Below are 114269 nucleotides of genomic sequence, written 5' to 3'. Positions count from 1 at the left end.
TTGCCTTGACGGTGCGTCCCTGCTTCCACTGGTCAACAAGGCGTATCGCTCGGAAAGTCGCTGCAGGATTTGTGTGGGCGACATCGCCCGCAATCGCGCCGCTGCCAACTCGATCGGTAGCGGGAGCCCGTCCAGTTGCCTACAGATCGACGCGATGGCGACTTTGTTGTCCTGCGCGAGTTCGAAGCCCGGCACAACTCCGGAGGCGCGATCGACGAACAGTCGCACGGCATCGTTACTCGGTGCGCCCTTCGGTAGGTTGTCAGGATCGGGGACCGGTAGTGGGGGGACAAGGAGGACCGACTCTCCTCCGACTCCGAGTGGTTCGCGGCTCGTCGCCAGAATCCTCAGGTCTGGGCAGGCGCGTAGCAGGAATTCGGATAGCTGCGCCGCTGCAGTAACTACCTGTTCGCAATTGTCGAGTACCAGCAAAAGTTCTCGTTGAGCAAGGAACTCGGCAACCATCTCCCGGACGGGCTTCGCAGACCGGTCTTGTATCCCCAGGGTGCGTGCCACAACACCTGGGAGCAGCGATTGCTCCTGCAGCTCCGCCAACTCCACCAGCCGGACGCCGTCGGCAAAACTGTGTTGTGTCTTGGCGGCGATCCGAAATGCGAGTCGAGTCTTTCCCACACCACCGATTCCGGTCAATGTCACCAGTCGCGCGGTCGTCAGTAGGTTCTTGGCCGTGGCGAGTTCGGTACGGCGGTCGACAAAACTGGTCAGCTCGAGCGGGAGTCCCCCGGTGCGATCCGTTGGCGGAGGAATACTTTCTTCGGGGTACTCGTTTTGCGGATGACCCTGTGCTGTGGGCGATGGGACGGATTGCGTGCGTGCAGGTTCGGAGTACAAGGACATTTCATCGACAGGCAGACCGTGGCGGCGTTGTGCTTCGCGGAGTTGTTGTCCTAGCTCGTGTGACGACGGGCGGGTTCCCGGGTTGGCGGACATGGCTCTTTCGATGAGAGCGCCGACGTCGTCCGGGATGCCGAACTCGCGTGGGTTCGGAACAGGCTCCGACGTAACTCGCAGGAACTGGGCGACCAGTCGTTCACCACTGCGACGTTCGAAAGCAGCGTGTCCGGTCAGTGTGGCGAATAACGTAGAGCCGAGACCATAGACATCCGCTGCGGAACTCGGCGGCCCGCCGGTCACGATTTCGGGCGCAATGAAGGCCGGTGAACCCGTGACAATGCCTGTGCCAGTTTCGAATCCACCGGCAAAATGAGCGATGCCGAAGTCGGACAGCGCCGGTTCACCGTAATCGGTGAGCAGGATGTTTCCGGGCTTGACATCTCGATGCAGGATGCCGAGTCGGTGCGCGGACTCCAAGGCGCCGGCAATCCTCACACCGAGGCGCAGTGCTTCACCTAGTGGGAGCGGTCCGTGCCGTCGGATCAGGGTGTCGAGGGAATCTTGGGCGTAGTACGGCATGACGATGAAGGGCCGTCCGCTACCGGTGACGCTGGTTTGAAAAACATTCACGATGTTGGGATGTCCGGTCAGTCGGCCTGCTGCGCGCTGCTCTCGAAAGAACCGTGCGCGGTTCTCCTCGTCGAGGTCGGTGGTGAGAACCTTTACTGCCACGGTCCGGTCGAGCGACGGCTGCCGACAGCGGTAGACGACGCCAAAACCTCCACGGCCGATCTCGGTAGCGTCCTCGAACCCGGACGCAGACAATTCCGCCGCGACCGAACCTGTCGCGTCGAATTGCGTCGCGAAGGGGTCGACATCGGTCATGGACTACATCGATCCACCTGTGCACGTCGCGTGGAAAATCCGACGAAACTCACCTATCGATGATGGTCCCTCAAAGCCCCCGCTCGCCACCCCCACGGGCACTTTGTTGGAAATTCAAGTGAGTTGCCACAGCGCAGAGTCACGTTGCGGCAACTTTGACGGCAAACGCACTCAGAAGTGCCCCGGTGACGAGGCGCTGGGCTGCCATGACCCGAGGATGATGACGAAGGTACTCGGAGACCGATGACGCAGCGAGAACTATCGCTCCGTTGATCGCCACAGCAACGGTGATTTGAACTAGTCCCAACTGAAGGAATTGACCTAGCACCGGTCCGTTTTCGGGGTGCACGAACTGAGGGACGAGTGCCGCATACATCAGCGCGATCTTGGGATTCAAGATGTTTGTCACCAATCCCATGGCGAACAACCGGAAAGGGGAGTGAGCGTCGAGTTCTCGTGCCTCGAACGGTGAGCGCCCGCCTGGTCGCAGCATGTTCCACGCGAGATATGCCAGGTAGACGGCGCCGACGAGTTTGACGGTCGTATATGCGGCCGGGACCGCCGCGAACAGCGCGGACAGTCCTGCAGCGGATGCACCCAGGTAGAAGACAAATCCCAGAGCGACGCCGCCCAGCGAGACCAATCCCGCGCGCCTGCCTTGTGAGATGGAGCGCGACGCGAGGTAGACCATGTTCGGGCCGGGGGTCAGCACCATTCCCAGCGCGATGAGCCCGATCCCGACTACGGACGCGATGGGCAGCATGTTCTCTCCTCTGTGCTCGGTCGTGTCTGTGCTCGGTCGTGGACTTCGATTAGTTTCCGGTGTGAGCACTGTCCATGTCCATCGCATATTCGAGGACTATTTCGTGAAGGATTGCTTCATGGATGAACTAGCCACGCTTCGCGCGCTCCAGTCGGTCAAGGAACATGGGACCGTCACAGCTGCAGCCGCAGTTTTGCGACTGAGTCCCTCCGCGGTCAGTCAGCAGCTCAAGCGACTCGAAAAGGCGACGGGTCGGTCTTTGTTGACGCCCACGGGGCGGAGAGTGACTCTGACGCCCGAGGCTCATGCGCTCCTCGACGAGGCGGGCCCGGTGGTGACTCGGTTGGAGGCCATTCTCGGTGTTTCGTCCGGTCGCGAGACGCAAGTTGTGGGCCATGTGCGTGTCGCCGCATTTACGACCGCCATCCGGCACGGTGCGCTGACGGCGATAGCCGAAGTTCAGGATCAACACCCGCAGCTCACCTGTTCACTCGCCGAGATGGACCCAGGCGAGGCGTATCGCGCCCTGTCAGCCGGGATGGTAGACATTGCGGTCACACATCATTGGCAAGGGCAGCAGGTGCCGGTGTATCCGGCGATCACAGTGAGTCCCCTTGCCGACGATACTGCCGACAATACTGCCGACGATCTGGTCGACGATCTGGTCGACGACGTTGCCGACGTAATTTGCCACCGAGACCATTCACTTGCCCAGTCGCCTGGACTCGAAGACCTCGCGACATACAGTTGGGTGTCCACCGGCGCGGGCACGATTTGTCATTCATGGCTCATCCACATGTTCGCCCTGCATGGTCATCGGCCACGAATCACCGCAGAAATTTCCGACTTCGCGCTGCATGTCCCGTTCGTAGCCGCGGGTCTCGGGCTCGCACTGGTGCCCCGTCTGGGCCGTCCCGAATTGCCTGGCGAAGTTCGTGTTCTCGAGCTCGAAGATCCGCCGGCCCGCAAGATCGGCATCGCGCTGCGTACTCATCAGGTCAACGACAACGCAATATCGGTAGTCGACGCCGCATTGCGATCGCACCTGCAATATCGGGAGGCTGTGTCCAAGGCCACACTGTAATAGGCGCTCGGGTGCTCTCCAGCGGTCGAGAAAACCGATGTGTGGCTTCATAATCGGGCACATGACCTCGACGCTGGGAGGGAGGTACGTTGGCCACGGTAGGCGATCTTGTCGATCGTGCGGGCCTTCGATCCCTCACGCCCGGGGCTGTCGAGAAAGCGCGAGATAACTCCGTCAGCACCTTTTGCGAAATCGACTCGGCGTCGGGCATCGATTTCGAGGCGGGCTGCGTGGTGTACGTCCCCGCGGGGACGTGGCCCTCGCTGTCTGCACCGGAATCGCTTCTCGCCCAGATGCGGTCGGGAGGAGGCGTTGGTGTAGTCGTCGACAACGACGACTTCGATCTCCCTCCGGAATTCGTGACCGAGTGTGTGCGCCAATCGATGCCGGTGTTTCTCCTGCCCAAGGACATGCTCTTCGGTCAACTCAGTGCGACACTCACGTCACAACCCGCTGGAGTGCCGAAACAGGATTCGCACTCGGAGGCAGTGCAGGACCTCCTCGACGAATTCGTCGGGAAGAGTGGTGTCACCGTGTGGGTAGTGATGCAGGGGTGTGTCATCACTGGATCGATCGTGCCCGCCGCGGATTTTCCGATCAAGATTCTTTCCCGCAGACCGACTTCGCTGGAGGGTGCCCCGAGTGATGCAGCGGGACTTCATCTCATGTTGCCCCGGTCCGGCCACGCTCTGGTGCTGGTGAATCCGAACCGCGTGCAGTGGGAAACGCGCCGCGTGGGCAAGCTTGCCGGACAGATCGACGCCCGCCTCCATGCGCTGGAGGTCACTAGGGCGGCACGAGCGCAGTCCGAGAATGCACTGATACGCGAACTGGTTCAGGCAAATGTTGCGTCCGCCGCACTCGATCCGTGGGCACGTTCGTTGGGGCTCGAACCGGGAATCCGTATTCGCGCCGTCTCCGTCGTGGTGCCAGAGGCGACCGAAGGCCGGATCGATACGGTAGTTGCCGGATTGCAGGATCTCGCGCTTCAAGGTGCCGCCGCGTCTGTGTCCGGATCATACGAAGGCAACGCCTACGCGCTTGTCACGATGAGAGGTGCTGTCGAATCCATCGACAGCAGTGAAGGTTTCGATAGACAACTCGATATGCTCGCAACGCTGTTCGCCCTGCGGCACGAAGGCGCGTTGTCCATAGGTACGAGTTCGTGCGTCCTGCGAAGCAGCGACGATCTGGTTCGGGGCTTGATCAGCGCCCGGCAGATGGCGGATCGTCACGCCCGCTCGTCGGGTCCGGACAGCCCTTCGGTTCCGCTCCCCGCACCGATGGCCGCAACTCTGCTCGCCAGCGACCCCAGATTGGTGAGTGTCCTCGACAACGCTCTGCTGAAGCCCGTGGTCGACTACGACGAGAGCAAGGGTTCACAGTATCTGGAAACGCTCAGAACGTTTCTGGCTTTGGACGGGCAATGGAGCGCCACGGCTGCCGAATTGGGTATCCACATCAACACACTTCGCTACCGACTGAACCGAATTGAACGCCTCACGGGGCGTGGTGTGCACTCCACGGCCGATCGCGCGGATTTCTATATCGCTCTTGCGCTACGGGAGTCATCTCGATACGGGGAGTGGGACACTTCCAGACCACCAGGGTTCGGGGAGCCTGGGTGAGAATTCTTCGATGACGTCGTAGTCACCGTCGGACGCTCGACCGACGTACGACGGGTGCGCACTGTAGTGATTGCTGCGGAAGTAGAACGGCAGTCCCTCGGGGTTTCCGTCGAATCGAACGAAGAGCAGCGCGTCGGAGAGGTCGGCAGGGTCGAGTGATGCGGTCTGTTCGGATGCCAGACTCAGCGCATGAACCGCATTGTAGGCACCCACTTGTGCTGCATGCGTGCGGTGTTGGCCGCGTACGTCGATCAAGGATTGCCGGTACGACGCGTTGATGTGGTTGTCGATTCTGGCGAAGTACGTGCCGGCCATGAAGTGACCGTTGCTGATCTCGGCAGGCATGTGCCCCAGGTCGATCGCCGTTGTCGCGGTGGCCGCGATGGGTAGGGAATCAGACGAGAAACCAGCCTGGTGGAACTGAGTGTAGAAGGCCGTGGTCGAATCGTGTCCGACAAGATTGCAGATGATCACCGAGGGGCGTTTGCGTTTGATGTCGTCAAGGACTGCGCCAAAGGACGTCTCGCCCAGCGGCGCATACCAATTGCCGATGGTCTCGACGTTCCGTTGCTCGCCGAGCCGCCGAATCGCTTCACCGAGCACCCTGGGATAGATGTAGTCCGAACCGACGATGTAGACGCGTCGTCCGAGGGTGCAGGCAATCCAGCCGAGATAGTCTTCGAGGTATTGGTTCGGTGCTGCGCCGCAATAGAACACGCGCGGATCGGTCTCCTCACCCTCGAAGTACGTGGGGTACATCAGCAACGATTGATTGTCTTCGATCGCCGGGCGCATCGCGACCCGACTGGCTGAGGTGTATCCGCCGACAATGACGTCGACGGACTCTTCGCGGCACAGATGGTTGATGCCATGTCCCGTCATCGCGACTTCCGAGCAATCGTCGAACACGGCGAATGTCAGTTCCTCGCCGAGGATCCCGCCGCTCGCGTTGACCTCGTGAACCGCAACCAGGGCGCCGTCGAGGATGGACTTCTCCATCTCTGCCTGCGCCCCGCTGAGTGAGTACAGCATTCCGATTTTCACTCGTCCGCTCCTTCTCGCGTGCGGTGCCACGGCGGTGGCGGTCGATCCCACTCTGTCGATCCCACTCTACGGTCTGCTCCCGCACTTCACACGATGGTGTTCGAGGCGGGACGGCAGCGCGTTGCGATTTGATGACCGGACGTTTCATCGGAATGTCGGATACCTCGTCGTAACGTGAATCGCCTTGTCGTTCAGCCAGGTAGACGCATTTTCGGTGTCTTGGGCCTGTATCAATCTCCAGTACGTGTGTTCCTCCACCTAGTCGATAGGCCAATTGTCCACTTCGGCGCCGGAGAGTTGTGTTGTCGGCGGACAGTGACCAATCCCGAGGAGGGCAACATGACCGAAGCCATCAGCAAGCCGGCGAAGATTCGCACTGCGGTCGATATCGGTGGAACCTTCACCGATGTGTTCGTCCAGCACGAGGATGGGCGGATCACCACTGCGAAGTACCCGACCCAGACCGACCCGATCGAAGGCGTTCTGGCCGGTATGAGGCAGGCAGGGGTGAACTGGGAGGACGTCGAGTTCTTCTCGCACGGAACCACGATCGCGACCAATGCGCTCATCACTCGCAAGTTTCCCAAGATTGCGCTCGTGACCACCGAGGGTTTCCGCGACGTCATCGAAATTCGTCGCGGTGACCGTGAAAGTTGGGATCCGTACCAGGAAGTCGCTGAACCGTTTGTGCCTCGCAGGCACCGAATGACGGTGCGCGAGCGTATCGGTTACGACGGTACGGTTCTCGAAACCCTCGACGAAGATCAGGCGCGCGACGTCGCGAGAATCCTCGAGCGTCGTGGCGTCGAGACCGTGGCCGTGTGCTTCGTCAACTCCTTCACCAATCCGGATCACGAAAACCGTATGGCGGAGATACTTGCCGAGGAGCTACCGGGTGTCGCGATCACGACCTCGAGTGACGTTCTCCCTGAGATCTTCGAGTACGAGCGGTTTTCCACCACGGTGGCGAATGCGGCGTTGGTGCCGATCATCGGGCCATATGCGCGAACACTGGAGGGGCGCCTCGAGGAGAACGGATACAAGAACGACGTCCTGCTCCTGCACTCCGGCGGCGGTGTGATGACGCCGAAGATGGCGGAGAAGTACGGAGCGCGACTCGCTGCGTCCGGCATTGCCGCTGGTGCCATCGCCAGCCGTCATATTGCGCGAATGTGTGGATACGAGAACTCGATCGGCTTCGACATGGGTGGCACGTCAACCGATGTGTCGCTGACGGATAACGGTGTGCTCGGAACGACGAACATGTGGAGCGTCGAGTTCGGTTACCCGATCTGCTTCCCCAGCATCGAAGTTCTCACCATCGGTGCCGGTGGCGGTTCGATCGCCTGGCTGGACGACGCCGGCTCACTCCGCAACGGACCGCAGTCCGCAGGCTCGGAGCCCGGGCCCGCGTGTTATGGCGCCGCAGGCGATTTCGCGACCAACACAGACGCCAATCTGGTCCTGGGCACAGTCGGCAAGAAGTTGGCAGGCGGAGTCAAGGAACTCGACGAGTCTCTGGCGCGCAACGCAATCGAAAAGGTCGCCTCGCCACTCGGACTGGATGTCGACACGGCCGCACAGTCGATCATCAAGGTGGCCAACGCGAACATGGCCGATGCTGTCCGCCTCATCTCGATTCGCAAGGGGCATGACCCACGAGATTTTGCGTTGGTGGGATTCGGCGGGGCCGGACCACTGCACGCGGCGTACCTGGCCAAGGATCTTGGCATCCCGACAGTGATTATTCCGCCGCACCCGGGAGTGACGTCGGCGATGGGCTGCATGCTCGTGGACATTCAGCACGATCTCACCAAGATGTACCTGGCCGATGCCGCGGAAGCAGATCTCGGGCACCTCGCCAAGTCGTTCCGGGAACTGGAGGCGCAGGGACGCGAACGCCTGACTGCCGAGCACGTCGACGCGGAGGACATGATTTTCGAGTACTACCTCGACATGCGGTATCTGGGGCAGTGGCGCGCCATCGCTGTCCCGGTGAGCGTTCCGCTCGAGAGTCTCGACGAGGTTGTGGCAACGTTCCACGCTACGCACCTCAAGGAACACAACTTTGCGGCCGAGGATGGCGGTGTGGAGATCTACCGAATCCTGGTGCGTGCCATCGGTCTTACTTCGCGAGCTGACGTCAAGCCGGCCGAGCCGATTGATCCCGCCGATTTCACCCCGGTGCCGACCGAATTACGCCACGTCCTGTTTCCCGACGAGGTGGCTCGACTCGAAACCCCGGTCTACGACCGCGCAGATCTTCCCGCGGGTGCGATTCTGTCCGGTCCGTGCATCGTCGACCAGTTGGATTCGACCACTGTCGTTCCGCCGCGGACCACTGCCCGCGTCGACGTCTGGGGGAATCTCATCCTCGAATACTCCGCATGATCTGCCATCGGCCGCAATCGAATTCATACGAAGGGCAAATGAAATGACTACATCGCTGGATCCGGTAACCTTCGAAGTTCTCAAGAACGCCTTCATCAACACCGTCGACCAAATGGCAGAGCAGATCTTGCGAACCTGCTATTCCTTTGTCATCTACTCGCGTGACTTCTCGTCGGCCATCTGCGATACCGAGGGCAACACCGTTATGCAGGGAACGGGCGACATCGCAGCCCACGTCGGGACGCTCCACTACACGGCAAAGGCCGTAATTCGTCAGTTCGAGGGCGACATCCATCCTGGCGACGTCTTTGTCATCAACGATGTCTACGAGGGCGGAAGCCATTTCAACGACACACGCATCATCCGGCCCATCTATTACCAGGGCGAACTGCTCGGCTACGCGCAGGCCAACGGGCACTGGGCCGACGTCGGCGGTGCTACACCAGGCTCGTTCAACGTCAACGCGCTCGATCATATGGGAGAGGGGTTGCGTATCCCGCCGACGAGGTTGTGGAGCAAGGACCATTTCCTCGAGGACGTGGCCTACCTCATCGCAAAGAACACACGAAACCCGCGCGACATCATCGGCGATATGCAGGCGCAGGCGGAGGCCACACGGGTCGCCGAGCGCGAAATTCAGCGTCTGTGCGACAAATACGGCGTCGAGACGATCAAGACGGCCATGGCTGAGGTCCAGGACTACGTCGAAGATCTGACGCGCGCCAAGATTGCCGCTCTGCCTGACGGTGTCTGGTACACAGAGGACTACATCGATCAGGATCCGGGATTGGGAGAAGGACTCATCCCGGTCACGATGAAGATGACTATCAAGGGCGACACGGTTCACTACGACCTGAGTGACTCCCATGCTTCCATCTCGTCGATGCTCAACGCCGGATTCGGTGGTTCGTTCGCCGGGATCGTTGCGGGTACGAAGATGCAATTCCCGGACATACCACTGAATTCCGGGTTCTATCGTGTGGTGACAGCGGATCTCGGTCCGCTCGGATCAGTGGTCAACGCGGACTGGCCGTCGCCGTGCGCGGGATTCTGTTCCGGGCCGTTCGAGAAGATCATGAGTTCGGTATTCGAGATCTGGTCCGACATTCAGCCGGAACGCGCGATGGCCTGTACCTTCAACCTCGAGTATCTACTCGTGGGCGGACGGGACGAGAGAGAGAACGGCAGCCCCAATTTCATGTGGTACGACTGGATGATGGGCGGATGGGGCGCCCGAAACGGCGCAGACGGCTACAACGCATCGGCTGCGGTGTTCGGAGTCCAGTACGGTACACAGCCTTTCGAGGGACAGGAGCGGCTGGCGCCGGTGCTCACCACATGTCATGATCTGCTTCCTGATTCCGGTGGGCCCGGAAAGTACCGCGGTGGCCTCGGTGCAGAGAAGGGCGGTCGACTGTGGGCGAGTAGCAAGACCGTGATGTCCTACTGCTGTGACCGTGAGCGGTCTGTCACATGGGGATTGTGGGGCGGACTGCCGTCAATTCCACACGGTGTGTGGCTCAACAAGGGAACCGAGAACGAGAGATATCTCGGCTCGATCTTCGCCGCGATTCCCATCAAGTCCGGCGACGAGTTCACCCGTCCCTCGGCCGGCGGCGGTGGGCTGGGCGATCCGCTGCAACGCGAGGTCGATGCGGTACTCGAAGACGTCATCGACGGTTACGTGAGTATCGAACGGGCCGAGAAGGACTACGGCGTGGTGATCAAGGAGGTCGATCCCGAGATCTTCGAGTACGAGATCGACTCGGATGCAACGGAAAAGGCTCGCAATTACATTCGCAATAATCGGCACGCCTGGATGGAACGCGACGCACACGAGGTGTCATCCGAGTACCAGTCCGGTCTGATCAATGAGATGGACTGCGTGCGCCAATACGGGGTGATCCTCGACTGGGGCAGCGGTGAAGTACTGGAGAACACCACCGACCAGTTCCGCGCGATGCTTCGCCGACGCACGATCGTCCACTGGACCGACGATCCGGCCGTCGAGTACGTCAAGGGCACGTTGTCTGTCTCCGAGGTCGCGGCACTCTGAACTACCCGCTCCATTCTGCTCGGGTGCCCCGACGAGATTCGGGGTACCCGAGTGTGGTTCGTCAAACACCAGTATCCAGATGGCAACGGCGCCAGGGAACGTCATCGAAAAGGATTGGCCATGTCTATTTCACAGGGCTTGAGTGCAAACGAGGTACCGGCGCTGGTCGTATCGTCCCATGACGATCCGAAGGTTCTGGAACGCGCTGCTGCAGAGGATTATTCACTTCACATTGTTCCGCTTTCGTGGCGAAGCAGCCGTCTGTCGGTGTCGATGGCATGGTTCGGGCTCATGAGCGCGATGTTCTGGGTTGTGGTCGGAAGTACCGTCACACTTGCCGTGGGTACGATCGACACACTGATCGGCATCGCACTCTCCGCCGTGAGCTACGGCGCGATCAATTCGGTGGTCTCACGATACGCAGCCAAGACGGGAACAAGTGTCTCGCTGTTCTCGAGGGCGCTCTTCGGGCGAGCGGGATCTGCTTTTGCGGCTGCTCTGTTCGGTGTCACTATCACGTATTACGTTGTGGCGGAGGGTGCAATCGTTGCCAGTGCGCTGCACGCGTACCTGCCTGCACTTCCGATAGCCCTGTGCGCCCTGATTGTCGTCGTGTATCAGGCGCCGCTGGCTATGCGTGGTGTGAGTACGTGGCTGGACAAGATCAACGGCTTCTTACTTCCGTTGTATCTCGTCGGACTCGTCGGCTCGGTAGTCTGGGCAATCGTTCGATACGGCTACAACAACGACTGGCTCACCTATGAACCAGAGGGCGCTGCTGACCTCGGTGTTCCGGGATGGTGGTTTGCGTACACGGTGTATATGGGAGTGTGGGTTGTCACCATGATGGCGTGGGACTTCGCTCGCTTCGGACGGCCCGAAGATGCGAAGTTCAACGGACGGATCACTTTTGGCACACCCTTTTACGTCATGACCCTTTTCGTGAATGCGGTTGTCGGCATCTTCCTCGCGCACACGATCGAGATCGAAGGAGCGTTGAGCGAGGAATCGGCGATTCTCGGAATTGTGTCACTGATGGGATTCTGGGGGCTGTTGTGGGTGGTGGTGAGTCAAACTCGGGTGAACTCCGGGAACTTCTACCTGGCGTCCACGAACGTGCAGAACTTCTTCGCCCGAGCATTCAAACTCACTCTGCCACGGGTCTTCTGGCTTGCTGTCGTCGCCGTGGTCGTTTACGTGATGATGCTGACGAACGTCCTGACGTGGATCCTTCAGGCGCTGAGTTATCAAGGCGTCATCATCGTCAGTTGGGTGGCAATTGCGCTCACTCACATTCTTGTTGCCTCCCGCGGGATATTTCCGCACGTTCCGCCCGCCGAGTTTCGCCCGGGACGCGTTCCGTCGGTGAATCCCGCCGGGGTGTTCGCTTGGGGAGCATCATCTTTGGTCGGTATTGTGATGGTTGCCTTCGGCGGCACATCTGGTACCGTCTGGGCGCCCCCCGTGAGCTGTGTCCTCGCGGCGGCGCTGTACGGGATCGCGCTCCGATTCTCGAAGCCGAGATGGTTCACTCTTGATCGTCCGTTCGATCCGCGCGACGAGGTAGCCGATCCGTGGGAGTCGCGCGTGCAGTGCCATCGATGTGGTGACTCGTACATCGCCTACGAGATGGATCGTGATCCGTCTGCCGGACATCAGGCGATCTGTCTCGCCTGCGCGTCGAATTCACCGAGCTTCCTGCGTGCAGCGGAGGCGGAGGCTTCCGCCAACTGAAAGCTCTGCCCACCGTGCCCTCCCGGCGCGGTGGGCGGTTGCGTTCGCCGGTTTGGCGGAACTGCTTATCGGGTAGGTCCGACATAGTGCAGCGATCCACTCAGACACAGGCATGCCTCCAGCAGAAGAAGGGACGGACAGATGGCTCGTAGGGACTCGCAACCGCAACTCAAAGACCAGGATCTCTACGAGAAATTGCGCGAGAAAGGAGATTCCAAGGAGAAGGCGGCGCGGATCTCCAACGCAGCAGCGAATCGTGGTCGTTCGAACGTCGCTAAAACTGGCGGTCGGTCCACTTCGTACGAAGAATGGACCGTGGATGAATTGAAGACGCGAGCAAAGGAACTGGACCTGCATGGGTACTCGAAGATGAAGAAAAGTGAACTGATCGACGAACTTCGAAACCACTGAATTCTGCTCTTTCCGTTGAAGACTCGTGGTTTGTAATTGTCGAAGCCGAGGACCCCATGGCAAAAACGACCGTTCCGCCTCAATCTGCCGTCCTAGACACGCCCACTCTGGGCGTGGAGGAGGAATTCCTCCTGTGCGACCCGCTGACCAAACAGCCGAGGTTGCGCAATGCCGAAGTCGCAGCCGCAGGAAGAGACCTCGGTGTCGATCTTCAATTGGAGCTCACTCGCTGCCAGGTCGAGACCGCCACATCGATCGGGGGTCATATCCGCGACCTTCGGGATCAACTGCGTGAACTGCGCTTCGCTGCAGCAGACGCTGCCGCACACGACGGATGCCAGCTGCTGGCAGTGGGAACACCGTTCTACGATCCACCGCCGAACGAGACCACTGACACCTCGAGATATCAACGCATGGCCGGTGAATTCGGGGCGCTTACTGCGGGAGTGATGTGTGGCTGCCATGTGCATGTCGGTGTGGAGGACCGCAAACAGGCCGTTCGGATCATCAACCATCTGCGTCCGTGGTTGCCGACGCTCTTGGCGTTGACTGCGAACTCACCGATCAGTGCCGGCATCGATACTGGCTATGCCAGTTGGCGTTACATCATGTACGGGCGATGGCCGAGCTGCGGGCCGCCGCCGTACTTCGAGTCCGTGAATCACTACGACGCCGCAATCGCCACGATGCTCGAGGCGGGTGTCATTCTGGACCCCCACATGGTCTATTGGGATGTTCGGGTCTCGGATCATCTTCCTACCGTGGAGATTCGGATCAGTGACATTCCAGCCACAGTCGACGAGACGATCACGTATGCCACGCTGGTCCATGCGCTTGTTGTCACCGTGATGAAAGAGATCGCGGCGGGCAGCCCGGCCCCGATCATCGATCAGGAGGTATTGCGTGCGGCGTGCTGGCGGGCCGCCCGGGATGGAATTGCCGGTCGAGCTCTCGACATGGATACTGTGCGCCTGGTGCCCACGCGTCAGCTGGTTCGGCGACTGCTGGATTACGTTGCGCCGATGCTGGCCGAGTTCGGCGAGCTCGAGCGGGTTACTGCCTCACTGGAGAAAGTCTTCGAGCAGGGTAACGGGGCAATGGTGCAACGCCGCACGCTGGCACGGTCCGGCATCACCGAGGTGATCGACGAATGCGCTCGTCGCACCGCGGAAGGGTGCGATCGGCAGACGGATATCGCGCTGTCGCCGTCGTAGTGTCAATCGGCACCGACTGTGCGGGCGGACGCTTGTCGAAACAGGTCGTCGAGGCGCTGCCAGCGAGGCTCTGCGCCGAACTGGTAGCGCGCTCGTTGGTAATGCTCATCCGCACCGGCTTTGTCGCCTGTCGCGAACCGGTAGCGAAATACGTCAAAGTCTATATCCGACAATGCAAATCGGACGATATCATCTGGTCCACGAAGCTGGCACATCACCTCCAGTGCGCTCGTGAGTGCGGCGCACACAATGTCAGCAGTCGCGGGGATATCGGTCTCTGCGTCGACGGTCACGTGTGGTCCGATGCCGGAGCCGATGTTCTCGATCCGGCGTCGGTACTGGCAGTCCAGTTGCAGGTTGACGACGTCGACAACGTCGTCTCGCTCGCGTCTGAAGGTCAGTTTCTGCTTCCGGAACCCGTGCTGCTTGAGAAGCGGAACCGCACTCACTTCGAGGAGTGCGGCAAATGACTGCTCGGCCGTTGGCTGCTCCATTCGAACATGGTGGCAGATTGTCCTGTCAGCGGTAATTCGGGTTGTTGAACTCGGGAATCTCGATGCTGATCGGTCGAAGTTCGGACATGTAGAGCAGAACGAACTGTCGGAGTAGTTCGTCGAAGGTCCAGTAGGCATGTGGTGCAAGGGGTACGGGAAGGAGCCCTTCCCGTACCTTCACGAATGGACCCCATGCCGTTTCCAGGAGGGTGCTCCACACTGGTTCGCGCGGAATATTGAGCCAGTTGGCAATTTCGTTGCCGAGCATGAAGCGAGTCAACGCGCCGAGGATGGGCCGAGTGAGAAGTGTGAAATCGAGGCCCGCACCCAGATCGAGAAGAATGTCGGCGAGCTTGATTCCCTCGGGGGTGGGAGCCAAGATCGGGTCCAGCACTTGTGTGGCTTGAGATTCCGCGTCGTTCCACGTCGCGGGAATGTACTGATCCTCGATACCGAGAAGATGAGCGCTCAGTTGCCACGAATGCAGAAATCCGTCGGACTCGTCGGTGGGGACTTTCACGTTCCACGCGTTCAGGTTTCGCATGGCGGTAGTCGGCAAACTGTGCCAGGTGACCATCATGTCGTGCTGACTGATCGGAACGTCCTCCGGCGCCATGTGCGTCCAGTGCGGAGATTGAGGCAGCAGGTGCCGCACCGCGGCATGCACCAGTCTGGTCTTGACGGAGGTGACAATCATCTCGCCGTCAGCCTGAAATGCGTTGCGAGAACCGATGTCGTATCCCAACTTTGCGGTTTTCGAGATGCGGTTCTTCATGTTCGCTCCGCCTTTGGAGTAATACACTGCCAACGCCTCTTTGGGGATGACAGTGCTCATCATTCCGCTGGCGAAGCCATAGAGAACACCGAGGTAGAGACCTCGTTTCTCATTGAATCGCACGGCCGCCGCGAGCTTGTTCTGATCGGTCCACGACGGTAGCTGCCGCGCTTGTTCCATGAATTCGCGGAGGTCGGACGGAAGTCCCGCTGGCAGCGGCTGACCGTTCTTCTTCCAGGTGCGCAAGAGTTCGTTGACCTTAGGAACGTCACCTCGGTCGAGGAGAGATGCCACGAGCGGGTCCGCTTGGGTGTCCCATGTTTGTCTCGGATCTGCACCGCTCCCGGTTCCTGGCACCGAACCCGCTGGTGACCAGTGCCACGGCTGCGCACTGGCTGGTGCTGTGAGCGCGCTGAGTGCGCCGAGTGCGCCGAGTGTGCCGCCAACTCTCAACACATTGCGCCTACTGAGATCGTCCATGTCGTTACTCCCGGTTAGTCCGATGAAGCAATGAAACAATTCATGTATCTCCGTATCATTGGTAGCATAGCGTGATGGGCGCCACAAGTGTTTTGTCTGATTTCCACCTGCGCACCCTCGTGGCAAGAAGGAGTGCATGTGACCCGCAAGGATCCCAATTCGTCTGCCTTGGAATCGATTACGTCCCTCGGGAGTGTGATAACAGGCGAAGCTCCAGGCAAGGAAGATCGCTCTCGTATCCGGCTACTCGATGCGGCCCACGAACAGTTCTGCAAAGTGGGAATTCAGCGCACGTCGATGGAGGACGTGGCCCGCTCCGCCAACCTGTCCCGAATCACCGTCTACCGGAAATTTGCCACCAAGGATTCGCTCGTCGAGCAGGTTGTTCTCCGGGAGTTCCGCACATACTTCGAACAATTTCTCGTTGATATCGAGCTCGCGGAGACGGTGGATGATCGAATAGTTCTGGGGTTCGTGAGCTCGCTGCGTGCGATTTCCAACAATGCACTGATCTCGGCGCTCATCGACGCCGGCCCGCACGTACATGGATCGATCGTCGGCGATAACGGACGAACGCTCGCAATGGTGCGGCAGTTCGTTGCTTCGCAACTCCGCAGGGAACAGGGCGCGGGCACTATCGCGGACGAGGTGGATGTTGATCTCGTGGCCGAGATGTTCGTCCGAGTGACGGCTTCCTTTCTGATGATTCCCAGCGAGGCCGTCAACCTTCACGACGATGCGCAGATGGAGGCACTAGCGCGGCAATTCCTCGTGCCGATGATCAAAACGCAGTGTTCTGAAGAGGGCCATTAGCATCTACATGGCGTCGAGCACCATCATCATTGCTGTTGCACGAGCACGATTTTCGATGGTGTCGACATGGAATCCGATGTGGTGGGAAAGCTTCGCCAAGCGGTGAGCGACGCTACTGTGGTGAAGGTGCAGGCAGTCGGCCGCGGCTCTCAGTGTGCCGGATCGCAGGTACATTCTCAGTGTTTCCAGCAGTTCGGTCCCCTCCTTGGTTTCGCGAAACTCTCTGGCGCGAACCAGGTCCGGAATTCGGGTGTGATCGATCTTTGTGCCCGGTGCCAGGAGGTTGAGAGCGCCGAGATCGTCCGCGTTCACAATCGGTGTGGTGGCCGATGATTGACTGCGGGCGAATCGCGCCGTGCCGATGAGTGTGTGTATTTCGGAAGCGGCAGCAGCCAAAGATATTCCGGCGCGGACAGGCATCACTTTTGCGATTTCGGAGAATTCTGCCAACGAGATGAATGAACCAGTCACGAGATTCAGGTATTCGCCGCCCACTTCGATTCCGGTAGCTCGACCCGGTGTGCAATCCTTCGAAAGTTGTAGGTGCGCAATTTCATTGGTTGTGGACACGATGACACGCACTGAAGCGGCGGGGTCGAGGCCGAGACCCGCACATGAGGTCAGCACCGCTAGTTCGTCCATCGGGAAAAGCAGATTGTGAGTGTGTTCGGCTTCGGTCAGTAAGCGTCGGGGCCGCAAGATGATCGCGGCGGTCAGTGCCATCCGGTCGACGAGCATCTCGTCGAGCGGCAAGTTCGCACCGGGCCGCTCGATCCATACCGTACCGAGAACCTCGTCGTCGACGGTGATGTCTCTGACGATGCTTGGCGTGAGCTGGGGTTCGGGTGACCAACGGCCGTGAGGGTCACAACGGCGTAGATTCTTCTTGCTTCGGCCGTGTTCGACAATCTCGATGCCCGCAACACAATCTGCCAACTGGGCGCTCGCGCGGAGAAGCGACGCTGTGTCCGCGCCGTGACGAACGAGGGTGTCGAAGTAGTCGATGACTCGTACCAGGCCTGCCGAGTTTGCGTCGAGCTCGGCAAGCCGGTACATCAAACCTTGCATCTTGCAAAGCTACGAGACTGGTGACAACGCGCGCAAGCCTCGCTGCAGTGCGCTGAACGCCTCGGCGCTGCTTCGTTTGGTTACCTCTGCGGTTGTGACGAGACCAGAACCGTGAAAGGTGCCGGGGAAGGAGTGGAGTTCGACGCTGACACCCGCCTGGAGTAGGCGAAGGGCGTACTCGATTCCTTCGTCGCGGAGTGGGTCGAGCTCCATGGTGCACAGGTAGGTCGGGGGCAATCCTCGGAGATCGGTGGCCCGCGAGGGCGCGGCGTAGATGGATACATCAGGGTCTTCGGGCCCCGAATACGATTCGCCGAGGTAGTACTGCCACGAAAGGATCGCGTTTGGGCGGTTCCACAGCGGAGTGTCGACGAAGTTTGTCATCGACACCGTTGTCAGCCGGTCGTCGAGTTCTGGGATCTCGAGAAGTTGAAATGCGACGGGCACAACGCCCTCATCTCGGGCTTTCAGCACTGTTCCGGCGGCAAGTCCACCGCCGGCGCTCTGGCCACCGACGGCGATGCGGCTGGGATCGATTCCCAGTTCTTCGGCGTGTGCGTGGATGTAGGTGAGCGCGGCGTAGCAGTCGTTCACGGGGCCGGGGAAAGGGGTTTCCGGGGCGAGCCGGTACTCGACATTGGCTACGGCAAATCCGAGTTCTCGCGCAACCTCAACGCAAAATGGATCAGTGGATTCGGCTGTGCCGATGGCGAATCCGCCGCCGTGGATCCAGAGAAGTACGGGGATCGGACCTGTGGCGGCAGCCGGAGTGAAGAAGCGAATGGCGACCTCGGGATCGTCGTCGATTCCGGGAGCAGATAGTTCGCGAAGCGTGACTCCGTCGAACGACAGGTCAGCCAACATGGTGCCAATTAGGGAGTCGTAGTTTGCCCGCGCGGTGGGTAGGTCGGCGAAGGTGACCTTCGGGAGCATCGTGACCGCTGCGGCGAGTTCGGGGTCGAGAGTGGGGAATGTTGTCATGCACCCATCATCGAGTGCGGTGTGTCTCACGTCACCAGCGACTTGTAGGGAATTGTCGGACCTTCATCCGACGCCCGTCGGATCTGCCTAGGATGACGCTGGTGGGCAGAGTACATCTCGGGGTGGGTTGGAGCGATTCGGACGGTGGGTCCAGGATCGGTGGACGCCCGCCCCAGGTTTTTGACGGACAGCCGATTCTGCAGACGCACGAGTATCTTCTGACGCTTGCGGCACATACGGCGCCGTGGCTCGGTGACCGAGAGCTTTCGGTATTCGTCCGTCGCGGCTTCTCCATCGGCGACGACGACCTCGAATACCCGGGCATCGGGGTTCGGGCAGTATTGCATCCGCCGTCCGCTCGTAGTGCGGCATCAGCCGGAAGACATAGTGGGTTGGGGAGCGCCGCCTTGATTCAAGTTCCCGCAGACGACGAGGTGATGCCGTTGGTACTGATCGCGCCGCAACCGGTACTCATACAAAATGAACCGTCCTACGCCGATGCCGTCGAGGCGGACGGGCATCGCTTCCTGTTCCAGATCAATGAAGAGGGGTGGCCGGTGGTTGCCGAGCCGCAATCCGAGTTCGTGGAGGAATACCTGTTTGGCTACGGCTCGGTGTATTTCTACGGGAGCGCTGACGCGACCGGGCTCGCCGATGAAGTCGTGCCGGGATTTCTCGACTTCTGAGCTGCCCGACGACCCTTCTGCCGATACCGTGGGCAACGTATTCGACCGGCGGACTTGTCCTTCGAAAATTAGTTTCGGAAGTTTGTCGATCGGCGTCTTTGCCGTTCGACATGTAGACAGAGGGACCGAATGAGCGGTCCACAAACGAAGGAGATTCCCATGAAGTACATGCTGATCATGCGGTCCACCGACGAAGCCATCGAAGCGTCGAAGGACATGGATTTCGACGAAATTATCGCCGCGATGGGCCAGTACAACGAGTCACTGATCAAGGCGGGAGTCCTCCTCGCAGGTGAGGGCCTGGCGATGGAGGAGGGATTCATCGTCGATTTCGAGTCCGATCCGCCGCTCGTGTCCGACGGTCCGTACGGCGAGACCAAGGAGCTGTTCTCGGGCTTCTGGATCCTTCAGACCTCCACCAAGGACGAGGCTCTGGAGTGGGCTAAGCGCTGTCCGCTTGGACCGGGCAGCAAGCTCGAGGTTCGCCGCGTTTCGGAGATGGAAGACTTCGACCAGAGCAACGAGTACATCCAGAAGGAAGCCGGCTGGCGTGAAGAATTGGGTACGGATCGCCCTGTCTCGAGCTGAGTCGTGACTGATGATGCGGTGAGGAACGCCGTCGATGCGGTGTGGCGCATTGACGGTGCGAAGATCGTCGCCGCACTCACTCGTACTGTCGGCGATTTGGATCTTGCCGAAGATGTTGCGGGGCAGGCACTCCTCGAAGCGATCGAGCAGTGGCCTGCCACGGGCATTCCCCGCAATCCGGCAGCATGGCTGACCTCCGTCGCCACGCGGCGCGCCATCGACGGGTGGCGTCGACGAGAACGCCTCGACGAGCGATACGCGCACTTTGCGCGTGAGCTCGAGAACGATGCGAATCGGTTCGACGAAGACGGTTGGGATCCGGATCGCATCGACGATGATGTTCTTCGGCTGATTTTCATGGCCTGTCATCCGGTCTTGAATCGAAAAGCTCAGGTGGCATTGACTCTTCGCGTGGTCGGAGGCTTGACGACGGAGGAAATCGCAAAGGCGTTTCTCGTGCCGACCGCAACGATGCAGCAGCGGATAGTTCGTGCGAAGAAGACCCTGACGGCGGCCAAGGTGGTCTTCGAAGTGCCTCCGCGGGATGAGTTCTCGAATCGGTTGAGCGCAGTTCTCGGTGTGCTGTATCTGATTTTCAACGAGGGCTATGCCGCCAGTTCGGGAACCGAGTGGATGCGGACCGACCTCAGTAGTGAAGCATTGCGGCTGACGAGAATTCTTGCGGAACTTGTTCCGCGGGAACCGGAAGCACACGGGCTGGTTGCGTTGATGGAGCTGTCGGCATCACGATTTGGCGCACGCACCACCGCCGACGGTGAACCGATATTGCTGTCGGATCAGGATCGGGCGCGGTGGGATCGGACCCAGATCCCCCGCGGTCTGGTTGCTTTGGCGAGGGCGGACGACGTCGGTCGGGGTCGAGGGCCTTACGGACTGCAGGCCGGGATTGCCGAATGTCATGCACGAGCAGCAACTTTCGAGGACACGGACTGGAAGAAGATCGTGCTGCTGTACGAGGCGCTGCAACAGCTTGCCCCATCGCCGGTCGTGGATCTCAACCATGCTGCAGCGGTATCGATGGCATACGGTCCGGCGCCTGCTCTCGAGTTCGTCGACAAGCTTGTTGCTTCCGGCGAACTCGCCGGATATCACCTGCTGCCCAGTGTTCGGGGTGAGTTGCTCGGCAAGCTCGGGCGAACCGAGGAGGCCCGCACCGAACTGCTCGAGGCTGCTCGTTTGGCAGGAAACGAACGTGAAAAGGTGGTGCTCATCGCCAAGGCGGACGCACTTCGAGGCCGGAATACCTGAGCGCGGGAACTGCTTCAGGCTGTTTTTGCGCGATGGGTTCGTTCGTAGCCTTTCCGATCGTAGAGTCGTGTGACAACAAATCCGAGCACCAGTCCGATTGCCAGGCCGAGCAACGTCATCCAGATTGCGTGGGTCAGGCCGGCGTCGCCGTGGGCGCCGAAGAACAGGATTGCGCGGGTGCCCATGTAGATCTGGTGCATCGGTTCGAACTGCGCAAGCCAGGAGTAGAGGCCGGGGCTTGCTTCGAGCGGAATCGTGCCGCCGGACGACGGCAGGGCGAGGATGACAAAGACGAACAGGTTGATCAGCATGCCAAGCGAGCCGAACGCCGCCATCACCGACATGGCGGTGACTCCGACCGCGATGATGACGAGGGTGCCGTACGCCCACAAGGCAAAGCCTTGTGTGACAGGCATTCCGAGGGCGCGGCTGATCAACTGGAACAGTCCGGACACCACGCCGGACAATACGATCATGAAGCCCCATTTGATGAGAAGTGTTTGAAATCTATTGATCCCGACTACGTCGTTCTGTACGAACAGGGGACCGAACTCGGTGGGCGCGTAGCCGAGCATTCCGTCTACCAGGGAATTGACGACTGTCGCTCCGGTGAATCCGGCGAGCACCAGCAGTAGTGCGAAATAGAAAGCGACAAGACCGAACCCTGTGCCGTCGGGGAGCGGATCATGCGCGACCGTGAGAACATTCACCGGATTTTCGAGGAGAAGTCGACTGGCGCCGGAGAGCTGCATTCCGGTACCACTTGCCTGCAACTGTTGTGTGACAAGCGTGGTGAGTTGCTCACCCATGTTCTTGTTGACCGGCTCCAGGGCAGTTGTCCCGATCGACTGCACCAGCGACGCGGAGATGGAACCGGCTCGTGGATTGGTGTAGATGGTGATGATCGGTTGTTGCACCTCTGTGGCGGCGACGCTTCCCTGCGCCAGAGCTATTGTCTGCTGGGTGAAGTCGCGGGGGATGACGATGGAGCCGTAGAGCGTCCCGGAGCTGAGTCGTGATTGCGATTCGATGAGACTGAGCTGCTGTAAGTCGATTTTCTCGGGATCGATCCCGTTTTCGAGCGCGGCGGCGATGTCGTTTCCGAAGTTCTCGACTGCAGCGGGATCGCTTCCGGGCAAGGTACCGCCGACATCTTCGTTCACCAGAGCGATCGGGAACTCGTCCAGATGCTTCTTGGGGTCGAGGATTCCGCCCATGTACAGCGCAGCGAGCGCCGACATCAGCAACAGCACAACGATCACCGGTGCCAGCCAGAATCGCGGTGTGTGCAGAACTGAACGGGCGGATGGCTTGTCGTGTGTGCTCATCGTCAGTCGACCGGCTTTCTCGTGCGCGGACAGTGTGTGACTGAGCGTAGAGGCAAAGGTGTGGTGCTGCCGTCCTTGACGTTCTTCAGGAAAACCACTGATCCGGATTTGTTCGAGCAGCATCAACAACTTCGTCGATTGCATCGGTCGTGAGTCCAGGCTGCTCGGTGTGGACGTAATGGCTGGCATCGGTGTCCAGATCGAGGTGTGCGTGTAGCCGTTCGGCCAGAGCCTGCTGTCCGGCAATGTGGGCGGCGAATATCGTCGGACCGAAATCGACAGGTATCCCTGGTGGCAATTCACCTGCAGCCGAGAGTGGTTCGAGGTCGAAGGGTTGATCGGAGACAAGGATGCCAACCGGCATCGGAGGGGGATCGCCTGCGTCGCGTAGTGATTGGAAGCTGGGTTCCAAATTGCTCTTCTCCTGGTTGTACGGTTCGAGATCAGGAGAGTAATTGCTGTTGAGCGTGAGCCACCACTGCTGCTCTTGTGGAGTCAGGCCGTCGTAGAGAAGTTCGGTGAGGGTATCCACGAGGACCAGGCCGTCGACATCGGTCGGATAGGTGTCGGCATAGAGCCGAGCGATCAAGCCACCCCAGGAGTGGGCGACCAGGACGTAGGGGCCGGGAACGTCGGCCGCACTCAGCAAAGCGTGAAGGTCGCGCATTCCGTCTTCGGCGGTGGTCGGCTGGGGGACAGGAGTGGAGCGGCTTGCGTCTACTTGCTCGCCGGTGATGGTGACAGTACCGGGGCGGTCGTAAGCGCACACCCGGGTCGTCTCGGCTACGCCGTCGAAAACTGCAGTTTCGGTCGGATTCGGATCTGCGACGGTTTTCCAGATATCTGCGCGATCGGTTCGACCGGACACGAACACCACGGTGGGCGATCCGGTCCCCTTACACGTCAAATACATGCTGCGGCCGTCACCGATGTCCACCAGTCCAGCGAAGTCGCCGTTTCCAGGAGTACCAGTAGCTGTACTGACATCCGTACTGGGCGAATCCGAGCATCCGCCCAAGAACAATGTGCAAGCTGCAAGTGACGCCACGATTCGCGAGTTGAGTTTCATGGTGTTGCTCCTCCCGGCCGGCAGGGTGCGCAAGGTCAGGGGTACCCAAGCTGTGGGCTGTCTAATTGCCGACTTGTCGGGAGCTGTACTTGAGATCGCCGTTAGGTTCGGGAAATGTGCGCCTCGGCGTTTGTCACTATTCTTCGAAAGGTAGTTCGCTATGCGTATTTACAACTTATCGGGCCGGGCTTGTCTTGGAATGGACGCCGGTGCTGTTGATATCGAAATTGCCAGCAACGGGGCCTTCTCCTCCGACGTGCAAAGCCTCTACTCGCGGTGGGATGAGTTCACGCACTGGGCGAGTGGGTTCGAGGGCACTCCTGACGTGAAGATCGACAACTCGGCGTTGGGAAGCCCGGTGCCGTTGCCGCCGCAGATCTTTGCCATCGGCTTGAACTACCGGGACCATGCAGTGGAGTCCGGCCTGGAGATCCCCGAGATACCGGTGGTATTCGGGAAGTTTCCGGCGTCGGTGACCGGTCCACGCGGCAAGATTCTGTTGCCGGAGGGCGCTGTCGATTTCGAGACCGAACTTGTCGCGGTGATCGGCAGGCGGGCGGAGAACGTGAGTGCCGCGGATGCATGGGGTCATGTAGCAGGACTGACCGTGGGCCAGGATCTGTCCGAACGGCACACACAATGGCGAGGTACCGCGCCGCAGCAGTTCGGTCTGGCGAAGTCGTTCCCAGGTTTCAGTCCGATGGGGCCGGTCTTGGTCTCACCCGATGAATTCGAGAATCCGAATGATCTCGAGCTGGGATGCTCGATCAACGGCACCTTGATGCAGAAGAGTCGCACCAGCGACATGATTTTCACGATTCCGGAAGTTATCGAGTACCTGTCCCGCATCGTGCCTCTTCTGCCGGGCGACGCGATCTTCACCGGTACGCCGGCAGGTGTCGGCTTCAGCCGCAACCCGAAGGTGCTGCTCGGAGCGGGTGACACGCTGACGACATACGTGGAAGGGATCGGCGAGATGCGGCATACCTTCGATCTCAGGGTCGTCTAGAGGCTTCAGATCTGCGCAATGGCCGCGCCGGAGGTGAACAACCTCCGGCGCGGCCATTTTGTGTCTCGGGCACATGGAGAAGGCCGGCAAACCATGCTCTAGCTGCAGTTTTGATGCCGCGCCATTCTGTCTGAGCGATCCCATCGGGCACCAAATGCGGCCCCGGTCACAAAAGCTCATTGACGTACCCCGCTTCGTGGTTTCTAATAGACGCATCGTGCATATAGTGCGCTAGGGCACGCGATAGTTGCATTAGCGCAGATAGGAAGCCATGAAAACCACTCAGGACACCGAAGTACTCATCGTCGGCGCCGGTCCCGCCGGCCTGATGTTGGCGAACATCCTCGGCATGTACGGCAAGCAGGTCACCGTGCTCGAGGCCATGGATACGCTGATCGACTACCCGCGTGGTGTGGGACTCGACGACGAGTCGTTCCGCACCATTCAGACGGTGGGCCTGGTGGATGCGATCCGTCCGCACACAAATCCGCAGCACATCATGCGTCTGGTCAACGGTGCCGGAAAGGTCATGCTGGTCAACAACCCGCAGACCGTGGAATTCGGCTGGGAACGTAAGCACGGCTTCATCCAGCCAGAAGCCGACAAGGCGCTGTATGAGGGACTGTCCCGGTTCGGGAACGTTCAGGTGTTGTTCGGTCATCGCGTCGAGAACGTCGAAGAAGACGGCCAGTCGGTTACCGCTATCGCGTTGGTTTCTCGCCCCGACGGAACCATCGAAGAACGGCGATTCAGTGCGCAGTACCTGGTGGGGTGTGAAGGTGGTAAGTCTCCGACCCGCAAGCGTCTCGGTGTCAGCTTCGAGGGTGAATCACCTTCTACACGTTGGCTTGTCGTGGACGTCAACAACGATCCGCTGGGAACACCCAACGTGTTCCTGGGTGCCGATCCGAAGCGTCCGTACGTGTCCATCGGTCTACCCCACGCGGTTCGGCGCTGGGAATTCATGCTGCACGACGACGAAACCGAAGAGCAGGTCACTGACCCCGACTACGTGAATGCTCTTCTGGCAGATCATGTTCCCAACCCGGCGGAACTCGATTTCATTCGACGACGCGTCTTCACCCATCACGGCCGCGTCGCTTCCGACTTCCGCAAGGGCCGCCAATTGATCGCGGGCGACGCCGCGCACCTGATGCCGGTGTGGATGGGTCAGGGCTGGAATTCGGGTATGCGCGACGCAACCAATCTTGGGTGGAAGTTGGCCGCCGTACTTTCCGGTCAGGCGGACGACGCACTGCTCGATACCTATACGTCGGAGCGCAAGGATCACGCCCAGGCAATGGTGGATCTGTCGCTGACGTTCGGACGGCTCATCAAGATCACCAATCCGGTCGGTGCTGTACTCCGCGACGCTGCGTCGTCGGTGCTCAATCTCTTCCCTCAGGTCAAGAGCTACTTCGCGGACATGCGCTTCAAGCCGATGCCGCGCTACACCAGGGGAGTGCTGGCCGACCCGAACACTCGGGAATCGGGAAGTGCAGCAGCGAAACTCACGAGCAAGCTCGTCCCGGTGCTGACCGCCAACGTCAAGAACTCACCGGTTGGCGTCCAGTTCCCACAGCCGCGTGTGAACTCGCGGGATGCGTCGGACCAACTGCTCGACGACGCGATCGGCAACTGGTGGTCCGTGATCGTGTGGGGCAACAGCCCCAAGGACGTGCTCCCACAGGATTCGCTCGACAAGTTGTCTCTACTCGGTGCCCGCCTTGTTGCGGTAGTTCCGGAGACCCAGCGCGAATGGGCTCAGAAGCACATGGATCCGGACGTTATGGTTCTCGGCGATCACACCGGCCGACTCAAGAAGTGGTTCGACGACCGTCCCACTCCCTTGGTCTTCCTTCGCCCCGACCGTTTTGTTGCCGGCGCCTGCCTGACGCAGCATGCCCCGGCGACGTTGGACGCGATCCTGGCCGCAATGAAGTTCACGCCGGCCGGCGCTGTCTCGGACGCGGTCGCAGTGCCGGTCGCGCTCTAACCATCCGCCACACACACACTTACGAGAAAGCCAGATATATGACTACAACCGAGATTCCCGCGTACATCACCGACGATTTCTTCGGCCTCGAAGACAAGTGGATCGAGACCGCAGACGGCGAACTCACCCACTACCACGAACTGGGCGAAGGTACCCCGATCCTGTTCCTGCACGGTTCGGGCACCGGCGTCACCGCCGCCGCCAACTGGTGGCTCAATCTTCCGGTTCTCAGTGAGCAGGGGCGTTGCATCGCAATCGATTCCATCGGCTACGGACAGAGCGTTGTTGCTCCGAACACCGAGTACGGCATCAAGGAATGGGTTCGCCACGCGGTGCGCGTTCTCGACGCCCTCGGCATCGAGAAGACATGGATTGTCGGAAACTCCCTCGGCGGTTGGCTTGCATTCCAGTTTGCCATCGATTTCCCGGAACGCCTTCTGGGGATCGTCTCGATGGGCACGGGCGGCGCAAAGTTGACGGGCGCGCTGGCCGGTCACTCCAACCCGAACCTGACTGAAGCCGGCATTCGCAAGACCCTCGAACTCTTTGTTGTCGACAAGTCGCTTGTCACTGACGAATTGGTGTCCCTGCGCTACCAATCCGCCCTCAACGATACGGCGTCGGATCGCCTCGCCGAGGTGGTCGCAGCCCGAGACCGTGACCGCACCGAACTACCGCTCGATTTCGATGTGCTCTCTCGTTTGGATGTTCCGGTTCTGCTGATCCACGGTGTCCAGGACGTGGTGATCCCGGTGTCGCGTACGTGGGAGTTACTCAACGTCATCCCGAATGCCGACGTGCATATCTTCAGCCAGTGTGGCCACTGGTCACAGGTCGAGCGGGCAGAAGAGTTCAATACCGTTATCACGCAGTATCTTTCCGCTCGGGGTGTGAGCCGGTCATGAAGCAGGCTTTGCTGTGCATGTCGCACAGCCCACTGTTGCACCACCTCGACCCGCCGGCCGATGTCAAAGCATCGGTGGAAGCAGCGTTCGACCAGGCCCGCGCATTTGTTCACAATTTTGATCCCGATGTGATCGTGAACTTCGGACCCGATCACTACAACGGATTCTTCTACGATCTGATGCCGCCGTTCTGCATCGGCTACAAGGCAAAGGGCAGTGGCGATTACGACTCGTTTGCCGGTGAACTGAACGTGCCGGAAGCTATGGCCGAGGACTTGGCGCAGTTCGTGATGGATCAGGGGCTCGACCTTGCGATTTCACGTCAGATGGAGGTCGATCACGGTGCGGTGCAACCGATGGAGATCATCTACGGCGACGTAGCGTCCAAACCGCTGATCCCGGTCTTCGTCAATTCGGTGGCCAGGCCGTTCGTGAAGGTCGCCCGCGTGCGTAAGTTCGGCGAGGCCGTCGGCGCGTATTTCAAGAATTCCGACAAGAAGGTGCTGTTCATCGGTTCCGGTGGGCTGTCACATGATCCGCCGGTTCCGCAGATCGCCACCGCCGACGAGGCGCAGCGCAAGATGCTGACCGACGGCCGGAATCCGACGCCGCAGGCGCGCGCGGCCAGGCAACAGCGAGTCATCGACACGGCCGTCAAGTTCGCGGCGGACGAGGCCGACATCATGGATCTGAATCCGGAGTGGGACAGAGGATTTCTCGACGTGTGCGCGTCCGGGCGGATCGAGGACTTTGATCGCTACACCGCAGACGACATGGATGCGGTAGCCGGGCACTCCTCGCATGAGGTGCGCAACTGGGTGGCTGCCTACTCTGCCCTACGGGCCTGCGGTGAATACGAGATCGCGTACGAGTTCTACCGGCCGATCAAGGAATACATCTCCGGCTTTGCCGTCACGACCGCGATTCTGCGGGATATCTGATTCTTGCTACTCGGGGGAAGCCCCCTCCCACCTTATGAAAGTAGACCTCGATGGATGTTCGTGAAGCGATTCGGACGCAACCGATGCGCCGATATCAGATTTCGACAATCGCGATCTGTCTGATCCTCAGCATGATCGACGGTTTCGAGATCCTGGTCATGGCGTTCGTAGCGCCTCACCTCGGAAAGTCCTGGGACATCAGCTCCGTCGAGATCGGCTACCTGCTCAGTGCCGGCATCATCGGCACGGCTCTTGGTGCAATTTTCATCTCCCCATTGGCGGACAAGATCGGTAGGCGCCGGCTTGCGATCTGGTGTCTCGTCGGTATCACCGTCGGAATGGCGTTGTCTGCCTGCGCCGTCAACGTTCCCCAGCTCATCGCATTCCGTGCGTTTGCCGGCTTGGGGATCGGGGGACTGGTCGCGAACCTGAATGTTCTTGTATCGGAGTTCAGTTCGGACAAGCGTCGTGGTACCGCACTGGGAATCTATGGTGTCGGCTACCCCCTCGGTGGAGCCGTGGGTGGCGCGATTTCCGGCGTCCTGATTTCCGTGTTCGACTGGCGGTCGGCGTTCATCTTCGGCACGATCATCACCGCAATCATGCTGGTTGTCGTGATCAAGACCCTGCCGGAATCCATCGAGTTCCTCATCGAGAAGCGGCCGGTCGGGGCACTGGAGCGGTACAACGAGATCGCGGATCGGCTCGGCTACGAGCAGTCGTCGGAACTGCCCGTTCCGATTCGAAAGACCGAACGTGTTGTGCGTGACGGCCTTTTCAAGGGAATCATGCTGCGTCGCACGGTTTTCCTCTGGCTCGGGTACTCATGCTTGATCGCATCGTTCTACTTCGCCAATACCTGGACGCCGAAGTTGCTGTCCGACGCAACGGGTGATTCGAACATGGGCGTCACTGCCGGTGTGCTCGTCAACGTCGGTGGTGTCATCGGATCGATCATTTTTGCGGGCCTGTCGATCGTGTTGCGGCCGAGAGTTGTGACAGTTCTCTTGATGTTCGGTGGAGTATTTGCGTTCATCGGTTACGCCTCCGGATTCCACATCGTCGCCCTGGCTTTGACGCTCGCGGTACTGGTCGGCATTTTTGCCAATGGCGGCATCACCGGTTTCTACGCGATCAGCCCGCCCATCTACCCGGCGGCAGCCCGGGGCACCGGTGTGGGCTGGATGATCGGGTGCGGTCGCACGGTCTCGATTATCGCTCCGATTCTGACCGGCTACCTGCTCGATGGTGGCTGGACTCCGAAGAGCGTCTACATGATGTTCGGTGGGGTGTTGGTGATCGCCGGAATCGCGACGTTGCTTCTCGACGCGACCTACCGCGGCCGCAGTGAGAATCCGGAGACTCCGGAGGCGAGACGGGAAGAGGACCTGGCCGCCGCAGCCACTGCTTGAGGATGTGCCGATCCGGCGTCAAGCCCCGAGAGAATAGAGTCAAGGGCGTGGCTTCAGAATCGAATGGGTCGTCCGGCAAACAACCGGGCTCGCAAACACTGGCGAGGGGATTGCAGGCCCTCGAATTGGTTGCCACCACTCCCGATGGAATGACAATTCAGGAAGTTGCCGATGCCCTGGGTGTTCACCGGACCATTGCGTCGCGGTTGCTCACCACTGTGGCTGACTTCCGGCTCATCAAGCGCGGTGCGGACGGCAAGTACCGGGCCGGGGGTGGATTGGCGGCGCTCGCTCGGGACTTGTACGCCGGCCTTCGGGACGAGGCGACACCGTTGTTGCGTCGGCTCGCGAATTCCTTGGGCGCGAGTGTTGCGCTGTTTGTCGCGGAGGGCTCCGAAGCGGTGGCCGTCGCCGTCGTCGAGCCGAAGAATGCTCGGTACTGGGTGTCGTTCCGTGAGGGTGGTCGCCACCCTATCGACCGCGGCGCCGCCGGCTATGCGTTGTTGGCCGGGCAGCCGCCCGTCCCCGGGGAATCGAGTCGAGTCACCGATGCCCGCCGGGACGGCTACGTCGTCAGTTACGGCGAAGTCGAGCCGGGATACTGGGGCCTCGGGGTGCCGTTGACACAGCCGGCCAATGAGCCGGCCGGTTGCCTGACGTTGATTACCGCGTCCGAGGATCTGGCCCGCGGCGCAGTGCGCGAATTGATGGAGGCTGCTGAAAAGATCAGCGGCACAACACACTAGCTACAAGTGCGGCAGTATTCCCACGAAGAACGATGCGCTCAGGGCAAGCCCGATGATGCCGGTGATCAGGCCGACGACGGCATCTCCCGGCAGCGTGCGACTCGGATCCCGGCGAAGGCGGCGCAAGGTGAACACTCCCATGACGATGGCGCCCGCACCCAGCACGATGCCGACGCCGAAAGCCCAGAACACGAGTACCGACAGGGCGCCGAGCATCTCCGATCTTTCGCCCCAGCGCGCAGTGCGTTGCGCCGGCGTCGGTGGTGGCCACTGCAACGATGAGGCCGACATTGCTGTCCCGAAGCGATGGGTGCGGTTACGAAGAGACTGGTCACTGAGAAACATCGTGTACTCCACTGGACTGGGTAGGCGAGCAGTCGGTACTGCTGTCTACCCGGTCTCCGTGGATCTATGCGTTGATCGGAATTCGGGTGTGCGCCGACGCAAATCCCAACCAGGTGTGGCGGTTGCCGGCCCAGCACCAGCCGACCTTGGGGGCGTTGCGATTGTCCTTACCGTCGCGCCCGGTCCCGTTGCTGATCCACAGCGCGGGGGTACGCGTATCCAGTGCGCCGTTGGGTTTGCGCAAGCGTGAGCCGATGGTCATGAAGCAATGGCCACGTTCGAGAACGTCCGGGCATTGGAGCAGCCAGTGGATACCCTCGGTGAGCGTCAACGGCGTGCGCCCGGCTTCGAGGATTGCGGGTAGCGCTTCGTCCGGACTCCAGTTGGACATTGCGTCGCCTCGGTCGAGGTCCTCGAGTAGATACACGGGATTGTCCGGGGGCACTGCGTGCTCGGTGGGAGTGAACTGATCTACATCGGTCATGTCGGTGACAACAAAGCCATGTTTGCCCTGGCGTTCGAGAAGGTGGGCCAACGATGAAGCGGGAGCGTACTTTTCGTGGATGGTGAGCAGAGAGTTCTCGGCGCGGGACGTTGCTGCTGCACGTATCGCAGTGGGGGAGATCCCGGCGATGTCGCCGATACCGAGAGCTATGAGTCGTTCAGCCTGCTGATCTAGAGGTGGGAGCACGGTCCCCGATGGTAGCGAATCTTGCGTCACCTCGAGAAAATGCCGTCAAGACGAATAAATGAAGTCCTAGTGGGTATGCATAAATGCGCTTATCCAAGGATTGAATTCGATACGGTAAATATCGAGCGCATTTATCGCAACCGGGCTGGTTCAGGTCTAACATTCCTGAAATGGCAAGTCCGAGTGGAAAGAACAGCATTGCATTAGTTTTTCTTGCCGCGGCGATGGTTGTCTCGTGCTCCACGACGCAGAATTCACAGACGACTCCTTCGGATTCTTCGCTCACTTCTGCTCCCGGCTCCAACTCAGCCGAACCAGTGCTCACCCCGTTGACTGCCGCTACCCTTGCCGCTCCGATTCCGGTAACCGCCACTGACGGAGAGGTACACCTCGCGTACGAGCTGTTCCTCACGAATACCCTCGCGCAGCCGCTTACCTTGCGGAGTATCGAGCCGGTGTCGAACGGAGTTCCGTTGCAGAGTTCGATTTCCGACGGGCTTCTGCCGTGGATCAGGGTATTCGGCGCTACGAGGCCGACGGAGACTCTGGGCCCCGGCCAATCGGCCTTGGCCTGGATAGACGTGACGGTACCGTCCAGCTCAGAGGTTCCCGAGGTTGTCGAACATCGAATTTCGGTGGCGGTGGCCACCCCGAATCCGCCGCTTCTCCCGGCAGAGATGACGGAGATCGTGGCTCGGACCACGGTATCGACACAGTCTGCGGTAGTGATCGATCCGCCGCTGAACGGTGAGAACTGGTTGAACGGAAACGGTTGTTGTGGTCTGACAGCTCACCGTGGTGCCGTCAGTCCCCTCAACGGACAGCTTTTTGCTCCGGAGCGATTTGCCATCGACTACGTTCAACTGACGTCCGAGGGACAGATGTTCAATGGAGATCGGACGTCCGTCAACAGTTATCCCTACTACGGCAGCGATGTTTTTGCCGTAGCGGAGGGCAAGATTGTTTCGATGGTGAATGACCTTCCGGAACAGACTCCTGGCGCTGATCCCGTCGGGCTCACGCTCGATCAATTCGGTGGTAATCATGTTGTTCAGGATCTCGGAAACGGTCGATATGCCTTCTACGCTCACTTGCAGAGAGGAAGTATCCCGCTCGAGGTCGGTGACAATCTGACGGTGGGTCAATCGTTGGGTAAGTTGGGTAACTCCGGTAACACCGACGCCCCGCATCTGCATTTCCACATCATGGACGGACCGGATCCTCTGGCGTCGAACGGACTTCCGTTCGAGATACGTTCTTTCGATCTGACAAACCGAATCATGAACCAGGACAACCTCGATTCGGTCACGGATTCCGGTGCCGCGGCGCAGTTCGCAACGGGCGTGGACACCGGTCGGCGCAGCAATCAGATGCCGCTCACGCTTGATGTCATGACATACGACGTAGTTCAACAGGGGAGCTGACATGGCAACGAGCAAGCAACGATGGTTGGCCAGAGCGGCTGTGGTCGCGGCGTTCGCAGCAGTGGTGGTTCTGCTGGTCTTTGCCGGCTTGAAGACGCTGATGTTGTTGATCATGGGCGTCGGAGCTGTGGTGGTGAGTGTGGTTGCCGCGTACTGGTTTCTCACCAGTCGCGGATTTGTGCGCTGGTTCGCTCTCGCAATCGGGGTGTTGACGCCGATAGTGGTGCTCGTCTTTCTGATCCGTGCGAATCTGTTTGCAGTGGTGTTGGTGACGATCGGTTTGTTGATTGTGGCCGCGTTGTGCGCTCGGGCTGCCCTGCAAGACGATGAGTCGGGTTCTCCTGTGCCGGAACATCCTCCGAGCCCTGCAGAACGGCCCTTCTTCGTGATGAACCCAAATTCGGGCGGCGGGAAGGTCGGAAAATTCGGACTGATCGACAAGGCTCGAGAATTGGGTGCCGAGGTATACGTTCTCGACGCCGCCCACCCGGTTGACGTGGCAGACGTGGCGCGCAAGGCCGTCGACAACGGGGCTGATCTACTCGGTGTCGCGGGAGGCGACGGAACACAGGCCTTGGTGGCGGCGGTCGCCGCCGAACATGGGTTGCCCTATCTGGTGATCAGCGCAGGTACACGCAATCATTTTGCCGCAGATCTCGGTTTGGATCTCCAAGATCCGTCGCGATGCCTTGACGCTTTGAATGACGGCGTCGACATCTACGTCGATCTGGGGACTGTGGGTGATCGACCGTTTGTGAACAACGCGTCGTTCGGCGCGTATGCCGAAGTTGTGCAGAATCCGTCGTATCGCGATGCCAAGACCAGTACGGTCGTGCGGATGCTCCCGGATGTCCTGGCGGAGCAGCAGGGCGCAAAATTTGTCGTGCACGTTCAGGACCGCGTCATCGAGTCACCACAAGCGGTGTTGGTCAGCAACGGCCCGTACGAGACGGATGACCTTGCCGGACTCGGGCAACGGCCGCGGTTGGACCTGGGAACACTCGGCGTTGTCGCGCTTTCGGTCAACAGCCCGCGGCAGGCCCTCGGGTTGCTTCGCCGCGCACATCGGCGTGGACTGACGCAAGCCACGGCATTAGAGGTGATCGTCGACGCCGACCGGCCGGAGATTCCTGTCGGCGTCGATGGTGAAGCATTGATCTTCCCGGTCCCCGTGCGGTGCGAGGTCCGGCCCGCCGCGCTTCGGGTTCGAGTTCCACGCAACCGACCGGGGGTGACGCGTCCGCGGCGGAAAGTAGATCTGGTGAGATTGCGTCAACTGGCAGGATTCACAGCGCTCGACGCTTAACCCGTCCGGTTGCGACTGCATGGTTCATGGTCGACTGTGACAGGCTTTTCGGGTGACGGGATACAGCAGATCACTCATCGGTTTGGCGATAGCGCTTGCCGGGCTGGCCGGATACGTCGACGCGATCGGCTTCATCTTTCTCAGCGGACAGTTCGTATCGTTCATGAGCGGCAATATGACTCAGATGAGCGTCTCGATCGCCGACGGCTTGTGGGCCGCCGCCCGAGTGCCCGCGGCCGTGATTGTGCTCTTCCTGCTCGGTATCGCGCTCGGCACGGTGATCACGTATGTCACGGAACGCTATTCGGTTCGGACACGCAAGGTCGCCGTGCTATCGGTGGTGACCGCATTGTTGGTACTGGGGGCGATACTGGGTAGCTTCGACATCGTTCCCGGCGCGGTCACTGCAATGGCTTTGTCCATGGGCGCGGTCAATTCGGTGTTCCAGCGTGACGGCGAGGTAACCATCGGGGTCACCTATATGACGGGTGCTCTGGTGAAAATGGGCCAACGTTTGACGGGCGCATTCCTGGGCGGCCCGCGGTGGGCATGGCTGCAACACTTCGGAATGTGTGCGGGTCTGATCGGCGGTGCCGTCCTGGGAGCGCTTGCACATCGGTGGATCGGCACTCACGCCCTCTGGCCGGCAGCGGGAACTGCTGCCGCCCTGACGGCTGTGGCGTGGCGCGTGACGCCCCTACGCGGAAACAGATCCTCGGTTTCCTGACACTCCGACGCGAAGTGCCCCACACGCTTCGAGCATCGCATCTCTTCCGGTGTGGCCAACTCCGACGGTATTGATGCTACGAATTACCCAGGACGGATGTGACGTGGAGCGTGATCGCTGGTTTCAGGTGAGTGACAACACATTGCACGTAACCCTAAGTTACATATACTTGTTTTCAGAAAAGTGTTTCCGCTCGAGTCCGAACGAGGTGCGCATCATGGGTGTCGTAGTCATATCGCTGCTCGTCGCCGCTGTGCTGACAGCACTGGCCACCAGTGACGGTGCGGGTCTGGACTTCGGGAGTCGGCAGTTGAACCGCCGGATGAGGGTTCGCTAGCCGCTACTCGAGTGCTCGCCGCAGTACATCCGCCGACGGCTTGTCGTAGGCAACGAGAATGACGTTGTCCACAGCGGTATGCGCTGAGTGAATCGCCGTAACTGCCTGTCTTGCAGCGTCTTCCTTGGGCCAGCCGTAGACGCCCGAAGAGATCAGCGGGAAGGCGACGGTCTGGGCGCCAAGGGAATCGGCCACGGCCAGACTTCGCGTGTATGCCGACCGAAGCTGCGCCGACCGATCTTGTGAACGCGAGTATCGCGGACCGACGGTGTGGATCACGTTGCGTGCTTTCATCTTTCCTGCTGTGGTGGCTACGGCTGAGCCCACCGGCAGGCCGTCGGGCAGGCTGGAGGCGCGCAGAGCTTTGCATTCTTCGAGGATTTCCGGGCCACCGGCGCGGTGAATGGCGCCGTCGACGCCCCCGCCGCCGAGGAGAGCGGTGTTGGCGGCGTTGACTATTGCGTCGACGTCCAGGGTGGTGATGTCACCTTCGACGACGGAGATTGTGGGCATTGCTTCTCCTGTGGTGTTGAGTGCGAGACGAATCAAGTCGGTCGAGGTGTACCCCGGCCATCCGTGCATGATGCGGCGCCACCGCTCCGGTATCGCCGACGCTCCCCAGCGGGCACCGAGTAGGCCGCCGGCGATTGCAGCAGTCGTGTCGGTGTCGCCGCCGGCTCGGACCGCGGCTTCAAGCGCGTGCTGCAGATGTTCGGTGTTGCTGCTGTCGGTGGAAGTTATTGCCCACCATGCCGTCTGGAGTGCGTGAACCACCCAGCCGTTCTTGGAGAAGTCTCGCGGGCTGCCATATTCGGCCTGGTCGAGCAGTGGTCCCCAATAATCGACCACCCCCTGATCGGCGACGGTCAGGTAGTCGCGGACGCCGTCGAAGTCTCCGTGGATCACTGCGTGGCGGATGGCATGGGTCCATATCTGACAGGCTTGGCCGGCCTGCGGATCGTCATGCGTGAGTGCGCCGATCTTCCACGCGGCATCGACAGCACCTTTGGGGTCGTCAAGGTAAGCCAGTGCAACTGGCGCGGTGCGCATAAGCGAACCGTTGCCGCCCTTGAGTCCGCTGACCGCCTTCGCACGAGTCGCCATATCCGCTGCGTTGGGAGAGCGGGCGGAGAGTACGGCCCGGGTCTGATTGCCGATATCTTCGGGTTTCGAGTCGTACCACCGAATGAACTGTGCTGCAACGGCATCCAGGCCCTCGGTGCTGGCAAGATCGATCCCGGTTGCGGCGACTTCGGCGATGGCTACGGCCATCGAGGTATCGTCCGTCCACTCACCCGGCGCCCACTTGAACGGACCGCCGCCGATCATGTCGATGACAACCTCGGCCTTCGGATAGGTGAACTCGTATCCGGCGCCCAGTGCGTCGCCGGCTGCCGTGCCGAGAAGTACCCCCGCCGCTCGATCGGTCTGTAGTGCGTTCAGCCTCACGTCAACCCCTTTGCTCAACTTTGCGCTAAACATAGATCATGATTGAGCTAATATGCAAGAGTGAATGAATGGACAGACGCGAGCGGCAAATCGTTAACCGACTATCCGCGGCCGTCGGTCGCCGTCGACGTTGCCGTTCTGACCTATTCGGACGCTGCCCTCAAAGTGCTTGTAGTCGAGCATCGGCTGGGCAAGTTCGCTTTGCCCGGCACCTTTCTCCATGAGCGCGAATTACTCACTGCCGCAGCAGATCGGGCCTTGCACTCCAAAGCGGGAATGGTAGATGCGGAGTTCCATCAACTGGCAATTCTCGACAACCCGAATCGCGACGACAGGGGATGGGTCTTATCGGTTGCGCATGCTGCAGCGCTGCCGGAAAGTGGCATGCCGGTTGACGCGATCCTCCTCGATGCCTACGGAGCCCTGGACCTGGCTTTCGACCACACCGAGATAGTCGGATTGGCAGTTGCCGACCTCCGGAGCCGGTTTGCCGAAGCCGTCGACCCGGCCGGTCTCCTCGGCGACACTTTCACCGTCCCCCAACTGCGGCAACTCTACGAGGTGGTGTTCGATCGTGAATTGCAGAAGGACAGCTTCCGGCGTCATGTTGTCGACGCGCTGGTCAGTACCGGGGAATACGTGAGGGCTACTACGGGCAGGCCGGCCGAGATGTATCGGCGCAGCCCCGGCGCGACTCTCCCGCCGCAAGCCTTGGTTTTCCTCACCGGGTAGATTCGCGCATTCGGCCGTGACAACTACCCCGGAATGGGTACTGTCCGAATTATGGATGACCGCGACATCGAGGCGAAGATCCGGACGGTTGTGTGGGGGACGGGAAACGTCGGCCGTGCCTCGATTCGGGCCGTCGCCGCCAATCCGGCGCTCGAACTCTGCGCAGTCGTAGTCGCAAATCCCGACAAGGTCGGCCGAGATGCGGGAGACCTCGCGCAACTCGGCTACCGGTTGGGTGTGGTTGCCACCGATGATGCCGATGCCGTTCTTGCCACTGTTCCCGACGCCGTTGTCTACGCAGCTTCGGGTGAGATCCGGCCGGACGATGCCACCGCGGACATCATGCGCGCGCTACACGGCGGCGCTGTCGTGGTGACGCCCTCGGTCTACGCCCTGTACGACCACCGTTCGGCGCCGCCCGAAGTGCGGGATCCCGTCCTGGCCGCAGCCAAGGCCGGCGGCGGCGCGCTGTTCGTCTCCGGCGTCGATCCTGGGTGGGGAAACGACATTCTGCCGGTGATGATCACGGGCCTGTCCGGAACTATCGACCAGATTCGGTGTCAGGAGATTTTCGACTACACGACGTACGACCAGCCGGATTCGGTGCGCTACCTCGTCGGTATGGGTCAGCCGATGGAGTACGACCCGCCCATGGTTGCATCAGGTGTCCCAACGATGGTGTGGGGAGGACAGATTCGGCTCATCGCACGTGCGTTGGGCGTCGAACTCGACGGCATCAGTGAGACCCTGCTGCGCCGGGCTCTCGACGAGACGGTGACCACCGAGCACATGGGTGATTTTTCCGCCGGAACCCAGGGCGGTTTGCGATTCGAAGTTCAGGGAATTGTCGACGGCAAACCGTTGATCGTCATCGAACACGTCACCCGAATTCACCCGTCGTGTGCTCCTGACTGGCCGTGTCCTCCGGGCGGTGGGGACGGGGTGCACAAGGTCATCATCGAAGGCCGCCCACGAATTGAGATCAACGTCGAGGCCACCGACGAGGGTGGAAATCGCGCGGCCGGTGGAAATGCCACTGCTGTAGGACGTCTCGTCAATGCGATCCCGTGGTTGCGCGCCGCGCAGCCAGGCTTGTACGACGCGCTCGACGTCCCACTCACCCCAGGCGTCGGCAAACTCGGCGCCGATACCTGGAGGACCGAATATGAACATCGACATCCCTGAGGGCAAGAATCCGATCGGCTACGTGTGGGGTGAGATGGTTCCGGGCATCGGCCCCGCCGCAGCCGCGTTCTCCCAAAAGGTGTATTCCGACACCACTCTCGGTCTGCGAGAGTTCGAGGCCGCTCGGCTGCGTATCGCTCAGATCAACGGTTGTATCTTCTGCCAGGACTGGCGAACCGAACGTGACGGTGCAACTGTCGAGTCCGATTTTGCGCAGTCCGTCACCGACTGGCGAACCACCGATGCTTTTGACGACAGGACACGGCTGGCCGCCGAATACGCGGAGCGGTACGCACTCGATCATCACGGACTGGACGACGAGTTCTGGGAACGCATGACTGCCCACTACTCTCAGGCCGAAATCGTGGAACTGAGCATGTGCCTCGGATCGTGGTTGGCCTTCGGCCGGCTCAACCACGTCCTCGGCCTCGACACGCAGTGCGTGCTGCCCGGAAACTGATTCAGTTACCGAGTTTTGTCAGATCCGGGTAGTTCGACACTTCCCAACCGCCGTCGACCACCAGTGATGTTCCGGTGATGTAGGTGGCGTCGTCGCTCGCGAGATACAGGCAGGGAGCGGCAATCTCTTCGGGAGTTGCCGCTCGGGCCATGGGGATTCGATCCAGGAACATGTCGCGAGCGGGTTCGTAACCCATCACCGGCGCGACCAGTGGGGTGTCGACCAGACCGGGGAGAACCGCGTTGACACGGATTCCCGACGCCGCGAGTTCGATCGCGGCATTCTTGCTGAACATCTCGACACCGGCTTTGCCGGTGGCGTATGCACTTCCGTACGGGCTCGGAATATGGGCGTTGAGTGAGGAGACATTGACGATCGCTCCACCCCTTCCGTGCTCACGGATATGGCGCGCTTCGTGTTTGGTGCAGAGGAACACACCCTTCTGCACCAAATCGATGGTGAAGTCCCAATCCGCTTCGTCGAGGTCGACGATCTGTCCCACCCTCGACGCTCCGGCAACGTTGAATGCGATGTCGATCCCACCGAATTCCGCTGCCGCAGCGGCAATGGCCTCGGCGACATCGGACTCCTTGGTCACATCGGCCGGTGCGGCGAGGAAGGAACCGTCGTGTTGGGCCGCGATCTCCTTCAGTGCGCCCTCGGAGATATCGATGCCTGCGACGCGCGCGCCTTCGCTGATGAGGCGCAGTGCAATCGCCGCGCCGATCCCCGAGGCTGCGCCGGTGACGACCGCGGTCTTGCCGGCAAATCTGGACATGTTAATGGGCACCTGCTTTCAAGAATTTTCCGGTTCGGCGGTTGCCGAGGACCGGTGCTGCTTCGCCCTCGCCGAATACGTACTCGCCGCCGACGAATACGGCGGTTACGGTCTCGTCGTTACGATTGACCATGCGAGAGAGGTTGTCGTACTCCACAACCGGACTCTCGGCGTAAGCCTCGAGCGAATCGTCGAGATGAGCGGGATCGATAACGACAAGGTCGGCGCGGTCACCCAATCGAAGGTGCCCCGCATCGACGTCGTACCACTCGGCAAGTTCGCCGGTGAGACGATGTACTGCTGCCTCGACCGTCATGAAGGGCCGGCCGATCTTCTGGGCGTCGTACACGCGGCGAAGTAGTCGTAGGCCGAAGTTGTAGAACGCCATGTTGCGCAAATGTGCTCCGGCGTCCGAGAATCCGAGTTGTACGCCGTTGTCCTGAGCGAACTTGTCCAGGATCTCGGGACGGTGGTTGGAAATGGTTGTGCGCCAACGAACCTTCGTGCCGTGCTCGAGAACCAGATCCAGGAACGCATCGACCGGGTGGATGCTGCCGCGCTCGACACCGACCTGACCGAAGGTCTTGCCTACCAGGGAATCGTCTGGGCAGGAAACGATTTCGGCGTCGAAGAAGTCTCGGTGCCACACCTTGACGCCGAACTTCTGGTCGTAGTCCTTGCGGAATTGTCGACGGTACTCCTCGCTCTGCATCAGAACGTTGCGTTCCATCTCGTCGGTCAGATGCAGTGCCGCAGCCCCGGATCCGAACTCCTCGAAGACAACCAGATCGATTCCGTCGGCATACACCTCGAAGGGCACAGGCAGATGCTGCCAGCGCAGGTCACCGCCGAGTCGATTGACCAGATGCGCCAGCGGTCCGAGAATTGCCACGGCAAACTTGTTCGACTTGATGTCTGCTGCCGAGAGCATGCTCGTTTTGAGTCGCTTACGCCAGAGACCCACGCTGGTGAATGCCATGGCACCGGTGCTCACTGGATTGGTGGGGTCTGGTCCGGCCTGAAATACCCGTCCCCGGCGACGCAGGATCGCGTTGAGTCGGCGTCGTTCCTTCGTGGTTGCATACGTCGACGGCAGGGTGCGTGAGCGGCAGGTTTCACCGTCGAGTTTGTCGAACAGCAGTTGCTGGCCGGACATTCCGACAAAACCAGCGTCAAGTGCCTCGGTCAAATGCGCTTCCATCGACGCGAGTTCGGCATCACTGGGATGCACGTCCTTCCGCGTTGCACGGTCCAACCCCATCTCAGCGGCTCGCATGTCGGAGTGCCCGATGAAGGCTGCCACATTGGGGCCCAACGGAAGTGACTCGAGTGCGGCGATGTACTCGCGCGCGGAGTTCCAGGTCTTGGCCCTCGTGAGTGCTTCGACGACGTGTTTGCGTGGGATTGCTTCGACGCGTCCGAAGAGATCGCCTGCATCGGACGGGCTGGCGTGAATGGTGGACAGCGAACACGACCCGACAAAGATCGACGTGACGCCGTGCCGCAGGGATTCGCTCAGCGCCGGCCCTTCCAGGATCTCGACGTCGTAGTGCGTGTGAATGTCCACGATTCCCGGGATCACCCACTTTCGACGGGCGTCGATGACCCGGGGGCAATCGGTTTCGTCGAGGGGGTCGAGCGAGATAGCGGTGACTCGGCCGTCCCGGATTCCCAGGTTGCGGATTGCCGGTTTGGCTCCGGTGCCGTCGAACCACAGTCCGTTGTTGATCACGGCGTCGTAGGTCATGCGATAACCACCTTTGCACGTATGGTTTTTCCGGTTGCGTTGCGGGGCAGAGGAGTTGTGCTCAGTTGCCACTTCACCGGCACCTTGAAGTAAGCGAGCCGTTCGGCGACATAGCTGCGTAGTTCCTCTTCCGTCGCGGCGCCTTCGTCACGCAGAACGACGACGGCAGCAACTTCCTGGCCCAGGTCTGCAGAATCAAAGCCGATCACGGCGCATTCGAGCACAGCGGGATGCTCGTCGAGGCACTGTTCGATCTCGAGGGGATAGATGTTTTCGCCGCCGCGCAGGATCAGGTCGGATCTGCGCCCGGTGAGTCGAAGGCGACCGTCTTCGAGAACTCCGAAGTCGCCGGTCCTGAGCCAGCGGTCGGGGGCGATAGCGGCTGCGGTGGCCGCGTCGTCGTTCCAATATCCCAACATCACATAGGGACTGCGCGCACAGATTTCACCTTCCTCCCCGTCGGGAACCGCAACACCGAAGGGGTCGCGAACCTCCACGCTCACACCGATGATCGGCCGGCCGAGAGTTCCGGGAAATGCAGCAAGTTCCGGGGGCGTCGCAACCGAAATTCCGGTCGAGGATTCGGTGAGTCCGTAACTGTCCACCAGAGCGTGCTGCGCAAAAGGCAGTTGTGCCCGTAGGCGTTCCTGCAAGGCCGGAGACGACGGCGCTGAAGCTAATGCAAACGCGCTCAGTGACGTCAGGTCGTACTTCTCGAGATTGCCGTGCTCGAGCAGGCGGCTCGCCATGGTGGGGACGACTGCCCAGTTGGTGACCTTCTCGCGCTCGACGAGAGAGAGAACTTCGTCGACGTCGAAGGCGCCCTGATGAATGACCACGGCGCCGCCCGTGGCCAGTCGAGGGACCGCCAGGTTGTGCAGGCTTGCGATGTGGAACAGCGGCGCGGTCAGCAGATAGCGTAAGTCGCTCGGTCGCCCATCGGTGGGTTGCCCGGTGAACGCCGCAGCGAGGCGGTCGCTGTAGCGGTGGTAATCGATGACTGCCAACACGTTTCGGTGGGTGTGAACGGCCCCCTTGGGGCGTCCGCTGGTTCCACTCGTGTACAGGATGACGGCCGGATCGTCCTCGTCGACCGTGGTACGGGGAAGCGGTGATCCGGAGAACTTCTCGATCAGGGCCGGCAAATCCTCTTCCATGGTGAGCACCGGAATATCGGTGCCCAACCCGGAAAGAATCTGCGCGCGCTTGGCATCGGCGATCACCACGGTCGGTGTGGTGTGTTCGATGCCGTACTTCACCTCACGTGCCACCCACCACGAGTTGAAACCGACGGCGATGGCTCCGAGCGCCTGGGCTGCCCAGAACGTGATCACCCATTCCGGTGTGTTGGCGGCAAGAATGCCCACACGATCGCCCTTGCCGACGCCGAACTGTTCGCGCAGCGCAGTGGCTAGAGCGGCAACGGCCGCACCATGTTCGAGGTAGCTGAAGCGTCGGTCCTTGGTCACCAGGTAGTCGCGTGAACCGTAGTCGACAGACGCTGCGAGTACGTCTCCCAGCGACTTGTCACGGTTCTTCATGACGGGCATCGAACTACCGAGAACGTCTTCGACGCCCATTTCGAAAGGTCCACCGGGGCCGGTCAGGCCTGCCATGACGGACGCGATGTATGCCTGTGTATCAGCGGGAGTGGTCACGTGAAGCACCTTTCGAGAATTAGGGTACGAGCACTGCGCGTCCGGTGACCTTGCCGTGCTCGAGACGATCGAGTGCGTCGCGGGCATCAGCGAGGTCGAAGCGGGCCACTTCTACCGTTACCAGACCGGCCTGCGCCAGGGCGATGGAATCGACGAGGTCGTTTCTGGTGCCGCCATACGACTTCCGGACCGATGCACCCCACGGCCAGCCAGGTCCGCCGGCAGCCTCGGCAGTGATTCCGGGGTTTCCACCACCGAGGCCGACCATGCGGTAGGCGCCGTTGGGCGCAACGGATTCGACAGACATCTGCGCCGTGGCATCAATACCGACGAAGTCGAAGATGACTTCTGCGCCTCGGGCCGACGTGAGGTCCAGGATCTGTCGCGCGGTGTCCGGTCCCGACTCGAGCGTGATGTCGGCGCCGCAACGTTTGGCGAGATCGAGTTGATCCTGTCCGACATCGACGGCGATGACGCGCACGGCACTGATTGCGCGAAGTATTTGTACTGCAACGTGACCGAGTCCGCCGACTCCGATTACCACGGCGGTGGCGCCGGGCTGCAGATGCTCACGAGCGCCACGGATGGCGTGGTAGCTGGTCAGCGCTGCGTCGGCGAGTGGTGCGGCCTGGAGAAAGTCGAGATCTCCGATGGGGACAAAGGAGCGGGCCGGGATTTTCACGTACTCGGCCATGCCGCCTTCGGGACCGAGCCCGGGACAGGGAGGCATTGCGGTTCGTCCGGCAGCGAGGCACATGTTCTCGTTGCCGCTCATGCATTCTCGGCACTGTCCACAGGACCAGCACAGGTAGACGACGCCACGCTCTCCGACGGAACGGCCGTCGACGCCACTCCCGACGGCTTCGATCGTTCCGGCAATTTCGTGGCCGATTGTCAGCGGTTCTTCGCGCATCTTGTACGGAAAGTGCAGCAGGTGCAGGTCGGAGTGGCAGATTCCCGCTGCGCCAACCCGAATCAGCAGTTCCGACGGACCGATCTCGGGGATCGGCACGTCGTTGATCTCGAGGAGACCAGGCCCCATGAGCTGAGCTGCCTTCATGAACTGACCTCGCTGATCTCGGAGTTGTACGCAGCGCTCAGGTAGGCGTTGCTGCGGTCGGACCCGATCAGGCCCGGTGCCATTTTGTTCATGACGTACGCGAAGGTCATCCGACGGTCCAGATCGTTGACGAGCATCGAGCCGCCGATGCCGGCCCACCAGCACGCGCGTCCGCCCGGAACGAGTGGTGCGGTATCCGGGTGCGGCAGTCCGTAGCCGATACCGAACTTGAGGGGAGTCATGATCCCGAGGTCGATGCCATCGGCTTGGACTTCGAAGATCAAGTCGATAGTGCTCTGCGAGAGCAACTTCTGGCCGTCGAGTTCACCGCCACACGAAATCAGAGATTGAACTCGTGCAATCGAACGTGCGTTTCCGTGGCCGTTGACCCCGCCGATTTCGGCTTCGCGCCAGGGTGCGGTATTGACCTCGGGGTAGTCGAGCAAGGGGCAGGTCAGGGTCTTGATGAAGATGCTGTCCTGGTCGAGCGTGGACAGATCGAATTCCAGCGCCGGCGGCGGAACAAGAGTTGCGATTCGGCCGAAATGCTCTGCGGACGTGCCGATGTGGAAGTCGGCGCCCAGCGGGCCGGCAAGCTCTTCGGCAAAGAACCTGCCAAGGGTCCGCCCGTCGATGCGTCGGATGACTTCGCTGATCAGATGTCCGTAGTTGATCGCGTGATAGCCCGACGCCGTACCTGGCGTCCACCACGGCGCCTGGGTGGCGAGGCGGGCGGTGGACGTCTCGAGGTCGTAGATATCCTTCAGTTCGATCGGGCGCTCCCAGCCCGAGACCCCCGACGTGTGCGACAGCAGGTGACGAACTTCGATGTCTTCCTTGCCGTTTGCCGCAAACTCGGGCCAGTAGTGGGCGACCTTCTGGTAGACGTCCAGTTGTCCGCGTTCGACAAGAAGCAACGCGGACAGTGCTGCCATGGTCTTGGTGATGGAGAAGGTGTTCACGATGGTGTCGGAACCCCAAGGAGTGGTGCGGGATTCGTCGGCGTAGCCACCCCATATGTCCACGACGGATTCTCCGTCGACGGTGATGGCGATGGAGCCGCCCAGTTCCTCGCCGGATGCCAGTTGCGCTTCGAAGGCGTTGTAGACGGCCTCGAACTCGCTGTTGCAGTGGCCATTTACCAGGCTCATATGCGATCCGCCTTCTCGAGCTCGTGCGCTGCGGCACGCGGCGCGACGGGGAGCTTATTCCCCGAAGCCTCGGCGCGCTTGGCGCCCTTGGCGATTTCCTTGTTCATGTTGCGGACGTAGGGATCGAACTCGAGCTGAATGGTGTGGCGAGGAGACTTGTAATAGGGGGCGAGGAAGTACGCCTCGTCGGCCTTGGTGATCTCCTGCATTTCGCTGGGGGTTGGCAGTTGGTATTTACCGGTCAGGTAGGCCGCGACGAGCTTGCTCTGCTGTTCGGCGAAGTTGACGAGTGTCGGCATGGGCTGAGCCAGTCCCATGAAGAAGAGGTTGTCGATTCCGGGCTTCATCATTCGCTTGAAGAGCGGGAATCGATTGTCTTTGTCCGGCAGCAGATTCGGATCGCTGAAGAAGGGGAAGCTGATGTTGTAGCCGGTGGCGCAGATGACTACGTCGACGTCCTCAGCAGTGCCGTCCGCGAAATGAACCTGCTTGCCATCGAGTTTGGTGATCGCCGGCTTGAAGGTGATGTCGCCGGACCCGGCACGTCCCAGGAACTCGCCACTGGCCGACGGATGGGCCTCGAAGGGGCGGTGGTCTGGCTTGGGCAGTCCGTAGCCCTCCATGGTTCCCAGGTTCTTTCCGAGGAATCGGCGACTCAGGAACAGGCGCAGACCCCGAGGCATCCAGGGCGGGGTGATCAGTTTGTCTCCCGGCACTCCGCCCAGGTATTTCGGCAACACCCACACGCCGCGGCGCGCCGAGACGATGAGTTTGTCAGCGAGGTATCGCTGCCCCAGTTCGGACGCAATGTCCAAGCCGGAGTTGCCCATTCCGACCACGACAACCTTCTTGCCGCGCATGTCGATCGGATCGAACGGGTCGTTGTAGCTGTGACTGTGCATCAGGACGCCGTCGAACTCGCCCGGGTAGTCCGGGATGTTGGGGTCCCAGTGGTGGCCGTTGCAGACCATCAGGACGTCATAGGTGCGGACTTCGCCGTCTGAGCGCGTGATGGTCCAGAGTCCGTTTGCATCACGTTCTGCTGCAACAACACTGGTGTTGAAGATGATCGACTCGCGCAAGCCGAAATGCTCGACGTAGTCCTTGAAGTACTGGAAAAGTTCGGAGTGGTGCGGGAAATCGGGTAGGTCCGCGGATACGGGAAAGTCCTCGAATGCCAATCGCCACTTGGAGGTGTCGATGTGCAGGCTCTGGTAGCAGGCCGACATGCCGTTGGGGTTCTTGTAGTACCAGTTTCCGCCGACCTCGTCGGATGCTTCGTAGCAGTCGAAGGGTATTCCGAATTCCTTCATTCGCTTGGCCGTCGTGATTCCGGTCGGCCCGGCGCCGATGATGCAGACTCTCGGCAAATTCGTGGGGCTCATACGCCATCGCTTTCTGTTCTGATCCGGGCATCGAGACGAAGAGTCGAAGCCCGGAAAGTGACTTGAGTCATAGTGCATCATTGGCTGACGTTGTGTCAATGAGTGACGCAATGTTGCTCGATGACGATGAGTCGGCGATTTGCCAGAGAGCGCAAAGTGAACGAAGGTAGTTGATGTGAGCACGGCAACGGATGGTCGAAAAGGCAAGCGGGGCACCCTGCGGGACGAGCAGAAGCGCGCGACGCGGGCCAAACTCGTGGACGCTGCTCGCATTTTGTTCGAAGAACGCGGGTACGCGGCAGTAACGGTCGACGACATCGCCTCGGCCGTCGGATGCAGTAGAGCCACGTTTTACGTGCATTTCCCCAGCAAGGTGGCGATGCTGAAGACCATCGGGGAAGCCGGTATGGCCGCCAGCGCGTTCACTTTCTACATTGATCTCGACCGTGTGCTCGACACACATTCGCGCGCGGAATTCACTGCGTGGTTGGAGCGCGCGTTCGACTGGTTCGACGAGAACAAGAGGCTGCTGCCGGCATGGGACGAGGCGGTAGCACTCGAGCCGGAATTCCGGATCACTGCGCGTGACGGGATGACACAGCTGCCGAATGCGATGCCGAAATATCTCGAGCGGTGGCCGTCCGATCAGCGCGACGAGGCTCGGCTGCGCGTCGAACTGCTGGTCAGCCAACTCGAGCGCTTCTTCACCCGCTGGGCGGTTCAGGGAACCATCGACGTGACCCGGGTTCAGGCAGCGGAGGTCCTGACCGATATCTGGTTCCCGGCGTTGTTACCGGGATCGACGAGCCGCGACGAGCAGTAGACGAGCAGTAGTGGCCTGTCGCTAGTTCGGGTCGATCTCCACTCTGATTGTGCCGGTGAGAAGTTCTCCGGCTGGGCTCGGCGCTTCTCGGCCTGGATCGGATTGTTCGTCACGGAAGCCGCCTGAAGCGGCCTTGAACATTCTCGTGAAGAATTGGACCGGCGGACAGGAGAAGGTGCACAAGTTCGGCTTGGCGGTGCGTTCCGGTCTTGTCGAAGATGTGCTGAAGGTGGGTCCTGACTGTGGTGATCGAGACGGAGAAATTCTCGGCAATCAGCTCCATCCTGTCGCCCTGTGCTAGGCGCAGGGCGACTTCCGACTCGGTGCCGGTGAGTGCGTACAACTCGCGCAATGCGGTTGTGTCCAAATCGGTTTCGCGATCCGGGTCGTCGATCACAATGAGTGCGGCGGCTCGCGCTTCGCCCAGTCCGACCGTGCCGATTCCGGCGATGTCCGCGGCGAGAGGAACTACATGAACGGCATAGTCGCAGCGCCCGGAAAGGCGAGGGCAGGAAAGTGTGCCGCCGCGAGGAACCCGGTTATCGTGTGAGTCCGTCGCGAGGTACATGAGGTCTCGGAGTTTTCGATCGGTACGAGCGAGCGACGCTCCAATGGACCCATGCTGACCGAGATGTAGGCCGTCACCGGAAGCGAGGATTGCCTCAGCTCTGGAGTTGAGCCGCATAATCCGACCATCCAGTCCGATGATCACGATACCGCGCTCGACCTGCTCGAGTGCGGTAGAGAGAGCGCATTCGCCCTGCTTGAGGTGTACGAGTTTCGCTTCGGTGCGAATCGCCTGTTGTAGGTGCGGAACCAACCGCCTGATCAGTCTGAGTCGATCAGGGGTTCCGAAGGGCTCCGAGTCCCTGGATGCGGCAATCCCCAGCCACGCACTGGAATTGCCTCCGGTCAGACGGACGAACAGGCCATCGCCGAAGCGGTTGGGGCGGCACCAGTCGGCATAGAACTCCGTGTTCGTGTTGGGGAGGATCAGTTCGGTCCCCGTGTGGATATGGCCGATCGGAGACTTCTCCACGGCTTCTGCCACATAGTCGAGCCGACCGTAATAGGCGTTGTAGGTCGATAGCGCGGAAGGATCTTTACCTATCTGCTTTACCATCACGTCGGATTTCCGGTTGGTCGGTCCCGAGGTCAGCAGGCCGCAACCGACACCGTCGAAGGCTCGCACAAAATCGGCAAGCGTCGAATTCCAGTGTTCAGGATCGACGGCCGATGCGTAGATCGCGGCCACGAGCCGGGAGAATTCGTCAACTGTGATCATCGACCACCCCTGTGGGGTCAGGTGTGCGGCGTCGCGCGTGTCCATTCGATTATCGCGGATCTCATCTGTTTGCACGAGGACAAAGCCGACAGCGAGTGATGTGCTGGTGGTGGATCCCGAACCCGGATTCGATCACGATGCCCGACCGGGGGCGCTGACAGATCAACCTGCGACCCGAAACTCCAAGGAGATCACGATCACTCTCCTGGTCGAGTCAGTCGAAACCGCTCCGCACACTCCGAGCTAGGCAGGTTGAAATGAATAGTCCAAGTCCAGCACTATCAGGGCCACTCATGGATCAGTGCGATGTTTGCATCGTCGGCGCCGGGATCGCGGGACTGAATGCTGCAGCGGTCGCTTCACAGTATCTATCGCGCGACCACAAGATCATTCTCATCGACCGACGCCACCGGCCCGGCGGGATGTGGAGCGACACCTACCCTTACATTCGGTTGCACCAGCCCCACCCACTGTTCACCGCCGGAAACATCAAGTGGACCTTGGGCCAAGAGAGATCGTATTTGGCGACCAAGCCCGAGGTTCTCGATCACTTCACGCATTGCCTCGACGTCATCAAGAAACGCGTTCAAGTCATCGAGTACTTCGGGTGGACAGTCGATTCCCACGCCGAGTCGGCGGATGGCAATCGCATCACTGCGCAATCGGAAACAGGACAACGCCTTGCGATCGCCGCAACGCGCGTCATCAAAGCGAATGGCTTCGGGGTCAACCCAAACGAACCGCTGTCGGTATCGAGTGAACAGATCCACTCTGTATCGCCGGATTTCTTCGACATCCGAAGCGAGGAGATGCATGCAAGCGATACGCCGATCTGGATCGTCGGCGGCGGAAAAACGGCAATGGATACCGCCTACGCAGCGGTAACCGAATACCCGGGCAGGGAAGTCAACGTCATCGCCGGGGCCGGAACGTACTTCATCAACAGGGACGACATGTTTCCCAACGGTGCCCGACGATTGTGGAAGGGAACGCTACCAACCCGCATGTTCAATGAGATCGCGCTTCGATTCGATGGCACAAACGAGGACGAGGTCAGGGACTGGTTTCAGGCAACCCACGGACTGGAACCGATCCAGCCATCACGACGATTCTTCAACGGACTGCTCTCGGAATCGGAAGCCGCGACGATCTCGTCCGGACTTAACACTGTCGACATGGAGTACTTTGACGACGCGATCGACCAGCCCGACGGACTCGAAATCCTATATCGCAGTGGAGAAACGAGGCTCATACAGCCCGGGAGCTGGCTGGTGAACTGCTCGGGTTATCTTCTCCGGAATGACACTGAATACGAACCCTATATTTCGACTTACGGTACGACATTGTCGATCAATACGCGGTCAGTGACGATTGGATTCTCATCGTTCGCCAGCTACTTTCTGACCCACCTGTTGTTCCTCGGCAAGCTCGACGAGACACCACTCTACGAGCTCGATGGTGAAGATCTGGCCCGCAAGTCCAGAGAGACCTTGATCTGGACAGCACTTACGCTTGGTCAGTACAACCTCAGCCTCATCTTCGACGCCGTCCCGAACAAGGTCTTCCTGAACTGCGGTCTCAACTTCGATCGTTGGTATCCCATTCCGCGCAGGATGCTTGAAACTCTCCGATTCATGCGGACGCATCACAATGACCGGGAACACCATCGGCAGACACTTGGCGCCGTTCGTGAGCGCTTTGACGTCAGATGCGGACCACTTTGATATCCGAGCACGTCGCAGTCGCGGTTCACCGATAGAACTTCGGGCGTCAGGATGCTGCAGAAATGCTGCTCATGACGTCCTCCCAGACGTCCATGACCGCTGATTCGGTTGGGGGGCGGTTCGTATCGCTTCGAAGGCGAGGCGATCGGAGGCCGCGTCAGGTAGGTGGTGTGGGAACTGGACCCGTGGGTGTCGAACACCGTGCTCGGCGACCACCTCGCGCAACGCGTCGTCGACGTCCTTTGCCATCCGGGTGGCGTCGCCGCAGACGTACACGTGGGCGCCCTTTTCTAGCCAGGCAAACAACTCCCGGCCCTGCTCGCGCATACGAGTCTCGACGTAGATCTTCTCGGACTGATCACGCGAGAGGGCCAGATCCAGGCGCGTCAGTACGCCGTCACGGGTCAGTCCGTTCAGTTCGTCCTCGTAGATGAAGTCACTCGACTGATGCTGATCAGAGAACAAGTACTCGAACAGCGCCCGCGCTGCGGGGGAGATGCCGCCTGCCTGGGAAAACGACACCTGGTTGCCCGGCAATGGTTCGTCTGGGCAGATATGACGGCATGTTCCCGTCAGGGCAGGGCGTCGCTGCTTCGCTGAAGCGGCACCCGAATGGGATCAGATTACTGAGTGAAGCCTTAGTCAAGCTTCATCGATGTGAAACTCATCGTTGCAGGTCAGAGGGTTGCTTTGTAGGCCAGTGAGTAGGCGATCTTCCCCGGCTTGTCGTCTGTGTACGGCTTCGACAGCTTGGCGAACTCGCCCTTCGATTCCGCTTTCCCGTCATTCCAGGCGGTCAGTACGCCAAGATCGGTGGCGGTGAAACCGCTGTCGACGACGGCATTACCGGGCAATGCGGTCTGAGCCTGTGACACGGACTTGACGGTGCTGAGGTAGCTGGTGAGATCGTTGTTGTTCCAGCCGCTCAGATCGACCGGCGAGGCGTCGCGAACCCAGGCACCCCAGTAGAACTCCTGGAACGGGATCGAGCCGGGCGCAAAGCCGATGTCGCGGGCGAAGTACAGGAGGCTGCGGTACTTGTCGTCGGCGAAGTTGGCCAGGCCGACGCCCTTAGGCAATGACTGCACCGAAACCTGGTTGCCGTCGACGTCGCGCGTCCACACCCACTTGTTCTTCTCCATCTCGGCCCAGAATGCCGACTCGCTCAGGTTGCTGAGGTTGCCGAGCACTCGCAGTCGAACGTGCATGTCAGGGCCGCCGTCCGGCGTTTCGTAGAACGACGTGAGAGTGTGGTGTCCGTCGGTGAGGTAGAGCTCGCCGCGTGGCCCGACCACAACTGTCTTCATGGGCGCGATGCTCTCGGCGGTTTCCGAGCCGACCGGTTGTGCGCAGGTGAAGGATGCCGGATCCTTCAGTGATGATGTCTCCGAGGCTGTTTCGGCCTCAATTTGACCGTTGGCTTCGCACCAGTCGTCGAACTTCTTGTTGATCTCGTCTTTTCCGAGTGTGTATCGACCGAGTTTGTAGTACACCTCGTCGTATCCGAGGGAAGGCTGCGTGGCGTGTACGTCGCCGATGCGTACGTCGAGAAGGTCACCTTCCTGCGCACACAGGTACTCCGAACCGCCGGCCGAGCCGGAGAATGAACCAGTCGAGATACCGCCACACGCGAGCGGAGCGGCGACGGCGGGTGTGCCGGCGAGGGTTCCGGCGCCGAGCAGTGCCAGCGTAGTGAGAGCCGAGATAGCGGAACGACGCATGTAGGGAAGTCTCCTGAGGATGTGGTCACACGTGAAGAAGCTTGCGTCACAATCGCTCAGGGTTGTTTCAGGCGTACTGCCAACAGGCGACCGCACGGTGGCCGCCACGTGAATTCACGTAGCGGCCACCGTTGAGAGTGCCTGTGGTGTCAGCTCTTGTAGTTGTAGAAGCCCTCGCCGACTGCGACGCCGAGCTTGCCTTCGTCGATGTAGTTCTTCTTGATGTAGTCAGCGAATTCGCGCTGCTTCTCGCCGCCCTGGGAGGAAATGTTGTAGACGGTGGTCAGCCCGACGACATCCATGATCTGGAAGGGCCCGAACGGCGCCCCGGTGCCGATACGCCACGTCTTGTCGACCATGTCGGGATCGGCAATGCCGTCGATCAGTAGGTCGGAGGCAGCATTGAGGAGCGGGACCAGGAGGGAGTTGAGTACGTAACCTGCCTTCTCCTTCTTGAGCTCGATCGGCACCATGCCGATGTTCTTCGCGAACTCGACGACCTCTCGGTACACGGCGGGGTCGGTGGACTCGGTGCCCATGACCTCGGCAGTGTTGTTGACCCACACGTGATTTGCGAAGTGCAGAGCCAGGAACTTCTCGGGGCGACCAGTGAACTCCTTGAGATCGCTCGGCAGGAGCGTCGAGGAGTTGGTCGCAAATACCGTGTGATCCGGAGCTACTGCAGCGAGCTTCTCGTACGTATCGCGCTTGATGCCGATGTCTTCGGGGATCGCCTCGATGACCAGATCGGCCTTGGCCACGGCTTCGGCGAGATCGTGCGAGTACGTAATACGTTGCAGCGCTTCGTCAGCCTTGCCTTCGGCAGCGCCCTTGACGTTCTCCGCCTTGTAGGCAGCGGCTAACGAGTCGAACCGGGTCTTGGCCTTGTCGATGACCTCCGCGTTGATGTCGTACGCGACGACGTCGAATCCGTGGTACGCGGTCTGATAGGCGATCTGCGAGCCGAGAACCCCGGTACCCAGAACGGTGATCTGCTTCAGTTCAGACATTGTGATCCTCAATCCTTTTCAGTGGGTAGTCCGGCAAGCGTCAATCGGACCTGTGCGGCAACGATGTTCGTGAGTTCGTCAGCCGTGATCCGGTCCAATGCCGCGCGGGCTATCTCGAAATGCAGCACGTTCGAAATTGTTCGAGCTGCGGTGGTGGTGTGGGCGGTGTGGTCGGGATGAGCCTCGGCCAAGATCGCTGCAATCCGCGCTTGCAGGCGCTGCGACAGTTCCAGGCCTTCGGCCCGGAAACATTCGGTCGGCTCGCCGAACAACACTTCTCGTTGATAGATGCCGGTGTTCTCGTCGTTTCGGCGGCTGGCGATCAGCAGCGGTGAAACAAGCTCGAGTACACGGGTTTCCGCGTCCGTCGACTTGGCTTCACGTTCTTCTCCCAGTTCGATCTGCTTCCGAAACTCCGCGTTGTAGACCATGAGCAGTAGCTCGGCTTTGCTTGCGGCGTAACGAAAGAGGGTGCCGCCGGCTACATCGGCGCGGTCGGCGATTTCTTGTGTTGTGACCGCGCTGTAGCCCTTTTCTGCGAACAGTTCGGCTGCGGCTTCAAAGATGCGTGTCTGTTTCTCGAGCTTGTTGCGTTCGCGACGACCCAACTCGTGGTCTGGCATCGTCATCCCGCTCACCTCGTTTCATTTCGGATCACGCTCATAAATGAGTCTACTCCGAAATGTTTCGAGTGGTTGTCTACCTCGTCACATCACTGCAGGCCGGCAACCCATCGCGCAAAGATATCGCTGAAAACATCGTCCTCACACGCGTGCGCGGTATCCGGGAAAGCGCAGTCCGGGAATCCCGAGACAATGTCGGTCAAGTCCACCCCGCAACATTGCGCCAGAAGTCCACGCAGCAGATCGGCCACCGACCACTTTTCGGCAGCGGAGGCCAGGACACCTTCGTCCTCGTAGATGTTCACGAGATCGCCGTGATGCCAGGACATCTCCTCTGCGACTAGGGCATCGGGGTTGAATTCCATCGCGCGGTCGAGTGCTTCGCGCAGCATGGAGTGCGGATCTTCCTGTCCACGAAGGAGAATCGCGATATCGGCCGGTGCTTTCTGCATGATGAACATCCAGGGTTTGCCGTCTGGAAAGGTTCCGCCGAATCCGGCGACGTGAAACGGCAGGTGGCTACTCAGGAAGTCGGTTTCGACGTCGACGTGTTGATCGTCGCCGAGGTGAATGAAGTGGCCCGACGCGATCTCTTCACTTTTGGCTTCGTCGGCCCACGTGTTGTTCCACAGATGCGTCATCCGACTGCCGTCGGGGAAATCGAGAAGTTCGAACAGGAATCCCATGGCTACGCCTCCCCGTCGAAATGAGAGCTCGTCCGACCGCTGAGTCGGCCAACCGATTGAGCTGAGGTAGCGAGGACGACTCTGCTTGTCTCGAAGCCCATTTCATCGCGTTCGGAGTCCGATCCGGTCGCGTCTCCGGCAAGCGAGAATTCGAGTTCGACGCGCTGATCGGTGCTGGAGCGGACGGAGATCGTCAAGCCGAGGGTCTCGTCACTGAAAGTTGGCAGTGACAACTCCGGGTGGAAGTCGGCCGCGGCGTGGAAGAAGAATGTCGACAGCCGTTCCACGAACCCGTCGTCGGCACGTCGGCTGAGGTATTGGTTGTATTCGTCGGGGCTGAGCAATCCTACGTCGAACACCAGGATCGGGGCCGCTGTGTCGAGCACCCGAGCCGGAACAGCGTGGCTGCGTAGGAAAACCGCGGCACCGCCATAGCCGGGTAAGCGAAAACCTTCACGCATGTGGTGTGCTCCCGTCGACGCGATGTCCTACACACGGTAGGCCACCGGGCCGACAAGTGCTTTAGCTGTGCTCGTCATGGGCAGGCCGGTGTCACCAATTTGTAGATCTGCTCGGCTTGAGTCTGCGTCGCTTCCGTGCCGTCGTTCGCGGCGAGATCCCGGATCTCCTTGGTGACCTCTTGCTCGGTCGCACCGTCGGCGATGGCGTTGCACGAGCTGAACACAATTTCCTGGATGCTTTCGTCGTCGCGATCCTGAGAGAGATCCGCGTAGGCGGTGCGGAAGGCCACAACAAATGCTGCCAGTTTTGCCTGGTCGATCATTCCCAGATCGGCGGTGGAGGTGACGGAGCTGATTTGAACGGTCGTAGATTCGGCAGTGTTGCTGGTTCTGGTTGCCGTCTCTGTGTTTGTGTCGTCATTGCCACAGGCGGGTAGGGACACGAGGGCGCCCGCGACGATGAGTGCTGCGATCATTCGTTTCATGAGTTCTCCACCCGTCGGCCGTTCTCGCTGCATATCCCGCACATCGGAGAGCGAAACATGCTGCCTGACGAGTCGTCGAATTATTCTGGTGGACAATGTTTTTGGAAAGTCGATGTTCGCCGACGGCTGCTCGGATGGCAGGATCGATCCATGAGTGCTTACTTGTTTCCTCCGGTTGATCCGTACGAATCAGGGATGCTCGACACCTCGGACGGGCAAACCTTGTACTGGGAGAGCGTCGGGATATCTACGGGTGTTCCGGTTCTGTATCTCCACGGTGGGCCGGGTTCGGGGTGCACGCTCGGCGCCAGACGGTTCTTCGACCCCGATATTTTCCGCGCAGTCCTGTTCGATCAACGTGGGTGTGGGCGTAGCCGCCCGCTGGCGGACGGGCCCGACGTCGATCTCACGGTGAACACAACGGCCCACATCCTCGACGATATCGAGCGCCTGCGCGAGTATCTCGGTATCGAACGATGGATCGTCACCGGTCTTTCCTGGGGCGTCAGTTTGGGGCTGGTGTACGCGCAGGCCTTTCCCGAGCGTGTGATCGCGATGGTGTTGGGTGCGATCACCGGTGGCACCAACACCGAAATCGAGTGGATCACCCGCGCCATGGGCAGAGTGTTCCCTCGCGAGTGGGAGGAGTTCATCGAGCCGGTGCCGATGGATGAACGTGACGGAAACCTTCCGGCGGCGTACGCGCGGTTGCTTGCGGATCCGAATCCTGTTGTGCGGGAAAATGCTGCGCTTCAGTGGTGCCGGTGGGAAGACGTACATGTATCGCTGATGCCAGGGTGGACTCCGAGTAAGCGATACGAAAATCCGGACTTCCGGCGGGTGTTCACCCGATTGGTGACGCACTTCTGGAGCCACGATTGCTTCCTCGTGCCCAATCAGATCATGGACGGAATGCATCGTCTCGCAGAGATACCGGCGATCCTCGTACACGGGCGATACGACGTCTCCGGCCCGCTCGACACTGCCTGGGCGATTCACAAAAGCTGGCCGGGTAGTGAATTGGTAGTGCGAGGCGACGCCGGTCACGGCGGCGGTGGATTCAACGAGGCAATAGTGGAAGCGCTGAATGCGGTTGGCCGCTCCGCGTAGGGCACGTCATTTCCGGGCAGGTAATTTCCACTGAAGCCCGCTCGGGCAATAGTGTTCTCGGTTGTGGTGCTCAGTACGCGTTTCCCCGGTAGTAAGACCTTCGCGAAGGTTCGCGTTCTACCGCCAGTTGTGAAGCTACTGCTTCTGTCGATGGTGTTGTTCAACATCGGGTTCTACCTCGTTGTGCCCTTTCTCGCGGTACATCTCTCGGAAGATCTTGGCTTTGCGGCATGGATTGTCGGCCTGGTTCTCGGCCTGCGCATGTTCAGTCAGCAGGGCATGTTCTTCATCGGAGGAAGCCTCGCCGACCGATTCGGAAAGCGCCCGATCATTCTGTTGGGCATCGCCGTTCGAGTAGTCGGTTTTTTGATGCTCGGCTTGGCCGAGAGTATGGCCGCCGTGATTGTCGGAGTGCTCCTGGTGGGCTTTGCCGCTGCGCTCTTTGCTCCGGCGGTGGAGTCGGCCAACGCTGAATACGGTCGCGAACTCGAGTCCTCGGGCATCATGCGTCGTACCGATTTGTTTGCAGTGGAACAGATGTGCAGCCGACTGGGAACCGTGATCGGTCCGGCGCTCGGTGCTGCTCTGCTGGTGTTTCCGTTCTCGTGGACGGCGTCGGCGGCAGCCCTGTTGTTCGCGATTATGTGGGTGGGGTTCTTCGTCTGGTTTCCCCGTCCGGGCGACGCGCACGAGGGTCCGGTGTCGACTTATACGCTGCGCGACGTGTGGCGAAGTGTGTTGACCAACAATAGCTTCCTGATCTTCGCCACCCTGTGCAGCTTTCAGTTGGTTGCCTACAGCCAGCTGTACCTGATGCTTCCCGAACAACTCGAGCGCGGAATCGGGTCCCAGTCTGCGCTCGGTTGGTTTTACGTGGGCGCGGCGGTACTGGTGATAGTGGGGCAGGGGCCGACAGTTGCAGTGGCTCACCGCATTGGTCATCGCCGAGCGATCGCCTTCGGGCTGGTGCTGATTTCCGGTTCGTTCCTGGTGCCACTGGCTACCGGTGTGAGTACCGAGGCGTCGGCGTCGACGCAGATAGTCGGGCTGGCGCTCTGGATCGGACTGCTCCACTTGGGTCAGATGCTGATGGTGCCACCGATGCGCGACACCATCGCGATCCTCGGCCGTGAAAGCAATCTCGGGGCGCACTTCGGCATGCTCAACACGATCGGAGGGCTGCTTGCGCTGCTGGGAACGGTGGGAGTCGGCTTTGTGTACGACCTCGTCGACAACGGCCACGCAGCGCCGGCGTCACCGTGGGTGATCGTTTCGGTCTGCGTGGCCGTGTCAGCTGTGGCGTTGTGGGTGTGGTCAGGTCGAACGAAGGCTATCGAGCCGCGATCGTCTGATTGATCTTCGCGACGAAGTCTTCCAGGACAAACGGAATGGTGAGTGGATTCGGCATGGACACCGCATCACTGACGATGGGGTCCAAGCTGATCAGGCCACCGGACTTCACGACGTTCAAATTGGTGAACGCAGCCTGCGTCTCCATCTCGGGGCGAGCCTTCTCGTAGTTGTCGAAGAGTAGGTAGTCGCATTCGAGAAGGTCGTAGTTCTCGGCGGAGATCTCGTAGTTCAGCTTGCCCGCAAATCGCTCCTTCAGTGCGGCAGGCGCCGTGAACCCCAACTGAGTAAGCAGCTGCGCCCGTGCGGCCTCGGGGCTGAATGCGCGCAGATTGCCGTCGCTCCACCGAATGACGAGTGCTGCTGTCTTGCCTTCGAACTGAGGGTTCTCGGCGCGAGTGCGAGTGATCAGATCCTGGACGTCCTGCACCTCTTGCTTGGCCTGTGCGGGAACGCCCACGGCAGTACCGATACGGGTTGTCACTTCCTGCCAGGGCAGAACCCAATCGGTCTGATCGGCAGCGTGCAGCACCGTAGGTGCGATTGCACTGAGCTGCTTGTACAGGTCTTCGTCGATCGCGTTGTTGACCGCGATGATCAAGTCCGGAGCCGCAGCGATAATCGTCTCGATATCGAACTCGGTGGTGGCGTTGGCCAATGGTGTCGGCTCAGCGCCCTGAACGGCCGAGTCGGCCCAGACACCGATTCCGTCGTCGGTTGAGCCCTTCCACACCGGGACCAGGACGGGCGTCAGCCCGAGGGAAAGTAGGACATCGGCGTCACCGATACCGACAGCTGCGATACGACTGGGGGCCTGCTCGATTGTGGTGGACCCGAATTTGTGATCGATCGTGACAGGGAAGGCGCCCGGTTCGGCGTGGCCGCCCTCGGCGCTCGTAGTGGACTCGTCATTCGCACTGTCACCGCAGGCAGCAAGGACAAAACCTGCTGCAGTGGCGAAGGTGACCGACAACATGGCACGGCGGCTCAACATGGGATTCACAGCAATCTCGTCCTTCAGTTATTGGGGTACCCTAACCATAGACGAGAAACTCCTGACAAAGCGTCGGTACCTCTCTTCTGGGATGCTTGCGCCATGAATTCGGAACATCGCCAACTCGAGTACGGACTTCGATTCGACTGGGGCCGAGCAGGTGCCGAAGCGATTGCTACTGGTGTTGACCTGGCCATTGTGGTTGATGTTCTCTCGTTCACGACGACTCTGAGCGTCGCCGCTGATGCAGGAATCGAGGTCTTTCCTTATTCCTGGTACGACGAGAGTGTGGCTGACTACGCTCGCGACGTCGACGCGGTTCTGGCTGTGCGACGGAGTGTGGCTTCTGAAGGCCAGATCAGTTTGTCTCCCAAGTCGATTCGCGATTCGGAACGTCCGCGACGGTTGGTATTGCCGTCCCCGAACGGGTCGACGATCGCGTTTGCGCTGGCGGCCCTTGGCCCGGTTTGTGTGGGTGCTTCGTTGAGGAACGCATCGGCGGTAGCAGATTGGGTTGTGCACGAACACGGTTCCCGATCCCGGGTGGCGATCGTTGCGTCCGGAGAGAAGTGGCCCGGTGGAGAATTGCGTCCGGCGGTGGAAGATCTGTGGGGAGCGGGTGCTGTTATCGAGGCGTTGATCGAGGCCGGCTGGAACGGGTCCGTATCGCCGGAGTCTCGGATGGCAGCAGATGCATGGGCGGCGGTATCGGATTCGATCGAAGACCGCCTACGGGACTGCGCCTCCGGGCGCGAGTTGATGGTTCTCGGGTTTCCGCACGACGTCGCCATCGCCTCCGAACTCGACGACAGCGACACCGTACCTGTTCTCGAAGATCGTGTGTTTCGAGCTCAGCGCACCGGGCGACGGTTGAACAAACTACGCGCCCAGAGGTAGGAGAGGAAGGTGATCGCGACGCACCACGCGACTGCGAGAATTGCGTTGTTTCCGATCGCTTCGCCGAGAAGTAGTCCCCGGAGCGTTTCGATGATCGGAGTGAACGGCTGATACTCGGCGAACCATCGTAATACGGTTGGCATCGACTCGGTCGGCACGAATCCGCTTCCGAGGAAAGGCAAGAGGATCAACACCATTGGAAGATTGCTTGCCGTCTCGACGCTCTTGCTCACAAGTCCGAAGGCAACGGACAACCAGATCATGGCAATCGACACCAAGATGAGGAGCGCAAACGTGGCGACCCATTCGACAACGCCGGCGCTCGGCCGGAAGCCGACGGCGACGGCCACCGCGATGACAACAACGAGGCTTACTATCGTTTGAAGAAGACTGCCCAGAACGTGGCCAGTGAGAACAGAAGTGCGTGTGATTGCCATCGTGCGGAATCGTGCGATGATCCCCGCAGTCATGTCGGTGGCAACGGAGATGGCAGTACCCTGCGCCGCCGCGGCAACCGTCATCAGAATGATCGCCGGGGCAACATAATTGACGTATTCCGCCCGTCCGCCACCACCGCCACCCGGGGTGAGGCCGTTCCCGAGTGTCCCGCCGAGAACGTAGACGAACAGCAACAGGAAGACGACCGGCATCCCGACCAGCATCACCGTCATCGACGGATATCGCACGATGTGGCGAATGCTGCGGCGCAGCATGGTTTTCGAGTCCTGGTAGGCAAGAGTTGCAGTAGTCATCGCGCGTCGGTCCTTTCGGTGGCGGTCAGCGTTAGGAACACGTCGTCCAGGTCCGGTGTGTGGACGGAGAGTTCCTTGACATCGATCGAGTGAGCGTCGAGTTGGTCGAGAACAGAGCGCAGTGACCTGACGCCACCGTCGCTGGGAACTTGCAGAACATAGGCAGCCTCGTCACGCGAGGAGTGGTCGAGAATATCTGCAGCAGAGTCGAGTTGGACTCGGTCTGCGAAATGCAGGCGAATATGTCCGCCTGGGATGTGTCGTTTGAGTTCTGCAGCGGTTCCTTCGGCCACGATCCGGCCGTGGTCGAGTACGGCGATGTGGTCGGCCAGTTGGTCGGCTTCCTCGAGGTACTGCGTTGTGAGGAAGATGGTGACGCCGCCACTCACCAACTCGCGGATGATCTGCCACATCGAGCGTCGACTCCGAGGATCGAGGCCGGTGGTGGGCTCGTCCAGGAAGATGATCTCCGGCCGGCCGATCAATGTCATTGCAAGATCGAGCTTTCGGCGCATTCCACCCGAGTATGTCGATGCGAGCTTTCCGGCGGAGTCGACTAGATCGAACTTCTTCAGGAGATCGTCAGTGCGAGTGCGGCGTTCGTCTTTGCTCAGGTGATGAAGGTCGGCCATGAGGAGAAGGTTCTCCTCGCCGCTGAGATAGTCGTCCACCGCCGAGAATTGTCCGGTGACACCGATGCGCGCACGCACCGCGTCTGGATCGTCGGATGGGTTGTACCCCGCGATGCGGATGTTGCCGCCGTCCGCGGGAACAAGGGTCGAAAGGATTTCCACGATGGTGGTCTTGCCGGCGCCGTTTGGGCCGAGAAGCGCAAAGACGGTGCCACTGTCGACGGAAATGTCGATTCCGTCCAGTACCGTTTTGTCGGAGTAAGACTTTGTCAGGCCCGTTGCGGTGATAGCTGGTTTGCGGGTCATCAGCGTTCCCTTTCGCTAGATTTTTGGAGGCTCCGAACGTCGAATGACGATGTCGCCGTAGCTGGTATGTGCGCGGACATCCACTCTGCGCTCGGTGGATGCCGGTCCGTGTGTGGTGTTCATCTGGTTGTCGACGCGGCCGAAGGAGGTATGGGCGTCGAATCGAGCGGCGGTTCCGGATCGAACGCCGATATGAATCTTCCCGGTAGCGGTTTTCGCGGAGACAACTCCACTCTCGATGCTGTCGAAGCGAATGTCCCCGTTGGCTGTTGCGGCAGTGGCATCAGATTCAGCGTGCTCCACGATAACGTCGCCGTTTGCCGTTTTTGCCTTGAGCGTGCCCGTAATCGCGCCGATGTTGTTGTCGCCATTGGAGTTCTTGATGACCGCGTTGCCGTCGATGCGGCGTATGCGGATGGTTCCTGATCCGGTGCTCGCATCGAGGTCGCCCACGACGTGCTCGACGGTGATTGTGCCTGCGCCGGTGCTGATGTCGAGTGGTCCGGTGGTGTCGAGTGCGCATTCCCCGCTCGAGAGTTTCACGCGAGATCTTCCCAGTGTGCCGGTGGCGTGGAGGCTTGCGACTGCAGCGGTACCCTCGAGTTCCGAGCCGGAGGGAAGTTGAACGGAGACGTCGACAGATCCGGTTTTGCCGAAGATGCCGAGTCCACGCTGTTTCGGCGTCTTGATCTGGAGTCGTCCACCAGCGAATTCGACGCGAGTCTGTTCGGCGACGCGGATGTCGGCGTCGTGAGATGAGTTGGTGGGCAGTACTTCCACGATGGTGTCGTCACGGTCGCTTGCGCTGATCCGGATATGTCCGACAGTTACGTCGATGCTCGCGATGATGGGGTCCGGTGTGCTGAATACAGGCATGGTGATACTCCCGATGATGTTGTCTTCGGTTGGTGAAAGGGGTTGGTGCGAGAAGAGAGTCTGGTGTCAGTGCACCCAGCCGGTGAAGCTCTCGGAACCTCGGGACGGTTGTTGCCTCGGCGTGTTTCGGCTCGGATTGCCTTCCAGTGCGGCCGCAGCCGAGCGGACCAGCCACGCGTTGACCGATATCCCGGCCTCTCGGGCAGCTGCCTCCACCCGGTCCTTGAGTTCTTGACCTAGGCGCAGGTTTATTCGAGTCATCGCCGCGTCGTCGGACTCCGTGATGGCGCGTGGAACTGGCGTCGGTTGCTCTTCGACGTCTGCCGGAGTCGGTTCGCTGAGGGCGGGTGTCACAACGAATTCTGGTTCGCGTCCCCGGAGGCGGAGATCCACCGAGCCTGGTGCGAGGTCGCGAGTGATTTCTGCTGCCGCCGCGGACAACGCGTCGAGGAGAGTGAGTCGCACTGCTGATTCCAGCGGTGCGGTCAAACGTTCGGCGAGTGCCTTTGCGTCTTCTCCGCCGGCTTCGGCAGCCACCGCGAGTTCGTGGCGAAGGTTGTCGACGTACGGTGTCAAGTCCATGGCACCACTATGGCACCACTTTGATGCCATGGCAATAGGTACGTGGCACACATTGTGATGCGTCAGGACATCGCAGGCACTTTTTTCGGACTTTTCCGACTGGTTTCGAATAGCTGTTCTATTCGAACAGAATTTCGATTAGGGTGGGGGAATGTTCGATTCGGGGGTGGGGAGTTTCGGTATCTCAGCACAGCTGAGTGGTACCGAAACCGATTGCGCCCTCGTCGATTTGATGGCCGAGTTGCATTCATGTGAAGCGATGTTGGTCGAGCGGAAACTGGCGGTGGTGGCGGAGTTCTTCACCCGCCGCAGCGCCGAGCATGTCGACGGTGGCACGTGGACGTCGTCGGCGCACGAGTTGGCCGAATCCGAGGTCGGCGCGGTCCTGACGATGGGCCGTGCTGCGGCCGGAAAGCTCATCGGGTTGGGTTTTGCGTTGAAGACGCGGTTGCATCGCACGCGGGCGGCGATGTCCCGCGGCGAACTCGACTTCTATCGGGTCTCTTTGATCGAATCCGCGACCTCGAATGTCGGTGACGAGCTGATCGACGAGGTCGAACGCTTGCTGCTCGAGCAGGTGTTGGCTCCACCCGTGGACGGCGGTACCGGGTTGACGGGTCGCCGGTTGACGGCGGCGATCGACCGGATCGTCGCCCGCGTCGATCCGGAGGGGATGCGGGAACGACGCCGCCGGGCCCTGGCGGATCGGTTCGTGGGGGTCAGTGCCGCCGAGGACGGGATGGCCCGCATCTTGGGCAGTATCCCGGCGGAGCAGGCTCGCGCCTTTGACGGCCGGTTGCGGGAGTTGGCGATGTCGGTGTGTCGCCGTGATTCCCGTACGTATGAGCAGCGGCGCGCGGATGCGTTGGGCGCTCTGGTGAGTGGTTCGACGGTGTTGGTGTGCGACTGCGACCGCGGTGATTGCCCGCAGGACCGCAGTGGTTTGGTGATCATGCGCCGGCCGTTGGTACATGTCGTAGTACACGATTCCACCCTGAGTCCAGGATCGAACGAACCTGCACATCTCGACGGCTTTGGCGTGATCAGTGCCGAGCATGCCCGCGACATCGTGAAAGACGCAGACGTTCGGGAAGTGCGAGTACCGGAATCACCTGATCCCGCCTCGGCGACGGTGTACCGCCCCGGAGCGGCACTCGATGCGTGGCTGCGGGTCATCGCGGGAAGCTGCCAATGGCCGCACTGCGATGTCCCGGCCTGGAATTGCGACCTCGACCACAACGATCCGTTCAACCACACCAACCCCGCGAGCGGCGGGAAAACGGTCGCGTCGAATCTGAGTGCGTTCTGCCGCAACCATCACCGCCTCAAGCATTCCGGGAAGTGGCAACTGGACCCGAACCCGGATCGCAGCCTCACCTTGACCTCGCAGACCGGCCATTGCTACCGCACCAGAGCCGCCGGACTACTCGCCAGCCAACAGGAACCACCGCCACCGGAAGGCGGCAAACCGCGACGAACACGACTCGAGAACAAAGCTGCCCGCATCCGAGGTGAGCGGAAGCTCCGGCGTGTCAAGATTCAGCACCGCACAGCACAACACGCGGAACGGAAACGCCGGCAAACGTTCCCGATCTCTACACCGCGAAAGCGCGTGCCTCACAAACCCGTCGACTACGGCAACGACCCGCCGCCATTCTGAATCAAGCTATGGGAATTCTCAGCCGCCGATTCCGTCCCGGCAAGACAACAAACAAGAGAACAATTGGAAGATGGATCCCATGGCACACGTACAACGTTTCGACCACATCGGTATTACCGTCGCGGACCTCGACTCCGCAACGGCGTTCTTCGTCGGACTGGGTCTAGAGCTAGAGGGCACCGGGTCCGTGGAGGGTGAATTCGTGGAGACCGTCTGTGGCATCCCCGGCGCGCACTGTCAGATCGCAATGCTGCGGCCACCGGGCGAAGGATCCCGGCTGGAGCTCTCGTCCTTCGTTACGCCCGATCACGTGCCCGGATCGCCAACGGCGATGGCCAACGAGCTTGGGCTGCGCAATGTGTCCTTCGAGGTCGGCGACCTCCAGGCGGCCGTCGACGCGGTGGCCGCAGACGGGTACGGGCTCATCGGCGGTATCGGAGAGTACGAGAACAGCGTGCGGATGGCCTACGTGCGTGGGCCAGAAGGGATCATCGTGTCCCTGTTCGAGCAGATCGGCTGACTGGCATGCGCCTGACCCACATAGTGCGGACATAACCTCTCGCTCAGCGATTGGATTCCGAGCGAGCTGGCACACTCGTCAGGGTGAGTCCTGCCGAACCGAACCGTCGACGTCGAATCCTGATCTGGATTGCCGGGGTCCTTGGCATCGTTGTTGTGGTCGGTGCCGTCGTTGTGGCATTCGCACCCTCGCGTTACTTGCCGTGGGATACTGCCGATTTCCCGGAAGTTGATGCGAGCAGACTCTCCTCGGATCAAGTGCGCGTACTCGAATTACTGCAGTCCGAGCATGAGCAGGACCGTCCAGGCACCTTCTACTCCGAGGGAATTGACGAGGAATGGTGCGCTGATTTTGTCAGCTGGATCATGCGAGAAGCCGGACGCCCGCTCTCCAATCCGAACTCCGGAAGTTGGCGTATTCCAGGTGTTTACACCCTCCAGGAGTATTACCAGGGAATTGACGCCTACGCCGAGAACGACGGCAGTTACACACCTGAAATCGGCGACGTCGTGATCTACGACAGTTCACGATGGTCCGGTCAGCACACCAATATTGTTGTATCCGTCGACGGAGACAAGGCAATCACCGTAGGTGGCAACGAGTTCGGGAAGGTTCGAGTACACGATTCGGATTGGGCATCCGATTCTGCGGTCGTGGGTTTCGGTCTCTTTACCCCCGATTCAACCTCGTAGTAGGGGTAGGGCTGAGATTCGTCTGCCGCCGCGCTGGCGTATTCGCCGTATTTATTGGCGCTGGTGGGAGCTGGTTTCCCATTCCCGGCGCAAGTTCCTAAGGCTAACCTAATTAACATGACGCGACTTCTTTCTCCGACCACCACCGATCGTGACTACTGGGCGATCGTGAACAACCTGACCCGACGCGGATTCTTCGGCGTCGGAGCAGGCGTTGCCGCCGCTGCATTTCTAGCCGCTTGCAGCAGTTCAGAGGGTGCGACGACCGAAAACGCGGAGACCTTCGAGTTCACGCGCGGCGACGAGAAGCTGATCATTCCGACGGACCCGCAGAATGTGGTTGCTCTGGATCCGCGAGACGGCCTCGAACTCTCGATCCTCGCCGGATACCCGGTGACCGCCTACCCCGCCGGCGCCGCTGAACATCTCCGTCGTGAAGTTCCTGGTGCCACAGGCGTCGAGATCTTCGCCGAAGGTGCTTCGGATCCCAACTTCGAGTACATCTCGACCCTCGGTGCAGACCTTCTGGTCCTCAGTGCCGGGTGGTGGGACACCGGGTCGTACGGCAACGACCGGATGCAGCAGATCGCACCGGTCCTGCCCGTCGGCAAGGACTTCACCCCGGAGTGGCGAAAGGTCATGTCGGACTTCCTCACCGGCATCGGGCGCAGCGATCGCGCCGAAGAAGTACTCGCCGAGTACGACGCCCATGTGGCTCAGGTCCGCCCTACCGTCGAACCGCTGATGGCCGGCAAGAAGGTTGCCTTCGTTGCCGCCGCAGAGGATCAGATCGCGTGGTTCCAGAACGATTTCCGTACGGCCGTCTCCGAGGATCTGGGGTTCGAGGTGTTGCGTGAAGGCGCCGATCTTCGCGTGATGCTCGGACCCGAGCAGTTCAATCGGCTGGAAGAAGCCGACGTTATCTTTGCGCTGGATCGTAGCGCCACCGGCAGCGTGTACACCTCGCCCACGTGGCTGCGACTGCCGGCCGCACAGGCCGGTCGAGTGATTCCCTTCGACTACTACAAGGCCGCGGGATACGCCTTGACCGCCAAGGTGCTGGTCGACGACTTGGCGGCCGGGGTCAAGCGCTAGAACTACCTTTTCAGCAGGGCGCGGATCGCGTCGACCACGTCGGTGGGCGCCTCCTCTGCCATGAAGTGACCTGCGGACAGCGTGCGGTGCTCGAGATCGGGCGCCCACGCTTTCCACAGGGCCTCGGCGTCGTAGCCGAGCATCGAACCCCAGTCCTGCTGGATGGCGGTGACCGGCATACGCAGCTGGTGGCCTGAATCGCGATCAGCCTGATCGTGTTCGACGTCTATGCCTGCCGACGCGCGGTAATCGGCAACGATCGACGGCACCGCCTCCCTCGAGGCCCGCAGGTACTCCGCTCGCACGTCGGCCGGAATTGCTTCGCGATCAGTCGTCCAGACGTCGAGAAAATACTCGAAGAACGCGTCGGCGCTGGCGCTGATCATCTGTTCGGGGAGGCCAGGTGGCTGAGCCATCAAGTAGAGATGGAATGCCACGGCCGCATTCGATCCATGCAGGATGTCCCACATATCCAAGGTGGGCAGCACGTCCAGTGAACCGAGGTGTGTGATCACATCTGGATGATCCAACCCGGCTCTGATGGCAACCAATGCACCTCGATCGTGGCCGACGAGAGCGAATCTCTCGTGTCCCAGATTCTGCGCCACCTCGACGACGTCGGCAGCCATTGTTCTTTTGGAGTAGGTGTCGGGGCTTTTCTCGACAGGCTTGTCGCTGGCTCCGTATCCGCGGAGATCCGGGCAGATGACGGTGTGATCCGACGCCAATTCGGTGGCCACGTGACGCCACATGAGATGGGTCTGAGGAAAGCCGTGAAGAAGGACGAGCGGTGCGCCGCTTCCGCCGATCGCGAGGTTGAGCCGCACGCCGTCATGGGTGGAAATCTGCTGGTAGTCGAAGCCTGGGATGGTGATCGTCATCGGTCGCTCTCGTTTGTCGGGGTGATGCCAATCAGCATCGCCGCATTCGATGAGCATTCGATGAGCGCGATAGCGTGGGGACATGCGAGACCACACAGTTGGAAGCCCGGTTTTCGGAGTGCTGGGTCCGGTGGTCGCATGGAATAACTCGGGAGACCTGATCGATCTGAAGGGTCCACGACACCGAGCTGTCCTCGCTCGCCTGATCGTTGCCCGCGGCCGTGTGGTTCCGGTGGACGTGATTGTCGACGACCTCTGGGTCGATCCTCCGGCCGGAGCGACCAGCGCACTACGTACGTTCGTCTCGGCGCTGCGACGTGCGCTCGAACCCGGTCGTCCGCCTCGAACGAAGCCGAAAGTTATTGTGACGGAAGGGCGCGGCTATGCCATTCAGGCCGCACCCGAAGCGGTCGATGCCTGGAAATTCGAGAGCCTGGTGCGTGAAGCCGCTGAGTCCACACCACCGCAATCACTCGAACTACTCCGAACCGCCCTCGAGTTGTGGCGAGGGCCGGCATATGCGGACTACACCGAAGAGTCCTGGGCTCGATCGGAGCGATCCCGCTTGGAGGAACTGCATCTGACAGCCGTCGAACGCTTGGCCTCTGCCCAACTGGATCTCGGGCTGGTTACGGAAGCGATTCCCGATCTGGATGCCCATGTGACGGAACACCCTTGGCGAGAAGGTGGTTGGAGACTGCTAGCTCTTGCGCTGTACCGTTCCGACCGTCAGGGCGACGCCTTGGCAGTCCTGCGTCGAGCGCGAAAGTTACTCGCCGACGAACTCGGCATCGACCCTGGTCCACGGCTGGCCGACCTCGAGTCCGACATTCTTCGACGAGAGGGGCATCTGGATACTGGAGCGGAAGAGCAGATCTTCAGTCAGGTGTCTGCAGCGTACGACCGAACCGTAGCGGCGGGATCGAAGTCGAGATTGGAGTCCACTGTCGGCCTGCTCCGAAGTTTGGCAGTTGCGGGTGGAAGCGGACTGGAGGCTGCTCGAAACCAGCGACTGGCAATCATCAGTGCCGCTGAACAATTGGACGACGTCGAACTCACCGCACGGATTATCGGTAATTACGACGTGCCTGCCATCTGGACGCGATCCGACGATCCGGGGCAGGCTGCTCAGATCGTCGAGGCCGCTCAGCGCACCATCGATCGACTTCCTGACGGGAACGACCTCGCTCGGGCAAGACTCTTGGCGACAATCGCACTCGAATCACGCGGACTTGCCGGCGACCCCGGACTCGAACCTGCCCGCGCTGCCGTTCAGATCGCCCGCTCCCTCGACGACCCCGGACTTCTTGCCTTCACACTCAACGGGTTGTTCATACAGAGTTTCTGGCGAACTGGTCTGGCTCCAGAGCGCGACGCCATCGGGGGTGAACTGATAACGCTCTCCGCTCGGCACGATCTGGCCACCTTCGAAATTCTCGGGCATCTCGTGCGTATGCAAGCTCTCGGCGCACTCGGGCAATTCGATGCCGCCGAACAACATGCCGACGCAGTGGATCGATTGGCCGGACGTCACGAGCGTCCCTTGGCAGCGGTATTCACCACCTGGTTCCGCGCGATGCGAATTGCCGCCACAGGCGCGGACGTGTCGCACTGCGAGGAGCTGTACGAAGCCGCGGCGGTCTGTCTTCCCGGTTCCGGCATGCCCGGCCTCGAGGACGGAATTCTCCCGCTGGCAATTCTCGCACTCCGAGTCTGGCACGGCGTGCCGGCGGCCTTCGACGCCGATACGAACTGGGGCCAGTACGAGCCCTGGGCTCGGCCACATCTTCTTCTCGCGCAGGGGAAAGTGAACGAGGCCGCAGAAGCGGTGCGCGCGTTGCCCAACCCGCCGAACGACCTACTTTCCGAAGCGCTGTGGTGCCTTATCGCAGCAGCTTCCGTCGCGGTCGGTGACCGTCAGGTCATGGAACGAGCGCGGGCTGCTCTTATGTCTGCTGAAGACGAAATTGCCGGTGCGGGCAGTGGAATGCTCACTGTCGGCCGGGTCTCGGACCATCTTGCGGGGCTTAACGAGCACACCTGAGGTCCCGGTCGGTGATCGCCGCGGACGGGATTCATCCGCGATGGGTGATGTCTTCCCTAAATGGGTACTCGAGACTTAGAGAGGGAAGTGCTTTCTCGTCGAAAGGAACGCTGATGACTGCTCCACCACGAGAACCCGCCGAACACCCTGTCAAGCAGGGGTTCGCGGTCGGTACGACGTTCGCGGCGGCGATTCTGCTGCTGACAGCCGGCATCGTTGCCCTGCTGCAGGGGATCGCTGCTGTCGCCGACAACAATCTGTTTGTCGTCGGAATCAACTACACCTACAAGTTCGATATCTCGACGTGGGGTTGGATCCACATAGTTCTGGGCATCATCGGAATTGTGGTCTCCCTTGGCCTCTTCACGGGTGCGGTGTGGGCAAGAGCGTCGGCAATCGTGATTGCGTCACTCTCCATCATCGCGAACTTCTTGTGGCTCCCGTACTACCCGATGTGGTCGATCCTGGTGATTGCGCTTGACATCGTGGTCATTTGGGCAGTCGCAACGTGGGATACCGCGTAGATCATCGCGTCAGAAACTGTGGCCCCGGCTGATTCCCCCAGTCGGGGCCACAGTCATGTGAATGTCGATCAGTCTGGGAGTCTGCGTAATTCGGCGACGGTCAGTCCCAGCGAATCGAGCCGTGCCATGATGCTCCGCATGGCGCTGTGATCGGCAACGGGACCGTACAGGCTGGTGTAGCCACCGGCGGTTGGTGCCACACTCAATTCGGGGAATGCGGCCTTCACGCGATCCGACACTTCGCCGTCGATGAGAAATTGGTAGCGAGTGGGAGCAGTCATCGTTTCTCTCTCCCATCACACGTGTTGCGCATCGATTTAGTCTGTACCCATTTATTTTTACGTTGCCGCGCGGTGAATACGTCATCCCCTTCGGGTGAATGCCGGACATGCGGCCACGACGTCTCATCGGGACAGCATCCTCTTCCAGGGTTCTCGCTGGTGTTCATCCTTTTTGTGTGAGGTCGAATCCGACTGTTTTCCCTAGTCTCTAGCGGGAGAGAGAAGAGGCCGAAATGGGTTCTGTCATCGGAGATCTGTTGCCACTCGCGTTGGGAGTGGCAATCTCGCCGATTCCGATCATCGCGGCCATCCTGATGCTCCTGTCCAAGCGAGCAGGAAGTACCAGCATCGGTTTTGCCTTGGGTTGGTTACTCGGAATCGTTGTTGCAACAGTAATATTCGTTCTGCTGTCGAATCAATTGGAGAAATCCTCCGATTCTTCGGCTGGTGTTTCGTGGATCAAGATCGCCTTGGGTGTTCTCCTGCTTGCTTTCGGCGCAAAGCAGTGGCGCGGACGCGGCGGTGAACATGAGACTCCCAAATGGATGCAGGCCATTGACGACATGACGGCAGCCAAGGGATTCGGCCTCGGATTCGCACTGGCCGCCGTCAACCCCAAAAATCTGATGATGTGTATCGCCGCAGGTGTCTCGATCGGTGCTGCATCGTTGCCGACCGGGCAGGTAGTCATCGCCGTCGCGGTTTTCACCGTCATCGCTGCATCGACTGTCTGTCTACCCGTGATCGGGTATCTGATCGCGGCGGATCGTTTGCGCACCCCGTTGGCAGAGTTGAAGGTCTGGCTGCAGGCGAACAACGCGACGGTGATGAGCGTGCTGATCCTGGTCATCGGAGTTGTGCTGATCGGCAAGGGAATCGGCGGATTCTAACCGAGCGGAGGTAGTCATGGGGTCGTTGTTGTTGCAGCAGATTCCGCTGGCGCTCGGCATCATCATGAGCCCACTTGCGATAGTGGCTGTAGTCGCAGTGTTGTTCTCCGAGCGGGCGCGGATCAACAGCATCGCGTATCTCGTCGGATGGTTCCTCGGAATCATTGTGTCGCTGGCCGTCTCGTTTGCAATTTTGACAGCGCTGGAAGTTCATCAGCGGACACACCCGCCGCTGTGGGTACCTATCCTGCACTTGATCCTCGGAACGGTACTTCTGGGCGGGGCCTGGTTCGTGTACACCCGTAGTCATCGGCGGATGCAGGCAATGGCGGCGGCAACCGGACCGGGTGACATTGCCGCGGCGGCCCCTCAGTTGCCGAAGATGCTGCAATCGGTGGAACATTTCTCACCGTGGCGCTCCGGTGTTCTCGGCTTTGCTCTCTTCGTCCTCAATCCCATCGACATGTCCTGTGCCATAGCAGCGGCCATGAATTTTCGATTGAGCAGCGCAGCACCGTCCGCGGAGTGGGCATCCGCTGTTGTGTTCGCGCTGGTATCGGCTAGTTCGGTCGCAGTTCCGGTCGCGCTGCTCCTGATCAAGAAGGAGAAGGCAACAGAGCCGTTGCAGCGTATTCGGACGTGGATCGCCACCAATACCCATCTGCTGAACGTCGGACTGCTGATCTTGATCTCGGCAATGCAGATAAGCAAAGGGATCCAAGGACTATGAGCACTCGACACACGCACACCCCGCTTGTCTTCGGTTCGCTGGCCGGCTATCAACGTGCGTGGCTGCGGCCCGACATCATCGCCGGGCTCACGGTCTGGGCGGTGCTGGTGCCGGAAGCCCTGGCATACGCCACCATTGCCGGCGTCCCACCCGTTGTGGGGCTTTACGCAGCAGTGCCCGCGCTGGTTCTCTATGCGGCCGCTGGTAGTTCACGCCACCTTGTTGTCGGTCCGATGTCGGCAACCGCGGCATTGTCTGCTGCATTGATCGCTCCATTTGCCGGTGGCGACGACTCACGTTTTGTTGCCCTGTCTGTCGGACTTGCCGTCGTCACCGGTCTGGTCGGGTTGCTCGCCGGATTTGTGCGGCTGGGATTCATCGCCTCGTTCATCTCCGAACCGGTGCTCAAGGGGTTCATCGTCGGATTGGCGCTGACCATCATCATCGGGCAAGTTCCGAAGCTACTGGGCGTCGAGAAGGGCGAAGGTAATTTCTTCGTACAAGCCGCGACGGTTGTGCGTGAGTTGGGGAGCGTCGACGGGCTCACGGTCTTTGTCGGATTACTCAGCCTGACTTTGGTGTTGGCGGTCAAGAGGTGGTTACCGCTGGTTCCAGGGTCACTCCTGGTCGTTCTGCTGGGCATCACGGCGGTTGCACTGTTCGGCCTCGACGATCGGGGCATCGACATTGTCGGCCACATCGACGCGGGGCTGCCGAGCGTCGGGCTACCGGAGGGAGTGCGAGCCGAGGATTACCTGGACTTGATCGGACCGGCCATCGGCGTGCTGCTCATCGGTTTCGCCGAAGGTCTCGGCGCAGCAAAGACATACGCAGCCAAGGCCGGTTACACCGTCGACGCGAACCGGGAACTGACTGGACTCGGTGCCGCGAACTTGGGAGCCGGCCTGTGCTCGGGCATGGTGGTCAACGGCAGTCTCTCCAAGACGGCAGTCAATGGTGGGGCCGGAGCCAAGACGCAGGTCAGTGGGCTCACGGTTGCAGTGCTCACGGTGCTGACACTTCTCTTTCTCACCGGGTTGTTCGAGAAACTGCCCGAAGCGACACTCGCTGCCGTGGTGATCGCCGCCGTGGTCGAGTTGGTCGACTTCTCCTCTCTCGCAGCGCTGTACCGGGTGTGGACCAAGCGGTTGGGCAGCATCTACGGCGTGGCGGCTCGTGCCGATTTCGCGGCAGCCGTAGCGGCTATGTTCGGTGTGCTGATCTTCGACACATTGCCGGGTTTGATCATCGGAATCGCCGTGTCGATGCTGCTGCTTCTGTACCGCGTCTCCAAACCGCATGTGGCGGAACTGGCCAAGAGCGGCTCGCGATGGGTGGACATTGCGTCTCACCCGGAATTGCAGCCTTCCGACGGCGTGATCGTCGTGCGAGTGGAAGCCGGCCTGTTCTTTGCCAACGCCGATCATGTTCGAGACCGGATCGACGATCTTGTCACCGACGGTACGTCCATGATCATCCTCGACGCCGAGACCTCGCCGTTCATCGATGTGAGCGGTGCGCAAATGCTCGAACAGTTGCGGGATTCGCTGGCACGGAAGAACATCGTGTTCCGGGTGGCCCGCGACGTTGGGCAGTTCAGGGACGTTCTTGCCGGTACGCCTGGTGGTGGTGTGAAACTCGATGTCTACCCGAGCGTCGCGGAAGCCATGGCTGATCCCAATGATCGCCGGAGTTCATGATCGACCCGAGCTCACGATCCTCGCAGCCAACGCCCCAGCGGCCCGTCGTCTTTGGCAACTGATCCCACGATCGTTCCGGCGACGACAACAATCGCGGAGAAGACGAACAACCAACTGATGAGGGTGAACATCACTCCGAGAAGACCGAATTGGTCTTGCGATGTGCGCGTGATCCGCGGAAGGAAGAGTGTGCTGGCAACGTGAAGGGCGCTCAGGCCGGTGGCCGTCAACAGTCCGGAGCCGATGCACATCCGGGTGGTCATCCGGTTTGCTGTCAGCAGCATCGGAACCAAGGTCCAGACCAGTGCCCATACGCCGTAGACGGCCGTGAATCCGAGCAATTGACCTACTGCGGGAATCGAATCCAACTTGTGACACACCGCCGCGATGGCAACCGAACCTGCGATGACAAAAACGACGGCGAGCCACCGCCAGGCTTGTCGGAGCGTGGCAATCGGTACATGCCAGATCCGCCCGTACATCCGACCCAGTGCTCGGGCATACGACGTCGAACTGATCAGCAGCATCAGCAGACCCACGATGCCGAAAGCTGTCGCGGATCCGGTGGTGACATCGCTCGGTGGGAATTCGGCGCCGAGATTGTCGCGCGCCGCGTCCGAGAGTGGTTGCAGACGTTGAAGCGTTGATGCGGCGATCATCACCGGCAGCAGGGACGTGAATGCCTGCGCCGCAAGGGTCATCGCACTGTCCACCAACCCGACTTCGACGATGTCGAACGTAACGCGCGATGCGAGCCGTCGACGTGGTGTGACGGTCACCCACACCTTCATGCGGTCGCGGGTGTCGTTGTAGATCTGCGGGGGCAACTGCATGCGCTTCGGGCGGCGCGTCTGCTCAGATGAGTCCGCCACGCCGCGCGGCTTTCAGAGCGTCGCGACGATTACTGACGTCGAGTTTGCGGTAGATCCCGCGCAGGTGGGTCTTGATGGTGTTGACCGAGAGGAACAGGGTTTCCGCGATCGATTCCGTGGTGTCGCCCGAAGCGAGTTCGCGCAGTACCGTGTACTCGCCCGGAGTCAGAATCGGAGCGATGGCAAGTTCATGTGGTTGCAGGTGTGACCGTACGTGTTCGGCAAACAGTTCTTGGTCTCCGAAATGTCCGGTGAAATCATCAAGGATTCCTCGCAGGGCGCGACCGTAATCGAGGAAGGGGCGCAGAAGGTTTCCGTGCTCGGCGGCGCGTAATGCGTCGTGCAGTGATCGAAATGCCTTGCGTGGTTGGTGATTGGCGGAATGAATGACGGATTGCAACACCGATGTGTAGATGCCGTGAGCGAGTAGTGGGTGTTCGGGTGATTCCACAGCGGCGGTCAGTTCGGCCTGTGCCTCGGTGAGCTTGCCGCCGGCCAGTCGCAGAGACGACAACGCCAAGTGTGCCTCGGTGGTAGCGCCGAATTGCTGTGTCGCGTCGTGTATCAGTCGGCTCGCCCAGTCCAATTCGCCCACCGAGAGGCAGACACTGACCACGGTGGGTAGCAGTGCGGATGTCGCGATCGGGAAGGTCCCCAGTTCGATGGCTTTGATCATGGCATCACGGATGTCCGCGGCAGTCGAGCGTCGATCGTCAGAGGTGTCGAGTCGACACAATCCGAAAGTGATGACACTGTGCCAGCCGAATGCGGGCATGCTGACGCCGAGAACATCAGCCTGGCGGCAGTTTTCGATGGTGGGGATCCGATACGGGAGATCCGGTGAACTGCAGAGATATGTGCCGAGGGCTGCTACCGATGTTGCCAACTCGTACTCCGCGGTGCCCATGAGATTATGCTCGCCAGCGTAGGTCAGGGCGTGTGTGATGTGGGCGATCATCGCTTCGATGTCGCCGTTCATGGCGGCCGAGAATCCGATACCGGTGAGGGCTCTCAGCACTAAACTGCTTCGGCCACGAAGCATTCCGAGTGCGGCGGCCTCGGTGTATTCGGTGCTTGCGCGCTCGAAGTCGCGGTCGAGGAAGTATCCGGTCGCAGTTTGCAGGTGTGCAAACGCTTCGATGTCGGAGTGAGTGCTGCGTTGCCGTTCGGCGTGCCCGGCGAATGCGGTGTCGAATCCCGCGCCGGCGTACAGAGCCTGCAGCTTCAACGCGCAGAACAGCGGGTCGCGATCCAGCCCGGATGACGCAGTTTCGAGGAAATTCAGGTACGTCCTGGCCGTAGTCACGTCACCGCTGTGGAGGGCTGAGGCGGCGAGGAGCATTCGAGTGCGCGGTGACTCGGATACGAGAGTAGGTACCGACTCGAGTATTCGGGTCAGATCGCTGCCGTATCCGTCCAGAACGAGCCCGAGGCCGCAGCGATCGAGGAAGGCGATAATACGTTCCGGATCACCGATGGAGGCTTCGAGTTCGAGTGCTTCGAGTTCGTGTTGATGCGCCTCGAACCACGTTGCGGCCTCATGATGCGCTCGGATACGTTCGTTCTGATCGACCCGGCGAAACTCTGCACGAAGGTGTTCGCGCAGCAGTGGATGGTAACTGAACCAAGTTGTGTGATCGGTTGAATCGGTGCGTGTGAGTGGCAAATTGAACTGAATCAGTGTGTCGATTTCTGTCACTGCGTCTTCGTCGGTGATCGCCTCTGCCAAGTCGACGGAAAATGCTTCGGCCACAGAGGTCTTGAGCATGAAGTTCGTGAGATGGGTGGGGAGTGCGGCCAAGACCTCGTCTACCAGGAAATCGGCAACAGGCCTGGGTGTGTGTGTGAATTCATCGACGGCATCCGCGGTGTCACCTCGTCCTGCGAGATAGGTAGCAGCCAACCGAACCACGGCGCCCCATCCCTTGGTGAACGATTCGATGAGCGCAAGCTGTCGTTGGTCCAGTTCGATGTCGTATTCGCCTAACAGCACGCTGATTTCGTCGCTGTCGAATGCAAGATCATGTGCTTCGAATCGAGTCAGACGACCGTCGAGGGCTAGGCGATGCCAGGTCAAAGGAGGTTCGTACCTGGCCGCGAGAACGATCGTGAGGTTCGGCGGCGCGTCCGCGAGAACCTGGTCGAGGGTGCTGATCGACATCGGATCGTGAAGGGCATGAACGTCATCGAGAATCAGCGTGATCGGTTTTCCGCTGGCCTCGATCGCCTTCATGAAGCGGGAGTGCCAGAACTGCGTCGGTGCACCGCACGCGACGGGTTCGACATGCGTGGCCAGTGCTTCGGCGAGGGAGGTGCACAACACTTGCGCGTTGTTCTCACGCTCCGCCAACGTCAGCCAGGAAACCGCTGCGGGAGCCTGTTTACGGGCCCAGTCGGCCAGCAGCAGTGTCTTGCCTGCCCCAGCAGGGGCGCACAGTAAGTTCACCGCGCGAGCGTGATGTGCGGCTGAGAGCTTGCGATGCAGACGGGGGCGCGAGATGACATTGGAGATCGCCGACGGAGGACGGAAGCGGTTCTCGTTTTCGCGCGCGGCTATACCTGGACCCGACAATCTAGCCGTCGAAACGGATGCACGAACCGAGCTGCTCATCAAACTCCTGAAGTTGGTGAGTGCGACGCGGTGTAGTCCCGTTACGGCAATTACCCAAACCGGACGTTTGCTAATCAGCGGGCAAGAAGATGGTGACCAAGGTCCCGGTGCGAGGTATATCGGCCATTTCGGATTGTGGAACACTGTGAACGGTGAATCGGAAGTCGGGAATCGTTCTTGCCGCAGGCGTTGTTCTTGCCGTGGCTGGTTGTGGTTCGGCGGCGTCACCTGCAACTTCGCCTTCGGCGCCCGTCGCTTCTGCCGAAGCATCCACGTCATCAGAGCCATCGGTTGCCCCGGCTCGGTCGACTCCTGAATCCGAGCGGGCGTTGATCGCGGCCACCAAAGCCAACGACGTGGAGGCGGCAACCGCCCTGATCCTCGCCGGTGCCGACGTGAACGCCAAGGATTCCATTCAGGATTCGGCCTTCCTGTACGCCGGAGCGGAAGGTTTGAACCAGATTCTCGCGTTGACGCTCAGTCACGGAGCGGATGTCCGCAGTGTCAACCGATTCGGTGGCACCGCTTTGATTCCCGCCAGCGAGCACGCGCACGTCGACACGGTTCGGATGCTGATCGCGGCCGGAGTGCCTGTCAATCACATCAACGACCCGGGGTGGACGGCTTTGCTCGAGGCTGTTGTCTACGGTGACGGTTCGCCGCGCTACCTCGACGTGATCACACAGCTGCTCGACGCCGGGGCGGATCAGGAGATCAGGGACGCACGCGGACGGACAGCGTTGGAGAACGCGCAGAATCTGGGACAGGCCGATGTTGCTGCGCTGCTGACTTCTCGGCGCTGACGGAATCAATACGGAGTTCTGACCCGTCGGTTTTCATCGGTGGGATGGGGGTATTCCGCTGGGCGTGATGTCTCGCCCGAGCTGATCGCCCATCCGACTCGAAGGAAACACATGAAGATTTCCCGTGTATTCACCGCAATTCTGTCGGTAGTGGTGGTGTCGACTGCTGGAATCATCCTCGGTTCCGGCGGCGCGAGTGCCGCGCCCCAGCCAACCGTGGTCCTGGTCCACGGGGCTTTTGCCGACGCAACAAGCTGGGATGGTGTGGCCGCCGATTTGCGTTCGCGCGGCTATGAGGTTGTGACTCCGGATAATCCGCTGCGGGGGCCGTCGTACGACTCGGCAGTGATCGAGAAGACCGTCGCGGATATCGACGGTCCGGTAGTTTTGGTCGGACATTCGTACGGGGGCGCCGTGATCACCAATGTGCACGATCCCAAGGTGCAGTCGATGGTGTATATCGCGGCTTTTGCTCCGGTGGAGGGTGAGCCGGTCCAGATCACGATCGATCCCATTCGGTTCCCGGGCAGCCAATTGCTACCTCCCGCACTGGGGTTGAAGATCGTCGACGACGCTCACGCGATTGGCGGTAAGAACGTCGACGGATATGTGACCGACGAGTACTTCCATTCGGTTTTTGCGCAAGATGTTTCGGACGAGACGGCGGCAACGATGTTGGCGCATCAAAAGTCTGCGGCGCTCTGGGCGAACCTTGAACTCGGCGGTCCGCCGTCCTGGGCGAACACACCGACGTGGTACCTCGTGGCTGGTAACGATCGGGTGATTCCGGCTACCGCACAACGGTTCATGGCAAACCGGATGGGCGCGACCACCAGCGAACTCCCGACGTCTCACGCTTCGCTGGTCTCGCAGCCGGGTGCGGTCGCAGACGTGATCGTGGCGGCCGCTCACAGTTAAGTGTGCGACCGCCACGACAGTAAGGCGGGTTAAGCGGAAACGATCACCGAGGAGCCATGGCCGAAGAGGCCTTGGTTGGCGGTGATGCCGATGCGGGCGCCTTCGACCTGACGGCCTTCGGCTTGTCCGCGCAGCTGCCAGGTGAGCTCGCACACCTGCGCAAGTGCCTGGGCGGGAACAGCTTCACCGAAGCAGGCGAGGCCACCGGACGGATTGACCGGGATGCGGCCACCGATGGTGGTGTCGCCTGCACGCAGGAGGTGTTCGGCTTCGCCGCGCTTGCAGAGTGCAAGGTCTTCGATCCAGTCGAGTTCGACGGACGTGGCGAGGTCGTAGACCTCCGCGACGTCGACGTCCTCCGGGGAGATGCCGGCTTCTTCGTACGCCGCGTAGCCGATGGATTCCTTGAACGTGCGCTCCGGAGCCGAGACCGCAGAGCTGGAGTCGGTCGAGAAGTTCGGCATGTCCATGATCGTCTGCGGGAACGTCGGAGTGACCGTCGAAATCGCCTTGATGCGAACAGGTTCCGCGATGCCCATCTTGCGGGCGTATTCCATGGACGTCAGCAGGATGGCTGCGCCGCCGTCCGAAGTGGCGCAGATGTCGAGGAGGTGTAGCGGGTTGGACACCACGGGGGATGCCAGCACGTTCTCGACGGTGACTTCCTTGCGGTAACGCGCGTTGGGGTTGCTCAGTCCGTGCTTCGCGTTCTTCACCTTCACGTTTGCGAAGTCCTCGGCGGTGGCGCCGTACAGATCGATGCGTCGACGCGCATTGAGTGCGAAGTACGCCGGGTTGGTCATGCCCATGAGGCGGAAGCGCAGCCAGTCCGGGTCGTCCCAACGCTCACCGGCGACGGGAGCGAGGAAGCCCTTCGGCGTGGTGTCTGCGCCGACGACCAAGGCAACTTCGCTGAGGCCGGCCAGGATTCGGGCGCGAGCTGTGTCGAGTGCCTGCGCACCCGTCGCGCACGCTGCGTACGACGTGGCGACGCGAGCGCCGTTCCAGCCGAGGGCCTGAGCGAACGTGGCTCCGGCGACGTATCCGCCGTATCCGTTGCGGACGGTTTCGCCGCCGACGATGAAGTCGACATCCTTCCAGTCCACGCCGGAATCAGCGAGGGCGGCGCGTGCGGCGGCAACGCCGTACTTCACGAACGACTGGCCCCACTTGCCCCAGGGGTGCATACCTACACCGAGTACTGCGACGTCCTTGCTCATGACTGCGACTCCTGATCAGCTGCGGCGACAGGCTTCCAGCGCCACGTCGTACGAACTCCGGTTTCGTCGGTGTACAGCGGCTCGACAACCAATTCGACGGTATTACCCACCTTGAGATCGTCGACGCCGAATCCGTCGGCTACCTGGCCGAGGATGACGATGCCCTCGGGCAATTCGACGGCGGCCAGTGCAAACGGCACGTAAGGGTCGGAGCTGGGGATGTACGGCGGCGGCGGCTGGTACTGCGCGTCGGTGTACGACCAGACCGTGCCCCGGCGGGAAAGTTCGACGTCGCCGAACTCTTCACCCGAGCAGCTCGGGTTCTTGCAGAACGTGGTCTCGCGCGGGAAGGAAATGGTGCCGCAGGATTGGCACTTCGTGCCGATCAGAGCAGGTTCGGGGCCGGTAGTGAACCAACCCTCCACCGCAGGTGTCACGCTGCCGCTCGGTGCCGACGTTGCAGTCTCGCTCATGCAAACCTCATCTGGTGGGCGTGCCGGATCCGAGGATCGTGGCTCGCTGTGCCGCTTACTGGAACAGGTTGCAGTATTACACGATAAGCAGCGCAGATGGGGCGAAATTTTCGGTCAGTGGGACGCTTTCCAGAGCTTTCGACGTGGTGGTTTCACCTGGCCTGCAGCTCCGACAATGGACGACACTTCACCCTGGTCGAGGATCTTCTCCCGAACGCGTCCGTGCGCGACGCCGCGATCGACTTCGGCTTTGTCGATGGCATGCCAACCGGCTCGATCGACGACGCCATTCTGTCGCGCCCGGGCCAGCCGATCGAGGGCAGCAGTGTCGGGCGCCGGGGTACGCAGACGTCCGTGGTTGAAGTCGTCGACGAGCATCCGGACGGTTTCCTGTGCGCAGGATTTGTTGGTGCCGATGAAGCCGCTTGGTCCGCGCTTGATCCAGCCCGTCGCGTACACGCCGGGTGCGTCGCTGACGCGGCCTCCCTCGTTCGGGATAACCGAGGCGCGCTCGTCGAATGGAACACCCGCGATGGGTACACCGCGGTATCCGATGGACGTGAGTACCAGGCCGGCATCGATGGTTTCCGTATCTCCGGTGGGTTCGATGCGGACAGTCCCGTCGGCGTCGACAAGCGTGTTGCGCTCGAATTCGATCCCACTGACGCGGTCCTCACCGGAAATCTCGGTTGGCGTCAGTAGGTAGCGCAAAGTGATGCGTTTGCTTCCGACTTCGACATGATCGCGATTCTTCAGCGCTTCGAGGAGTCGGAGTTTCTGCTCGACAGCGTGCGGCAGTGAGTCGGCTTTCTCGGTGATCGGGTCGAGAACCATGTCGTCCGGGCCGACGGACAGTTCGATATCCGGTAGCGCCAACAGGCCGGTGAACTCGGGAACGGTGAAGGCAGACTGCGCAATTCCGCGTCGGCCGACGATCACTACTTCTTCGATCCGACTCTTCCGTAACGCTGCGAGCGCGTGAGCAGAGATGTCGGTGCCGGCCAGCTTTTCGGGATCTGCCGTCAGAATGCGGGCAACGTCAAGTGCGACGTTGCCGTTTCCGATGATGACGGCCCGCCGATGTGAAAGGTCGAAGACATCGTCGACATGATCGGGATGACCGTTGTACCAGGCCACGAAATCGGTGGCCGACGCAGTTCCGGGGAGGGCTGCGCCCGGGATGCCAAGGCGGCGATCGGATGAAGCGCCGACTGCGTAGAGAACGGCATGGTGGTTCTCGAGAAGTTCGTCGTGAGTGAGGTGTTTACCGATCTCCACATTGAGGTAGAACTCGAAACCCCGCTGCGCGGCGATCTTGTCGAACAGTCGCGTGACCTGCTTGGTCTTCTGATGATCAGGTGCCACGCCGGCGCGAACCAAGCCGTAGGGAACGGGTAGCCGATCGAAGACGTTGACCTGCACACCGGGTTGCGTGAGCAACTCGTCTGCCGCGTACATCGCGGACGGACCGGAGCCGACGATCGCAACTCGCAGCGGCGGACGCCCCTGGTCGATAGTCGCGGCTGGGATCACCTTGGCAAGTAACGGGCGGGGCCGTTGCTCCTTGTAGAAATCTGCGTTGATCGAGAGGAAAACCCGCTGCGGTTCAGCCAGTTTCGACTCGGGAACAATGGCGTCGACCGGGCAGGCCGAGACGCATGCGCCGCAGTCGACGCAGGCCTGTGGATCGATGTGCAACATCTCGGCGGTGAGGAAATCCGGTTCGTCCGGCGTCGGATGAATGCAATTGACCGGGCAGGCGTAGACGCACGAGGCGTCGCTGCAGCAGGACTGCGTGACTACGTGTGGCATGGCGGTTGGGTCCGATCTCGGATTAGGCGGCAGCGTTGTGTGCGCTGCGGTGGGGTTCGCTGCGGAAACGTGATGCGCGGCCGTCCATCTTGCAGGCCTTCCACACCAATCGCGACGCGCGGTTCATCAAACCCGTCTCTGTTGCGAGCATGCGGACGTCGCCGAAGTAGTTTCGCAGCGTCTGACGCGATTCCGGTAGCTCCCAGAACAGGTCCTTCTTGACGGACTTCGGGATGTCGAACTGCTTCCAGAATGTGTTGGGTGGAATCACGATGGCATCGCACAGGATTCGCATGGTGATCGGGAAGAGGAGCGACAGGACAAAGCGGCTCGGCCGCGACATCAGCGGGATGCGTCGGCTCAGAAGTTTGTGCGCAAACGAGATATGACGCGCTTCTTCGGCAACGTGAATTGCCATGACGGACGCCATGATCGGGTGGATATCGCCCCCGGAGCGCAGGATGCTCTTCTGGATGTGGTCGATAGGTTCCTCGCCTGCGAGGACACCCACGAAGAAGAGTTCAGGGAAGGGGCCGGCAGCAAGTGGGATGAACGGCGCCAGCATGCGCATCACGCGATTCATGCCCGGAGCGTCGGCGCCGATGCGGTTCACCATTTCCTGGAACATCATGGTGTGGTTGCACTCTTCGACGGATTCGTGAGTGCAGTAGCGTGCCTCGGCCGACTGGTTGGGAAGTGAAAAAACGTACTGCATCATGCCGCGGATCAGGATGTTCTCGAACTGCAGGCCGACCTTCGCGACGTTGGCCTGACGCCACATCCCGATTTCGATTTGTTTGTCGATCGGCTGAGCCTGGTACCACGGGTGGGCGCCGAGCGGATCCGTCTCAGCCGGGAGGATCCAGCGCGTATCGCCGGGCGTGACCGCGAATTCGGGGGCATCCCAGTCGATATCGAGATACGGATCGAAGTGCTTGTTCACGGATCCTTCGGATAGGAGGCGAAGTGTCTCGTTGTACGAGTCGTCGGATGCTTCCGCGTTCTTGTCGAACGGCGTTGTCAGCGTCATGTGCGTCTCCCTCTTTGTCGCGGTCACCGCTGGTCTTACGTGCGGTTTCGGTGGTATCGAGGGCCGGTTTGTGTGATCGCAGGCACTCGGTCTGGCTTTAATGTAACCGCAGGTATCAGGAAAAGCTAGTCCCAGACAGTTCTCGATCGACAAGCGGCATGAGCTACTGGTGAGTAGCTTTGTGGGTCGACGCTTTGCCTGCTGCTTCGTGGGCGTTTCCGCGATCTTCTGGCGTATGGGCGCGCAATAACTTACTGCTCGGTAATCTCGTCAACCTATAGAAAAGGACAGGCGATGACGATGATCAGCAGGCTGGTGGGCAATTTCGTGTTGAATCCGCCCACGAGGCTTGGTTCGCTGCTTCCGCGCCCCCGCGTCGACCTTTCGGAGAGAACCATCGTGCTGACCGGGGCGTCGTCCGGTATCGGGGAGGCAACCGCGCACATGTTGGCTGCTCGTGGTGCCGAGATGATCCTGGTCGCCCGAGGCACTGACGAACTCGAGCGCGTGCGTGACGACATCCACCGAGAGGGAGGGTGGGCCCACGTTCTACCCGCGGATCTCTCGAACGGTGAAAGCGTCGACGAACTTGCCGACGCGATAGCCGACCAGTTCGGGACCGTCGACGTGTTGATCAACAACGCGGGCCGCTCGATCCGCCGCAGTGCCGCCGATTCCGTAGAACGGTTTCATGATTACGAGCGCACGATGGCGCTCAACTACTTCGGTCCGGCGCGGCTGACGCTTCGACTCTTGCCGTCAATGCTCGAGGCCGGTGCCGGACATATTGTCAACGTCGGGACGTGGGGTGTGAGCGCCGGCGTGATGCCACGGTTCAGTGCGTATCACGCGTCGAAGTCTGCGCTCAGTGCCTTCGGCCGTAGTCTCGGCGCCGAGTGTCATGGCACGGGCGTCGCCGTCAGTACCGTGCAATTTCCACTGATTCGCACGCCGATGATTGCGCCAACCGCCGAATACGTCAGCCAACCGGCATTGACCGCGGAGCAGGCAGCGTCGTGGATCCTGCGGGCAATCGAAACGCGTCCGATCGAGTTGTATCCACGCTATGCCGGCCTGCTCAGGGTCATTGGCGCTATATCACCCTCTGCCACAGATGCATTCGTGCGACGTTCTGGAATCTGAAAGTACTCGCTGCCGAAGTATCGGGTAAATAAATGAGGGTATGGCGTACTTTGAAGACGGCGAATGCGCGCAAAACTTGATCGAGAAATGAAGTAGGGGAATAGCCAGTGGCAGACATTCGCCGGAAACCGGCGCGGGTCAAGAAGATTTCGCTGAGTGCTCGCGAAATTCTATCGCGGAACCCAGCTGTCTTGGCGGTCACTGCCGGAATTCTCAGCCTCGTGTGGATGCTCGTCGCAACCTGGTCGGTGGCGCGGGGTAGTGGTTATTCGGGAGAGTCGGCCGCGGACGACCCGGTTGTTCTCATCACGACAGTGCTCATTCTGACTGTCATGACAGTGGCCGCATGTTTCCGTCGGCGGCATCCGGTGTGGATGTATCTTCTGACTCTCGTCGGCACCGTCGCTTTGGCCCTGCTGCTCGAGGACCGAGTAGCAGCGGCCACTCCGCTGTATTGGTTTGCGATCATCGTCATGGCTGGGAGAACTACCGGAAGTCGCTTGGTACTACTGACGATTGCCGGAATGCTCGCTGATCTGTGGATGACGACCAGATTTCGACCGGGCGACGCTGGTGAAAGCATGACGCTTGCTCAGGTCCCGGCTGGGGATTTGCCAGAGTTCTTGTTAGCACCCGCGGTGAATATCATGACCAGCTACGCGGTCATGATCGTTATCGGGAAAGTTGTGCAGAGATATCGAGCTCAATCATCCGCCAGTGCCGCCGCCATCGAGCAAATGCAGTTGAACAGCGACGCGCGAATAAGCGATGCGATCACAGAGGAACGGCAGAATATGGCGCGTGAATTGCACGACGTCGCTGCTCATCACCTCACGGGTCTGCTGATCCAGGCGAGGTCGGCCGACAAATTGTTTTCATCCAACCCGGCGCAAGCTAAGGCACTGCTCGGCGGTGTCATCGACCATGGCGACCGGGCGCTGAACAGTTTGCGTCAAACTGTGGGGATTCTGCGGTTGGGCGAGGCCGATCCCAAGTACCCCCAACCGATGATCGCCGATATTCCGGAACTCGTGGAGGGATGTCGAGCGTCCATACCGTCCTTGGAACTCGATCTGGAGGATAGCTTCACCGAACTCGACAGTGCTGTGCAATTGTCCTCCTATCGCGTTGTACAAGAGGCATTGTCGAATATTCTTCGCCACGCGCCGGAAAGTTCCGCGACAGTGACTGTGCGACGTGAGCGCGATTCGATCAGCGTCGACGTCACCAATATTGCCGACAGAGGAACGCCCGCGACAGACGGTCAGAGTCTGGGAATCTCGGGGATGCGTGAACGCGTCACCCTTCTTGGCGGAACCCTTCTCGCCGGACCCAACGACAACGGTTGGACTGTAAAGGCAGTCATTCCCACTGCCGGCCAGATCATCGGATAGTTACCCCGCGGCAAATCGGGCAAGATTCAACCAGGACGTCTCTCGATGATCGTGTTGGCCTTCGTGTTCTCAGTGTTCTTCTTTCTCTCGACACGTTAGGCGAGTCGCTCATTCCCCTGTAGTAAATGCGCTGATGAGCTACGCGTTATTCATAACCTTCGGCAATGTTGTGCAGAACCACCGCGAAGAGTGTTTCTTTTGTCTCTTGACGAAGTCCGGAATCTCGATTCATAGAGGTGGCTTGAATGCGGGATCGCGTTCCTAATACTTTGGTGTTAATTCCTTTTGGTGAGGACATCTCGGGCTCATTTGTTTAAGGCCACCGCACGGTCGAACGTAGCGCTGCCGACTCCGTCGCGGGCGCCTCCTTGCCCCCTGTCCACCCGGTATCGATCCCGGTGGTTGCCATTGACGCCGGCATCTCTGGCATGATAGCTATTTAACGAGCGCTAAGTCAGTGGTTGGCTTGCGCAACATGATCTCGGTCCGGTGCCTGATGCATGCGTCTTGGGTGCCGGACCGTCTCAAGTGCACGTCCTCGAAGGGAACGAAGAAGATGACCAAGGCAGTGATTGTCGATGTAGTCCGGATCGCATCAGGCAAGGGCAAGCCAGGCGGGGCACTGTCCGGGACACATCCCGTCGAACTGTTGGCCCACGTACTTCGGTCGATTGTCGAGCGCAACGGCATCGATCCGGCGCTGGTAGACGACGTCATCGGCGGCTGTGTCGGTCAGGCCGGCGAGCAGGCACTGAACATCACCCGAACGGCCGTGCTCTCGGCCGGATTCCCCGAATCCGTGCCTGCCACTACGATCGACCGCCAGTGCGGATCCAGCCAGCAGGCAGCACATTTCGCCGCTCAGGGCGTTATCGCCGGGGCGTACGACATCGTGATTGCCGCCGGTGTCGAATCCATGAGCCGTGTACCTATGGGGTTCACCTCGATGGGTAAGGACGCATCCGGTCCCGGTATCGCCGCTCGCTACCCCGAGGGCTTGGTCAACCAAGGCATTTCGGCTGAACTGATTGCGGCGAAGTGGAAGTTCGACCGGGACACGCTCGACGCTTTCTCGGCTCAGTCCCATCAGCGCGCTGCGGCTGCGGCGGCGGAGGGACTGTTCGACAAGGAGATCGTGCCGATCTCGGTGACCAATGCCGCCGGAGAAACTGTTACGCACACCGTCGACGAGACTGTGCGCGCATCGACCACCGCCGAGGGCCTGGCCGGTTTGAAGCCGTCGTTCTACTCCGAGAAGTACGCAGCTCGTTTCCCGGAAGCACAGTGGTCGATCACTCCCGGCAACTCCTCACCGCTCACCGACGGCGCTTCGGCTGCTCTGATCATGAGCGAAGAGATGGCCTCCAAGCTGGGGCTGACACCTCGCGCCCGTTTCCACTCGTTCTCCGTGATGGGCGACGACCCGGTCTTCATGCTCACCGCACCGATCCCGGCCACCCACAAGGTCCTTGCTCGCGCAGGACTGAGCATCGACGACATCGACACCTACGAGGTCAACGAAGCATTTGCGCCCGTGCCACTCGCGTGGGCACACGAATTCGGTGCCGACCCGGCCAAGCTCAACCCGTGGGGCGGAGCCATCTCGCTCGGCCACGCACTCGGATCCTCGGGCACGCGTTTGCTGACGACGATGGTCAACCACCTCGAGGCCACCGGCGGACGCTACGGCCTGCAGACCATGTGTGAAGGTGCCGGCATGGCAAACGCCACCATTATCGAACGTATCTGACACGCAACATCTTTCGAAAGGGAATCACATGATCGTCAACGACAGCGTAGCCGTCGTCACCGGTGGAGCCTCCGGGCTCGGCCTGGCCACCGCCAAAGCCCTTCTCGCCGACGGCGCCAGCGTCGTCATCATCGACCTGCCGTCCTCCAACGGTGAGGCCATCGCCAAGGAACTCGGCGACCGCGTTCGCTTCGCTGCGGCCGACGTCACGGACGAGGCAGCTGTGTCGGCCGCTCTCGATCTCGCGGAGACCCTCGGACCGATCCGCGTCACGGTCAACTGCGCCGGAATCGGCAACGCCATCAAGACCGTCAGCAAGAAGGGCGCATTCCCTCTCGATGCGTTCAAGAAGGTCGTGGACGTCAACCTGATCGGCACGTTCAACGTGCTTCGCCTTGCTGCAGAGCGCATTTCGAAGACCGAGCCCATTGACGGCGAGCGGGGTGTCATCATCAACACCGCCTCGGTCGCAGCATACGACGGACAGATCGGCCAGGCTGCTTACTCCGCATCCAAGGGCGGCGTTGTCGGTATGACGCTCCCCATCGCCCGCGACCTCGCGTCGCTGCTGATCCGCGTCAACACGATTGCTCCTGGCCTGTTCAAGACGCCGTTGCTCGCCAGCCTGCCGGAAGAGGCTCAGGCGTCGCTCGGTACTCAGGTGCCGCACCCCTCCCGCTTGGGTGACCCCAGCGAGTACGGTGCACTCGCAGCGCACATCGTCTCCAACCCGATGCTCAACGGTGAGACGATCCGCCTCGACGGTGCAATCCGTATGGCACCGCGGTAATTTCGGAGACAAGATGACTGGCGAAGCGATGAGTGTAGATTCGGTAGCAGTGGACTGGAGGTCTTTTCCGCCGCTGTTGATGAGTGACATCCTGACGGCTTCGCTGGAACTGTTCAACGAGAACGGTTACCACGGCACAACTGTGCGGCAGATTGCCAACCGCGTCGGGGTAACCGTTCCCGCGCTCTACTATCACCACGCGAACAAAGAGGCCGTTCTGGTCGCGCTGTTCGACGTATCGATGAGCGAACTGAATACCAGAACCGAAGCGGCAGAAGCAGAAGCCGGAGAAAAACCGGTGGAGCGCTTTGCGCTGGTGGTCGAGGCGATCGTTCTGTACATGACTCATCGGGCGCATCACGCTGCGTTGGACACCGAGATCCGGCATGTCTCGCCGGAAAGCCGAAGCCGATACGCGGCCAGTCGCAAGCGACTCGAATTGCTGATGCGCAGGATTGTCGATGACGGTATGGCATCAGGAGATTTCTCGGTCACCGACACCGAAGAAACCGTCCGGGCCATACTCGGAATGGCTCAATCTTTACCACGTTGGTTCCAGACCGGTGGTCCGATGTCGCCGTCCCAATTGGCAGAGAAGTACGTCGACATCGCGTTTCATACAGTCGGGTATCGACCGTAAACGAAGGCGGGCAACAGGTTTAAGACCTGTTGCCCGCCTTGTGGTGTTTACCCTGTGTCAGAGCCGCGTGACGTTGAGTCCGCCGTCGTGGTAGTCGGCCCGCAGACGCTTCTTGTCGAACTTGCCGACACTCGTCTTCGGAACTTCCTGCACCACAGCCCAGTTCTCGGGAAGCTGCCACTTTGCGATCTTGTCCGAGAGGAACTCTTGCAGTTCGGCCATCGTTGTTGCCGAATCCGCGCGTAGGACTACCGCCACCAGCGGTCGCTCATCCCACTTCTCGTCGGGAATGCCGATTACAGCTGCTTCCGTGACATCGGGATGACCCATGACTGCGTTCTCGAGGTCGACCGACGAAATCCACTCGCCGCCCGACTTGATGATGTCCTTGGAACGGTCCGAGAGGCTGAGGAAGCCGTCGGCAGTGATGGATCCGACGTCGCCGGTCTTGAGCCAGCCGTCGTTGAACTTGTCTGCTGCCTCGACACCGTAATACGACGCCGTAATCCAGGGGCCGCGCACTTCGAGCTCGCCAACGGAGACGCCGTCGTGGGCAACAGTTTCGCCGTCATCGTCGATGAGGCGTGCTTCGACGGATGCGGGGAAGCGGCCCTGCGAGTATCGGTACTTCCACATCTCGTCACCCGTGATACCGAGCGGCGGGCGAGCCACGGAGCCGAGTGGCGAGGTTTCGGTCATGCCCCACGCATGCAGGACGCTGACGTTGTGATCGTCTTCGAACGCGTGCATCAGTGCCGGCGGAACTGCCGAGCCGCCGATCAGAACCTCACGCATAGACGAGATGTCCTGAGGATTCTGTTCGAGGTAGAGGTGCAGACCCTGCCAGATCGTGGGGACCGCGGCGGCGAACGTCGGCTTCTCGCTGGCGATGATCGCGGCCAACGGAGCCGGCTGGAGGAAGCGATCGGGCATGATCAGCGAAGCGCCGATCATGAACGCGGCGTAGGGAAGTCCCCACGACATCGCATGGAACTGCGGAACGACGGCAAGTGCGCGGTCGCCCTGCTTGAGGTTGGGTCCGTCGCTCATGCAGACCTGCATCGAGTGCAGGTAGATCGAACGATGGGAATACACAACACCTTTGGGGTCGCCTGTGGTGCCGGAGGTGTAACACATCGCGGCAGCGCTGCGCTCGTCCAGTTCGGGCCAGTCGAACTCTGTCGGCTGCTCCGCGATCAGGCCTTCGTACGTGTGTACCTCAACACCGGCGGGCGCTTCGAGGCCGGCGGCGGAAGAGCCCGTCACGATGATGTGCTTGACGGTCGTGAGCGAAGGCAGTTGGGGTGCGAGCAACGGGATCAGCGACGGATCCACGATGATCACGTGATCCTCGGCGTGATTGGCAACGTGGATCAGCTGCTCGGGGAACAATCGGATGTTGAGGGTGTGCAGGACAGCGCCCATCGCAGGAATGCCGAGGTACGCCTCGAGGTGCTCCGAGTTGTTCCACATGAACGTGGCCACTCGCTGATCCCCGTCGACGCCGAGTCCGCGCAGTGCGTGTGCCAGCTGGGCGCAGCGACGTCCCACCTCGGCATACGACGTACGGCGCGGACCATTTTCGGTCCAGGTCACAACCTCGGCGTCACCGTGGACGGAGGCTCCGTGCCGCAGGATTTGAGCAATGGAGAGTGGGGCGTCTTGCATCGTGCTCAGCATGGGCTACTCCTGGGTGTCATGCGATCCTGTGCTTTCCAGACCGGCCGCAATCGAGGTTGTGTGATGTCAGGCTAGTCATATCGCCGGGGCACCGTGTTAGTGACCCACTGCACACTCGAAGAACCATGCGATAACGAGTGCGCCCGGGTCGACGACGCCTCGAGCCGCCTCGCCGACATAGCTTGCGCGGCCCCGGCTGGCGACCATGACTTCCGTCGACTCGGCTCCGGCGCGGGCGGCTTCCGACGTTCGTTGCAACACGTCCGCGCGTACGCCGTCGAGTCGAACTCCTTCCTCGAGAGCGTCCACTGCGGGGGCAATCGCATCCACCATGGTCTTGTCTCCGGGGCGTGCTCCCCCGAGTGTGGTGATGTTGTCCAGACCTGCCCGTGCCGCAGCGGCAATGGTCGCGAGATCCAGTGTGCCCTCTCGGGCTACTCGGAAGAAATGACGGAACCAGATGCCGAACAGTGCTCCGGACGTTCCACCCGCATGGCCGAGATAGGCTTGCGAGATGGCATCGAATGTTGTTGATGCGGAATAGGTATTGCGCATCTCGGTCAAATCCAATTGTTCCAGTGCGGCCACCATGTTGGTACCGAAATCGCCGTCGCCGGCCCGTCGATCGAGATCGGTGAGGGCAGGTTCCTCGTCGAGTACCTTCTGTGCCCAATCGGCTACCCATGCCCCGATGTTTCCGTCGGAAGTCGGGGTTGTCGGTGCAGTGTACGAAGGGCCGAACGATTCCCGCGGACCCACAGCCGAGTAACTTCGTGCCGGCGAATTCGGCCAGGCCGGCGCGGCGCTCGGGGCGTCCCACAGTTCGAGGATCTGATCGTCGACGCGTACCAGGGTGATGGATGCGCCTGCCATGTTCATCGCCGTCACAAATGTTCCGACGAGGGGGCGTTCGATGTGAATTCCCTTCTCGGCTAGATATTCTCCGAGTTCCGCGAACAGCAACTGCAGTTCCAGTGGATGTGTTGCACCTAATCCGTTGACCAGTGCGATAACACGATCTCCTTCGGCCAGTTCGAGTGAGTCGATGATCGGATCGGTCAGTCGGCGTACCAGTTCGGGAGCGGGCAACGCGTCGATCCGTTCGCGTCCTCGTTCGCCGTGGATGCCGATGCCCAGTTCCATCTGGCCCGCGGGTAGATCGAACGAAGGTTCCGTTGCGCCGGGGAGCGTGCACGGCGCAAGCGCGACGGCCATGCTGCGTGCCGATTGTGCGACAAGGCGACCGATCCGGACAACCTCTGCCAAAGACTCGCCGCGCTCGGCTGCGGCACCGCATACCTTCTCCACGACGACGGTGGCTGCCGTGCCTCGGCGTCCTGGTCCGTCGCCGTCAGCTCGTTCGGTTGCCACATCGTCCTCGACGAGGACAACATCGGCATCGATGTTGTCTTCTCGCAGCAACTCTCGTGCGATGCCGAAGTTCATGACGTCGCCGGTGTAGTTCTTCACGATGTGGAGGACACCGCCGCCGGCGTCGACGGCTTTGCACGCCTCGTGAATTTGCAGAGCGTTGGGTGAAGTGAAGACCAAGCCGGGGCAGACTGCGGTCAGCATGCCTGCGCCGAGGAACCCGGCGTGCATCGGTTCGTGTCCGGATCCGCCGCCGGAGACGATGGCGACTTGTCCTTTGGGCAGCGGTTGTGCCCGTGTGAGGTATCCGGGGTCGGGATTCCACGCGATGTCGTCGGTGGATGCGATCAACCCGCGAAGTGCGTCGGGAACAAATGTCTTTGCGCTGCGCATGAACATCACTTCAGAGTAGGTCTAACGTCGAGTTCGGGCACGGGTGGTGATCGACGAGAGGTGGACGGCGTGAAACTGGGGTTGGTACTGGCCGGTGGCGGCGTTGCGGGAATCGCCTGGGAAACCGGTTTTCTACTCGGCGTTCAGGACAATTCGGCGGACGCCGCCGCAGCGCTGCTGGCAGCGGACGTGTTGATCGGCACTTCTGCAGGCTCCACCGTGACCGCTCAGATCGCGGGCGGTGCGACACTGCAGGAACTTTTCGACGCACAAACAGCGGAGGCGACGGGGGAGATCGATCCGAAGGTCGATGTCGAGGTACTCGGTCAGATGTTCGTCGACGCGATCGCAGGTTCCGCGGATCGATCCGAACAACTTCGTGCGCTCGGCGAGGCAGCGATGGCCGCCGACACCGTCGAACCCGCCGTGCGTCGTGCGGTCATCGAGGCGAGGCTGCGCAATCGGGCGTGGCCCGACCGGGAGTTGCGCATCCCGGCAATCAACGCCGAGACCGGTGAGTTGAGGGTGTTCGGCAAGTCGGCCGGCGTAGACCTGATCGACGCAGTCGGAGCGAGTTGCGCCGTCCCCGGTGTGTGGCCGGTGGTCACGATCGACGGGCGCCGATACATGGATGGCGGAATGGCAAGTGGCTCGAATGTTCATTTGGCTGCCGACTGTGATGTGGTCGTGGTTCTTTCACCCGCAGCCGATCCCGCCCCGAATCTTCTGGGCGGCAGTCTGCGAGAGGAAATCGACGCGATGACGCAGTCACGGGTACTGCCGATCTTCGCCGACGACGCCGTCGTCGAGGTGATCGGAACGAACTCCCTCTCGCCGGCCACCCGGCGCCCGGCAGCTGAACTCGGCCGCGAACAGGGCCGCCGAACGGCTGACGAGATCGCTGCGTTCCTGGTGACGGCATGAGTGGGGCCCGGATTGCCGTGGTCCTGCGTCCGGAGCAGTCGCCGGAGGATCTGATCCAGCTTGCCCGGCATGCTGATGAGTTGGGTATCGACGAGGTCTGGTTGTGGGAGGACTGCTTCTTCGGTGGAGGAATAGCTACTGCTGCAACTGTATTGGCCGCAACCACGCGGATGGGAGTGGCCATCGGTGTGCTGCCCACGCCCATGCGCAACACCGCGATCACGGCGATGGAGATTTCGGCGCTGGCCAGAATTCATCCGGATCGACTACGGGTTGGCTTCGGCCACGGTGTTCAGAGTTGGATGCGGCAGATCGGCGCCAAGGTCGAATCGCCGTTGACCCTCCTCCGAGAGCAGTTCGGAGCACTCGAGCGGTTACTACGCGGTGAGTCGGTGACGGTATCCGGTCGATACGTGAATCTCACGGACGTCAAGCTGGCGTGGCCGCCCGAGAAGGTGCCGCAGTTGCTCGTCGGCGCCACGGGGCCAAAGACCTTGGCGCTCAGTGGTGAGTTGGCGCAGGGCACCGTGCTCTCGGGTGGGACGACCCCGGAAGGCGTCCGCAGGGCGATCGCTCATATCGGAGCGCAGGATCTCGAGGTGGTCGTTTACGTCATCTGTGCATTTGGTTCCAGCGGTCGTGAGCGCGCCCTTGCCGAGGCCGCAGCGTCAGGGTGCGAGTCGCCGGCGGATGCGATTGCCGTGGGTACAGCGGCGGAGGTCGCGGAGGCTGCGCAACGGTGGGCAGACGCGGGCGCAACCACCGTGGTACTCCAACCGACCGTTGACGAGCCGGACGTCCGTGAGTTCATTCGCCTTGTCGCGCAGGAGGTTCAACCGCTGATGGTGTAGCTCAGGCGGTTAGTCGGGACAGAACCTCGTCGATGTCGGCAGTGCTCACGTCTCGATGTGTCACGAACCGAACCTTCCCGGCGACGGTGACGGCACCGACGTCGACAGCGGCGAGCTGAGCAACGGTGGCCGATGGATCGGCTGTGGCGGCGAGAACGATGTTGGTGGCGGGTTCGTCGACAGCCCAACCGCGCTCACGAAGCCCCGACGCGAGGCGCTGCGCATTGTCGTGATCGTCGGACAGTCGGGCCTGCGAGCGCAAGGCCACGATGCCGGCCGCGGCAAGCACGCCGCCCTGACGAATGCCGCCGCCGAGCATCTTGCGAATCCTTCGGGCCTCGGTGATCAGTTCGGGTGACGCGGCCAGTATCGAGCCGACCGGCGCGCCCAGTCCCTTGCTCAGGCATACCTGGACGGTGTCGGCGCCGGAAGTCAGTTCGGTGGGCGAAACATCCAGTGCAGCAGCGGCATTCCAGAGGCGTGCACCGTCGAGGTGAATCTTCAAGCCGCGTGATCGGGCCGCGTCGACCAGCGTTGTCCACTCGGCCGGATTCATGACGGCGCCGCCGGCGAAGTTGTGGGTGTTCTCGAGACAGAGCAACGTGGTGTTCAACGTGAAATACGGACCGGGGGAGCCTGCGGCCTTCAGAACCGTCTCGGGCCTGGGCCGTCCGGGCCCTCCGTCGTGCGGCAGCGCCACCGGCATGCCCTGGGCGAGCCAGGCAGCGGTGCCCAACTCGGACCCCAGGACGTGGGAGTGCTCCGGTGCCAGGAACTGATCACCACGGCGGAGGTGCAGCATCAGCGCAATCAGGTTGCCCATCGATCCGCTCGGTACCCACAGAGCCGCCGGAAAACCGAGAGTGTGTGCCACTTTTTCCTCGAGCGCCGCCATGGTCGGGTCGTGATCGAGGACGTCGTCACCGACCTCTGCGTCGGCCATTGCCCTGCGCATCTCTGCGTCAGGTTTGGTGACGGTGTCCGAGCGTAGGTCGATGTACGACGAAGTCATGGTTCATTCGATCAAGTCGCGTGATCCGGCGTCAAACTGCAGTGAGTCGGACGTGAGGGATCAGATTCCCGGCTCCGCGGCGATCGTACCGGCGGATACCGCCCGGCACAGAGCGTCGTGGTCACGTTCGGTTTGATCGGCGTAGAGCCGAGCGAATCGGGTGAGGGCAGTATCGACCGTGTCCGAGGTTCCCAGATAGCCGGAAATCAGTGACGCGCCACTGGTTCGGGCGTGTCCCTTCGCCAGTAGGCGACCGCAGATCGCGACATAGTCGGTCAGCGCTGCTGCGTCGATATTGTTCAGGTCCACTGAACCTTTCATGTTCCGGAACTGGCGGACGTAGTACTGGCGGTCGTCGACGGTGCACCAACCGAGCAGTGGATCGCTGACTGTCTGGAGGGCTTGCTGGTATTCCGCGACACGTCGTCCTTGGTGATCGTGCCAGGCCGAGTCGCCGTGCACGAACGGCGCAACAACGGATCGGCGAGCCTGTTTGAGCTGCAGGAATATGACGTCGTCCGGGATGCTCCCTTCACACAGGGCGACATAGGCTCGTAGGGCGACACTTCCGACGCCGACGACCCGGTGCGCCACGTCGATGACGTTGTATCCCGAGACCACTCGACGCCAGTGCGGTGCAAGGGTTTCGAGATATTCGTCGAGACCTTCCAAGAGGAAGTCGGTGTCCTGTGGGGTGAGTCGTGTTGTGAGCGGCGGGTTCTCGAGTAGTTGTCGTCGTCCGTGATCCTCGACGGTGAATCGGGGAACCGCGTGATCGCTGGTACGTCGGCGGGCGCGTTCCGCTGCGCGTTGGATCTCGGCGAGCAAGCCTGGATCGGTGACGTGGTCGGTCAGTCCGTCGAAATCGACTCGGTCGAAAGAACGATCGAAGAGTGGCCGCTCGGACAGCTTTCCCAGGTGGAGGCGATACGCGGACACACACGAGGTCGTCGCTGTTTCGCATTGAGATTCGGTGAGGCCGTTTTGTCGACCGGCCACCCAGATGCTCGCAGCCAACCTACGCAGGTCCCATTCCCACGGGCCTGGATGTGCTTCGTCGAAATCGTTGAGGTCTATGACAAGTTCGCGTTCCGGCGATCCGTAGAACCCGAAGTTGCCGACGTGGGCGTCACCGCAGATGACCGGCGTGATACCGGTGGCCGGGAGCGCCGCCATGTCCTCGGCCATCAGTCCGGCAGTCCCGCGGAGGAATCCGTACGGGGAAGCGACCATGCGCCCCACCCGAATCGGTACCAACCAGTCGAGTCTTCCCTCGTGGGCAGTGTTGACCTGATCGACCGGGTCACGTCGGTTCGGTGGTGGCGTCCAATCGCCAAGTGACGACCGTGCCACTCGTTTACGTAGACTCTTTCCGATCTTGCGCCGCTCACTGCGAGGGGTTTGACGCGCGCGCAGGGTCGCCCTGCCGTCCGGTTCGTTTTCGAGAGCCAACTGACCGGCAGGCCTACTCAGCGGGTCCATGTCGGGCTCTCTTTCGTCGGGCGTGCGAAACTCGCGCTCGATCTTATGCCCGCTGGAATTAGTACCGCGCGACGAGTTCGTTAACTACTCGCCTGGGCAATCAACTCGACAACGCGGTCGGCGCACAGGTCCGGATCGGGCATTCTCCCGATGCCGAGGCACTCGACGACGGTGAACGACGCATCCGGCATGTCCTCCACACCGAGCGCCCACCCGAAGTAGTGGTTCCACGCGAGTACGGCGCGGTGGCCGCTGTGCTGCGGAATCTCGTTGCCAAGCACAAGTACCGCGTCGAACGCCGGACCGTCGAACCAGATGACCGATTCGGCAAAGGCGGAGGCGGCGACCGCGACTACGTACCTTTGACAAGTGGATTCGCTCGGAATGGCGGTGTGTGCACGCATGCTCGCTCCTCCGGCTCGGTGGTGATCGGAGGGTTCCCCCTTGGTGCCGCCGAAGAAACGCCGTGCAGATTACGTCCCGGCCACAGATTTACGACGCAGGCGATGCCCGAGATGTTTTTTTGGGCTTCGCCGTTGTCGTGGGTGGCCGCGGAAATGAGAAGACGGTGTGCTTTCGGCCGCCCGCGTACCCGCCCATATAGTCGATGTGGATCGTCATACCCGCTCTGGCACTGCGGTATTGAGTCAAAGTAGCGGTTACGTTCCGCTGTGAATCGGGGCCGTGTGTTGTCGTCTTCACCAGCGTCGCCGATGAGTGCGAACCCGTTACCTACGGGGTCGGTGACGGTTGTCGAGAAGCTCAGTCGTCATGTTCGGGCGTTAGGTCCCGAACTGCGGCTCGTATGGACCGTTCACGAAGTTCGTTCTCTCTGCGCAGCTCACGGCGCCTACGGCCCGCCTCGAATCGTTGCCTCGCAATTGTTCCGGTTGGTCGGAGTTGGGGTACTTCAGCTGGTTTTCCGTCGCTGCCCATTGCCACCATCGTGAAATAGCAACTATTGGTGTGTCGAGATTTTCCGAGAAGAATGTCTTCGGTTTCGACTCGTATTCCGATTTCCATCGACGTGCGCCCGGTGTAATTGACGGAAGCGCTGAACGTGACGAGTTCTCCGACATGCACCGGTTCGCGGAACACCACACGATCCACGGACAGGGTCACGACGTACGTCTGGGCGTATCGACTCGCGCACGCGTATGCAACCTGGTCGAGAAACTTCAGAATCGTTCCGCCGTGCACGTTGCCCGAGAAGTTGGACATGTCCGGCGTCATGAGGACGGTCATGGACAGGGTTTGTTTTGCCGTATGCTGCGGTGCTTGCTTGGATTCAGGCAGGGAGATCGATTCAGACATCGAGTGGGCCTCTTGGAGTCGGTGGACGGTGAAGAGACCGTATCCGGCAAAGAGGGTTACCCGCGCGTTCGGAAGAGCGCGGTGTCAGAGTTCGGGACAGTGCCAATGTGGAGGATGTATTCGCTGGTGGCGACGGGGCCGGCCGCGCTCGACCTGAGATAGGGCGCGAGCGTCGAGCGGAGGTGCGCTGACATCGAACTCCAATTCCCTGTGCTTCGAACGGCCTCGCGAAAGTTCTTCAACGCCGGTGCCTGGTCGCACAGTTCCTCGACGGGATCCGATCCGGCAGGTAGGTGCCATTCGAGAATGCGTGATTCCGAACGAACCGAATCCAATCCCTTTGCTGCTCTCTCGAACTCCTTGGAGCTCGACCACGTCGTCGGCAGTGGTGCGATGCCGTCCCACGCAGAAGCTGCCTCGGTGCGAAGTGCTGCTGCCCACCCGTTCGCCGACCACGTTGCGACGCAGATCTTTCCGCCTGGCCGGGTCACCCGCATCATCTCTGCGAGGGCAATCGAGGGGTCGGGGCAGAAGATGATCCCGAAGATGCTGACGCAGGCGTCGGCACTCGAATTCGGCCAGGGTAAAGACTGCGCATCGCCGATCGTGAAGGTGGGTTGGGTAGTGCCGGGGTGGGGAATCCAGCGTTCGCGTGCAACCTCGAGCTGGCTGGCGGAGAGGTCGAGTGCGTGGACCGTCATACCGGACTGGGCCGCCGGGAGCGCAAAGTTCCCGGTTCCGGCGCAGACGTCGTACACCGTGCTCACGTCCCCGATCGAGCGCAGTGCCTCCGTCGATGCCGGTGAGAGTTGCTCGGCAAGAGGCGAATACGTCGCACCATTCCAGATTCCCTGTTTCACGACAAACTCCTTTCGACTGCGTCGATGACCGTATCGAGCGCTGCGCCCGCCGCGCGCGCTGCTTCGTCGGGGTTGCGTTCCTCGATGGCCGCGATCAAGGGTCGGTGCTCGTCGACGTGGAAACCTGGACCGACACTGACTGCGGACAGCGAATCCGTCACGGCGGCAAGGACTCCCCGGTAGACGTCGATCAGTGCGGAATTGTGGGACGCCTCGACGATCGAAAGGTGCAGGGCCATGCCGGCTTCGACAGTGAAGCCGCCGACGTGACCGGGGTGGGCATTCCAGGCTGCATGTATCCGCGCGAGATCTTCGGGGGTATGGCGCTGCGCTGCAAGTCGCGCGGCTTCGACCTCGAGTCCGCGTCGCAAGCGCAGTACGTCGAGAACGTCACCTCTGGCGAGCCTGCGCCTGAGTAATCCTTCCACCGGCGACGCCGCCAGGACGTAGACGCCGCCACCATGACGAACGGACAGAACTCCGGCGTGTGCAAGCGCCCGTACCGCTTCGCGCATGGTGTTTCGGGCGACTCCCAATTCCTCGACCAGTGCGGTCTCCGGCGGGAGTTTTGATCCGACGGGCCATCGACCGGTCGATATCGCCTCCTCGATCGCCGCGGCGACGATGTCTACCTTGCGTCCGGAATCGGACATGTGTGCCACCTCGGGTAAGTGGGTCAATGACTTTGTCCGAGGTTAGCGTGCGCTCACGAGTGGGTCAATGACTTGTGAACTATCCGCGTACGTCCAGGCTGCGGGCGTAGTGCTCCTTGAAAACCTCGAGATGCGCCCACGATTCCAAGCCGCTGACACCGTCGATGCCCCGGATTCGCTCGGACAAGGCATGGAGGTCGTTGGACGAGTTGGCGGCGACCGTAGCGATCACGTCGTACCGTCCCAGAGTCCGCGCGAGGAATTCGATTCCCGGGAGCGACTCGATCTCCGATACCGCGTTGTCATCCCGTGAGCCCAGATTGACGCCGATGCCCATCGCCAGCGTCCGGCCACCACCTCGCCGCTTGACGACGGCACCGACGCGCAGTGCCGTGCTCGAGATCAGATGATTGACGCGATTGCGCACAGCGCTCGGCGACAGGCCGGTGTGTTCGGCCAGCTCGAGAAATGGCATGCGACCGTTGCGCTCGAGCAGTTCGATCAAGGCGACGTCCGTCGAATCGAGTCGGATGTCGGCTTGTAAAGCGGTCTCGGGCATGAAGATTCCCTTGATGACGTCGACGTAGACCAGCGTGCTCACGGATCTGACGCCACGCTGTGAGCGGAGTTCGGCGATAGCGCGGTACAGATCGTCGTGGCTGGGCACCCGAAGTTCCGCGATCACGTTGTACTGCCCGCTGACTGCCGAGATGTACACGGCAGCCTCGGATTCGATCAACGCGTCCAGTACCGGGGTCATCGGTCCGGACACGGCGATCGACACGTGTGCGAGTGCCTTCAGGCCGAGAAGTTCGGGGTGTGCGACGGCAACCACGGACACCGTTCCCGAGTCGAGTAGTGCCTGCACCCTGGTGGACACTGCCGCGCGTGGGGCATCGACCGCCACGGACAGTTCGCGGTACGTCGCTCGCCCATTGCGTTGAAGAGCAGCTATGAGCTTGGAATCGAGATCGACTGTCATGGATGCCCCAACTTTTCCAGAGATTTTTCTGTATGAGCTTCCTATTAGAACAGTCGCATGTGGGCATAGATGATGTGGATAAGTGCAGAAATGCACGAAAACTTGTACAAAAAAGTTGTGTACCACCTGGTGTGAAACTTTGATGCATTGCATAGCTCCAGGTCAGGGCGTAGTTTTCGCTCAACACGCAGTGACCTGCACCACCATCTCGACGAAGGACCACCATGCGCAAGTTGCACACGCACGAAGCCTCGCCGCTCGACGCCACCGCCACGATCTTCACCGGCGCCAAGATCCACACCGTTGACGACAGCACGGCGGGAGCCGAAGCGTTCCTGGTGTTCGGAAACCGCTTTGCCGCGGTGGGGACACTCGAGGAATGCCGCACGGAGGCGCGACGCCTGAGCACTCGCACGACCGCGGTGGTCGAACTCGACGGCGCCACCGTCGTCCCCGGATTCGTCGATCCGCACGCACACCCGTTGATGTACGGACAGATGCTCAGCTGGGTGGACTGCGGACCGGAGAAGGCGCACTCGATTCCCGGAATCATTGCCCTGCTTCAGGAAGCGGCACTCACAGCTCCTGCGGGTGTCCCGATTCGCGGATACGGCTATGAGCACCGCAACCTGATCGAAGGGCGCCATCCGCTCAAGGAAGAGCTCGATCAGGTGGCCACCGATCGCGAGGTCTACCTCATGAACGCGAGCGGTCACGGCGGCGTCGTCAACTCCTTCACTTTCGACAAGCACGGCATCGATGCGAGCACTGAGAACCCGGCCGGTGGCGAGTTCTTCCGAGATGCAGACGGCGAGTTGACGGGTGAGCTGTCCGACGCCGCGTGCAACATCCTCACCGGTGTCAACGGTGTGAAGGTCGGCCATCACGGACCCAACTTCCATCTCGAGGACGAGCCGGAAGAGCACCTTCGCCAGCTGTCGGTCGCTCAGGACAAGTTCCTGGCCGGCGGCGTCACCACCATCGGCGACTGCCAGGTGACGCGTCGTGAATTCGACATGTACCTGCGTCTGGCCGAGCAGGATCAGCTCAAGACCCGCGTCAGCATGTACATGCTCAGCCATCTCCTCGATCACGTCATCGACACGGGAATGCACGGCGCCTTCGGCAATTCGCGGCTCGCGTTCGGCGGCATCAAGTTCTACGCCGACGGCACTCTCGGCGGCTGGACCGCATACTTCCCCGACGGCTACGTGGGCGACCCGTGCCGCACCGGGCAGCTCTACCATGAGCCGGCGGACTACTCGGAGCTCATTGCCAAGGCGCACTCCGTGGGTCTGCAGACTGCCACGCACGCTCAGTCACCGACGGCCATCGACATGGTGCTCGACGCCATCGAAGCTGCGCAGAAGGCTCACCCCGACGCCGACGCGCGTCACCGCATCGAGCACTGCGGGCTCCCGACGGCCGAGCAGATCGCCCGGATGAACCTGGCCGGTGTGTACCCGGTGAACCAGCCGCAGCACTACTACAACTGGGGCGAGGGCGTCACCGCTGCGATCGGCACTCCGGGTGAGCGGTTCAACCCGCTCGGGGAGTTCATCGCTGCCGAGGTTCCCGTGACCATCAGCTCCGACGCCCCGGTCGCAGAGCCCAAGCCGCTCGAGGCAATTCAAGCAGCCGTCACCCGTGTGACGCGTCAAGGCCATCAGCTCGGCTCCGATGCACTCCGCATCACCGCCGACCAGGCACTGCAGGCTCACACGCTCAACGGTGCACGTGCGCTGGGCCGTGAAGCAGAACTTGGCAGCATCTCGGTCGGCAAGCGGGCCGACTTCGTCATTCTGGGCGCGGACCCCCTCGAGGTTCCGGCCGACGCGATTGCGCAGATCGAGGTGCGGGAGACCTGGATCGACGGCGAACTCGCACATTCAGGTCATAACCACCTATTGTCGAGCACTTCGACCACCGAGGAAAAGTAATGAACCGAGAGCAACAGATCGTGAAGGCCCGCAAGGCGGGATTTGCAGCCTTCGTCGGTACAACCATCGAGTGGTACGACTTCTACGTATATGCCACGGCAGCCGCCCTGGTCTTCGGTGACATCTTCTTCCCGCCCGGAACCGATCGCCTGACCGGCGTTGCGGCGGCGTTCGCGACGTACGCCGTCGGATTCTTCGCTCGCCCGCTCGGCGGAATCGTGTTCGGACATGTCGGTGACAAGATGGGCAGGCGCACCGCACTTGTCGTCACACTGACGCTGATGGGTGCAGGCACCTTCCTCATCGGCATGTTGCCCACTTACGCGTCGATCGGGTTCTGGGCGCCGTTGCTGCTGGTTCTGCTCCGCTTCGTCCAAGGCTTCGCCGTCGGCGGTGAATGGGGTGGCGCGGTCCTGATGGCCGTCGAGCATGCTCCCGAGGACAAGAAGACTTTCTACGGCGGATTCGCTCAGCTGGGCAACCCGGCCGGCGCCCTTCTGGCCACCGGGTTCTTCAGCATTCTCTCCACCTTCGGCGACGACGCGCTGCGCGAGTGGGCCTGGCGTCTGCCGTTCCTGTGCTCGGCGCTGCTGATCCTCGTCGGCTTGTTGGTTCGCCTCAAGGTCGAGGAGTCCCCGGTCTTCGAGTCCGAGGTGAAGTCCGCGGACGTCCCGGAGATGCTGCCGCTCAAGTACGCACTGGTGACCAACTGGCGTCCGATCATCCTGGGCATCGGCATTCTGCCGGTCGCAGTCGGCGGCTACTACCTCGTGACGACCTTCATCACGGCATACGCGACCGACCCCGACGTCGGCTTGTCGGAGACGCTGATTCTCAACGCGCTCAGTGTCGCCGCGGTGGTCGAGTTGATCGCGACCCTGGGCGTGGCGTGGCTCGGCGACAAGGTGGGGCGCGTCCGCGTGGTCATCTGGGGTCTCGCTGCGGTCGCGATACTCGCCGCGCCGCAGTTCTTGGTGCTGAAGTCCGGATCCGTCTTCCTGATCTTCCTGACGTTTGCGGTCATGCGACTGGTGCTCGCTGCCACGTATGGTCCGATTGCCGCCGTTCTGTCGCAGATGTTCAAGCCGCAGGCGCGCTACACGAGCATCTCGTTGGCGTACCAGGGTGCAGGCGCGATCTTCGGCGGGTTGTCTCCGCTGGTGTCGACGCTGATGTACAAGGCAACCGGCAGCATCTGGCCGGTCATCGCACTGCTGATCGGCATGTGCATCCTGAGCATCGTCTGCCTGCTCTTCGCTCCGCAGCACGTGGACGAGGCGACCGACACCGACGGTGTGCGGCAGGGCCTGAACAAGGAATCGGCTTCCGCCTGACAACTGCAAACACGAAGCTGGGGCAGTACACGATTTCCGTGTACTGCCCCAGTTGTCGTTTCAGGTCAGTTGTCGTTCAGAGCAGGTCAGGCGCCGACGAGATGGCGATGAAAGTGATCGCTGCGTCGGTGCGCCTGGCTGAGATTCCTGATCTCGCGAAGCCAGAAGTGAGACGCCAGCGCATTGTTGTTGCCATAGCCGGTGCCGGACGTGTCTTCGTCGATCAAGGCGACAAGCGCCTTGATCAGGCTGGTGACCTTGAGGTTGTTGGTCTGAGAATGTCGTACCAGCAGGTCAGCAGCTTCGTCGGTGCTGCAGCGGTAGAGCGTGCAGACAATTTCGAGAGCCCGTTCGCGGAGACGGCCCGAATTGGTCGGGATCCGTAGTCCGTTTGTCGGAACACTGTTCGTCTGGTTGTTCGTGTTGTCGGTGTGAATCATGGTGTTGTACAAGGTATTCCTTTGAACCACATGGGTTTTGGACCCGTGCGGTGTGTAGCGCATGTTGATACTGGTGCAGTCGGTACGCGATTGGCGGCGGACTCCGTCGGAGTCTTCGGCCTGGTCAACAATCTGCGGGACTGATGAAAGTGCGTAGTGATCAAAGGCGCGGATTTGCACCGAACTGGAAGTCTTGCCCCTGGAACGAGTTTTGGAACTGTCGTTCCGGGCGAAGCGACCGGCTGCCTGACTGACGGCTGCCCTCTGATAACCCCACCGTACGTCATGGTGTCGGTTTCAGCTAATCCTTTTCCTGGCGATCATGCTCACAGTAGGTGGTTTCACCTGCTCAAGGGGTATCTACGTGATCGATTATCGCTTGCTTGGTGGTAGCCCAGGCTGCGGATTCGGTGTTGGTGAATTCGCCGTGGCCGACGCCGGGAAGTTCGATCAGGTCGACGCGATCACCGGCCACGCGGGCGGCGTCGGCATAGCGTCGGCTCTGCTCGATCGAGACCACCCGGTCAGCTTGCCCGTGCAGTGCTGTGACCGGGATGCCGATGGGAAGATGTTCGATCGGCGAGGCAACACGGTATCGATCCGGGTAGTCGGACGGCATGCCGCCCAGAAGATTTCGAACAAATCGATCCTTGCCGGATGTGGCCGCGAGTTCCATGTCGAAGACACCGGCCATAACGGTGGCTGATCGAATGGATACTGTGAGAGCAGGGTCGGGCGCGTCGATACCTTGGCTAGGTCGCGACGCTGCCCAGGCGGCGAGTTGGCCGCCGGCCGAGTAGCCGGCTACGTGCACGCGGCCCAGATCCAGTCTTCCGGAAGCCTTTTCCTGCACAGCGTCGGCCAAGGCGTTTGTTGCCGTGACGGTGTCCGAGAGAGTGGTCGGCCATCCGCCGTGCCCGCCCACGCGCCGATACTCGATGTTCCACACGGCAATTCCGTAGGGCGTCAACGATCGAGCCCACGCGCCTGCGTAGTCGAGGTTACTTTTCTGGGCCCATCCGCCACCGTGAATGAGGACAACCACTGGTAGTGAATCTCCGTCGCCGGGGGGTAGATACAAATCCCCGAACGTGTCCGTGTCGGCGGCATAGGAAATGCGTAACGGTGCTACGGATCGATCGGTGCCCGCCGCGCTGGAAACGGAAATAACCAGGGTGAACAAGCAGACCAGCGCAACCGCGACATACCGAAGCAGCCGGTTGGCGGAGCGGTGCGCGATGGCCGGATTCCTCTCGTCACGCTGGGGAGATTGTCGTAAATAGGAGTCTATCTACGACAAGTGAATTTCAGGTGCCTACGGTTCGGTCCGTGCTGACTCTGACGCGAAGTTCGCCCCGAGTGTGGCCCTGGTTGCGCGGTTCGTCGCCGTTGATCAGGGCTAGCAGTGCATCCACTGCCAATGCTGCCTGTTCTTCGGGGAAGAAGTCGACGGCGGTGATCGGGGGATCGGAGATCAGTAGAGCGGGTTCGTCGCTGTTCTGGGCGATCAAGATGCTTCCAGGAATTGACAGACCGAGATCGAGCGCCGCTCGTGCAGCAGCAGGAGCGCAGCCGAGGATGAACGAAAGGATCGCGTCCGGTGGATTCTCGGATGTCAGTGCTTCGTGAGTCGTCGAATACGCAGCGGCGACGAGTTTTTCGACGGTATCGACACCTTCGAACGTTGCAAGTTCATCCGTCGCTCTGGGTGTCACGCTGTGGGTGCGGCACCACTCGCGGTAAGCGGTGGTTGTCGCGCGGTTCCACGCCGAATCCATTCCGGGATTGAGGACGAGGATGTCTGTCGCGCCCTTCTCAGTGAGGTGGTCCAGGAGCGTTTCGGTCGTGGCGAAGAGATTCGGTGAGATGGTCCATCCGAACTGTTCGCGACTTCCCGGGCCCACTGCGACAGTAGGGATTCCGAGCTTGTTCAATACATCGACGCGAGGGTCGTGCGTCATCGGGTCGACGACGAGAGCGCCGTCCATCTCGATGCGCCGCAGCCCGTTCGGGTCTTTCATCGACGGCAGTAGCAGGAGTGAGTGATCCGCATGAAACGCGGCCTGAGTGGCGGCGGTAGCCACGCGGCCGTACCAGTCGAAGTTGAGGTACTCGGACGATGACAACTCGTCCCGAGTGGGGAGCATCAGTCCGAGGGTGGCAGTCCGGCCGGTCCGAAGATTCTGTGCCGAGCGATTTGCCCGGTAACCCAGGCGGTCGGCCACCTCTTGAACGCGCGCCCGGGTCGTCCCGTCGACTCGGCCCTTGCCATTGAGTGCGTAGGAGACTGTCGACACCGCGACGCCGGCAGCAGCCGCGACATCGCGAAGCGTCGGGACGTTCGGCGTGATCATCGGGCTGGTTTCCTTACTCCCTGGTCGGTTTCTACTACAGGTTAACGCCCAATCGTTTCGGCAAGGCAAAAGAAGGCAAGCCTAGTGGACGGTCGTCTAGTGACATTCGAGTGCAGAATCGTTTCATCACAGCTATTGACACTGAAGAAACGATTCGGCACGCTCGTGGAACGTCGGCACAACGTCGAACCAATTCGGATGAACCCGACGCACTCGTTTCAGCCAAGCGCATATTGCGATAACGCACGGAGTCATTGCATGACCGACAAAACCGACCTGCGGCCAACGGGTACAAGTCCCGCCACGCATCCGCCTCGAGCTCCTCATGACCTTTGCTCGGGCACTACCAACAGCGCCTACATCGCGGAGGGGTTCGGCGCGGGATCTTCGGTAGTGGCCTATGTCGGCGATCTCGGTGGCCAGATCGGTTTTGTTGTCGCCTGCGGTATTTTCACGTCGTCCACGCTCGACAACCTTTTCGATATCTCGATACCGATTTCTACAGGCGCGCTGATGGTTGCCGTTCTGGTCACGGCCGTGGGATATAGCCGAGTGGACATCAGCGAGAAGGTCCGCCTGGCACTTGGCATGGGCACTATGGCGGGCTTGTCCACTGTTCATAATCTGTGGTTCGCAACACCACTGCTCGCTGCATTCGTGGTGGGGGCTCTTCGGCGCCTGGGGGTCCGTAACCACTCGATCGAAGTGCTGTCGGTATGAGCGAACACCCATGGTCGGTCCCCGGCGGTTTGGTCGAACGGCCGGGATTGCTTTCGGGAGAGCCGGAGATCTGGGTGTACGCAGACAAGTTCTCGTACTTCGCCGGCGAGACCGTCTCCCTTCGAGTCCACACCACCGCAGACCAATACGACCTCGAGATCGTGCGAGACGGCGCACGGCCCCATAGCATCGTCAAGTACATCGGTCTGCCCGGAAAGCAGCAGGCGACGCCCGCGGACGCCTATGCAGTCGGCTGCGGATGGTCTGAGTCCCTCGCGTTCACAGTCGCCTCGAATTGGTCCTCGGGAATGTATTTGATTCTCGTACGGATGCGTCACGAAGGCATCGTCGTCGAGCGTGAAGGCTTTTTCATCGTCCGTTCGCGGGACGCCGCGCTGGCCGACCTGGTTCTCATTCACACGACGAGCACGATGTTGGCTTACAACGACTGGGGCGGGGCCAATCACTACCGCGGTGTTCCGGACGGTTCCGGCGACGTGCCGACACCGATTTCCTCGACGCAACGCCCCATCGCGCGAGGAATGCTGCGTAAACCTGAAGGTGCAGCGCGCAATATTCACACCGATACTCCCGGAGTGGGCTGGGTTCCGAGACACCCACCCTACGAGTGGGCCTGGGTGAACGGCTATTCGCGTCATCACGCCGATGCTTTTTGGGCGACGTACGAACGGCCGTTCACGGTGTGGGCGGAAGAGCAAGGTTTCCGCGTGCATCACATAACCCAGCATGATCTACACGAAGATCCTTCAGCACTGCAGGGATATTCGTGTGCGGTAGTCGTCGGTCACGATGAGTACTGGTCATGGGAAATGCGCGACCGAATCGACGAGTTCGTTGACGGCGGAGGAGGTTTGGCGCGATTTGGCGGCAACTTCCTCTGGCAGGTCCGCATCGAGGGCGATGCACAGGTCTGTTACAAGAATCCGTTCGATGATCCGATGCGTGAGGTTGATCCGACGCGGGTGACAACGGCATGGGATTCGCCCGAAGTTGCCCGACCGGGAGCGTGGACGATGGGTTTGACCGGTATGGCTGGTGTCTACAACCGTTATGGCGCAACGACTCCCCGGTCCTCCGGCGGGTTCACGGTGTACCGGCCGGACCATTGGGCACTGAACGGAACCGACCTGTATTACGGCGACAACTTCGGGATCGCCCCGATCTGTGTGGCCGGATTCGAGATGGATGGAGTGGATTACACGTTCACGAAGGGGCAGCCCTCCGCCACCGGGGTTGACGGTGCTCCCGAGGATCTGCAAATCATCGCGATGGCGCCGGCGGTATCGGGTTCACGGGACAATTGGAACGGCGCGGTTCCCATCGGTGCACCTTTTGCCGAGGTGCGGGGCATTATCGAATGCTTCTACGGGAGTGAGCCGCCCGAGCACCTTCGTGATCTCGAATACGGATCGGGAATGATCGCGTGCCACCAGCGAGGTTTCGGAACGGTGTTCAACGCTGGTTCTACCGAATGGGTGAATGGACTGATTCACCACGATCCGTTCACCGAGAAGATCACCTCAAATGTACTGAATCTATTTGCTGCACAAATCTCGAGCTTCAACGCGGGGGAAACTGACACGAGAGTCGATGACATTCGAACATTCGGCCCCGGTCAACTGTGATCCCTACCCGTACGACGAAGTAAGCAACATGGTCAGCGGCCGCGTGGCACTTGTCGATCTCGACCGACACCATCGCGAATTCGCTTCTGGTGACGCATTTGTGCCGAAGTCGTTTGGCGGCACGTGGGAGAACGTCGAACCGTCCCAGAAGTACTTCGTCGCTGTTCCTGGAGCGCGTTCATGAGCGTTGCCTCGTCGCATGGGCGTTATGGCGATCCTAAGGCCAAAGCTCCCATCACGGGCTCTCTGACGGCTCGATCCTGACAATCAGGTCCGCCCGCACCCGAACTGCCTCGACAGCAACGGCATTCGGTTGATCCACCTCGTGTACCCACGCCGCAGCCGCTTCGGAACTCCTTCCGAAGCGGCTGTGTCGTGTCACCAGTCTTTCCGTGCGAGTTTCTTCCGGAACGTCGAGATACCACACGGCGTCGAGTGACGCGCGGACGTCGGGCCAGGCTCCGGTCTCGAAGAGAAGGTAGTTGCCTTCCGTGACAATCAGTGGAGTCTCCGGGGTGACAGGCACCGCGCTGCCGATGGATTCGTCGATCTCGCGATCGAAGATCGGCCCGTAGATCGTGCTGTCCTGCATTCGAAGTCGACGTAGTAGTGCCGCGTACCCGTCGGCGTCGAACGTGTCGGGGGCGCCCTTGCGATCGCGCCTGCCTAGCCTGTCGAGTTCCCGATTGGCGAGATGGAAGCCGTCCATCTCGACGATGGCGCATCGAGAACCCAGCTTTCGCGCGATGGTCTGGGATGCCGTCGATTTTCCGGCTCCAGGTGCTCCCGTGATGCCGAGGATGTACCGACGGTTGTCGGCAATCAGTGAAGCAGCGCGTGAGGCAAGCTGGTCGAGCGTCAGCGAGACGGTCGGCGGTGAGGTCCTCACGTGTTGCTCCATTCGGTCGGGATGTCGGTTTCAGAAGACGGCTGCACGATGCCTTCGATTGCGCTTCGGCCCATTGTCCAACGGCGGATGATCTTCGACTGGTTATCTGAACTCGCCCCTCGGTTGGGCGTTTCCGGCCACTTAGTACCCGAGGCCTAAAGTGGCCACTCTTTTTGGGTGTTTCATGCCCTGATATCCGTTACGTTTTCCAGGTGGTTACTGCTGTGGTGCCATGCCGCACGGTGCGGAGACCCAGAGTGTGAAGGCCGATAGATGACGATTCTCAATTCTCGCTCTGGGCGGACTCGTCCTCGTTGCGGTCGCATTGTCGCTGCGTTCGGTGGTGTTGTTCTCGCAACGGCCTCGCTCGTGACTGCTGGTGCCGGCTTCGCTGCCGCCGAAACAGTCGCTGAAACCCTCAACCGTGCATGCGTCCGCTATGTCCCGAACCCCGATCCTGTTGAAGGCATAGTGTCCGACTGCGCCGGCGCGAACCTACAGAAGGCGAACCTGGCCGGCGCGAACCTGATCGGCGCGGACCTGGCCGGTGCGACACTGACAAACGCAATCCTGACCGCCGCGGACTTGAGCTACGCGACACTGGAGCAGGCCAACCTGACCGACGCGGATCTGACCGGCGCGGACGTGAGCGACGCGCAAATGACGGGTGTGAACCTGACCCGCGCGATCCTGATCGACGCATCCTTGAGCAACACTTTCATGAGCTACGGAACCCTGACCGACGCGAACCTGACCGGCGCGAACATGTACGGCGCAAATGTGTGGGAGGCCGATCTGACCAGAGCGAACCTGACCGAGGTGTATCTGTACTCCGCCACGATGGTCCACGCGAACCTGACTGACGCGGACCTGACCGACGCAGACCTGAGCCTTTCGTATCTGTACGGCGCGAACCTGACCGGAACGAGAGCAATACCCTCGGATGTTCAGGTGACCGCCTCGTCACCTGCCGATGCTGCCGTCACAATTCCCTCACCCCTGGGCGTTCGGGGAGTGGGGCTCGGCGAATGCACCCGACCGACCGATATTGCGGTCTCGATCGGCACCCCGACCACCTTCCCCGTCGGAACTACAACCGTCACGTGCACCGCCGGAAACACCCTTGCGTCCGGTTCGGGGACCGTTACGGTCACCGTCAACCCGTATACCGCAGCTCCCGGGTTCGCCGCCTCCGCGCCCGTCACGTTGTCGGGGACTGTGGGCACCGAACTCCCACATACCTTCACCGCCACCGGAACACCCGCCCCGCAGATCACCGTCACCGTCGGGGCCCTTCCCGACGGCCTCACCCTGACCTCCGCCGGTGTCCTGACCGGAGCACCTACCGCCCCCGGACCGATCAACTTCACCATCACCGCCGACAACGGCGTCGGAACCCCGGCCACGTTGCAGGTCAACGGAACCATCACCGCCGCAACGCAAACCCCGGCCCAGATCATCGCCGGCGCGTGCGGGAACTACGTCGCCAACCCCACCGCCGGCAACTCCACCGACTGCTCCGGAAAAAACCTCGCCGGAACGGACCTCACCGGCGTCAACCTGACCGGCGCAAACCTGACCGGAACGGATCTCGCGGGCACGAACCTGACCGGCGCGGGCCTCTACCACGCGGATCTGACCGGCGCAGACCTCACCGGCGCGAACCTCACCGGGGTGACCCTGACAGGTGCGAACCTGACCGGTACATCGGCACTACCGTCCGACATCACCGTCCCCGCCACATCCAATGACGGCGCCCCCGCAACTTGGGCGGTTCCCGCGATGCCCACCGGGCTGACTTTCGGCACCTGCACTCCCGCCTCCGGAACCGTGTTTCCGGTCGGGGCCACCTCCGTCACCTGCACCGTCACCAGCGTGAGCGGCGACGTCCTGACAACAGGTACAGGTACCTTCACCGTCACTACGACACCGGTCGTCGACCCACCCGTCACCGGATCCCTCGGCTCGATCTTCGGTAGCTGACCTTCCCGGCCGAACGCACTCGATCGGTGCGCACATGCTCAACGACGTTGTCCGTCAACTCTTTCGTGGGGTCGGAGGGCAACGTGGTTTCGGGGACTGTGGGTACGGGCCGCGTCGACTATCGATCGCGGCCATATCACGTTGAATCAAATCTGTCTCGGTAATCCGAATATTTGACCTTGGCAGGCTGTGTTTATCCTGTTGGCGTGACTTCCTCATTGGGTGAGCCCGGGCACACAACGGCCCCCGGACGTATTCGCAGCACAGCTTTTGCTTCCAAAGTGATGTCCGCAGCGGAAGCGGTGAAGTTCATTCACCCCGGCGATACCGTCGCGATCAGCGGTTTTGCCAGCGCCGGCACACCCAAGGTCATCGTTCCTGCCCTGGCGGAGCGGATTCACCACACCCGCGGGGAGGGGTCGAACTTCACGATCAACCTCCTGACCGGCGCCTCGGTCTCCACCGAGACCGAGCGCCTACTCGCCGAGGTCGACGGCATCGCGTTGCGCATGCCGTATCAGTCCGAGGCGACAGCCCGTAAGCGGATCAACGACGGCCGGATGGACTACGTCGACATTCACCTCTCGCACGTTGCCCAGCAGGTCTGGGAGGGCTACTACGGCAAGGTCGACGTGGCAGTTGTCGAGGTCGCCGGAATCACCGCGTCGGGTGAGCTCATCCCCGCCGCATCGATCGGCAACAACAAAACCTGGCTCGATGTTGCCGACAGAGTCATTCTCGAGGTCAATTCGTGGGTGCCCGAGGCTATGGAAGGCATGCATGACGTGTACTACGGCACTGCCCTCCCTCCTCACCGCAAGCCGCTCGAGATCATTCGTGTCGAGGACCGGATCGGTCAGACGACGTTCCGGGTCGACCCCGCCAAGGTAGTTGCCGTCGTCGAGACCAACTGCCGCGACAGTGCGAGCCCCCTGTCTGCACCCGACGCCGTCAGTGAGGCGATCGCCGGCCACGTCCTGGAGTTCTTCGACTTCGAGGTGCGTGCTGGACGGATGCCGGCGGATACCTTGCTTCCGCTGCAGGCGGGCATCGGCAATGTCGCAAACGCGGTGCTCGGCGGTCTCGATCGGGGGCCGTATCGCGGCCTGACCTGCTACTCCGAGGTCATCCAGGACGGGATGCTCAAGCTGATCAAGGACGGAACCGTCGCGCATGCGTCGTCGACGGCTTTGGCGCTCACCGAAGAAGGCATCGAAGAACTGACCGCGAACGTCGATTTCTACCGCGAACACATCACGTTGCGTCCGCAGGAGATCAGCAACCATCCCGAGGTGATCCGCCGGCTCGGCGTCATCGCGATGAACGGCATGCTCGAGGCCGATATCTACGGCAACGTGAACTCGACCCACGTCATGGGCACGAAGATCATGAACGGAATCGGCGGTTCCGGCGACTTCACTCGCAACGGCTACGTCTCGATGTTCCTGAGCCCGTCGACAGCTCGGGGTGGCGCGATTTCTGCGATCGTCCCGATGGTGCCGCACGTCGACCACACCGAACACGACACCCAGGTGCTTGTCACGGAGCAAGGCCTGGCTGATCTGCGTGGGCTGTCGCCGCGACGTCGTGC

104 protein-coding genes and 2 pseudogenes (2 of these 106 running past the window's edge) are annotated in these 114269 nt (G+C 60.9%); 53 read left to right on the top strand and 53 right to left on the bottom strand.

The features are described 5' to 3' along the window. A protein-coding gene (locus tag CJ178_RS19455) for a protein kinase domain-containing protein (protein WP_095887430.1) crosses the window boundary here: on the bottom strand, positions 1-1740 show its 5' portion. The gene continues 1557 nt to the left of window position 1, outside the view; only the first 1740 of its 3297 coding nucleotides appear in the window; it begins with the start codon at positions 1738-1740; its stop codon lies beyond the left edge, outside the window. A gap of 139 nt (positions 1741-1879) precedes the next feature. Beyond that, a complete protein-coding gene (locus CJ178_RS19450; protein ID WP_033233756.1) occupies positions 1880-2503 on the bottom strand; it encodes a LysE family translocator in 624 nt (207 codons plus the stop codon). Positions 2504-2621: 118 nt separating this feature from the next. Between CJ178_RS19450 and CJ178_RS19445 the strand changes: the two genes are divergently transcribed. Together CJ178_RS19445 and CJ178_RS19440 are read left to right on the top strand one after the other, a co-directional pair. After that, positions 2622-3587, top strand: coding sequence for a LysR family transcriptional regulator (locus CJ178_RS19445; protein WP_179300781.1), 966 nt, complete (start codon positions 2622-2624; stop codon positions 3585-3587). Positions 3588-3676: 89 nt separating this feature from the next. Next, the gene (locus CJ178_RS19440; RefSeq protein ID WP_095887428.1) at positions 3677-5215 is read left to right on the top strand and encodes a PucR family transcriptional regulator; all 1539 of its coding nucleotides are present in this window, start codon (positions 3677-3679) and stop codon (positions 5213-5215) included. Here CJ178_RS19440 and CJ178_RS19435 read toward each other — a convergent pair. Continuing rightward, positions 5156-6259 carry a transporter substrate-binding protein gene (locus CJ178_RS19435; protein WP_257013260.1) on the bottom strand — a complete coding sequence of 368 codons (1104 nt, stop codon included), beginning with the start codon at positions 6257-6259 and terminating at the stop codon, positions 5156-5158. The genes CJ178_RS19440 and CJ178_RS19435 overlap by 60 nt on opposite strands. A 339-nt stretch (positions 6260-6598) precedes the next feature. Between CJ178_RS19435 and CJ178_RS19430 the strand changes: the two genes are divergently transcribed. From CJ178_RS19430 to CJ178_RS19410, 5 genes are all read left to right on the top strand, one after another. Next, positions 6599-8650 carry a hydantoinase/oxoprolinase family protein gene (locus CJ178_RS19430; RefSeq protein ID WP_095888056.1) on the top strand — a complete coding sequence of 684 codons (2052 nt, stop codon included), beginning with the start codon at positions 6599-6601 and terminating at the stop codon, positions 8648-8650. 43 nt (positions 8651-8693) lie between these two features. Next, on the top strand, positions 8694-10706 hold the full coding sequence (locus CJ178_RS19425) for a hydantoinase B/oxoprolinase family protein (RefSeq protein ID WP_095887427.1): 2013 nt from the start codon (positions 8694-8696) through the stop codon (positions 10704-10706). Positions 10707-10826: 120 nt separating this feature from the next. Beyond that, positions 10827-12440 (top strand): purine-cytosine permease family protein, encoded by a 1614-nt coding sequence (locus tag CJ178_RS19420; RefSeq protein ID WP_095887426.1) that lies wholly within the window; start codon positions 10827-10829, stop codon positions 12438-12440. Between the two features lie 141 nt (positions 12441-12581). Then, a complete protein-coding gene (locus tag CJ178_RS19415) occupies positions 12582-12851 on the top strand; it encodes a DUF7218 family protein (RefSeq protein WP_045065664.1) in 270 nt (89 codons plus the stop codon). A 56-nt stretch (positions 12852-12907) separates the two neighbouring features. Further along, positions 12908-14065: a glutamate--cysteine ligase 2 gene (locus tag CJ178_RS19410; RefSeq protein ID WP_095887425.1), complete on the top strand. Its 1158-nt coding sequence runs from the start codon at positions 12908-12910 to the stop codon at positions 14063-14065. Between the two features lie 2 nt (positions 14066-14067). On the opposite strand, the gene CJ178_RS19405 is transcribed toward CJ178_RS19410, so the two are convergent. Next, the gene (locus CJ178_RS19405) at positions 14068-14559 is read right to left on the bottom strand and encodes a DUF4304 domain-containing protein (protein WP_179300780.1); all 492 of its coding nucleotides are present in this window, start codon (positions 14557-14559) and stop codon (positions 14068-14070) included. Positions 14560-14584: 25 nt separating this feature from the next. Beyond that, positions 14585-15814, bottom strand: a complete 1230-nt coding sequence (locus CJ178_RS19400) for an oxygenase MpaB family protein (protein WP_095887423.1) — start codon at positions 15812-15814, stop codon at positions 14585-14587. Between the two features lie 138 nt (positions 15815-15952). On the opposite strand from CJ178_RS19400, the gene CJ178_RS19395 reads away from it, so the two are divergent. Continuing rightward, the gene (locus CJ178_RS19395) at positions 15953-16627 is read left to right on the top strand and encodes a TetR/AcrR family transcriptional regulator (protein WP_095888055.1); all 675 of its coding nucleotides are present in this window, start codon (positions 15953-15955) and stop codon (positions 16625-16627) included. Between the two features lie 3 nt (positions 16628-16630). On the opposite strand, the gene CJ178_RS19390 is transcribed toward CJ178_RS19395, so the two are convergent. Then, complete coding sequence (locus CJ178_RS19390; RefSeq protein WP_257013259.1) at positions 16631-17695, bottom strand: helix-turn-helix domain-containing protein; 1065 nt, start codon at positions 17693-17695, stop codon at positions 16631-16633. A gap of 9 nt (positions 17696-17704) precedes the next feature. Then, positions 17705-18676, bottom strand: coding sequence for an alpha/beta hydrolase (locus tag CJ178_RS19385; RefSeq protein WP_095887422.1), 972 nt, complete (start codon positions 18674-18676; stop codon positions 17705-17707). A 92-nt stretch (positions 18677-18768) separates the two neighbouring features. On the opposite strand from CJ178_RS19385, the gene CJ178_RS19380 reads away from it, so the two are divergent. From CJ178_RS19380 to CJ178_RS19370, 3 genes are all read left to right on the top strand, one after another. Further along, the gene (locus CJ178_RS19380; RefSeq protein WP_095887421.1) at positions 18769-19362 is read left to right on the top strand and encodes a hypothetical protein; all 594 of its coding nucleotides are present in this window, start codon (positions 18769-18771) and stop codon (positions 19360-19362) included. Positions 19363-19521: 159 nt separating this feature from the next. Beyond that, the gene (locus CJ178_RS19375) at positions 19522-19950 is read left to right on the top strand and encodes a YciI family protein (RefSeq protein ID WP_033233750.1); all 429 of its coding nucleotides are present in this window, start codon (positions 19522-19524) and stop codon (positions 19948-19950) included. Positions 19951-19953: 3 nt separating this feature from the next. Further along, positions 19954-21219: an RNA polymerase sigma factor gene (locus tag CJ178_RS19370; protein WP_095887420.1), complete on the top strand. Its 1266-nt coding sequence runs from the start codon at positions 19954-19956 to the stop codon at positions 21217-21219. Positions 21220-21233: 14 nt separating this feature from the next. Here CJ178_RS19370 and CJ178_RS19365 read toward each other — a convergent pair whose 3' ends face one another. Together CJ178_RS19365 and CJ178_RS19360 are read right to left on the bottom strand one after the other, a co-directional pair. Next, positions 21234-22547: a YhgE/Pip domain-containing protein gene (locus tag CJ178_RS19365; protein ID WP_095888053.1), complete on the bottom strand. Its 1314-nt coding sequence runs from the start codon at positions 22545-22547 to the stop codon at positions 21234-21236. Between the two features lie 85 nt (positions 22548-22632). Then, positions 22633-23616 carry an alpha/beta fold hydrolase gene (locus tag CJ178_RS19360; RefSeq protein WP_095887419.1) on the bottom strand — a complete coding sequence of 328 codons (984 nt, stop codon included), beginning with the start codon at positions 23614-23616 and terminating at the stop codon, positions 22633-22635. Positions 23617-23776: 160 nt separating this feature from the next. On the opposite strand from CJ178_RS19360, the gene CJ178_RS19355 reads away from it, so the two are divergent. From CJ178_RS19355 to CJ178_RS19330, 6 genes are all read left to right on the top strand, one after another. Beyond that, a complete protein-coding gene (locus tag CJ178_RS19355; protein ID WP_095887418.1) occupies positions 23777-24625 on the top strand; it encodes a fumarylacetoacetate hydrolase family protein in 849 nt (282 codons plus the stop codon). Between the two features lie 271 nt (positions 24626-24896). Beyond that, positions 24897-26621: a bifunctional 3-(3-hydroxy-phenyl)propionate/3-hydroxycinnamic acid hydroxylase MhpA gene (gene mhpA / locus CJ178_RS19350; RefSeq protein WP_095887417.1), complete on the top strand. Its 1725-nt coding sequence runs from the start codon at positions 24897-24899 to the stop codon at positions 26619-26621. Between the two features lie 38 nt (positions 26622-26659). Next, positions 26660-27526, top strand: a complete 867-nt coding sequence (locus tag CJ178_RS19345; protein ID WP_045065649.1) for an alpha/beta fold hydrolase — start codon at positions 26660-26662, stop codon at positions 27524-27526. Beyond that, a complete protein-coding gene (locus tag CJ178_RS19340; protein ID WP_095887416.1) occupies positions 27523-28467 on the top strand; it encodes a 3-carboxyethylcatechol 2,3-dioxygenase in 945 nt (314 codons plus the stop codon). The genes CJ178_RS19345 and CJ178_RS19340 overlap by 4 nt, the downstream gene beginning before the upstream one ends. A gap of 50 nt (positions 28468-28517) precedes the next feature. Continuing rightward, positions 28518-29879, top strand: coding sequence for an MFS transporter (locus CJ178_RS19335; protein WP_045065648.1), 1362 nt, complete (start codon positions 28518-28520; stop codon positions 29877-29879). Positions 29880-29926: 47 nt separating this feature from the next. After that, positions 29927-30625: an IclR family transcriptional regulator gene (locus CJ178_RS19330; protein ID WP_033233745.1), complete on the top strand. Its 699-nt coding sequence runs from the start codon at positions 29927-29929 to the stop codon at positions 30623-30625. Here CJ178_RS19330 and CJ178_RS19325 read toward each other — a convergent pair whose 3' ends face one another. Both CJ178_RS19325 and CJ178_RS19320 read right to left on the bottom strand, forming a co-directional pair. Next, positions 30626-30916, bottom strand: a complete 291-nt coding sequence (locus CJ178_RS19325; protein ID WP_257013258.1) for a hypothetical protein — start codon at positions 30914-30916, stop codon at positions 30626-30628. 118 nt (positions 30917-31034) lie between these two features. Next, the gene (locus tag CJ178_RS19320) at positions 31035-31661 is read right to left on the bottom strand and encodes a DUF5701 family protein (protein WP_095887415.1); all 627 of its coding nucleotides are present in this window, start codon (positions 31659-31661) and stop codon (positions 31035-31037) included. Positions 31662-31831: 170 nt separating this feature from the next. Here CJ178_RS19320 and CJ178_RS19315 point away from each other — a divergent pair, with 170 nt between their 5' ends. From CJ178_RS19315 to CJ178_RS19305, 3 genes are read left to right on the top strand one after another with little or no spacing between them, the layout of a single operon-like run. Next, positions 31832-33085, top strand: a complete 1254-nt coding sequence (locus tag CJ178_RS19315; protein ID WP_095887414.1) for a M23 family metallopeptidase — start codon at positions 31832-31834, stop codon at positions 33083-33085. Between the two features lies 1 nt (position 33086). After that, positions 33087-34391: a diacylglycerol/lipid kinase family protein gene (locus CJ178_RS19310; protein ID WP_095887413.1), complete on the top strand. Its 1305-nt coding sequence runs from the start codon at positions 33087-33089 to the stop codon at positions 34389-34391. A gap of 52 nt (positions 34392-34443) precedes the next feature. Beyond that, on the top strand, positions 34444-35118 hold the full coding sequence (locus CJ178_RS19305; protein WP_045065642.1) for a YoaK family protein: 675 nt from the start codon (positions 34444-34446) through the stop codon (positions 35116-35118). Between the two features lie 340 nt (positions 35119-35458). Here the strand turns inward: CJ178_RS19305 and CJ178_RS33320 are convergent, their stop codons facing one another. Beyond that, the gene (locus tag CJ178_RS33320; RefSeq protein ID WP_230590107.1) at positions 35459-35968 is read right to left on the bottom strand and encodes an O-acetyl-ADP-ribose deacetylase; all 510 of its coding nucleotides are present in this window, start codon (positions 35966-35968) and stop codon (positions 35459-35461) included. A gap of 141 nt (positions 35969-36109) precedes the next feature. After that, positions 36110-36937: pseudogene (locus tag CJ178_RS33315) on the bottom strand (ADP-ribosylglycohydrolase family protein); the annotation flags it as partial. Between the two features lie 27 nt (positions 36938-36964). Between CJ178_RS33315 and CJ178_RS19290 the strand changes: the two are divergent. Genes CJ178_RS19290 through CJ178_RS19280 form a run of 3 tightly spaced genes read left to right on the top strand, consistent with a single transcriptional unit; the run spans position 36965 to position 39281 of the window. Next, positions 36965-37636: an NUDIX hydrolase gene (locus tag CJ178_RS19290; protein WP_095887410.1), complete on the top strand. Its 672-nt coding sequence runs from the start codon at positions 36965-36967 to the stop codon at positions 37634-37636. A 51-nt stretch (positions 37637-37687) separates the two neighbouring features. Further along, positions 37688-38821, top strand: coding sequence for an NAD(P)H-dependent amine dehydrogenase family protein (locus CJ178_RS19285; RefSeq protein ID WP_095887409.1), 1134 nt, complete (start codon positions 37688-37690; stop codon positions 38819-38821). Next, the gene (locus CJ178_RS19280) at positions 38802-39281 is read left to right on the top strand and encodes a carboxymuconolactone decarboxylase family protein (RefSeq protein ID WP_045065637.1); all 480 of its coding nucleotides are present in this window, start codon (positions 38802-38804) and stop codon (positions 39279-39281) included. Before CJ178_RS19285 ends, CJ178_RS19280 begins: the two co-directional genes overlap by 20 nt. 1 nt (position 39282) lies before the next feature. Here the strand turns inward: CJ178_RS19280 and CJ178_RS19275 are convergent, their stop codons facing one another. The 6 genes from CJ178_RS19275 to CJ178_RS19250 all read right to left on the bottom strand — a co-directional run bounded on the left by CJ178_RS19275 (position 39283) and on the right by CJ178_RS19250 (position 47060). Continuing rightward, the gene (locus CJ178_RS19275) at positions 39283-40059 is read right to left on the bottom strand and encodes an SDR family NAD(P)-dependent oxidoreductase (RefSeq protein ID WP_045065635.1); all 777 of its coding nucleotides are present in this window, start codon (positions 40057-40059) and stop codon (positions 39283-39285) included. 1 nt (position 40060) lies between these two features. Continuing rightward, on the bottom strand, positions 40061-41806 hold the full coding sequence (locus CJ178_RS19270) for an N-acyl-D-amino-acid deacylase family protein (protein WP_092804749.1): 1746 nt from the start codon (positions 41804-41806) through the stop codon (positions 40061-40063). After that, positions 41803-43422 (bottom strand): class I adenylate-forming enzyme family protein, encoded by a 1620-nt coding sequence (locus CJ178_RS19265; protein WP_373557483.1) that lies wholly within the window; start codon positions 43420-43422, stop codon positions 41803-41805. Before CJ178_RS19265 ends, CJ178_RS19270 begins: the two co-directional genes overlap by 4 nt. Before the next feature lie 61 nt (positions 43423-43483). Continuing rightward, positions 43484-44524 carry an NAD(P)-dependent alcohol dehydrogenase gene (locus CJ178_RS19260; RefSeq protein ID WP_033233733.1) on the bottom strand — a complete coding sequence of 347 codons (1041 nt, stop codon included), beginning with the start codon at positions 44522-44524 and terminating at the stop codon, positions 43484-43486. Then, the gene (locus tag CJ178_RS19255) at positions 44521-45675 is read right to left on the bottom strand and encodes a serine hydrolase domain-containing protein (RefSeq protein WP_095887407.1); all 1155 of its coding nucleotides are present in this window, start codon (positions 45673-45675) and stop codon (positions 44521-44523) included. The genes CJ178_RS19260 and CJ178_RS19255 overlap by 4 nt, the downstream gene beginning before the upstream one ends. Then, the gene (locus CJ178_RS19250) at positions 45672-47060 is read right to left on the bottom strand and encodes a flavin-containing monooxygenase (protein WP_095887406.1); all 1389 of its coding nucleotides are present in this window, start codon (positions 47058-47060) and stop codon (positions 45672-45674) included. Before CJ178_RS19250 ends, CJ178_RS19255 begins: the two co-directional genes overlap by 4 nt. A 175-nt stretch (positions 47061-47235) precedes the next feature. On the opposite strand from CJ178_RS19250, the gene CJ178_RS19245 reads away from it, so the two are divergent. After that, positions 47236-47883 (top strand): TetR/AcrR family transcriptional regulator, encoded by a 648-nt coding sequence (locus CJ178_RS19245; protein WP_033233730.1) that lies wholly within the window; start codon positions 47236-47238, stop codon positions 47881-47883. A gap of 109 nt (positions 47884-47992) precedes the next feature. On the opposite strand, the gene CJ178_RS19240 is transcribed toward CJ178_RS19245, so the two are convergent. Beyond that, on the bottom strand, positions 47993-49168 hold the full coding sequence (locus tag CJ178_RS19240) for a helix-turn-helix transcriptional regulator (protein ID WP_179300779.1): 1176 nt from the start codon (positions 49166-49168) through the stop codon (positions 47993-47995). A gap of 293 nt (positions 49169-49461) precedes the next feature. On the opposite strand from CJ178_RS19240, the gene CJ178_RS19235 reads away from it, so the two are divergent. Further along, complete coding sequence (locus CJ178_RS19235) at positions 49462-50892, top strand: FAD-dependent oxidoreductase (protein WP_095887404.1); 1431 nt, start codon at positions 49462-49464, stop codon at positions 50890-50892. Positions 50893-51090: 198 nt separating this feature from the next. On the opposite strand, the pseudogene CJ178_RS19230 reads toward CJ178_RS19235, so the two are convergent. The 7 genes and pseudogenes from CJ178_RS19230 to CJ178_RS19200 all read right to left on the bottom strand — a co-directional run. Next, positions 51091-51354, bottom strand: a pseudogene (locus CJ178_RS19230) (sulfite reductase subunit alpha); the annotation flags it as partial. 215 nt (positions 51355-51569) lie between these two features. Further along, positions 51570-52613 (bottom strand): ParB/Srx family N-terminal domain-containing protein, encoded by a 1044-nt coding sequence (locus tag CJ178_RS19225; RefSeq protein WP_095887403.1) that lies wholly within the window; start codon positions 52611-52613, stop codon positions 51570-51572. A 149-nt stretch (positions 52614-52762) separates the two neighbouring features. Next, positions 52763-53623 carry a 3-hydroxyacyl-CoA dehydrogenase gene (locus CJ178_RS19220; RefSeq protein ID WP_095887402.1) on the bottom strand — a complete coding sequence of 287 codons (861 nt, stop codon included), beginning with the start codon at positions 53621-53623 and terminating at the stop codon, positions 52763-52765. Positions 53624-53631: 8 nt separating this feature from the next. Next, complete coding sequence (locus CJ178_RS19215) at positions 53632-54252, bottom strand: TetR/AcrR family transcriptional regulator (RefSeq protein WP_095887401.1); 621 nt, start codon at positions 54250-54252, stop codon at positions 53632-53634. Positions 54253-54335: 83 nt separating this feature from the next. After that, on the bottom strand, positions 54336-54932 hold the full coding sequence (locus CJ178_RS19210) for a hypothetical protein (RefSeq protein WP_095887400.1): 597 nt from the start codon (positions 54930-54932) through the stop codon (positions 54336-54338). 2 nt (positions 54933-54934) lie between these two features. Then, entirely contained in the window at positions 54935-55393 is a 459-nt protein-coding gene (locus CJ178_RS19205; RefSeq protein ID WP_095887399.1) for a hypothetical protein, read from the bottom strand. 74 nt (positions 55394-55467) lie between these two features. Further along, positions 55468-55878 (bottom strand): hypothetical protein, encoded by a 411-nt coding sequence (locus CJ178_RS19200; RefSeq protein WP_033233722.1) that lies wholly within the window; start codon positions 55876-55878, stop codon positions 55468-55470. Positions 55879-56028: 150 nt separating this feature from the next. Here CJ178_RS19200 and pip point away from each other — a divergent pair, with 150 nt between their 5' ends. Continuing rightward, positions 56029-56988 (top strand): prolyl aminopeptidase, encoded by a 960-nt coding sequence (gene pip / locus CJ178_RS19195; RefSeq protein WP_095887398.1) that lies wholly within the window; start codon positions 56029-56031, stop codon positions 56986-56988. A 63-nt stretch (positions 56989-57051) separates the two neighbouring features. Then, entirely contained in the window at positions 57052-58344 is a 1293-nt protein-coding gene (locus tag CJ178_RS19190; RefSeq protein ID WP_095888051.1) for an MFS transporter, read from the top strand. On the opposite strand, the gene CJ178_RS19185 is transcribed toward CJ178_RS19190, so the two are convergent. Further along, on the bottom strand, positions 58319-59332 hold the full coding sequence (locus CJ178_RS19185; RefSeq protein WP_239654691.1) for an ABC transporter substrate-binding protein: 1014 nt from the start codon (positions 59330-59332) through the stop codon (positions 58319-58321). The genes CJ178_RS19190 and CJ178_RS19185 overlap by 26 nt on opposite strands. Before the next feature lie 102 nt (positions 59333-59434). On the opposite strand from CJ178_RS19185, the gene CJ178_RS19180 reads away from it, so the two are divergent. Beyond that, a complete protein-coding gene (locus tag CJ178_RS19180) occupies positions 59435-60229 on the top strand; it encodes a 2-phosphosulfolactate phosphatase (protein ID WP_095887397.1) in 795 nt (264 codons plus the stop codon). Here the strand turns inward: CJ178_RS19180 and CJ178_RS19175 are convergent. The 4 genes from CJ178_RS19175 to CJ178_RS19160 form a co-directional block, all read right to left on the bottom strand. Continuing rightward, entirely contained in the window at positions 60184-60981 is a 798-nt protein-coding gene (locus tag CJ178_RS19175; RefSeq protein ID WP_045065608.1) for an ABC transporter permease, read from the bottom strand. The two genes, CJ178_RS19180 and CJ178_RS19175, sit on opposite strands and share 46 nt — an antisense overlap. Further along, the gene (locus CJ178_RS19170) at positions 60978-61919 is read right to left on the bottom strand and encodes a daunorubicin resistance protein DrrA family ABC transporter ATP-binding protein (RefSeq protein ID WP_045065606.1); all 942 of its coding nucleotides are present in this window, start codon (positions 61917-61919) and stop codon (positions 60978-60980) included. The genes CJ178_RS19175 and CJ178_RS19170 overlap by 4 nt, the downstream gene beginning before the upstream one ends. A 15-nt stretch (positions 61920-61934) precedes the next feature. Then, positions 61935-62795 carry a DUF4097 family beta strand repeat-containing protein gene (locus tag CJ178_RS19165; protein ID WP_095887396.1) on the bottom strand — a complete coding sequence of 287 codons (861 nt, stop codon included), beginning with the start codon at positions 62793-62795 and terminating at the stop codon, positions 61935-61937. A gap of 66 nt (positions 62796-62861) precedes the next feature. Continuing rightward, positions 62862-63377: a toxin-antitoxin system HicB family antitoxin gene (locus CJ178_RS19160; protein ID WP_095887395.1), complete on the bottom strand. Its 516-nt coding sequence runs from the start codon at positions 63375-63377 to the stop codon at positions 62862-62864. A 151-nt stretch (positions 63378-63528) separates the two neighbouring features. Here CJ178_RS19160 and CJ178_RS19155 point away from each other — a divergent pair, with 151 nt between their 5' ends. From CJ178_RS19155 to CJ178_RS19140, 4 genes are all read left to right on the top strand, one after another. Further along, on the top strand, positions 63529-65037 hold the full coding sequence (locus CJ178_RS19155; protein WP_095887394.1) for an HNH endonuclease signature motif containing protein: 1509 nt from the start codon (positions 63529-63531) through the stop codon (positions 65035-65037). Positions 65038-65116: 79 nt separating this feature from the next. Beyond that, positions 65117-65557, top strand: a complete 441-nt coding sequence (locus CJ178_RS19150; RefSeq protein WP_033233714.1) for a VOC family protein — start codon at positions 65117-65119, stop codon at positions 65555-65557. An 83-nt stretch (positions 65558-65640) separates the two neighbouring features. Then, a complete protein-coding gene (locus CJ178_RS19145) occupies positions 65641-66249 on the top strand; it encodes a CHAP domain-containing protein (RefSeq protein WP_179300778.1) in 609 nt (202 codons plus the stop codon). Positions 66250-66366: 117 nt separating this feature from the next. Then, a complete protein-coding gene (locus CJ178_RS19140) occupies positions 66367-67344 on the top strand; it encodes an ABC transporter substrate-binding protein (protein WP_095887393.1) in 978 nt (325 codons plus the stop codon). A gap of 2 nt (positions 67345-67346) precedes the next feature. On the opposite strand, the gene CJ178_RS19135 is transcribed toward CJ178_RS19140, so the two are convergent. After that, complete coding sequence (locus tag CJ178_RS19135) at positions 67347-68225, bottom strand: alpha/beta fold hydrolase (RefSeq protein ID WP_095888049.1); 879 nt, start codon at positions 68223-68225, stop codon at positions 67347-67349. An 82-nt stretch (positions 68226-68307) separates the two neighbouring features. Between CJ178_RS19135 and CJ178_RS19130 the strand changes: the two genes are divergently transcribed. Beyond that, positions 68308-70269, top strand: coding sequence for an AfsR/SARP family transcriptional regulator (locus CJ178_RS19130; RefSeq protein WP_095887392.1), 1962 nt, complete (start codon positions 68308-68310; stop codon positions 70267-70269). Positions 70270-70382: 113 nt separating this feature from the next. Next, positions 70383-70793 carry a DUF7144 family membrane protein gene (locus CJ178_RS19125; protein WP_033233710.1) on the top strand — a complete coding sequence of 137 codons (411 nt, stop codon included), beginning with the start codon at positions 70383-70385 and terminating at the stop codon, positions 70791-70793. 68 nt (positions 70794-70861) lie between these two features. Here CJ178_RS19125 and CJ178_RS19120 read toward each other — a convergent pair whose 3' ends face one another. Further along, positions 70862-71074, bottom strand: coding sequence for a hypothetical protein (locus CJ178_RS19120; protein ID WP_045065598.1), 213 nt, complete (start codon positions 71072-71074; stop codon positions 70862-70864). Positions 71075-71307: 233 nt separating this feature from the next. Between CJ178_RS19120 and CJ178_RS19115 the strand changes: the two genes are divergently transcribed. Genes CJ178_RS19115 through CJ178_RS19105 form a run of 3 tightly spaced genes read left to right on the top strand, consistent with a single transcriptional unit; the run spans position 71308 to position 74394 of the window. Next, entirely contained in the window at positions 71308-71964 is a 657-nt protein-coding gene (locus CJ178_RS19115; RefSeq protein ID WP_033233708.1) for a GAP family protein, read from the top strand. A 16-nt stretch (positions 71965-71980) separates the two neighbouring features. Further along, positions 71981-72694 (top strand): GAP family protein, encoded by a 714-nt coding sequence (locus CJ178_RS19110; protein ID WP_033233707.1) that lies wholly within the window; start codon positions 71981-71983, stop codon positions 72692-72694. Further along, the gene (locus CJ178_RS19105; protein WP_095887391.1) at positions 72691-74394 is read left to right on the top strand and encodes a SulP family inorganic anion transporter; all 1704 of its coding nucleotides are present in this window, start codon (positions 72691-72693) and stop codon (positions 74392-74394) included. The genes CJ178_RS19110 and CJ178_RS19105 overlap by 4 nt, the downstream gene beginning before the upstream one ends. An 11-nt stretch (positions 74395-74405) precedes the next feature. Here CJ178_RS19105 and CJ178_RS19100 read toward each other — a convergent pair whose 3' ends face one another. Both CJ178_RS19100 and CJ178_RS19095 read right to left on the bottom strand, forming a co-directional pair. Further along, on the bottom strand, positions 74406-75266 hold the full coding sequence (locus CJ178_RS19100) for a hypothetical protein (protein ID WP_230590098.1): 861 nt from the start codon (positions 75264-75266) through the stop codon (positions 74406-74408). After that, positions 75250-77877, bottom strand: coding sequence for a LuxR C-terminal-related transcriptional regulator (locus CJ178_RS19095; RefSeq protein ID WP_095887390.1), 2628 nt, complete (start codon positions 77875-77877; stop codon positions 75250-75252). The genes CJ178_RS19100 and CJ178_RS19095 overlap by 17 nt, the downstream gene beginning before the upstream one ends. A 152-nt stretch (positions 77878-78029) precedes the next feature. Here CJ178_RS19095 and CJ178_RS19090 point away from each other — a divergent pair, with 152 nt between their 5' ends. Together CJ178_RS19090 and CJ178_RS19085 are read left to right on the top strand one after the other, a co-directional pair. Continuing rightward, on the top strand, positions 78030-78680 hold the full coding sequence (locus tag CJ178_RS19090) for an ankyrin repeat domain-containing protein (protein WP_033233705.1): 651 nt from the start codon (positions 78030-78032) through the stop codon (positions 78678-78680). 111 nt (positions 78681-78791) lie between these two features. Beyond that, complete coding sequence (locus tag CJ178_RS19085; protein ID WP_045065592.1) at positions 78792-79598, top strand: alpha/beta fold hydrolase; 807 nt, start codon at positions 78792-78794, stop codon at positions 79596-79598. A gap of 29 nt (positions 79599-79627) precedes the next feature. Here CJ178_RS19085 and CJ178_RS19080 read toward each other — a convergent pair whose 3' ends face one another. From CJ178_RS19080 to CJ178_RS19065, 4 genes are all read right to left on the bottom strand, one after another. Continuing rightward, entirely contained in the window at positions 79628-80818 is a 1191-nt protein-coding gene (locus CJ178_RS19080; protein ID WP_033233703.1) for a lipid-transfer protein, read from the bottom strand. Beyond that, entirely contained in the window at positions 80815-81291 is a 477-nt protein-coding gene (locus CJ178_RS19075) for a Zn-ribbon domain-containing OB-fold protein (protein WP_033233702.1), read from the bottom strand. The genes CJ178_RS19080 and CJ178_RS19075 overlap by 4 nt, the downstream gene beginning before the upstream one ends. A 114-nt stretch (positions 81292-81405) precedes the next feature. After that, a complete protein-coding gene (locus tag CJ178_RS19070) occupies positions 81406-83103 on the bottom strand; it encodes an FAD-dependent oxidoreductase (RefSeq protein ID WP_095887389.1) in 1698 nt (565 codons plus the stop codon). 22 nt (positions 83104-83125) lie between these two features. Beyond that, positions 83126-84133 (bottom strand): AurF N-oxygenase family protein, encoded by a 1008-nt coding sequence (locus CJ178_RS19065; protein WP_033233700.1) that lies wholly within the window; start codon positions 84131-84133, stop codon positions 83126-83128. 294 nt (positions 84134-84427) lie between these two features. Between CJ178_RS19065 and CJ178_RS19060 the strand changes: the two genes are divergently transcribed. The 5 genes from CJ178_RS19060 (at position 84428) to CJ178_RS19040 (ending at position 89850) form a co-directional block, all read left to right on the top strand. Continuing rightward, a complete protein-coding gene (locus tag CJ178_RS19060; protein WP_373557458.1) occupies positions 84428-85276 on the top strand; it encodes an SDR family oxidoreductase in 849 nt (282 codons plus the stop codon). Positions 85277-85383: 107 nt separating this feature from the next. Then, on the top strand, positions 85384-86670 hold the full coding sequence (locus CJ178_RS19055) for a sensor histidine kinase (RefSeq protein WP_095887388.1): 1287 nt from the start codon (positions 85384-85386) through the stop codon (positions 86668-86670). Between the two features lie 556 nt (positions 86671-87226). Continuing rightward, positions 87227-88420 carry a thiolase family protein gene (locus CJ178_RS19050; protein WP_095888047.1) on the top strand — a complete coding sequence of 398 codons (1194 nt, stop codon included), beginning with the start codon at positions 87227-87229 and terminating at the stop codon, positions 88418-88420. A 28-nt stretch (positions 88421-88448) separates the two neighbouring features. Then, the gene (locus tag CJ178_RS19045) at positions 88449-89210 is read left to right on the top strand and encodes a 3-hydroxyacyl-CoA dehydrogenase (protein WP_045065589.1); all 762 of its coding nucleotides are present in this window, start codon (positions 88449-88451) and stop codon (positions 89208-89210) included. A 13-nt stretch (positions 89211-89223) separates the two neighbouring features. Continuing rightward, positions 89224-89850 carry a TetR/AcrR family transcriptional regulator gene (locus CJ178_RS19040; protein ID WP_095888046.1) on the top strand — a complete coding sequence of 209 codons (627 nt, stop codon included), beginning with the start codon at positions 89224-89226 and terminating at the stop codon, positions 89848-89850. Positions 89851-89907: 57 nt separating this feature from the next. Here CJ178_RS19040 and CJ178_RS19035 read toward each other — a convergent pair whose 3' ends face one another. Together CJ178_RS19035 and CJ178_RS19030 are read right to left on the bottom strand one after the other, a co-directional pair. Continuing rightward, a complete protein-coding gene (locus CJ178_RS19035; RefSeq protein WP_095887387.1) occupies positions 89908-91530 on the bottom strand; it encodes a long-chain fatty acid--CoA ligase in 1623 nt (540 codons plus the stop codon). 96 nt (positions 91531-91626) lie between these two features. Next, positions 91627-93300, bottom strand: coding sequence for a dihydroxyacetone kinase family protein (locus CJ178_RS19030; RefSeq protein ID WP_179300777.1), 1674 nt, complete (start codon positions 93298-93300; stop codon positions 91627-91629). Between the two features lie 54 nt (positions 93301-93354). On the opposite strand from CJ178_RS19030, the gene CJ178_RS19025 reads away from it, so the two are divergent. Both CJ178_RS19025 and CJ178_RS19020 read left to right on the top strand, forming a co-directional pair. Continuing rightward, entirely contained in the window at positions 93355-94218 is an 864-nt protein-coding gene (locus tag CJ178_RS19025) for a patatin-like phospholipase family protein (RefSeq protein WP_095887385.1), read from the top strand. Next, a complete protein-coding gene (locus CJ178_RS19020; RefSeq protein ID WP_095887384.1) occupies positions 94215-95069 on the top strand; it encodes an LLM class flavin-dependent oxidoreductase in 855 nt (284 codons plus the stop codon). The genes CJ178_RS19025 and CJ178_RS19020 overlap by 4 nt, the downstream gene beginning before the upstream one ends. A 1-nt stretch (position 95070) precedes the next feature. On the opposite strand, the gene CJ178_RS19015 is transcribed toward CJ178_RS19020, so the two are convergent. From CJ178_RS19015 to CJ178_RS18980, 7 genes are all read right to left on the bottom strand, one after another. Beyond that, complete coding sequence (locus tag CJ178_RS19015) at positions 95071-96081, bottom strand: threonine aldolase family protein (RefSeq protein ID WP_095887383.1); 1011 nt, start codon at positions 96079-96081, stop codon at positions 95071-95073. Between the two features lie 60 nt (positions 96082-96141). Continuing rightward, entirely contained in the window at positions 96142-97563 is a 1422-nt protein-coding gene (locus CJ178_RS19010) for a DUF2252 domain-containing protein (protein WP_033233692.1), read from the bottom strand. 80 nt (positions 97564-97643) lie between these two features. Beyond that, the gene (locus CJ178_RS19005) at positions 97644-97967 is read right to left on the bottom strand and encodes a DUF6292 family protein (RefSeq protein ID WP_033233691.1); all 324 of its coding nucleotides are present in this window, start codon (positions 97965-97967) and stop codon (positions 97644-97646) included. A gap of 358 nt (positions 97968-98325) precedes the next feature. Then, positions 98326-98877: an acyl-CoA thioesterase gene (locus CJ178_RS18995; RefSeq protein ID WP_080711680.1), complete on the bottom strand. Its 552-nt coding sequence runs from the start codon at positions 98875-98877 to the stop codon at positions 98326-98328. A gap of 56 nt (positions 98878-98933) precedes the next feature. Continuing rightward, entirely contained in the window at positions 98934-99737 is an 804-nt protein-coding gene (locus tag CJ178_RS18990) for a class I SAM-dependent methyltransferase (RefSeq protein ID WP_095887382.1), read from the bottom strand. Next, entirely contained in the window at positions 99734-100390 is a 657-nt protein-coding gene (locus tag CJ178_RS18985) for a FadR/GntR family transcriptional regulator (RefSeq protein WP_095887381.1), read from the bottom strand. Before CJ178_RS18985 ends, CJ178_RS18990 begins: the two co-directional genes overlap by 4 nt. A 79-nt stretch (positions 100391-100469) precedes the next feature. Continuing rightward, positions 100470-101372 (bottom strand): Lrp/AsnC family transcriptional regulator, encoded by a 903-nt coding sequence (locus CJ178_RS18980; protein WP_095887380.1) that lies wholly within the window; start codon positions 101370-101372, stop codon positions 100470-100472. A 224-nt stretch (positions 101373-101596) separates the two neighbouring features. Here CJ178_RS18980 and CJ178_RS18975 point away from each other — a divergent pair, with 224 nt between their 5' ends. Further along, positions 101597-103312 (top strand): amidohydrolase, encoded by a 1716-nt coding sequence (locus CJ178_RS18975; protein WP_029256542.1) that lies wholly within the window; start codon positions 101597-101599, stop codon positions 103310-103312. Then, positions 103312-104646, top strand: a complete 1335-nt coding sequence (locus CJ178_RS18970; RefSeq protein ID WP_045065567.1) for an MFS transporter — start codon at positions 103312-103314, stop codon at positions 104644-104646. The genes CJ178_RS18975 and CJ178_RS18970 overlap by 1 nt, the downstream gene beginning before the upstream one ends. An 86-nt stretch (positions 104647-104732) precedes the next feature. Here CJ178_RS18970 and CJ178_RS18965 read toward each other — a convergent pair whose 3' ends face one another. From CJ178_RS18965 to CJ178_RS18955, 3 genes are all read right to left on the bottom strand, one after another. Further along, the gene (locus tag CJ178_RS18965) at positions 104733-105098 is read right to left on the bottom strand and encodes an ANTAR domain-containing protein (RefSeq protein ID WP_095888045.1); all 366 of its coding nucleotides are present in this window, start codon (positions 105096-105098) and stop codon (positions 104733-104735) included. A gap of 337 nt (positions 105099-105435) precedes the next feature. Next, on the bottom strand, positions 105436-106269 hold the full coding sequence (locus tag CJ178_RS18960) for an alpha/beta hydrolase family protein (RefSeq protein ID WP_257013257.1): 834 nt from the start codon (positions 106267-106269) through the stop codon (positions 105436-105438). Positions 106270-106393: 124 nt separating this feature from the next. Next, a complete protein-coding gene (locus tag CJ178_RS18955; RefSeq protein WP_095887378.1) occupies positions 106394-107440 on the bottom strand; it encodes a LacI family DNA-binding transcriptional regulator in 1047 nt (348 codons plus the stop codon). A gap of 258 nt (positions 107441-107698) precedes the next feature. Here CJ178_RS18955 and CJ178_RS18950 point away from each other — a divergent pair, with 258 nt between their 5' ends. From CJ178_RS18950 to CJ178_RS18940, 3 genes are read left to right on the top strand one after another with little or no spacing between them, the layout of a single operon-like run. Further along, positions 107699-108160: a hypothetical protein gene (locus CJ178_RS18950; RefSeq protein ID WP_179300776.1), complete on the top strand. Its 462-nt coding sequence runs from the start codon at positions 107699-107701 to the stop codon at positions 108158-108160. Beyond that, on the top strand, positions 108157-109806 hold the full coding sequence (locus CJ178_RS18945) for a N,N-dimethylformamidase beta subunit family domain-containing protein (RefSeq protein ID WP_239654644.1): 1650 nt from the start codon (positions 108157-108159) through the stop codon (positions 109804-109806). Before CJ178_RS18950 ends, CJ178_RS18945 begins: the two co-directional genes overlap by 4 nt. Further along, positions 109772-109990 (top strand): cupin domain-containing protein, encoded by a 219-nt coding sequence (locus CJ178_RS18940; RefSeq protein WP_239654643.1) that lies wholly within the window; start codon positions 109772-109774, stop codon positions 109988-109990. The genes CJ178_RS18945 and CJ178_RS18940 overlap by 35 nt, the downstream gene beginning before the upstream one ends. A gap of 51 nt (positions 109991-110041) precedes the next feature. Here the strand turns inward: CJ178_RS18940 and CJ178_RS18935 are convergent, their stop codons facing one another. Next, on the bottom strand, positions 110042-110695 hold the full coding sequence (locus CJ178_RS18935; protein ID WP_095888044.1) for a nucleoside/nucleotide kinase family protein: 654 nt from the start codon (positions 110693-110695) through the stop codon (positions 110042-110044). 273 nt (positions 110696-110968) lie between these two features. Between CJ178_RS18935 and CJ178_RS18930 the strand changes: the two genes are divergently transcribed. Next, positions 110969-112678 carry a pentapeptide repeat-containing protein gene (locus CJ178_RS18930; protein ID WP_095887377.1) on the top strand — a complete coding sequence of 570 codons (1710 nt, stop codon included), beginning with the start codon at positions 110969-110971 and terminating at the stop codon, positions 112676-112678. A 206-nt stretch (positions 112679-112884) separates the two neighbouring features. After that, on the top strand, positions 112885-114269 hold the 5' portion of the coding sequence (locus CJ178_RS18925) for an acetyl-CoA hydrolase/transferase family protein (RefSeq protein WP_095887376.1). It continues 169 nt past the right edge of the window; the window shows 1385 of its 1554 coding nt (coding positions 1-1385); it begins with the start codon at positions 112885-112887; the stop codon falls past the right edge of the window.

It is taken from the genome of Rhodococcus sp. ACPA4, assembly GCF_002300185.1.
GTDB lineage: Bacteria > Actinomycetota > Actinomycetes > Mycobacteriales > Mycobacteriaceae > Rhodococcus_F > Rhodococcus_F globerula.
The sequence above is the reverse complement of the archived record's forward strand: the minus strand, read 5'-3'. Positions and strand labels throughout refer to the sequence as shown.

Excerpts from the sequence above, each read along its gene's own strand:
- CJ178_RS19005 (WP_033233691.1), bottom strand. The coding sequence starts at position 97,967 with ATGCGTGCACACACCGCCATTCCGAGCGAATCCACTTGTCAAAGGTAC.
- CJ178_RS19340 (WP_095887416.1), top strand. The coding sequence starts at position 27,523 with ATGAAGCAGGCTTTGCTGTGCATGTCGCACAGCCCACTGTTGCACCAC.
- CJ178_RS19065 (WP_033233700.1), bottom strand. The coding sequence starts at position 84,133 with ATGACGCTGACAACGCCGTTCGACAAGAACGCGGAAGCATCCGACGAC.
- CJ178_RS19015 (WP_095887383.1), bottom strand. The coding sequence starts at position 96,081 with ATGACTTCGTCGTACATCGACCTACGCTCGGACACCGTCACCAAACCT.
- CJ178_RS19165 (WP_095887396.1), bottom strand. The coding sequence starts at position 62,795 with ATGCCTGTATTCAGCACACCGGACCCCATCATCGCGAGCATCGACGTA.
- CJ178_RS19400 (WP_095887423.1), bottom strand. The coding sequence starts at position 15,814 with ATGGACGATCTCAGTAGGCGCAATGTGTTGAGAGTTGGCGGCACACTC.
- CJ178_RS19040 (WP_095888046.1), top strand. The coding sequence starts at position 89,224 with ATGACTGGCGAAGCGATGAGTGTAGATTCGGTAGCAGTGGACTGGAGG.
- CJ178_RS19240 (WP_179300779.1), bottom strand. The coding sequence starts at position 49,168 with ATGATCACAGTTGACGAATTCTCCCGGCTCGTGGCCGCGATCTACGCA.
- CJ178_RS19010 (WP_033233692.1), bottom strand. The coding sequence starts at position 97,563 with ATGGACCCGCTGAGTAGGCCTGCCGGTCAGTTGGCTCTCGAAAACGAA.
- CJ178_RS19260 (WP_033233733.1), bottom strand. The coding sequence starts at position 44,524 with ATGAAGGCAGCTCAGCTCATGGGGCCTGGTCTCCTCGAGATCAACGAC.
- CJ178_RS19280 (WP_045065637.1), top strand. The coding sequence starts at position 38,802 with ATGAACATCGACATCCCTGAGGGCAAGAATCCGATCGGCTACGTGTGG.
- CJ178_RS19210 (WP_095887400.1), bottom strand. The coding sequence starts at position 54,932 with ATGGGATTCCTGTTCGAACTTCTCGATTTCCCCGACGGCAGTCGGATG.
- CJ178_RS19445 (WP_179300781.1), top strand. The coding sequence starts at position 2,622 with ATGGATGAACTAGCCACGCTTCGCGCGCTCCAGTCGGTCAAGGAACAT.
- CJ178_RS19405 (WP_179300780.1), bottom strand. The coding sequence starts at position 14,559 with ATGGAGCAGCCAACGGCCGAGCAGTCATTTGCCGCACTCCTCGAAGTG.
- CJ178_RS18995 (WP_080711680.1), bottom strand. The coding sequence starts at position 98,877 with ATGTCTGAATCGATCTCCCTGCCTGAATCCAAGCAAGCACCGCAGCAT.
- CJ178_RS19270 (WP_092804749.1), bottom strand. The coding sequence starts at position 41,806 with ATGACCTACGACGCCGTGATCAACAACGGACTGTGGTTCGACGGCACC.
- CJ178_RS19080 (WP_033233703.1), bottom strand. The coding sequence starts at position 80,818 with ATGAGCAAGGACGTCGCAGTACTCGGTGTAGGTATGCACCCCTGGGGC.
- CJ178_RS19140 (WP_095887393.1), top strand. The coding sequence starts at position 66,367 with ATGACGCGACTTCTTTCTCCGACCACCACCGATCGTGACTACTGGGCG.
- CJ178_RS19180 (WP_095887397.1), top strand. The coding sequence starts at position 59,435 with ATGAATTCGGAACATCGCCAACTCGAGTACGGACTTCGATTCGACTGG.
- CJ178_RS19115 (WP_033233708.1), top strand. The coding sequence starts at position 71,308 with ATGGGTTCTGTCATCGGAGATCTGTTGCCACTCGCGTTGGGAGTGGCA.
- CJ178_RS19220 (WP_095887402.1), bottom strand. The coding sequence starts at position 53,623 with ATGTCTGAACTGAAGCAGATCACCGTTCTGGGTACCGGGGTTCTCGGC.
- CJ178_RS18985 (WP_095887381.1), bottom strand. The coding sequence starts at position 100,390 with ATGTCCGATTCCGGACGCAAGGTAGACATCGTCGCCGCGGCGATCGAG.
- CJ178_RS19125 (WP_033233710.1), top strand. The coding sequence starts at position 70,383 with ATGACTGCTCCACCACGAGAACCCGCCGAACACCCTGTCAAGCAGGGG.
- CJ178_RS18930 (WP_095887377.1), top strand. The coding sequence starts at position 110,969 with ATGACGATTCTCAATTCTCGCTCTGGGCGGACTCGTCCTCGTTGCGGT.
- CJ178_RS19335 (WP_045065648.1), top strand. The coding sequence starts at position 28,518 with ATGGATGTTCGTGAAGCGATTCGGACGCAACCGATGCGCCGATATCAG.
- CJ178_RS19255 (WP_095887407.1), bottom strand. The coding sequence starts at position 45,675 with ATGAGCCTGGTAAATGGCCACTGCAACAGCGAGTTCGAGGCCGTCTAC.
- CJ178_RS19095 (WP_095887390.1), bottom strand. The coding sequence starts at position 77,877 with ATGAGCAGCTCGGTTCGTGCATCCGTTTCGACGGCTAGATTGTCGGGT.
- CJ178_RS19275 (WP_045065635.1), bottom strand. The coding sequence starts at position 40,059 with ATGTCCAGATTTGCCGGCAAGACCGCGGTCGTCACCGGCGCAGCCTCG.
- CJ178_RS19355 (WP_095887418.1), top strand. The coding sequence starts at position 23,777 with ATGCGTATTTACAACTTATCGGGCCGGGCTTGTCTTGGAATGGACGCC.
- CJ178_RS19060 (WP_373557458.1), top strand. The coding sequence starts at position 84,428 with ATGACGATGATCAGCAGGCTGGTGGGCAATTTCGTGTTGAATCCGCCC.
- mhpA (WP_095887417.1), top strand. The coding sequence starts at position 24,897 with ATGAAAACCACTCAGGACACCGAAGTACTCATCGTCGGCGCCGGTCCC.
- CJ178_RS19070 (WP_095887389.1), bottom strand. The coding sequence starts at position 83,103 with ATGCCACACGTAGTCACGCAGTCCTGCTGCAGCGACGCCTCGTGCGTC.
- CJ178_RS19265 (WP_373557483.1), bottom strand. The coding sequence starts at position 43,422 with ATGGCAGGCCTGACCGGCCCCGGTGGACCTTTCGAAATGGGCGTCGAA.
- CJ178_RS19185 (WP_239654691.1), bottom strand. The coding sequence starts at position 59,332 with ATGTTGAGCCGCCGTGCCATGTTGTCGGTCACCTTCGCCACTGCAGCA.
- CJ178_RS19130 (WP_095887392.1), top strand. The coding sequence starts at position 68,308 with ATGCGAGACCACACAGTTGGAAGCCCGGTTTTCGGAGTGCTGGGTCCG.
- CJ178_RS18955 (WP_095887378.1), bottom strand. The coding sequence starts at position 107,440 with ATGATCACGCCGAACGTCCCGACGCTTCGCGATGTCGCGGCTGCTGCC.
- CJ178_RS19110 (WP_033233707.1), top strand. The coding sequence starts at position 71,981 with ATGGGGTCGTTGTTGTTGCAGCAGATTCCGCTGGCGCTCGGCATCATC.
- CJ178_RS33320 (WP_230590107.1), bottom strand. The coding sequence starts at position 35,968 with ATGCCCACAATCTCCGTCGTCGAAGGTGACATCACCACCCTGGACGTC.
- CJ178_RS18970 (WP_045065567.1), top strand. The coding sequence starts at position 103,312 with ATGAACCGAGAGCAACAGATCGTGAAGGCCCGCAAGGCGGGATTTGCA.
- CJ178_RS19250 (WP_095887406.1), bottom strand. The coding sequence starts at position 47,060 with ATGAGCCCCACGAATTTGCCGAGAGTCTGCATCATCGGCGCCGGGCCG.
- CJ178_RS19420 (WP_095887426.1), top strand. The coding sequence starts at position 10,827 with ATGTCTATTTCACAGGGCTTGAGTGCAAACGAGGTACCGGCGCTGGTC.
- CJ178_RS19360 (WP_095887419.1), bottom strand. The coding sequence starts at position 23,616 with ATGAAACTCAACTCGCGAATCGTGGCGTCACTTGCAGCTTGCACATTG.
- CJ178_RS19105 (WP_095887391.1), top strand. The coding sequence starts at position 72,691 with ATGAGCACTCGACACACGCACACCCCGCTTGTCTTCGGTTCGCTGGCC.
- CJ178_RS18950 (WP_179300776.1), top strand. The coding sequence starts at position 107,699 with ATGACCGACAAAACCGACCTGCGGCCAACGGGTACAAGTCCCGCCACG.
- CJ178_RS19450 (WP_033233756.1), bottom strand. The coding sequence starts at position 2,503 with ATGCTGCCCATCGCGTCCGTAGTCGGGATCGGGCTCATCGCGCTGGGA.
- CJ178_RS19170 (WP_045065606.1), bottom strand. The coding sequence starts at position 61,919 with ATGACCCGCAAACCAGCTATCACCGCAACGGGCCTGACAAAGTCTTAC.
- CJ178_RS19410 (WP_095887425.1), top strand. The coding sequence starts at position 12,908 with ATGGCAAAAACGACCGTTCCGCCTCAATCTGCCGTCCTAGACACGCCC.
- CJ178_RS19385 (WP_095887422.1), bottom strand. The coding sequence starts at position 18,676 with ATGACAACATTCCCCACTCTCGACCCCGAACTCGCCGCAGCGGTCACG.
- CJ178_RS19155 (WP_095887394.1), top strand. The coding sequence starts at position 63,529 with ATGTTCGATTCGGGGGTGGGGAGTTTCGGTATCTCAGCACAGCTGAGT.
- CJ178_RS19045 (WP_045065589.1), top strand. The coding sequence starts at position 88,449 with ATGATCGTCAACGACAGCGTAGCCGTCGTCACCGGTGGAGCCTCCGGG.
- CJ178_RS19285 (WP_095887409.1), top strand. The coding sequence starts at position 37,688 with ATGGATGACCGCGACATCGAGGCGAAGATCCGGACGGTTGTGTGGGGG.
- CJ178_RS19020 (WP_095887384.1), top strand. The coding sequence starts at position 94,215 with ATGAGTGGGGCCCGGATTGCCGTGGTCCTGCGTCCGGAGCAGTCGCCG.
- CJ178_RS19205 (WP_095887399.1), bottom strand. The coding sequence starts at position 55,393 with ATGCGTGAAGGTTTTCGCTTACCCGGCTATGGCGGTGCCGCGGTTTTC.
- CJ178_RS19030 (WP_179300777.1), bottom strand. The coding sequence starts at position 93,300 with ATGTTCATGCGCAGCGCAAAGACATTTGTTCCCGACGCACTTCGCGGG.
- CJ178_RS19200 (WP_033233722.1), bottom strand. The coding sequence starts at position 55,878 with ATGAAACGAATGATCGCAGCACTCATCGTCGCGGGCGCCCTCGTGTCC.
- CJ178_RS19380 (WP_095887421.1), top strand. The coding sequence starts at position 18,769 with ATGACGCTGGTGGGCAGAGTACATCTCGGGGTGGGTTGGAGCGATTCG.
- CJ178_RS19135 (WP_095888049.1), bottom strand. The coding sequence starts at position 68,225 with ATGACGATCACCATCCCAGGCTTCGACTACCAGCAGATTTCCACCCAT.
- CJ178_RS18980 (WP_095887380.1), bottom strand. The coding sequence starts at position 101,372 with ATGACAGTCGATCTCGATTCCAAGCTCATAGCTGCTCTTCAACGCAAT.
- CJ178_RS19175 (WP_045065608.1), bottom strand. The coding sequence starts at position 60,981 with ATGACTACTGCAACTCTTGCCTACCAGGACTCGAAAACCATGCTGCGC.
- CJ178_RS19365 (WP_095888053.1), bottom strand. The coding sequence starts at position 22,547 with ATGAGCACACACGACAAGCCATCCGCCCGTTCAGTTCTGCACACACCG.
- CJ178_RS18940 (WP_239654643.1), top strand. The coding sequence starts at position 109,772 with ATGACATTCGAACATTCGGCCCCGGTCAACTGTGATCCCTACCCGTAC.
- CJ178_RS19430 (WP_095888056.1), top strand. The coding sequence starts at position 6,599 with ATGACCGAAGCCATCAGCAAGCCGGCGAAGATTCGCACTGCGGTCGAT.
- CJ178_RS18975 (WP_029256542.1), top strand. The coding sequence starts at position 101,597 with ATGCGCAAGTTGCACACGCACGAAGCCTCGCCGCTCGACGCCACCGCC.
- CJ178_RS19315 (WP_095887414.1), top strand. The coding sequence starts at position 31,832 with ATGGCAAGTCCGAGTGGAAAGAACAGCATTGCATTAGTTTTTCTTGCC.
- CJ178_RS19325 (WP_257013258.1), bottom strand. The coding sequence starts at position 30,916 with ATGTCGGCCTCATCGTTGCAGTGGCCACCACCGACGCCGGCGCAACGC.
- CJ178_RS19085 (WP_045065592.1), top strand. The coding sequence starts at position 78,792 with ATGAAGATTTCCCGTGTATTCACCGCAATTCTGTCGGTAGTGGTGGTG.
- CJ178_RS19160 (WP_095887395.1), bottom strand. The coding sequence starts at position 63,377 with ATGGACTTGACACCGTACGTCGACAACCTTCGCCACGAACTCGCGGTG.
- CJ178_RS19375 (WP_033233750.1), top strand. The coding sequence starts at position 19,522 with ATGAAGTACATGCTGATCATGCGGTCCACCGACGAAGCCATCGAAGCG.
- CJ178_RS19035 (WP_095887387.1), bottom strand. The coding sequence starts at position 91,530 with ATGCTGAGCACGATGCAAGACGCCCCACTCTCCATTGCTCAAATCCTG.
- CJ178_RS19120 (WP_045065598.1), bottom strand. The coding sequence starts at position 71,074 with ATGACTGCTCCCACTCGCTACCAATTTCTCATCGACGGCGAAGTGTCG.
- CJ178_RS18945 (WP_239654644.1), top strand. The coding sequence starts at position 108,157 with ATGAGCGAACACCCATGGTCGGTCCCCGGCGGTTTGGTCGAACGGCCG.
- CJ178_RS19235 (WP_095887404.1), top strand. The coding sequence starts at position 49,462 with ATGGATCAGTGCGATGTTTGCATCGTCGGCGCCGGGATCGCGGGACTG.
- CJ178_RS19150 (WP_033233714.1), top strand. The coding sequence starts at position 65,117 with ATGGCACACGTACAACGTTTCGACCACATCGGTATTACCGTCGCGGAC.
- CJ178_RS19050 (WP_095888047.1), top strand. The coding sequence starts at position 87,227 with ATGACCAAGGCAGTGATTGTCGATGTAGTCCGGATCGCATCAGGCAAG.
- CJ178_RS19415 (WP_045065664.1), top strand. The coding sequence starts at position 12,582 with ATGGCTCGTAGGGACTCGCAACCGCAACTCAAAGACCAGGATCTCTAC.
- CJ178_RS19345 (WP_045065649.1), top strand. The coding sequence starts at position 26,660 with ATGACTACAACCGAGATTCCCGCGTACATCACCGACGATTTCTTCGGC.
- CJ178_RS19215 (WP_095887401.1), bottom strand. The coding sequence starts at position 54,252 with ATGACGATGCCAGACCACGAGTTGGGTCGTCGCGAACGCAACAAGCTC.
- CJ178_RS19075 (WP_033233702.1), bottom strand. The coding sequence starts at position 81,291 with ATGAGCGAGACTGCAACGTCGGCACCGAGCGGCAGCGTGACACCTGCG.
- CJ178_RS19225 (WP_095887403.1), bottom strand. The coding sequence starts at position 52,613 with ATGCGTCGTTCCGCTATCTCGGCTCTCACTACGCTGGCACTGCTCGGC.
- pip (WP_095887398.1), top strand. The coding sequence starts at position 56,029 with ATGAGTGCTTACTTGTTTCCTCCGGTTGATCCGTACGAATCAGGGATG.
- CJ178_RS19390 (WP_257013259.1), bottom strand. The coding sequence starts at position 17,695 with ATGCAAGGTTTGATGTACCGGCTTGCCGAGCTCGACGCAAACTCGGCA.
- CJ178_RS19425 (WP_095887427.1), top strand. The coding sequence starts at position 8,694 with ATGACTACATCGCTGGATCCGGTAACCTTCGAAGTTCTCAAGAACGCC.
- CJ178_RS19310 (WP_095887413.1), top strand. The coding sequence starts at position 33,087 with ATGGCAACGAGCAAGCAACGATGGTTGGCCAGAGCGGCTGTGGTCGCG.